We start from the raw sequence: 115,343 nt of genomic DNA, 5'->3' as shown, positions 1-115,343 counted from the left end.
GAATGATGCTGGTTGGTGCTGTTGGTGGTTTTGTCGGAGCTGTTGTTACCGGAAATACTTATATCGGTATTCTTATTGGTGGTTTGGCGGGTGTGCTGTTAGCTGCACTTCATGCCTTGTTAACCCTTTCTCTATTGACCAATCAGGTCGCAACGGGTCTGGCTATTACGCTATTTGGTGTGGGGCTTAGTGCGTTGATTGGTAGTGAGTTTGTTGGTACCACGGTGGAGCCTCTGTCTAATTTGCCGATCCCTTTGTTATCGGATATACCATTGCTGGGCCCCATCCTGTTCGATCATAATCTGATGATCTATCTGTCGGTTGTGATGGTTGTTGGGCTGCACTTTTTTATATACCACAGCAGGGGAGGTCTGGTTTTACGGGCAATTGGTGAGTCTCCGGAATCAGCGCACGCTTTGGGGTATCCAGTGATTAAATTACGCTATCTGGCATTGTTATTTGGCGGTTTGATGGCGGGTTTGGGAGGTGCTTACCTGTCAGTCGTTTATACACCCATGTGGTCTGAAAACATGACTGCGGGCCGAGGTTGGGTGGCATTGGCTCTGGTGGTGTTCGCCACCTGGAAGCCGGGTCGGGTATTGCTTGGGGCTTATATGTTTGGTGGCGTAACAATATTGCAACTGCATGGACAGGGCTTTGGGTTAGCCATTCCGTCTCAGTTTATGTCGATGCTGCCCTATCTGGCGACTGTACTGGTACTGGTCATGATTTCCAGTGATAAGGTTAAACTAAAAGAAAACTCACCCGCTTCTTTGGGTAAAGTGTTCAGGCCTTCCATCTGAATGGCAATACATACCGATGAGCTGTCGGTGATAACAAGAAAGTAAGTTCTGTAACCTCAGGAGAAACGCAATGAAGCTGGGATTTAAGAAAACGTTAGGAGCCATGGCTGCGGTGGTTGGGCTGGCAATGGGGCCGCAGGTGGAAGCGGCTGTGAAAGTAGGATTTGTGTATGTGGGGCCGGTTGGTGATTTTGGCTGGACTTATCGCCATGATCTCGGTCGAAAGGCTATTGAGAAAAAGTTCGGCGACCAGGTTGAGACAACTTTTGTTGAAAGTGTCAAAGAAGGGCCAGATGCGCAACGAGTGATTCGTAAATTGGCTGCCAGTGGTCATGATCTGATTTTTACCACGTCGTTTGGTTTTATGAATCCGACCTTGAAAGTCGCTAAACAGTTCAAGAAGGTTAAATTTGAACATGCTACAGGTTATAAGCGTGCGAAGAATGTCAGTACCTATGCAGCGCGTTTTTATGAAGGCCGGTATGTTGTCGGTACTATTGCTGGGCGTATGACCAAGAGCAATGTAATTGGTTATGTGGCTTCATTCCCGATCCCTGAGGTAGTGCGTGGTATTAACGCTGTTGCTCGTTCTGCTCGTGCAGTCAACCCTGATGCGACTGTTAAAGTTGTCTGGGTGAACTCCTGGTATGATCCTGGAAAAGAGGCTGATGCGGCGAAAACCCTGACTGATCAGGGCGCTGATATTATTCTCCAGCATACCGATAGTCCTGCACCTTTGCAGGTGGCGGAGCAGCGTTGGATATGGGGGGTTGGTCAGGCTTCAGATATGGCGAGCTTTGCGCCAAAATCCCAGCTTACCGCTATTATTGATAACTGGGATCAATATTATATCGACCGTGTTCAGGCAGTCATGGATGGAACCTGGTCATCTGAGGATACCTGGGGTGGAATCAAGTCCGGTATGGTTGCTTTTGCACCATTTCATAAGGAAATTCCTGCGGATGTGATGGCTGAGGCCGAAAAGATCAAGCAGGAGATCGCTGATGGGGCGCTTCATCCTTTCCAGGGGCCAGTCATTAAGCAGAATGGAGAAGAGGTTATTCCTGCTGGAGAGGTTCTTGATGATGGAGCTTTGGCAGGTATGAACTATTATGTAGAAGGGGTAGAGGGTCAGTTGCCTCAGTAGTGTTTGGTGTATCCTCTGTCTGCTCTGGCAGGCAGAGGGGGGCTTCTGGTAAACGCAATAGTGTTTCGAGGTTGGTGTTTGAAGGATTTTATCCAGGGCTTGCCCAAGGCTGAGTTGCATATTCATCTAGAGGGTTCCATGCAGCCGGAGTTGATGTTTCGTCTGGCTGAGCGTAATTCCATTGCTCTACGGTTCTCTTCAGTTGAAGCGCTTGAAGATGCCTATCACTTTAATAATTTGCAGGAATTCCTCGATTTGTACTATGAGGGCATGCAGGTTCTGATCACCGAAGAAGATTTTTTTGATCTTACTTGGGACTATTTGCAACGAGCCCATGCGGACCGGGTCCTGCATACCGAAATGTTTTTTGATCCTCAGGCTCATTTGGAACGCGGGGTGGCGTTTGAGACTGTCATCAATGGAATTTTTTCTGCCATGGAAGCGGCTCGTTGCGAGCTGGGTATCAGTTCGTTACTGATTTTATCGTTCCTTCGTCATCTATCTGGAGCCGAAGCATTGTCGCTATTGAAGCAGGTGGACGAGCATCTGCCTCTTTTTGCTGCTGTGGGGTTGGATTCTTCTGAGAAAGGAAATCCGCCTGAAAAATTCGAGGCGGCATTTGAATATGCGCGATCGAAAGGTTTAAAAGCTGTTGCTCATGCAGGGGAAGAGGGGCCGCCTGAATATGTCTGGGGCGCGCTGAATGCCCTTAAGGTAGATCGTATTGATCATGGTAACCGCTCGTTGGAAGATCCTTCCTTAATAAAGGTATTGATTGAGCAGCAAATACCGCTAACCATTTGTCCTCTCTCCAACCTTCGATTAGCGGTGGTTGATGATATGTCTGATCACCCGTTGCGTCGAATGCTGGAGTTAGGCTTAAAGGTCACGATAAACTCCGATGATCCAGCTTATTTCGGTGGTTATCTGAATGATAACTATCGGGCTGTTGAGCAGGCATTGAGCTTGAGTGTTGAGCAACTTGGTCTGATTGCCAGGAATAGCTTCGAAAGCGCTTTTGTTAAAAATGATGTTAAACAAGAATGGCTGTCTGCGCTTGATAGTTATATGTGCTCCTATCAGTAATTCTGTTTAGTGGCTTCATGTGTTTTGTTTGTTCTTGTTTCTCTGCTTTTTTGGCTCCTGCTCCTGTTATTAGTTTTCTGTTATTGATTGTTGCTTCTGTTGATGGCAGTAAGTAGTTAATGGCAGTGAGCATGGTTATTGAAGGTGCTGCGGCTCTGCGTAGCGTTTGCCGGGTTATGTAATGTGTTGTTTTAGGTTCTTCACTGTCGTTTTATGTTTTAAGCGGTTCTCAAGGTTTTTACGGCAAAAAGGACTGGTTTTGCTGTAAATCTCAGCGTATCATGCCGCTGATCTCTCTTCTTATGTATCTGATTTTCCAGGTAAGTCCGGTGGATTGAGGTTTTTTTTCTCAATCTGGATCTATTTCTGCAAAACTCCCTTGCGGTTGATCATATCAAAGCGTACAATTCCGTACCCTTTTTTTTAGGGGTGGCAGCTGTTTGCCATTTAAAATTCCATCGGAGTTGTGATCGAAATGCAAAACCAGAAAATCCGAATTCGATTGAAGGCTTTTGATCATCGCTTGATCGACGCTTCCACACAGGAAATTGTTGATACTGCCAAGCGTACCGGCGCGCAAGTGCGTGGCCCGATCCCTCTCCCGACTCGCAAGGAGCGTTTTACAGTACTGACCTCACCTCACGTGAATAAAGATGCACGTGACCAGTATGAGATCCGTACTCATAAGCGTGTGCTAGACATCGTTGAGCCAACTGAAAAAACAGTTGACGCGCTGATGAAGCTAGACCTTGCTGCGGGCGTTGATGTTCAAATTAGCCTGGGCTAATCGAATCGAGCGCTTAGGCGCTATATAAAACGCAGTTTAAATTTAGTCGAGGAATGCTCTGTGAAGGGCAGCCATAGTGGGTTATAGCCCCGTACTCAACTGGCAAGAGGTTTAAAATGGCTATTGGTTTAGTCGGACGGAAAGCGGGCATGACCCGCGTATTCACTGAAGATGGTGCTTCCGTGCCAGTCACAGTCATCGAAGTGGAACCGAATCGCGTTACTCAAGTTAAAACACTTGAAGCTGACGGGTACAGTGCTGTGCAGGTAACTGCTGGTGCTCGTAAAAGTTCTCATGTAAACAAGCCGGAAGCGGGTCATTTCGCTAAGGCTGGTGTTGAGGCTGGTCGCGGTTTATGGGAGTTTCGCTTGTCGGGTGATGAAGAGGTTCAGGTTGGCGATCAGCTGACTGTCGAGCGCTTTGAAGCTGGTCAGAAGGTTGACGTAACTGGTGAATCTAAAGGTAAAGGTTTTCAGGGCGGTATCAAGCGCTGGAACTTCACCATGCAAGATGCCACTCACGGTAACTCTATCTCTCACCGTGCTCCTGGTTCTATTGGTCAGTGTCAGACTCCCGGTCGTGTTTGGAAAGGGAAGAAGATGGCTGGTCATATGGGTGCTGAGCGCGTAACTGTGCAGACACTGGAAGTGGTTCGCGTTGATGCGGAGCGTAACTTGCTCCTGATCAAAGGCGCGGTTCCTGGTGCCACTGGCGGTGACGTGTTTGTTAACACAGCTGTTAAAGCTCGTACCTAAGGGAGATGGCAATGAATTTAACAATTGCAGGAGCCGGCGGTTCGGTCGAAGTGTCCGAAGTCTCCTTTGATAAAGAGTTTAATGAAGCTCTGGTTCACCAGGTGGTCACAGCTTATTTGGCTGGTGGTCGTCAGGGTACCCGTGCTCAAAAGACCCGTTCTGATGTGCGTGGTGGTGGTCGTAAGCCATGGCGTCAGAAGGGTACAGGTCGTGCCCGTGCTGGTACTATCCGCAGCCCAATCTGGCGTAGCGGTGGTGTTACATTTGCAGCACGTCCTCAGGATCATTCTCAGAAAGTAAACAAGAAAATGTATCGCGCTGCGATTCGTTGCATCTTCTCTGAGCTGGTTCGTCAAGAACGTCTGGTTGTTGTCGAAGAGCTTTCTCTCGAAGCACCCAAGACTAAGCTGATGGCTGCAAAGCTGAAAGAGCTGGATCTGAGCAACGTTTTGATGATCTCTGAAGAAGTTGATCAGAATCTTTTCTTGGCTGCTCGTAATCTGCCTCACGTCGATGTACGTGATGTTGCTGCTATCGATCCTGTAAGCCTTGTTGGCTTCGAAAAGGTGCTGGTCACTGTGCCTGCCCTGAAGAAAATTGAGGAGTTGTTGGGATGAACCAAGAGCGAATCTTCAAAGTTCTGTTAGGTCCTCATATTTCAGAAAAGGCAACTATTGTCGCTGAGGATGCTCAGCAGGTTGTTTTTCGAGTGGCGAGTGACGCGACTAAGCCTGAAATCAAAAAGGCTGTAGAGCAACTGTTCGAAGTCAAAGTTGACACTGTGCGTGTGTTGAACGTGAAGGGTAAAACCAAGCGTACCGCTCGCGGTATGGGCAAGCGTAAGGATATTCGTAAAGCTTACGTTCGCCTGGCTGAAGGTCATGACATCGACTTTATCGGTGAGGGCTAACAGAAAATGGCTATTGTAAAATGTAAACCGACTTCTGCTGGTCGTCGTCATGTGGTTAAGGTTGTTCACTCTGATTTGCATAAGGGTGCTCCTCACGCGGCGTTGCTGGAGAAGAAGTCTAAGTCTGGTGGTCGTAACAACAACGGTCGTATTACGACTCGTCACGTTGGTGGTGGCCACAAACAGCATTATCGTCTGGTTGATTTTAAGCGTAACAAGGACGGTATTCCTGCTGTTGTTGAGCGTCTGGAATACGATCCAAACCGTACTGCTAACATCGCATTGCTTAAGTATGCCGATGGTGAACGTCGTTACATCATCGCTGCCAAGGGTATGAAGGCTGGTGATCCTGTAATGTCAGGAGCTGGTGCTGATATCAAGCCTGGTAATACTCTGCCGTTGCGTAATATCCCTGTTGGTAGTGTTATTCACTGCGTTGAGCTGAAGCCTGGTAAAGGTGCTCAGATGGTTCGTAGTGCTGGTACCTCTGCTCAACTGGTAGCTCGTGAAGGTCGTCATGTGACTTTGCGTCTGCGCTCCGGTGAAATGCGTAAGGTTTTAGTTGAGTGTCGTGCAACACTTGGTGAAGTGAGCAACAGTGAGCATAGTTTGCGCTCTCTGGGTAAAGCTGGTGCTTCACGCTGGCGTGGCGTTCGTCCTACTGTTCGTGGTGTCGCTATGAACCCGGTTGATCACCCGCATGGTGGTGGTGAAGGGCGTACATCAGGTGGTCGTCACCCTGTTTCTCCTTGGGGTACGCCAACTAAAGGCTACAAGACACGTAAGAACAAGCGTACGGACAAGTTAATTGTACGTCGTCGTTCTAAGAAATAAATTCTAAATTCGAGGTAACGGCTGTGCCACGTTCACTTAAGAAAGGTCCATTTATTGACCTTCACTTGATGAAGAAGGTTGAGACTGCCATCGAGAAGGGCGACCGCAAGCCAATTAAGACTTGGTCTCGTCGCTCAACGATCTTCCCAAACTTTGTTGGGTTGACGATTGCAGTCCATAACGGACGCCAACATGTTCCTGTTTTTGTTACTGAAGACATGGTAGGTCATAAGCTGGGTGAGTTTGCTGTCACTCGGACCTATCGCGGACATGCTGCCGATAAGAAAGCTAAACGTTGAGTCTGAGAGGATATATAGATGGAAGTTGCCGCTAAGTTAAAAGGCGCCCGCTTATCCGCGCAGAAAGCTCGACTTGTAGCTGATCAAATTCGCGGTAAGTCTGTTGATGAGGCCCTGAACATTCTGGCCTTCAGCCCTAAAAAAGGTGCTGAAATCATGAAAAAGTTGCTTGAGTCTGCGATTGCAAACGCCGAGCACAATGAAGGTGCAGATGTCGACGAGCTGAGGGTATCGACTGTATTTGTGGATGAAGGTATGACTATGAAGCGCATTAAGCCGCGTGCAAAAGGTCGTGCTGATCGTATCCTCAAGCGCTCGTGCCACATCACTGTTAAGGTTGCTGAAAGCTAGGAGACACCAAGATGGGTCATAAAATACATCCTACAGGTTACCGGCTTGGTGTTGTGAAGGATCATACCTCTGTTTGGTATGCAAACCGCTCCGCTTATGCCAAAAACTTGTTGCAAGACCTGGAAGTACGTAAGTACTTGCAAGGTAAATTAAAGCAAGCATCTGTCAGTCGTATCGAAATCGAGCGTCCTGCACAGAATGCGCGCATTACCATTCACACTGCCCGTCCAGGTATTGTTATTGGTAAGAAAGGTGAAGATGTAGAGAAGCTGCGTAATGCTGTTTCCAAGATGATGGGCGTTCCTGTCCATATCAACATCGAAGAGATTCGTAAGCCTGAGCTGGACGCTGGTCTGGTTGCTCAGGGTGTTGCGAGTCAGCTTGAGCGTCGTGTGATGTTCCGTCGTGCTATGAAGCGTGCGGTTCAGAACGCAATGCGCTTGGGCGCAAAAGGTATCAAGATTCAGGTTGGTGGCCGTTTGGGTGGTGCAGAGATTGCACGTTCTGAATGGTACCGGGAAGGTCGTGTTCCTCTGCATACCCTGCGTGCTGATATCGATTACGGTACATATGAAGCCCATACTACTTACGGCGTTATCGGCGTTAAAGTATGGATCTTCAAGGGTGAAATTCTGGGCGGCATTGAGCAGGTTCGTGCTCAAAAAGCGGTCAAGAAGAAAAGTTCTAAGTAGAGGGTACGTCAATGCTGCAACCTAAGCGTACAAAATACCGCAAGATGATGAAAGGCCGTAACCGCGGTCTGGCGTTGCGCGGTAGTAACGTAAGTTTTGGCGAATTCGGACTTAAGGCTGTTGGTCGTGGTCGCATCACTGCGCGTCAGATTGAAGCCGCACGTCGTACCATGACTCGTCACATTAAACGTGGCGGTAAGATCTGGATTCGTGTTTTTCCCGACAAGCCTATCACTACCAAGCCTCTGGAAGTACGTCAGGGTAAAGGTAAGGGTAATGTCGAATACTGGGTAGCCCAGATTCAGCCCGGCAAGGTGCTGTTTGAGATGGAAGGTGTTTCAGAGCAGTTGGCTAATGAGGCGTTTGATCTCGCTGCTGCGAAGCTTCCTGTGGCAACCACCTTTGTTAAGCGGACGGTAATGTAATGAGTACTGTTGAATTACGTGAAAAGTCCGTAGATGAGCTTGATCAAGAGCTACTCGACCTGCTCAAGGAACAGTTCAATCTGCGGATGCAGAAGAGTTCTGGTCAGTTGGCGCAGTCGCATCTGTTAGGTCAGGTGCGTCGTAATATTGCTCGCGTCAAGACCGTTCTGAACGAGAAGGCGAACGAGAAGGCAGGTAAGTAACCATGACTGCAGAAAACAACATCCGCACTGTGACTGGCCGTGTTGTCAGTGACAAGATGGATAAGACCGTTACAGTGATGGTTGAGCGTAAGGTTAAGCACCCGGTTTACGGTAAGTACGTAAAGCGCTCAACTAAGCTTCATGCCCATGACGAGCAGAATGAATGTCGAATGGGAGACTTGGTTACTATCAAAGAAGCCAGTCCTTTTTCGAAGTCAAAAACTTGGGCGTTAGTAAAAATTGAAGAACGCGCTGCAAAGGTGTAATATACGCGCCTTCGCTCTGGTGTTGACTCATTTTGGATGGGTCAGCACTACCGCGTAATGGAGTAGACCATGATTCAAACTGAATCAATACTAGACGTTGCTGATAACAGTGGCGCTAAGCGCGTACAGTGCATTAAAGTGTTGGGCGGCTCTCATCGTAGATACGCTCGCATTGGCGATATCATCAAAGTTACTGTTAAGGAAGCAATTCCCCGCGGTAAGGTGAAGAAAGGTCAGGTGCTGAAGGCTGTGGTTGTTCGTACTCGTAAGGGTGTTCGTCGCTCTGATGGTTCGATCATTCGCTTCGATACTAACTCTGCTGTGCTGCTGAACGATTCAAGCGAACAGCCGATTGGTACTCGTATCTTTGGCCCTGTGACGCGTGAGCTTCGTAATGAGAAGTTCATGAAGATCATTTCCCTGGCGCCTGAAGTGCTGTAAAGACCAAGTTTTAGTTAACTTGTGTCCATGTAAAACGCTGAGACTCCTGCTCTTTTGAGCAACTGCGGAGCCTCGGCGTTTTGAGCATGAGAGGGTAGTAGGAAAGGATAAGGTAAATTAAATGCGCAAGATCAGACGTGACGACGAAGTGATCGTCATCGCTGGAAGAGATAAAGGCAAGCGTGGAAAGGTCATGAAAGTTCTGACCGATGATCGTTTTGTTGTTTCCGGCATCAACATGGTTAAAAAGCACCAGAAGCCTAACCCGATGTTGGGTCAGCCTGGTGGTATCGTTGAAAAGGAAGGGCCTATTGCTGCTTCCAATGTTGCGGTATTCAACGCTGCTACGGGTAAAGGCGATCGTGTGGGCTTTAAGATCTTGGAAGATGGTACCAAAGTACGTTTCTTCAAATCTAACGGCGAACTAATCGGCGCTTAAGGAGAACAGGTATCATGTCAAGATTAAAAGCTTTATACAAAGAAACTGTAGCTCCTCAGCTTAAAGAAGAGCTAGGTCTCAAAAATGTGATGGAAACTCCTCGCATTACCAAAATCACCCTGAATATGGGTCTTGGTGAGGCTATTGGCGACAAGAAAATGTTGGAAAATGCCGTTGCCGATATGGAAGCGATTGCCGGTCAGAAGGTTGTCGTTACCAAGGCGCGCAAGTCTGTTGCAGCATTTAAAGTTCGTGAAGGCTGGCCAATTGGTTGTAAGGTAACTTTGCACGGCAACCGTATGTGGGAATTCTTCGACCGTCTGGTTGATGTTTCTATTCCTCGTATTCGTGATTTCCGTGGCTTGAACTCCAAGTCTTTTGATGGTCGTGGCAACTACAGCATGGGTGTCAAAGAGCAAATCATCTTTCCTGAGATCGATTACGATAAAGTCGATAAGCTGCGTGGAATGGATATTACCATCACCACAACTGCTCGGAATAACGATGAAGGTCGCGCTTTGCTGACTGCTCTGGGTTTCCCCTTTAAGAAATAACGGTGAGTTGCTATGGCTAAGGAATCAATGAAGGCGCGTGAAGCTAAGCGCGCTCGTCTAGTGGCTAAGTTTGCTGAGAAGCGTGCAAACTTGAAAGCGATCATTAGCTCTGTCAGTGCGTCTGACGATGAGCGTTGGGAAGCGCAGGTTGCCCTGCAGAAGCTTCCTCGTGATGCTAGCCCTAGTCGTCAACAGCGTCGCTGCCAGATTACTGGTCGCCCGCACGCTGTCTATCGTAAATTCGGACTTTCCCGAATTCAGCTGCGTGAAGCCGCCATGCGCGGTGATGTACCCGGCTTGAAAAAAGCTAGTTGGTAAGCGTCGATCCAAGATCGAACTGCTGCACAATAGTGAGGACTCATTAAATGAGCATGCAAGACACACTTGCGGATATGTTTACACGTATTCGCAACGCAAACATGGCTGAAAAACAGTCTGTGGCTATGCCAGCATCAAAGCAGAAAGCGGCTGTTGCTCAGCTTCTGTTAGATGAAGGTTATATCTCTGGCTTTAGTGTCAGTGATGAAGTTAAGGCTACATTGAGCATCGAGCTCAAGTATTTTGAAGGCAAGCCGGTTATCGAGAAGATTGCCCGCGTTAGCCGTCCTGGATTGCGTATCTACCGTTCTAAAGATGAACTGCCAAAAGTATCTGCTGGTTTAGGTATTTCAATCATTTCAACTTCTAAAGGTCTCATGACTGATCGTGCTGCTCGTGCAGCGGGTATCGGTGGTGAGGTTCTTTGTAGCGTCTTCTAAGGGGGTTGAAATGTCTCGTATAGCAAAAGCTCCTATTAGCATTCCAAGCGGCGTTACTGTCAAGCTTGACGCTCAGACGATTAACATCAAAGGTGGAAAAGGTCAGCTAGAGCTGGCAATTCACCAGGATGTTGAAGTAAAGAACGAAGATAACGTACTGACCTTCGCTCCTCGAAGTGGCTCCAAACAGGCTAATGCCATGGCTGGAACAACTCGGGCGTTGGTTAATAATATGGTCGTTGGCACTAGTGAAGGTTTCGAAAAGAAGCTTGAACTGATCGGTGTAGGTTATCGTGCTGCCGTTAAAGGTAGTGTGCTGAATCTGACTCTAGGTTTCTCTCACCCGGTCAATTACGAATTGCCAGAAGGCATCTCTGCTGAAACACCTTCCCAGACTACTGTTGTTCTGAAAGGTGCTGACAAGCAGAAGATCGGCCAGGCTGCCGCAGAAATTCGCGCTTTCCGTCCACCAGAGCCTTATAAGGGTAAGGGTGTCCGTTACGCCGATGAGTATGTGCGTCGTAAAGAAGCTAAGAAGAAATAGTAGGGCAGGATTATGAGTGTAAAGAAAGATTCTCGTCAGCGTCGTGCCCGTCGCTCACGCATCAAGATGCGCGAGTTGGGTGCTATACGCCTGTGCGTTCATCGCACTCCGCAGCACATCTACGCACAGGTTATCTCCGGTGACGGAAGCAAGGTTTTGGCTACTGCTTCTACCGTTGAGAAAGAACTGCGTGAAGGTGCGACCAGTAATGTAGAGGCCGCTTCCAAAGTTGGTTTGCTCATCGCTGAGCGTGCTAAGGGTGCTGGTATCTCTAAGGTAGCTTTCGATCGTTCCGGATTTAAATATCACGGACGCGTTAAAGCTTTGGCAGAAGCGGCGCGTGAAGGCGGCCTGGAATTCTAAAGGTTAGGTTATGGCAAATCACGAACAGAAAGACGGTGACCTTCAGGAAAAGTTAATCCAGGTTAACCGTGTTGCCAAAGTAGTTAAGGGTGGTCGTGTATTCGGCTTTACCGCTCTGACTGTGGTAGGTGACGGCAATGGTAAGGTTGGCTTTGGTCGCGGTAAAGCGCGCGAAGTGCCAGTCGCTATCCAGAAGGCAATGGAGCAAGCTCGCCGTAATATGGTGAGCGTTGATCTTAACGGTACGACTCTGCAGTATGCTGTAAAAGCCCGTCACGGTGCTTCCAAAGTTTACATGCAGCCTGCATCTGAAGGTACTGGTGTTATTGCTGGTGGTGCGATGCGTGCAGTACTTGAATTGGCTGGTGTGCATAACGTACTGGCTAAGTGCTACGGCTCTACCAACCCAGTTAACGTTGTTCGGGCTACCGTTGAAGGTCTTAAGGCTGTACGGTCTCCTGAAGAAGTTGCTGCTAAGCGTGGCAAAACTGTGGAAGAGATCCTGGGGTAATCAGTGATGGCTAACAAAATTAAAGTGACGCTGCACCGTAGTCCGATTGGTACTCTGCCTGACCACAAACTATGCGTTAAAGGTTTGGGTCTGCGTCGTATCAATCATACGGTTGAAGTAGAGGATACTCCTTCAGTACGTGGCATGATCAACAAGGTCAACTATATGGTTCGCATCGAAAGCGACCAGTAGTTTTAGACGAATAGTGGAGAGACACATCATGCGTCTGAATACTCTAAGCCCTGCTGCTGGCTCCAAGAAAGCACCTAAGCGTGTTGGTCGTGGTATTGGTAGTGGCTTGGGCAAGACCGCAGGTCGCGGTCATAAAGGTTTGAAATCCCGTTCCGGCGGTACTGTCAAGCCTGGTTTCGAAGGCGGTCAGATGCCTTTACAGCGTCGTCTGCCTAAGTACGGCTTTACGTCTCGCAAGGCTGCTTACCGTGCAGAGATTCGTTTAGACGAATTGGCTAAGGTAACGGCAGAGGTTGTTGATTTGGCTGCTCTTGAGCAAGCTAACATCATCTCTCGCGATATCAAGGAAGCTAAAGTTATCCTTTCTGGTGAGCTGACCAAGGCGGTAACCGTCAAGGGTCTTAAGGTCACCAAAGGTGCTAAAGCTGCAATTGAAGCGGCAGGCGGAAAAGTCGAGGAATAACATTCAATGGCTAAGCAAGGAACTATTCCATCCGGCAACCAAAGTGGCTTAGGCGAGCTGAAATCTCGACTGCTCTTTGTTTTTCTGGCGATAGTGGTTTACCGAATCGGTGCTCATATTCCAGTTCCTGGAATTAATCCGGATCGCCTTGCTGCTATGTTTGAGCAAAACCAAGGCACTATTCTGAGCTTGTTTAACATGTTCTCAGGTGGTGCTTTGGAGCGTATGAGTATTTTGGCGCTTGGAATTATGCCGTATATTTCCGCGTCAATTATCATGCAACTACTGACAGCGGTCAGTCCACAGCTGGAACAGCTCAAGAAAGAGGGTGAAGCCGGTCGTCGAAAAATTAGCCAATACACCCGCTACGGTACGGTTCTTCTCGCTACCGTTCAGTCGTTAGGTATGGCGGTTGGTCTCGCAGGGCAAGGTGTTGCCTTCAGCGCAGACCTAAGCTTTTATTTCGTCGCTGTCGTTACTCTTGTATCTGGAGCTGTCTTCCTGATGTGGCTCGGTGAACAAATCACTGAGCGTGGAATAGGTAATGGTATTTCGTTGTTGATCTTTGCGGGTATCGTCGCGGGTTTGCCTGGAGCTATCGGGCAATCTTTTGAGGCGTCTCGTCAAGGGGATCTGAATATCTTAGCTCTGCTGTTTATCACTGTTTTGGCAGTGGCAACGGTGGCATTTGTAGTGTTTATGGAGCGCGGTCAACGCCGTATAACCATAAATTACGCAAAGCGCCAGCAGGGACGTAAGGTGTTCGCGGCACAAACAAGCCACCTGCCTCTGAAGGTGAATATGGCCGGTGTTATTCCGCCTATTTTTGCTTCCAGTATTCTGCTTTTCCCTGCCTCTATAGGGCAGTGGTTTGGTCAGACTGAGGGTATGGAGTGGTTGCAGGATGTATCGTTGGCATTAGGCCCAGGCCAGCCTTTGTATATTTTGTTGTTTGCGGTTGCGGTGATCTTTTTCTGCTATTTCTATACGGCGTTGATGTTTAACCCGAAAGATGTTGCAGACAACTTGAAGAAATCCGGCGCCTTTATTCCTGGTATTCGTCCCGGTGACCAATCGGCACGGTATATTGATAGCGTCTTATCTCGTTTGACGTTGTTTGGCGCAATTTATATTACCGCCGTGTCATTGATGCCTCAGTTCCTGGTTGTTGCCTGGAACGTGCCGTTTTATTTTGGTGGTACATCATTACTGATCGTGGTTGTCGTAGTCATGGATTTCATGGCTCAGGTTCAATCGCATCTGATGTCTCATCAATATGAGTCACTGATGAAAAAATCAAATCTTAAAGGTGGAACCGGCGGTTTGATCCGCTAAGTTCACTTATTTGGAGTAGATCATGAAAGTACGTGCATCTGTTAAAAAGATATGCCGTAACTGCAAGATTGTCCGCCGTAACGGTGTCGTGCGGGTGGTCTGCAAGGTAGAACCACGCCACAAGCAGCGTCAGGGTTAAGTCCTCGCGCATTAAATGCTGAAGGTCAGGCTGGATGGGTTGATTTATAAACAATCAGCCTGTACTATCTTGCGCCTTTCGTGGAAAGGTTAAAGACTAGTGTGCTGCTATTTTTGCTATACACATAAAAGCAAAATGGTGGCCGATCATTGGAGTAAATTGAATGGCCCGTATAGCTGGCGTCAACATTCCAGACCATAAGCATGCGGTTATCTCCTTGACTTATATCTTCGGAATAGGTCGTACAACCGCTGAACAACTTTGTGCAACGGTTGGCATTGAGCAAAGCTCAAAAGTTGGAGATCTGTCTGAAGAGCAACTGGACGCCCTGCGCGGCGAAGTTGCCAAACTGAATGTTGAAGGTGACCTCCGTCGTGAGGTTAACATGAATATTAAGCGTCTTATGGACCTTGGTTGTTTTCGCGGCATTCGTCATCGCCGCAGCCTGCCCGTTCGCGGTCAGCGCACTAAAACAAATGCGCGCACCCGTAAAGGGCCACGCAAGCCGATCCGTAAGTAGTGCAAGCGATAGGAATTTTCCAATATGGCTAAGCCAGGTACTCGCACACGCAAAAAGGTTAAGAAGCAGGTGGTTGATGGGTTTGCCCACATCCACGCTTCATTTAACAACACTATTGTGACCATTACCGACCGTCAAGGTAACACCTTGAGCTGGGCAACTGCCGGAGGCTCTGGCTTCCGTGGTTCTCGTAAAAGCACTCCTTTTGCTGCGCAGGTTGCTGCAGAGCGTGCTGGAACTGCTGCTCAAGAGTATGGCCTTAAAAATCTAGACGTTTTTGTGAAGGGCCCTGGGCCCGGTCGTGAATCCGCTGTTCGCGCATTGAGCAATGCAGGATACAAGATCACTAACATCACGGACGTGACGCCTATTCCACATAATGGATGTCGTCCGCCCAAGAAGCGTCGCGTTTAAGCAGGAGACGGTATAATGGCTCGTTACATAGGTCCTAAGTGTAAGCTGTCTCGGCGTGAAGGAACAGATTTGTTCCTCAAGAGCGGTGTTCGCGCACTGGATTCCAAGTGCAAGGCTGAAACGCCTCCAGGTGCACATGGCGCCCGTCGTGGACGTCTGTCTGACTACGGTCTGCAGCTTCGTGAAAAACAAAAAGTACGTCGTATCTACGGTGTGCTAGAGCGTCAATTCCGCAGCTACTACAAGGAAGCCGCCCGCCGTAAAGGTGCGACCGGTGAGAACTTGCTTCAGTTGCTGGAAGGACGTCTTGATAATGTGGTATACCGCATGGGATTCGGATCTACACGTGCTGAAGCACGTCAGGTTGTTTCTCACAAAGGCATTTTGGTCAATGGCAAGACGGTTAACATTCCTTCTTACCAGGTAAATGCCGGCGACGTGGTTGCTGTTCGTGAAAAAGCTAAGAAACAGCTGCGTATTAAGCATGCGCTGGATCTTGCTTCTCAGCGTACTGCTATTGAGTGGGTTGAAGTAGATAGCTCTAAAATGGAAGGTACCTATAAAGCGGTCCCTGAAAGAGCTGATCTATCTGCGGATATCAACGAACAACTCATCGTTGAACTTTACTCAAAGTAAGACTTTATTGCTAGGTGGATAGAATGCAGGCTTCAGTCAACGAATTCCTAAGCCCCAGTCGAATTGACGTTCAGGAGAAGAGTACTACTCGTGCTCAGGTTTCTCTTGAGCCTCTCGAGCGTGGCTTTGGTCATACTCTGGGTAATGCGTTGCGACGGATTCTTCTGTCGTCCATGCCTGGTTGTGCAGTTTCAGAAGTGGAAATCGACGGTGTGCTCCATGAGTACAGTGCTATCGATGGTGTACAGGAAGATGTCATTGAGGTTTTGTTGAACCTTAAGGGTATTTCCGTGATCATGCACAGCGGTGAAGAAGCGCTTCTGACACTTAACAAAAAGGGCTCCGGCGTTATAACTGCCGGAGATATCCAGTTAAATCAGGATGTTGAAGTTGTTAATCCTGATCACGTGATTGCTCACCTCAATGGCAATGCAGAAATGAATATGCAGTTGAAGGTGACACGTGGTCGCGGTTATGTTCCAGCTGATGCTCGTGATACCGGTGAAGATGAGAGTCGTCCGATCGGTCGTTTGTTGCTAGATGCAACATACAGCCCGGTGCGTCGAGTTTCCTACGTGGTTGAAAGTGCGCGTGTTGAACAGCGTACGGACCTGGATAAACTGGTCCTCGACCTGGAAACTGATGGCTCCATTGATCCTGAAGAGGCGATTCGTCGTGCTGCAACTATTTTGCAGCAGCAGCTGGTAGCCTTCGTCGATCTTGAGAGTGCAGATGCAGCAGTAGAAGCAGAGCCGGAACCTGAAATTGATCCGATTCTGTTGCGTCCTGTTGATGATCTCGAGCTAACTGTTCGTTCAGCAAACTGTCTCAAGGCCGAAAATTTATACTACATCGGTGATCTGATTCAGCGCACCGAAGTTGAATTGCTTAAGACGCCAAACCTGGGTAAGAAGTCTTTGACTGAAATTAAAGATGTTCTTGCTTCTAAAGGTCTGTCGCTAGGTATGCGTCTGGAAAACTGGCCGCCCGCAAGTCTTCGTGGAGACGATAAGGTAGCTTCCTAAGCGTCGGTAAGATCAACGTTTAGTTTTGTAGGGAATTAAACATGCGCCATCGTAAGAGTGGTCGTCAATTAAATCGTAACAGCTCACATCGTCAGGCAATGTTCAAGAACATGTCTGTATCCTTGTTTGAGCATGAAGTGATCAAGACGACCTTACCAAAAGCAAAAGAGCTACGTCGTGTTGCTGAGCCATTGATTACTCTGGCTAAGGAAGACTCTGTAGCAAATCGCCGTCTGGCTTTCTCCCGCACTCGCAGCAAAGTTGCAGTCGGTAAGCTGTTCAATGAGCTTGGTCCTCGCTACGCGAGCCGTCCTGGAGGTTACATCCGTATCCTTAAGTGTGGTTTCCGCGCTGGTGATAACGCACCAATGGCTTATGTTGAGCTGGTTGACCGCCCTGTTGTTGCTGAAGAAGTAGCAGAAGACTAAGTCTCTGGTGATAAAAAAACCCGGCCTAGCCGGGTTTTTTTTGGCCTGGATTTTATAAGAGGTATTATTATTTGCTGCTGAATTAATCTGGGGCAGTGCTTAAATGAGCATGAAAGACAATACTCTGAGCTAAATCAAGATAGAAGAAGGAAGGCTTAGAGCGGTTGGTACAAAAAAGAGTGCAGGAAAGTGATGGTAGGCATCAGTTTTCACCACACTCTATCATCAGTCTTATTGGGCTAATAAGGGTCGTAAGAATCTTCCTGTATGGGAGTTTTCTTTGTCAGCAATTTGCTCTGGGCTGCCGGTCGCTATTATCTGACCACCATTAGTGCCTCCTTCCGGGCCCAGATCAACAATCCAGTCTGCAGTTTTTATAACATCAAGGTTGTGTTCGATGACTACTACGGTATTACCGTGATCTCTCAGGCGGTGAAGAATATTAAGAAGCTGCTGAATATCATGAAAATGCAGGCCGGTAGTTGGCTCATCCAGAATGTACAGGGTTTTTCCGGTGTCCCGTTTGGAAAGCTCTTTGGCGAGTTTTACCCTTTGGGCTTCTCCACCAGATAAGGTCGTTGCGGCTTGTCCCAAGTGGATATAAGAGAGGCCGACGTCGATCAATGTCTGCAGGCGCCGGGCAAGCATCGGTACCGGGTCGAAATACTCTCGTGCTTCCTCAACGGTCATATCCAGAACTTGATGGATGTTCTTTCCTTTATATTTTATTTCCAGGGTTTCTCTGTTGTAGCGTTTGCTCTTGCAGACGTCGCAAGGTACGTAGATATCAGGGAGAAAATGCATTTCGACTTTGATGACCCCGTCTCCCTGACAGGCTTCGCAGCGTCCGCCTTTGACGTTAAAGCTGAAACGTCCTGGTTTATACCCTCTAGAGCGAGCCTCTTGCGTTGCTGCAAAAAGCTCTCGGATCGGTGTAAATATTCCTGTGTATGTAGCGGGATTTGATCGAGGTGTTCGGCCAATGGGGCTCTGGTCTATATCTACGACTTTATCCAGATGGTTCAATCCTTGGATTGTCTGATGTGGTGCAACCTCCAGTGTTGTTGCCTTGTTAAGAGCGGTGGCGGCCAGAGGGTAGAGGGTGTTGTTGATAAGCGTTGATTTTCCTGAGCCTGATACGCCGGTGACGCATGTCATTAGTCCAATAGGGATTTGCAGATTTACATCGTTCAGGTTATTTCCGGTTGCGCCAAGGAGTTCTAGCCAGAGACCATTCTTGTGCTCAGTACGCTTTGCTGGTACTTCGATGCGTTTTTTGCCGGAAAGATACTGGCCTGTTAAGGAGGCTTCGTTACTCATGATTGATTCGGGAGTGCCTTGAGCAATAACTTCTCCGCCGTGTACACCTGCTCCAGGTCCGATATCGATTACATGGTCTGCCAGTCTAATAGCATCTTCATCGTGCTCTACAACAATGACGGTGTTGCCCAGGGCGCGTAAATGGGTGAGAGTCTTTAGCAGTCGTTCGTTGTCCCGCTGATGCAGTCCGATTGAGGGCTCATCCAATATATACATGACTCCGACCAGGCCGGCGCCAATCTGACTGGCAAGGCGTATTCGTTGTGCTTCACCACCTGACAGAGAGTCTGCATTACGATCCAGTGTCAAGTAATCGAGACCGACATTGACCAGAAAGTTTAACCGGGTGCGGATCTCTTTTAGAATCTTGTCGGCTATCTCTCCTTGCTTGCCTGTTAGTTTAAGATTGTCAAAGTAATCATGGCAGCTGCCGACCGGCATTGAGGTGATTTCAGAGATATTGCGTTGGTCAATTACAACGCTTCGGGCGTCACGTCTTAATCTGGAGCCCTCGCATGAAGGGCAGGATTGTTGGGTTTGAAATTTTGCCAGATCTTCTCTTACGGACTGAGATTCTGTTTCCCTGAAGCGACGCATCATGTTTGGAATTACCCCTTCAAAGGGGTGTTCTTTGATGGCGATTTCACCGCGATCGCTTAAGTACTTGAAGCTTATTTTTTCTCGTCCAGTTCCTTCCAGAACCGCATCTTGCTGTTTTTTGCTGAGTTCCTGAAAGGGAGTATCCGTTTTGAATCCATAATGCTCCCCGACTGCGGTCAGCAATTGAAAGTAGTAGACACTGCGGCGGTCCCATCCTCGTATAGCGCCTTCGGCCAATGATAATGCGGGGTCTACAATGATTTTGTTCTTATCAAAGAATAATTTGGAACCGAGTCCATCACAGCTTGGACAGGCTCCGTGGGGGTTGTTAAAGGAGAATAGTCGTGGTTCAAGTTCTTGAATGCTGTGGCCGCATTGCGGGCAGGCAAAGCGGGCTGAAAAAATCAGTTCTTTATCACCTCCATCCATGAAGCTTAGTAGTGCTATGCCATCAGTGAGTTCCAGGCAGGTTTCCAATGATTCAGCAAGTCTGGTTTCAATGTCTGGGCGTATTTTAAAGCGATCCACAACAACGTCGATATTATGCTTTTTGTTCTTGTCCAGTTCTGGCGGAGATTCCAGGTCAATAACAATCCCATTTATTCGGGCTCGGACAAATCCCTGTGTCTTTAAATTGTTAAGAATATGCAGGTGTTCGCCTTTTCTATCCTGAATGACGGGAGCTAAAAGCATGACTTTTGCTCCTTCCTCTAGTGCCAGAATTTGGTCCACCATCTGACTGATGGTCTGAGCTTTAAGAGGCAGGTCATGGTCAGGGCAGCGTGGCTCACCAGCTCGGGCAAAGAGCAGCCGTAAATAGTCGTAAATTTCAGTAATCGTACCAACAGTAGAACGGGGGTTGTGAGATGTGGATTTCTGCTCGATAGAGATGGCTGGTGATAAGCCCTCGATATGGTCTACATCCGGTTTTTCCATCATCGACAGAAATTGTCGGGCATAGGTTGAGAGTGATTCTACATAACGTCGCTGGCCTTCTGCGTAAAGGGTATCGAAGGCCAGGGATGACTTACCTGAACCCGACAGGCCTGTGATAACAATCAGCTTGTCTCTGGGTATCTCAAGGTCTATGTCTTTGAGGTTGTGGGTACGGGCACCCTGTACACTTATATAGTCCATCTGGATCTCATATCTGAAGCAGACCGAGCATTATATAACTAGCTTGACGTGTTAAGAAAACATTAGTGAACTTTGTGTCATCAAGAATGGGTTGATTCTTGGTCAGTTGTGGTATTCTAAGACGCTTTTCAGGCCGCGATCCTGCTATGCAGGTAAGGCGTACGACAGCAATCTTCGAAAGGGCAGAACAGATCATGGCTCGTGGTGTAAATAAAGTTATTTTGGTGGGCAACTTAGGGCAAGATCCTGAGGTTCGATATATGCCCAATGGAAATGCAGTAACCAACGTAACCATCGCTACCAGTGATAGCTGGAAGGACCGCGAGTCCGGCCAGCCTCAAGAGCGGACAGAGTGGCATCGTGTGGTTTTCTTCGGAAAATTAGCTGAAATCGCTGGTCAATACTTGCGAAAGGGCTCAAAGGTTTATGTTGAAGGTGCATTGAGGACTCGAAAGTGGCAGGACCAAAGCGGTCAAGACCGTTATACAACTGAAATAGTTGTCGATATGAATGGTCAAATGCAGATGTTGGATAGCCGCAGTAATGACGGAACTTCAGGAGGATATCAGCAGCAGAATCAGGGTTATGGACAGCCTCAGCAGTCATTCCAGTCGAATGCCGCGCCTGCTCCACAGCAGCAGGTTCCTCAGGCAGCCCCCCGGCAGCCGCAGCAGTCGCATCAACCACAGCAACAGAAACAGCCACAACAGCCACAGTCCGCACCTCAGCAACCCGCGGCAGGTTTTGATGATTTTGATGATGATATTCCATTTTAATGGATACAGTAGCTTGAAAATTGGATTCCATTGAATGTTGTCAATTATTATTCAGGGCTTAGGAGCAAGCTTCGTTGTTTGAACTGCCTAAATTGCTAATCACCGGTGCTCAGGGGCAGCTTGGGTATGAACTGGCATCGCTTTCGACTGAGGGTGGATTTGAGGTGGTATCCTGTGCTTCGGCAAGTTTGGATATATGCAATGAAGCGGCAGTCTCTGAGGTGTTGGACAAGCACAGTCCGCAGTATGTGATAAATGCAGCAGGTCGTAGGCCTGTTTCTATCGACAACAGGGCGTCTGATCTTGACGTGAATAGTAAAGGTCCTGCTATCCTGGCTTCGGCATGTGATGAGCGAGGGATGGCACTTATACAGATCTCTTGTGCGGAGCTTTTCAACGGCAGTGCAGAAATTGCTTATACGGAGGTTATGGAGCCAGCTCCCGTTAGCGACTATGGGCAAAGTCTGTGGAAAGGCGAGCAGGCGGTGCGGGAGAGAGCTGAGCGGCATATAATTCTGCGGACGGGTTGGTTATTTAGTGCGAGGGGGCGCAGTTTTGTTCGTCAATTGCTGGAGTCGGCGAGAGTTGAGACGGAGGTTTGTGTCGCCGATGGTTTGATGGGTTCTCCTACATCTGCGGTTGATTTGGCTCGTGTAGTCGTTGCGCTGATTAAGCAGCTTGACTGCGATGCTGATAACTGGGGCACCTATCATTATTGTGCAGCAGAGCCTATCAGTTGGTTTGGTTTTTCCGAAGCCGTGATTGCTGCAGCGCGTCAGTATGAAGATTTGAAGCTTGAGCGGTTGGTCGCTGTGCACCAGTCTGAGTTGGGGCACCATTTAAGACCAGTGTTCAGCGAGTTGAATTGCAAGAAAATCCTCCGGGACTTTGGTATACATCAGCGCTCTTGGCGGACTGGGTTAATGCAGGTGGCCCGGACACTTTATAGCTACTCTGAGTAACTGATCAGCTATTTTCTTTATTCTTCAGTTAAGCTTCATTTGTCTCTGGAGTGCATACTTCGCACGCTGTCCTGTCAGGGATTTTATCCAATGGTCCAAGGGATTGGTGAGTGGGTCCGTGCTACCCAGATGATATAGATAACGCTTAATGCGGCAAAAGTGAGTGCCGTTGTGCGGGTTTTATGGCTTTTCCCCCGGTTTAGGGCGATGGTGCCTGCCAATATATAGATGATAAGCGCTGCTACTTTTGCCGTGAGCCAGTCATGAGTTAAGGGGTATTGCTGGATGATCAAGGTTAAGGCTATTGCGCAAGCAAGGAGTATACTGTCTATTCCCTGAGATGCTTTTCTTAGCCAGTTCAGTTGATATAGCTGGGAACCCATCAGCATCCAGACTGAGCGCATAAAAAACAGACTCAGACTCAGGGTAACGGCAATAAGGTGTAGATGTTTCAACAGCAGGTACATGCGGTTGATCCTTTGTTGGTAATGTAGAATATAGATTGTGTTGCGTTTACGTGGCACGATGGATAAAGAGCCTAGTGGTGTAAGTGTCTTTCACAGGCTTTGGTCCATTTTAAGCCCGTTGTTCGAGGTGGCAAGAGATGACAGCAAAAACAGAGTCCGCAGCTCCCCAATTAATCGACAAATTTGGTCGTAGGGTCGATTACGTTCGTATTTCAGTTACAGACCGTTGTGATTTTCGCTGCGTCTATTGCATGAGTGAGCAGATGACTTTTCTGCCCCGGGACCAGGTTTTGAGTCTTGAGGAGATTGAGCAGGTTGCGCAGGCCTTTGTGGCGCTTGGAGTGACCCGGATTCGTCTTACCGGTGGGGAGCCTCTTGTCAGGCGAGGAATTGATGGCTTGTTGCACAAGCTTGGTGCCCTGGATGGTTTGGATGAACTGGTGCTGACAACTAACGGATCTCAGCTCAGTCGCCTGTCTAAAGAGATGAAAGAGGCGGGTGTAAAGCGTATCAATATCAGTCTGGATTCTTTACAGGCAGATCGGTTTAAGCGTATTACACGTACCGGCAGGCTTGAGCAGGTGCTTGATGGAATAGATGAGGCGCTTTCGGTCGGTTTTGAGCGGATAAAACTTAATGCCGTTATTATGAAAGGGCGCAATGAAGATGAGGTCATCGATCTGGTTGCCTATGCCCGCGAAAAAGGTTTGGATATCAGTTTTATTGAAGAAATGCCGCTGGGTAACATTGATCATGAGCGTATTGAGACTTACTGCTCAAGTGATGAAGTTAAGGATATTATTGAGCAGCAATTCCCTCTGATAGCTGCTTCAGATCGTACTGCCGGCCCCTCTCGCTATTATCGTATGGCTGATTCGGAGAGCCGAATAGGTTTTATTTCGCCTCATAGCCATAACTTTTGTAGCGAATGTAATCGTGTTCGTGTCACGGTGGAAGGTCGCTTGCTGTTGTGCTTGGGCAATGAGCACTCCCTGGATCTGATGCCTATTCTGCGTGAATATCCCGGTGATCAGTTAAGGCTGCAGCGGGCCATTATAAAGGCGATGGATCTCAAGCCAGAGAAGCATGAATTTGATCTTGAAAGTGAACCCCAGATTGTACGTTTTATGAATATGACTGGAGGTTGAAGGCGCTGTGTCTTGAATGCTGGCTTTGTAGATGCCTTTTCAGTGCTACTTTTCAGTGCCAAAAAAGGTAAAATAGCGCCATTTTGTGGCCTTTGCTATCCAAGTAGGCAGGCCTTCATTTGAAGAACGCATTTTCCGCTCCTAATGCGCTATTAAAATAAAATGCGATGAGGAATTGCATGACGGTCACCGAACAGGACCCTTTCAAGAATATTCGTCCCTATAATGATGACGAAGTTGCTGACGTAGTACATAAGCTGTTGGCAACCCCCGAGTTTATTTCCGCAATTGGACGCTTTCGCTTTCCGCGTCTCAGCCGTTATGCTGCCGGGTTGGTTGGTGTAATGGTTCGTTTTGCTTTGAAGCGCCAGCTGGCTGAGGTTAACAGTGTCGCTGCTATGCAAGACGTCATTGCTACCTATATGCAGAGGATGATCAATGGAACAACTCATCAGCTAAGTTATTCCGGGCTAGAGCAGTTGCAGCTCGATGGTGCTTATCTGTTTATTTCCAATCACCGTGATATTGCTATGGACCCTGCGTTTGTTAATTGGGGGCTTTACCATGCAAAGATGCAGACCGTGCGTATAGCTATCGGTAATAACCTTCTTAAGAAACCTTACGTCTCTGATCTGATGCGTCTTAATAAAAGTTTTATCGTCAACCGCTCTGCTAAGGGTATTCGAGAAAAGCTCGCTGCCTATATGGAGCTTTCTAGCTATATAGAGCACTCTATCAACACGGGTCATTCTGTCTGGATAGCGCAGCGGGAGGGGCGAGCAAAAGATGGAAATGATCTGACTGACCCTGCGATTATGAAGATGCTCTATATGAGCCAAAAAAAGCAGGGTATGAGTTTTTCTGAGGCTATCAAGCGTCTCAACATCGTACCTGTATCAATATCCTATGAATATGATCCTTGTGATTTAATGAAAGCCAAGGAACTCCAGGAGCGTAATAGCACCGGTGAATATCAGAAATCACAATATGAGGATATAGACAGTATTGTGAAAGGGATAACAGGCTTCAAAGGAGATGTGCACGTTGCATTTGGTGAGCCTTTGGTTGCTGATTACGAGACTCCCGAAGCCCTGGCCGAAGCCATTGATCAGGCGATAATTGGAAATTACTATTTACATGTTTCCAACACCATTGCCGCAGGTGGTGCGGTGGATGGGGCAGAGCAGGACAAGCAAGCTCGTTATAAGGCGCGAATGGCGGAAGTTCCCGTCAACTGCCGAGAGCAATTTACCGCAATGTATGCCAATCCGGTGAAAAACAAACACAAACTTGCCCAAGGTTAACAGATGAGTGAAGTAAAGGGTGATACGCTGACCCATATTGATGCAGAAGGCCATGCTCGGATGGTCGATGTTTCTGAAAAGGCTGTAACAACACGAGAGGCCAGGGCTGAGGCTTATATCACCATGTTGCCTGAAACTCTGGCAATGATTGTTGATGGTACTCATAAAAAAGGGGATGTGTTTGCGGTAGCTCGTATTGCTGGGATTCAGGCTGCAAAGCGTTGTTCTGATATTATTCCTCTTTGTCACCCGCTGATGTTGAGTTCCGTGAAGGTTGAGCTGGTACCTGAGTTGGATAGTAATCAAGTTCGCATCGAAACTATCTGTCGACTCAGTGGGCAGACAGGCGTTGAAATGGAGGCTTTGACGGCGGCTTCGGCAGCGGCTTTGACGCTCTATGATATGTGTAAGGCTGTGGATAAAGGTATGGTTATTCATACGGTCAGGCTGCTGGAGAAAAAAGGTGGCAAGAGTGGCCACTGGAAGGTCTGAAGCTGCTGAATCTAGAAGTTTGAGGGTAGGTTGATGTTAAAGTTGGTGTATTTTGCAAGTATCCGGGAACAGCTCGGTTGTGAAGAGGAGCAGCTGGATATGGAGGCAGGATCGCTTCAGGTTAAGGATTTGATGACCAGGCTTTCCGCTCGTGGTGCTCCCTGGGATCAGGTTTTGGGGGATGCGAAAGTGTTGGTTGCGGTCAACCAGGAAATGGGTCGGGCGGAAACTGAGTTATCTGACGGTGATGAAATTGCCTTCTTTCCGCCGGTTACTGGCGGTTAACTTGCTCAGACCTGCTGCGTATTAGCTTAGCAGCAGAATCCATCTGCTTTAGTCAGAGAGTCATTATGGTGTTATATCTGCGTGCAATGCTGTTTAGTGGCGTATTTTTACCTGTCACTGTGCTTTATGCGCTTCTCAGTTTATTATTTTTTAGTTGGCTTCCTTTTAATTTGCGCTTTTTAGGAGTGACCGGCATTAATCACTTTTTTCTGTGGTGGGGAAAGGTGGTGTGTGGTGTTCGTTACGAAGTTGTGGGGTTGGATAATCTGCCGAAGTCCGGAGGTTATGTGATTCTGGCCAATCATCAGAGTGAGTGGGAAACATTCTTCCTGCAAGTGGCTACCGGTCCTTTATCTACGGTATTGAAAAAAGAGCTGCTGAAAATTCCTTTTTTTGGTTGGGCGCTGGCCTTGCTTAAGCCTATAGCTATTGATCGCTCTGAGCGATCAGGTGCTCTGAAACAAATCTTAAAGCAGGGTAAGGAGCGGCTGAAAAGTGGTATCCCTGTTTTGATTTTCCCTCAAGGGACTCGTGTGAAGGCTGGGCAGTTGGGGCGTTTTAATAAAGGAGGGGCGATGCTGGCCTGTTCTGCAAAAGTTCCAGTGGTAACCATTGCTCATAACGCCGGAGAGTTTTGGCCATCTAAAAGCTTCCTAAAGTATCCTGGTGTCATTAAGGTTGTTATTGGGCCGGTTATAGATACTCAGGGTGGCAGTGTTGATGAGATTCATCAGCAGAGTAAGGACTGGTTAGAGCAGCAGCTGCTTGAGTTTGATGGGTATTCTGAACATCTTTGTCAGCAGGCCGAGTCAGAAACAAAAAAAGCCGCTCATTGAGCGGCTTTTTTGTACTGCTATCAGCCTGTTAGTCGCTATAGCGCTGAAAAATTAGCGAAGCATTAGTGCCACCAAATCCGAAGCTGTTGGACATTACCCGGTCAAGAGATACGTCATCCAAACGCTCTGTTGGAATGGGCATTCCTTCTGCTTCTGGGTCTAATTCTTCGATATTGGCGGATGCAGCAATGAAGTTATTTTGCTGCATTAACAAGGTGTATATCGCCTCCTGAACGCCAGCAGCCCCCAGTGAGTGGCCAGACAAGGACTTGGTAGAAGTGACTGTTGGCATGCTTGCACCAAAAACTTCTTTTACCGCTTTGAGTTCTTGTATGTCGCCAGCTGGAGTGCTGGTCCCGTGGGCATTTACATAGTCAATAGAACCGTCGATGGTGCTCATGGCTTGTTGCATGCAGCGTACTGCGCCTTCGCCTGATGGGGCTACCATATCGTAACCATCTGATGTAGCGCCGTAACCCACCAGCTCTGCATAAATTTTTGCACCACGTGCTTTGGCGTGTTCGAGCTCTTCAATAACGAGCATTCCGCCACCGCCTGCAATTACAAATCCGTCGCGGTTGGCGTCGTAGGCTCGACTGGCTTTTTCTGGAGTGTCGTTATACTTGGAAGACAGTGCTCCCATCGCGTCAAATAGAACACTTAGAGACCAGTTCAGCTCTTCACCACCTCCGGCAAAAATAACGTCCTGCTTACCTAATTGTATTAACTCCATAGCGTTGCCAATACAGTGGGCGCTTGTAGAGCAGGCGGAAGTTATGGAGTAATTGACACCTTTGATCTTAAAGGGTGTTGCAAGGCAGGCCGAAACAGTACTACCCATGGTGCGGGTTACCCGGTAAGGGCCAACTCGACGCATGCCTTTGCTGCGTAAAATGTCGGCTGCTTCGACTATGTTCGCGGAGGATGCTCCGCCTGAGCCAGCAATAAGCCCTGTACGGATATTGGAAACCTGCTCTTCGCTCAGGCCCGCATCTTTAATAGCCTGGTCCATTGCCAAGTAGGCGTAGGCCGCAGCGTCTCCCATAAATCGACGCAGTTTACGGTCGATCAGGTTGTCTATGTCGAGATCGACGCTGCCAGCAACGTGGCTGCGAAACCCCATTTCTTTGTAATCTTCCTGAAAAGAGATGCCGGAGCGTCCGGTCTTCAGGGATTCAAGAACCGTCTCTTGATCGCATCCCAGACAGGATGTAATGCCGATGCCGGTAACAACTGCGCGTCGCATGGGGAAGCCTCTGTATCAGTGTTGGACCCTTATGGTTAGGAATAATCAATCGACAAGTAACAGGTCTGTTAAATCTTGTATGTGAAGTATTTCAAACCACAGGGCTGCTAATGCTGCCTAAGTTGTAGCAACCTAAGTCATAATAGCTATTTTGCAAGCTATCAGGACTGTATTGCAAACCAAAAGAGTTATATTTTCTGATATTCGAGGGCACTTGACTAGAGCCTGTCTTGTTCTTGCTCAAGTGCCGGGGTGAGGGATCAGAAATTGTCGGTTGAAGTAAACAGGCCGACACGCAGATCCTTTGCAGTATAGATTTCGCGGCCATCTACGGATAGTGAGCCGTCTGCTATTCCCATGACTAGCTTGCGCTCAATAACTCGCTTGAGTTCAAGATGGTAAGTCACTTTTTTGGCGCTTGGCAAAACTTGTCCAAAAAATTTGATTTCGCCCGCACCGAGAGCTCGCCCTCTACCTTTGTTTCCTTTCCATCCAAGGAAAAAGCCAACCATTTGCCACATGGCGTCTAAGCCGAGGCAGCCAGGCATTACCGGATCTCCAGGAAAGTGGCAGTCGAAGAACCATAAGTCTGGTCGAATATCCATTTCAGCATGGATTTCACCCTTACCGTACTGGCCGCCATCTTCGCTGATGGTTGTGATTCGATCCACCATAAGCATATTGCCTACAGGGAGTTGAGCGTTGCCGGGTCCAAACATTTCACCGTGGCCGCATTGCAGCAGTTCTTCACGATTAAAGGAGGAAGGCCTAGTCGTTGAAACCTTGGTCATTTAAGCACTGCGTCCATTTTACTGTTATAGTGAGCCGCGATTATACCGGTTAGACCCGTCTTGCGCCTAGTGGTTAGTTAAAATTAGCTTGTTTGAAATCACGAGCGTCTTGATACTGCGGATTCAGCCAGTTGCTCCAGTATGTTTCTAAACTCATTGGCTGGAAGTCGTTGCAGGCAGGCTATTGCCAGGTCTGCCTGTTCACGGGCCTTTTTATGGGTGTATTCAATAGCACCAGTGTACTTTACTGCCTGGCTTATAGGCTCAAGATCTTCAAGGCCGCCTTTGCGAATGGCCTGGCGTATAAGTTGGGCTTGTTGTTCATTGCCTTCGCGCATCGCATAAATCAGCGGTAGTGTCGGTTTGCCTTCTGCCAGATCGTCACCGACATTTTTTCCCATTTCATCAGATGAGCTTTCATAGTCCATAACGTCATCAATTAACTGGAAGGCTATGCCGATGTGTCGGCCGAACAAGCGCATGGCTTCTTGCTGGTCTTTGGTTGCGTTGGCTATGACTGCACCGGATTCGGCCGCTGCTTCGAACAGCATGGCTGTTTTTCCGAGAATAACTTTCATGTAATTCTCTTCGCTGACATCTGGATTTTTGCAATTTAGCAGTTGGAGGACTTCTCCTTCCGCAATGATATTGGTAGCGTTAGAGATGATTTTCATAATCTCCATGCTTCCCAGTTCGACCATTAATTGAAATGAGCGGGAATAAAGGAAGTCACCAACCAGTACGCTGGGGGCATTACCCCATTTCGCGTTCGCTGTTGCTTTTCCTCGTCGGAGGTCAGAAGTATCTACGACATCATCATGCAGTAACGTTGCGGTATGGATAAACTCAATATTTGCTGCCAGGGATATATGTCGATCTGCTAAATAGTCAGCAGCTGGCTGATCGTGCTGGTCAGATTGGCAAGCACGGGCACTGAGAAGGACGAGCAATGGGCGAATTCGTTTGCCACCACTTTCTGTAATGTAGTGTCCAATTTTTTCAACCAATGGGACTCCTGAGTGCAAATGCTCAAGAATAAATTGGTTGACGGCTTTGAAATCACTGTTGATCTGGGGATGTAGTTGGTGTGGTTGCATATTGACGGGCAGCGCAATTGATTTGCACGCATGCTAAGTCCCGACCTTAAGGGTGTCAAGTTGATCTGTCTTATCACTTGATCTGAGAGGGGTTTCGTAGTGTAAATAGGCCGGGTTGTTCTTGGTTGAATGATACTGTAGAATACTGCCCCCTTGGCCCTCCGCCCAATTGCTCCCTACCATATGGTTATTCATCTTAGGATTTCCATTAGAAGTAGGCATCTTATTAGTAGCCTGGATGGGTCAACGCTATCGGAGAAAGTTATGTACGCTGTTATTGTAAGCGGTGGTAAGCAACATCGTGTAGTTGAAGGTGAGGTTCTCAAGGTTGAGAAGCTTCAGGCAGAAGCTGGTTCTTCTGTTGATTTTGATAAAGTGCTTTTGGTTGCTAACGACGAAGACGTTAAGATTGGTGCTCCTGTTGTTGACGGTGCTAAGGTTACTGCAGAGGTAGTAAGCCATGGCCGTGGCAAGAAGGTTCGCATTATGAAGTTTAAGCGTCGTAAGCACCACATGAAGCAAATGGGCCATCGTCAGTGGTTCACTGAAATTAAGATTACCGGTATCAGTGCTTAATCTGATCGAATAATCGGTATTCTTAGTAATAGTAAGTAGGAGAATATAATGGCTCATAAAAAAGCTGGCGGTAGTACTCGTAACGGTCGCGATTCCGAGTCTAAACGCCTTGGTGTCAAGCGCTTCGGCGGTCAACAGGTTCTGGCTGGTAACATTCTGGTTCGTCAGCGTGGTACACGCTTTCATGCCGGTGATAATGTTGGTTGCGGTAAGGACCACACTTTGTTTGCTACGGCGGAAGGTGTTGTTAAGTTTGAAGTTAAAGGCCCGAAGAACCGCAAATATATTAGCGTTGTAAGCGCTTAATACGGCGGATCCATCTGGTAAAAAAGCTCCGCCTTGTGCGGGGCTTTTTTTGTTTAAGGCGCTGCTGTTTTAGAGTGTTTAACGCAGATCTGTTTACTAAGGTCTGATGGTTTTTGGTGACTGCTGGGTCTGTTCTATTGCCGGCGGTTTCGATTGTTGAATCTCCTTGTCAATTTGGGTTGGCATAAATATTCTCCCCTTGGAGGTCAGGTCATGAAATTTGTTGATGAGGTTGTAATCAGTGTTGAAGCCGGTAAAGGTGGCAATGGTTGCTTGAGCTTTCGTCGGGAAAAATACATCGCAAAAGGTGGTCCCGATGGCGGTGATGGCGGTGATGGTGGTTCAGTTTATGTGGTAGCTGATTCCGGCAGTAACACGTTGGTCGATTACCGCTTTCAGCGACGTTACGCTGCAGAAAATGGGGAGCCTGGACGTGGTCGGGATTGTACCGGTGCGAAGGGTGAAGATATGGTCCTTAGGGTGCCGGTGGGAACTACTGTCATAGATGAGGATACGCTGGAGGTGTTGTGTGATCTGACGCGTGATGGGCAGCGGGAAAAGGTTGCGCAGGGTGGTTTTCATGGTTTGGGTAATACGCGTTTTAAGTCCAGCGTTAATCGGGCTCCCCGGCAAACGACCAAGGGATCTTCCGGTGAGGCTCGAAATTTAAAGCTGGAATTGAAGGTGCTGGCAGATGTCGGGTTGTTGGGGCTGCCTAATGCCGGAAAGTCTACCTTTATACGTGCTGTGTCTGCGGCCAAGCCTAAGGTGGCAAATTATCCGTTTACAACGCTGGTGCCTAATCTGGGGGTGGTGAGTGTTGGCCGAGATCGTAGTTTTGTTGTTGCTGATATTCCAGGTTTGATTGAAGGGGCTGCTGAAGGTGCTGGGTTGGGGATCAGGTTTCTAAAGCATTTGGCTCGAACGCGCTTGTTATTGCATCTTGTAGATATGGCGCCTTGGGATGGAGTAGAACCGGCCGAGTCCGCTAGAACCATCATTCGCGAACTCGAAAAGTTCAGCCCCGCTCTGGCAGGGCAAGAACGCTGGTTGGTGTTGAATAAGCTGGATCTGGTTCCGGAAGAAGAAAGGGAAGAGCGTTGTCAGAAAGTGGTTGAGGCGCTTGATTGGGATGGTCCTGTATTTAATATTGCTGCGATATCTAAAGAGGGTACGGAGCAGGTGTCTCAGGCCATCATGAGTTATATCGAAGAGCGCCAGCAGGCGGAGGCAGCGGATGATGACCTGGCTAGTGCCGAGGAGCATCGTAAGGCCTGTTTGGAAGAGGAGGCGCGTGAGCGTTTGCGCCAGTATCGTCAGCAAAATCGTAACTCAGATTCAGAGGATGATGACTGGGATGATTTTGACGATGATGATTATGATGTTGATGTCGAGTATGTTCCTTAGGGGTTGTATCAAAAGGGATTGTGTCAAATGAGTGTGAGAGATCGGGTGTCAGGGGCAAAGCGTTGGGTTGTTAAAATCGGCAGTGCCCTGCTGACTAATGATGGTCGTGGATTGGATCACAAGGCTATAGCGAGCTGGGTGGACCAGATGGCGCAATTGCGCCAGCAGGGCGTTGAATTGGTGTTGGTCTCGTCCGGCTCAGTGGCTGCAGGAATGAACCGGTTGGGAATGACTGAGCGCCCTGATGAGTTGCACCGGTTGCAGGCTGCGGCTGCTGTGGGGCAGATGGGGTTAGTACAGACCTATGAGGCGTGTTTTAAGCAGCATCAGATGCATACCGCCCAGATTCTGTTGACCCATGATGATCTTTCCAATCGCAAGCGCTATCTGAATGCGCGGGGTACCTTGGGCGCATTGATAAAGTGGGGTGTTGTGCCTGTTGTTAATGAAAACGACACGGTGGTCACTGATGAAATTTGCTTTGGTGATAATGATACTTTGGCAGCTTTGGTCGCTAATCTTGTTGTTGCTGATGCGCTAATTATTTTAACTGATCAGCAGGGATTGTTTGAAAGTGACCCTCGTAAAAACCCTAAGGCAGTCTTGGTTGCGGAAGCTCCTGCTGAGGATAGGCGTTTGGATGAAATGGCAGGCGGCGGCGGTGTGCTGGGTCGTGGTGGTATGGCGACGAAGGTGCGGGCAGCTCGATTGGCTGCTCGTTCGGGGGCTGCTACGGTTATTGCCAGTGGGCGCGAGGCCGATGTGTTGTTACGAATAAAGAACGGTGAGAGTCTGGGGACGCTGTTGACACCGGAGTGCAGTCCACAGGCGGCGCGTAAGCAATGGCTTGCCGGTCACTTAAAGGCGAGAGGGACGCTGGTGCTGGATGCTGGGGCGGTTAAGGTGCTCAAAGATTCAGGGCGCAGTTTGTTGCCTGTAGGGGTGAAGCAAGTTACAGGTGATTTCTCTCGTGGTGAAATGGTGCTCTGTGTGGATGAGCAGGGTCGAGTAGTGGCGCGAGGATTGGTCAACTACGGAGTTGATGAGGCTGCAAAGATTATTGGACAGGCAAGCAGTAGGATTGGCGAAATTTTGGGTTATGTCGCTGAGGAAGAGCTTGTCCACAGGGATAACTTGGTACTGGCTTGAATTAAATTTGTTTGGTGTTTGTAAGGCTTGTTATCTCTGGGGGGGGAAGCGGGTCTCGGTAATTGTCTGTGTCTGCTGGTATCAACGTGTTCTCGCGTTTTTTGAGGCGATTGTTAATAGGTTTCAGATATTTCAGGCATAAAAAAACCGGCGTAAGCCGGTTTTTTTGATCAGCAGCTAATTAAAGTGCTTTGATCTGTGCGTTCAAGCGGCTCTTATGGCGAGCAACTTTGTTCTTGTTGAAAATGCCTTTAGAGACGGCTTTGTCTAGCGCCGGGGTGGCAACTGTGTAAGCAGCTTGAGCTGCTTCTTTGTCGCCGCTCTCGATAGCAGTTACAACTCTCTTCAGGTAAGTACGAGTCATTGAGCGCAGACTAGCATTATGCTGACGGCGCTTTTCAGCTTGGCGTGCGCGTTTCTTTGATCCAGCGGAATTTGCCACAATCTGGCTCCTTAAAAATTATTGCTTGTCTTTGAGACTTAAAAACAAAGAGGCGAAATTATTCATACATCTGAGGCTACTGTCAACTTAAATCGGATTTATTTGTTGTTCCTTAGTCGTTGCTGCCGCTATGATGTCTGCGCTGTCGGGGCGTTTAGTTCTTGCTCATCCTGGCTATATCAGGTGGATTTGCGACATTACAAGGTGGATGGTAATTGTTACAGCATAAAGCATATTGTATTTGAGAGAATGGAAGTTAATGGCAGAGTCGTCAGTAAAAGGCAAAAAAAGTCTACTTAAATCCAGTTTGCTGGTGGGTAGTATGACAATGTTGTCTCGTGTGCTCGGACTCGCGCGGGATGTTGTCATTGCGCAAGGATTTGGAGCGGGAGCTAGTGCCGATGCATTTTTTGTTGCCTTTAAAATTCCTAATTTTTTGCGTCGGCTTTTTGCTGAAGGGGCTTTTGCTCAAGCGTTTGTGCCGGTTCTTTCTGAGTATCGGACTAAAGGGAGTCTGGCAGCGGTAAAAGAACTGGTGAATCAGGTCGCAGGAACGCTTGGCTTGGTGCTGATTGTTTTAACGGCGCTGGCGATTCTTGGAGCCCCTTTGCTTGCTATTCTTTTTGCTCCCGGTTTTTATATGCATGATGCAGCCAAATTTGCATTAACTGTAGATATGCTGCGAATTACCTTCCCCTACCTGATGTTGATCTCCTTGACGGCTTTTGCGGGCTCAATTCTTAATAGTTACGATCGTTTTCTGGTGCCCGCCTTTACTCCAGTGTTACTCAATTTGTCGTTAATCGGTTCTGTTTTTTGGTTGCAGCCCTGGTTGGATACTCCCGTGATGGCGCTTGCCTGGGGGGTCCTTATTGCGGGGGTTTCACAGCTGTTGTTGCAGTTGCCGTTTCTCGTTGGACTCGGTTTGTTGCCTAATCCAAAAGTTGGTTTTAGGGATGAAGGGGTGCAACGAATCATGAGGTTGATGTTGCCGGCTATTTTTGGTGTTTCCGTTAGCCAGATTAATCTTCTATTGGATACGGTCCTGGCTTCTTTCTTAAAAACGGGGAGTGTTTCCTGGCTCTATTTTTCCGATCGTTTGGTTGAATTGCCGCTAGGAGTGTTTGGGATAGCTATCGCTACCGTCATTTTGCCAAGTTTGTCGCGAAAGCATAGTGAGCAGTCGGCTGATGCGTTTGCTAAAACTCTGGATTGGGCGGTAAGAATGGTATTGCTGATAGGGCTGCCAGCGGCTTTGGCACTCTGGTTGCTGGCGGAGCCGCTGATTATAAGTCTCTTCAAGTACGGGGCCATGGAGGAACGCGATGTTGTTATGACTGCTTTTAGCCTTAGAGCTTACAGTTTGGGTTTGTTGGCCTTTATGTTGATCAAGGTTTTGGCTCCTGGGTACTTTTCCCGGCAGGATACCAAAACTCCCGTGACTATCGGTATCAAAGCCATGGTTGCAAATATGGTTCTTAATTTATTGCTGATTTATCCTATGCAGCATGCAGGGTTGGCGCTAGCTACTTCGTTGAGTGCCTTTGCTAATGCGGCAATGTTATTGCGTGGGTTGTTGCGTGAGGAGATATTTCGGTGGCAGGAGGGTTGGTCTCGGTTTGCTTTTCAGCTGTTGGCGGCCAATATGATCATGGCCGTTTTTCTGTTGTATTTGACACCGTCTACGGATCAATGGCTCGATTGGGTTGTATGGGACCGGGCATTGAATCTGGGTGGGCTCTGTATTGGCGGAGCAGGTCTTTATCTTATGATGCTGTGGTGTATGGGGCTGAGAATCTCTGATTTACGCCATTAAAGTCGGGGCCTATGGTTGTCTGATAGGGTTGGGTTGTATTCTGCTGCTCATTGCTAGGGTATAATGCGCTGTTTTTTTATTTTGTTCGGGTGTAAAACACTGCATGGAGTTAATCAGGGGTCTTCACAATCTGCGTGATCAGCACCGTGGCTGCGTTGCGACGATTGGTAATTTTGATGGGGTTCATTTGGGACACCATCAGATACTGAAGCAGGTCAGCGAAAAAGCCATGGCGCTTGGGTTGCCTTCTGTTGCGATTACTTTTGAGCCTCAGCCACGAGAGTTTTTTCAAGGAGACAAGGCTCCCCCCAGATTAACAAGATTTAGAGATAAGCTGGTGTTGTTGCAACAGCATCAGATTGATCGAGTGTTTTGTTTGCATTTTAACCAGCGTTTGCGATCGTTGACGGCTGAGGCATTTATCGATCAGTTGCTTTTGAATGGGCTCGAAGTAAAGTACTTCGTTGTTGGTGATGATTTTCGTTTTGGTTGTGATCGGGCGGGGGATTTTGAACTTCTTCGCCAGACCGGAAAAACACATGGTTTTACCGTAGTGAATACTGCTACTTATCTGGTTGATGGTGAGCGCGTGAGTAGTAGTCGGATTCGAAATGTGTTGGCCAGTCATGATTTTGAACTTGCTGCTCGTCTGTTAGGTCGACCTTATACACTTAGTGGTAAAGTTGTTCATGGGCAAAAGCTTGGGCGTCAGCTAGGTGTGCCAACAGCAAACTTATCGTTACAACGAAAGCAGCTGCCCTTTTCCGGAGTGTTTGTCGTTGAGGCTGTTACCGAGAGTGGTGAGCGATACCGCGGAGTTGCTAATGTGGGAGTTCGTCCTACCCTGGACGGCGTTTCACCTCTTTTGGAGGCGCATCTGTTCGATTTCGATAATTCGATATATGGGCAGCGATTGGTCGTTGAATTTAAAGGGTTTGTCCGTCCAGAGAAAAAGTTTGAGAATCTGACGAGTCTTACTGAGCAAATACAAAGTGATATTGAGTTCGCTAAAGCATGGAGTCCGGCCTGAATGGCACGAGACTGATAATTAAGCTTATGTTGTTCTTTGATCAAAGTTAAAAGTTAATAGCTAAAAGTGAAGCAGCGTGATGACTGACTATAAAGATACCCTGAACCTGCCGCAAACGGACTTTCCGATGCGTGGCAACTTGGCCAAACGTGAGCCAGAAGTGCTCAAAGAATGGGATCGGCTGGGTCTCTACCAAAAGATTCGTGAAGTCAGTCAAGGGCGTGAGAAGTTCATTTTGCATGATGGCCCTCCTTATGCGAATGGTGATATTCATATTGGTCATGCAGTTAATAAAATATTAAAAGACATTATCGTTAAGTCACGAACTCAGGCCGGGTTTGATGCCCCTTACGTGCCTGGGTGGGATTGCCACGGATTGCCGATTGAGCATAAGGTGGAGACGCTTATCGGTAAGGCCGGGACCAAAAAAACGTTTAAGGAATTCAGGCAAAAATGCCGGGACTATGCGCTTAAACAAGTTAATGGACAGAAGCAGGATTTTATCCGCTTGGGCGTACTGGGTGATTGGGACAACCCTTACCTGACCATGAACTTTAAAACAGAAGCCAACATCATTCGTGCATTGGGTAAGATTGTTGAAAATGGGCATCTGGTAAAGGGCTATAAGCCTGTTTACTGGAGTGTGGTAGGGGCTTCAGCGCTGGCTGAAGCAGAAGTTGAATATCAGGATAAAACCTCCACCGCCATTGATGTGCGATTCAGAGCAGTGGACCAGCAATCTTTTATCGATTGTTTTGAGCTTGAAGGTGAAAGTGAGGGAGACGTTAGTGCTGTTATCTGGACAACAACGCCATGGACCTTACCTTCGAATCAGGCTGTTTCATTAAATGCTGAACTCGATTATCTGTTGGTTGAAGTCGATCTGGGAGCTGGTAAAGAGCGTATCCTCTTGGTGCAGGCGCTACTTGAAGAAGCCATGAATCGATATGCTGTTGAAGACTATCGTGTTGTTGGTCGCTGTAAAGGCCTGGCACTGGAAAATCAGCTTCTGAAGCATCCTTTTAATGGCAAACAAGTACCAGTCATTCTCGGGGATCATGTTACTGTCGACGCGGGTACAGGAGCGGTTCATACTGCACCTGATCATGGCGTCGAAGACTTTGTTGTGGGACAGAAATATGCCATTGAAACGCTTAATCTGGTTGATGGGCATGGCATTTTTGTTGAGGCAGCTGGGCAATTTGCGGGACAGCACGTTTACAAAGTAGATGACGAAGTTGTCGCTCTGCTGCGTGATAAGGGTTGCTTGATCAAGTCGGTTAAATTTGAACACAGTTATCCCCACTGCTGGCGCACCAAGACGCCATTGATCTATCGTGCTACGCCGCAGTGGTTTATTAGCATGGATGAGAAAAACCTCAAAGCGGATGCGCTGGAGGCAATTAAAGGAGTGCAGTGGTTCCCAGGTTGGGGGCAGAATCGTATTGAAGGGATGGTTCAGCAGAGCCCGGACTGGTGTGTGTCACGTCAGCGAACTTGGGGGGTGCCTATTGCGCTGTTTATCCACAAAGAGACGCAAGAACCTCACCCTGAGACGACTCGGTTAATTGAGGCGGTAGCTAAACGAGTAGAAGAAAGTGGTATCGATGCTTGGTTTGAGCTGGAGCCTGATGAATTACTCGGAGCGGAGGCGGATCAGTACATTAAGGTTAATGATACTCTGGATGTTTGGTTTGACTCAGGCGTGACTCATTACTCTGTCTTGGATCAGGATGATGACCTGGGCTTCCCTGCCGATCTTTATCTAGAAGGTTCTGACCAGCATAGAGGCTGGTTTCAGTCTTCCTTGAAGACGGGGATTGCGATAAAAGGTGTGGCTCCCTACAAGCAGGTGCTTACTCACGGTTTTACTGTTGACCAGGATGGTCGCAAAATGTCCAAGTCAATGGGCAATGTGGTTGCTCCGCAGACTGTGATGAATAAGTACGGTGCTGACATCCTGCGTTTATGGGTGGCTGCCACTGACTTTAGCGGGGAGATGGCTGTTTCTGATGAAATTCTGAAAAGAACCGCTGATTCTTATCGCCGGATTCGAAATACATCACGCTTTTTACTGTCGAATCTCAATGGTTTTGACCCTGCGCTCCATGCGGTGCCTGCGGGAGATATGTTGGCACTGGATCGTTGGGCCGTTGATAGAGCTTCACAATTGCAAAAGGAGATTACTGAAGCCTATACAAACTATCAATTTCTGAATGTTTACCAGAAGGTTCATCATTTCTGTGCTCAGGACCTTGGTGGCGTTTATCTGGATATTATCAAGGATCGCCAATATACCACTCCGGCAGATAGTCTGGCCCGCCGTTCCTGCCAGACAGCACTGTTCCTTATCATGGAGGCGATGGTACGCTGGATAGCCCCTATTCTTAGTTTTACTGCAGAAGATATCTGGAAGCAGCTTCCTGGTGAGCGTGCTGAATCAGTACACCTCGAGACCTGGTATCAGGAGCTATTTGAATTGGATGGCAGCGAACTCATGGGGCGTGACTTTTGGCAACAAATCCTGGATGTAAAGAATGCTGTTAATAAAGAGCTGGAAAACCAGCGTAATGCCGGCATTGTAAAGTCTGGGCTTAGTACTGACGTGGTGCTCTATGCCGAACCCAATTTGAAATCAGCCCTGGAGCGCCTTGGAGACGAGTTGCGGTTTGTTCTAATTAGTTCTTCTGCCAGTGTAGAAGCACTTGTTGATGCAGCATCCGATGCCAAGGATACTGAATTGGCTACATTGAAGTTGAAGATCAGCTTGAGCACTGATGAGAAGTGCTGTCGTTGCTGGCATCTTCGAAAGGATGTAGGTACGCATGCCGATCATCCGGAACTTTGCGGTCGTTGTGTTGAAAACGTAGAAGGCGAAGGAGAGCGGCGCGCTTACGCCTGATCTATGATAAACACGTCTAATCAGCCTTCAGGGCTAAGCTGGATCTGGCTTAGTGTTGTTATCTTGCTGCTCGATCAGGGCAGCAAGTTTGTGGCTACACAATGGCTTGTTTATGGCGAGCCTGTGGTGCTATTGCCTTTTTTTGATTTGACCTTGCTGCATAACAAAGGGGCAGCTTTCAGCTTTTTAGCTAGCCAGGGAGGCTGGCAGCGTTGGTTCTTTTCAGCAGTTGCTTTGGGAATGTCGCTGTATTTGATTGTCTGGCTGAAAAAAACGCCTCGGACAATGATTTTGCAAGCGTTAGCTCTGTCGCTTATTTTAGGTGGGGCCGTCGGTAATTTGATAGACCGTGTGCTATTGGGTTACGTGGTGGACTTTATATCTCTGCATTGGCAGCACTACTATTATCCGGCGTTTAATATCGCTGACTCTGCGATTAGTGTTGGCGCAGTATTGTTGCTTTGGGATATGTTTGTTGTAAACCGAAGTGGCGTTAACACTGCGTCATAGTGAGAGAAAACTGTAGGTATCATTGATGTCTGAGCAAGTGATAGGCCCGGGGAAGACAGTCACACTTCATTTCGCCATTAAATTGGAAGATGGTGAAGTTGTTGATTCGACCTTTGATAAAAGTCCTGCAACCTTTTCTGTGGGGGATGGTAACTTACTTAAAGGTTTTGAATTGGCACTACATGGCTTAAAGCCCGGTGATGAATCAACGTTGAGAATTGTTCCGGAGCAAGCTTTTGGTATGCCAAACCCTAACAATGTTCAGGTTATATCAAGAGACCGGTTCAAAGATCTTGAATTGGAGCCGGGACTGATGATTGCCTTTGCGGATGCCGGGCAAAGCGAACTTCCTGGAATGGTTAAATCTTTTGATGAACAGCAAGTGACCGTTGATTTTAATCATCCACTGGCAGGTCGAACGCTTTATTTTGACGTCAACATCTTAGATGTCGAAACGGCCTGATTTCAAGCACTCTGTTCCACCGATTTCCTGAATGCTGTCAGTTTTATGCATTCAGGAACTTCCAAATCTTTCCTGTTGTATTCTCCCCTAGGTAGTTTTATTGACTTAACTCAAGTTAATGACTACGCAAAAACTAAACGGTTGTTCTACTCTTAGTGTAGATAGGTCCGACTAGTCGGTGGCATAATGCTGCCAACAGCGACAAAATAGGTTGTAGTTTCTCACTGAAAAACAGTATGTTGGTGTGGATAGATACAACTACTTTGTGACAACGTACTCTAAGGGATGTTAGAAATATATGTCAGCCGTATCACGATCGCACTCGGAAGTAACAACGTCTGGTGGTTTTACTCTGATAGAGCTGATGGTGGTGTTGGCTATTGTTGCTATCTTGCTACTGGTGGCTACTCCCAATTATGATTCGATGATTATTGGCAGTAAAGTAGACAAGGCTCGATACGCTCTTGCATCCAGTCTTGCCTTTGCACGAACTGAAGCGGTAAAGCGGGGAGAAACAGTATCCCTATGTCTCGGTAGCAGCGATGGAAACTGCGGAACAGATGATACGAATAATCCTGTTAGTTGGGTGGGGACGGGTTGGCGAGTATTAGTGGCGGCAGACAACCAGACCTTGCGGAGAACAGAAAACTCGATTACCGGAGTTGATATTAACTACAGCTGCGGAGATTTTATTTCGTTTGGCGCAAGCGGGGAAAGACGATCTGGTTCTGGTGAGTGTTCTTTTTCATTCAGCGATAGCGGCGGAGATCCCAGTTACGATAAAAACCTCTGGATAAACACCGTTGGACGGGTGCGAATGAACTAATACTTACAAGGATCTTTAGAAAAGCCAAAGGAGGTAGGCTGTTGCGGCAACAAAAGAAAATAATTAAAAAAACCAATCAGGGTTTTACTCTGATAGAAGTGCTTGTGTCTGTATTGGTCTTGTCTATCGGTATCTTTGGTCTGATTGCTCTGGAAAGTGTCGCCCTTAGAAACAATCAGGATGCTTACTTACGTAGTCAAGTAACAGTACTCATCTATGACGTTGCTGACAAAATGCGATCTAACATGGGAGTCGATTATTCCACTATATCTGCTTCCAACTCAACCTCTTGTGTTAGCTATTCAGGGGCTATTTCCACTTGCACTGCAACGCAAATTGCACAGCGAGATCTTTTTGACTGGCAGACTACTATCACCTCAATACTACCTTCTGGCACCGGAAGTATTTCTGTTTCCGGGGGCGTAACTTCTGTGGCTATTAGTTGGGATGATGACCGCAACCCTGCGACCTCTGCAGCATCTCTATCAATGAGTTTTGAATTATGAAAAAGGCTCCAGAGAATCAGAAATTGATAGTCGGTTCTTCTATGTTGGGTTTTTCAATGGTTGAGTTGATGGTTGCTTTAGCGCTGGGGCTCTTGTTAACCGCAGCCGTGTTACAAACTTTTGTCAGCTTGAAGCAAACGTATGAATTTCAGGAAGAATTTTCACGAATTCAGGAAAATGGTCGTTTTGGAATTGAATTTCTAACACGAGATATTAGAGGAGCCGATTTCTGGGGGTGTAATTCAGACGGTATCGGTACATCAATCAGGGATCATCTTAATCCTAGCAGTGATGCTGCATATAGTTTTGGAGTAGGCGTAGATGGTACGGATGGTTCATCAGGAGTCAATACTGCATCAGATAGTCCAGATACACTAGTTTTAAGAGGGGCATCTGGTTTCGGGGCTAATGTGGTTGTGGTTCCTGCAACGACTGCTGCTGCCTTACAGATAAGTAATAATAGTGGCTTAGTAGAAGATGAAATTGTTTTACTGAGTGATTGTTCTCATGGTGAAATTTTTCAGGTAACCAATAATCCTAGCGCAGGTGGCACCGCTAACTTTGATCTTGTAACCCATAATACTGGGAATACGTCTGTGGGGCCTGGAAATGCGACTCAAACATTGCAAAAAATATATGCTACAGACGCTCAAATTTATAGAGCTAGTAGCGTGACTTACAGTATCGCCGACGGTGCTAGTGGTGAACCGGCACTTTTTAGAAATGGTGATGAATTGGTCGAAGGTGTTGAGAACTTTCAAGTTATGTATGGGGAGGATACGGATAGTGATGGGGCGCCGAATTATTACGTGCCTGCCGGCGCTGCGGGGCTGAATATGGATCAAGTGGTAAGCATTCATATATCGCTACTTATTCGCAGCCTCCGTGACAACCTGACTGAAGCTGCGCAGAGTATTCAATATAACGGGGCGACGCTTTCCCCAGGAGATCGAAGAGTTCGAAAGGTATTTAGTTCCCGTGTCGCTGTTCGGAACCGTTTGGACTAGAGGAGTCTAGAGCATTGTTGAAACAAAAAACGCTCCATTCAAACCTTATGCGTGAAGATGGTGCAACGCTAATTGTCTGCATGATTATTTTGATAGTTATTACTTTCCTCGGAGTTGGCAGTATCCAAGATACTACAATGGAAGAAAAAATGGCTGGAAATATGAAGAATAGAAACATGGCTTTTCAAGCAGGGGAAAGTGCTCTCAGAGGAGCAGAAAACTATTTGCTTACGACTGTGACGTTACCTGATTTTGATGGTACTACCACAGGCTTAATTAAACAGATTCCAGGGAATACTACTGCGCCAGATAAGTGGACGGAATCGCAGTGGTCAGCGTCTGCTGCCGCCTATAGCGGTGGGGCAATCGGTGGTGTAAGTACCGCTCCTCGATATGTAATTGAAAAGCTGGACTCGACTTTACCCAGCCCTAGTGCACAGGCTGCACAGGCATTAGAGAGTAAGACTCTGTATCGAATTACAGCGCGAGCTACTGGCGGGACTGATTCTTCCAAGGTCATTTTACAATCTATCTATAAACGATAAAAAGGCCCACTTAAGGCCAAGTGAGTTTGTTATGAAATTGCCGCTATTTTCGAAAGTAGTATCTATCTTAGGCTTTGCTGTGATTGCGATCAGTTTTTCTGCCTTTGGTGCGGTGTCGCAGGTGCCTCTTTATCTAGCTACCACTGCAGACCCTAACGTTTTGTTTAACATGTCGGTTGAATCACCTATGGGTGGTGCTGCTTATAACGATCAGCCAGATACGTTGGCGGGAGGTGCCGTCTGTAATGGTAGAGTGAACGACGGTGGTACTGTCGGTGCTTGTTATTTTAAGACCGAAACTTACTTGGGTTACTTTGATTCTAATAAATGTTACGCATATACAAGTAATTCCCCCGGTTATTTTTACCCAACAGGCGTAACCAATACTGACCACGAATGTTCAGGAGCGTACAGTGGTAACTTTATGAACTGGGCCTCTATGACTGCTATCGATATGTTTATCTGGACGATGACCGGAGGTAATCGAATAGTGGATACTACATCAGAGACAATTATCCAAAGGGCACGAAAGCAAAATAATAATGGCTGGTACCCTCACAAGTTAGTGAAAGCAACTCAGAATGTATCCCCTTCAACTGTAACTCCTTGGTCTGATAGCGCCATATATATTACTAATACATCGTTTGGTATTTCATTTGGTACTACGATAGGAGGGACCGAAAAAGGTACTTTCAATCTGCAAGTTAAGGTGTGCGACTCTTCCGTAGGATTGGAATCTAATTGTATCGAATATACTGATGGCTCAACGTATTACAAACCTGAGGGACTGATACAGGATAAATCTGACAGTATGCGCTTTGCTGTTACGAGCTTTTCGAAAGATGGCTCTCAGAGTCGTGACGGTGGCGTACTCCGAGCAAATATGAAGTATGTAGGAGCTACCGAGCCTGATGGTAATGGTGGTACGCGAATAAACCCTAACGGTGAAGTTACAACAGGAGGGTTATTAGTGAATAACCCCAACCCTAGTGACGCTACCGCAAGTGGTGTTAGTAATTCTGGGGTTATTAACTATCTAAATAAGTTTAGTGAATCAGGTTACAAAAGTTATGATCCGGCTGCTGAGCTTTTTTATGAGTCTTTGCGGTACTTTAAAAATTTGGGCAGAACCCCTGAATATGCCGATGGATTGTCAGTTGCTAATATGGGGGGGTTTCCGGCAATTACAAATTGGGAAGATCCTATACAGTACAGCTGTCAAAAAAACTTTATTGTTGGTATCAACGATGCGAATCCTTGGCTGGATAAAAGACTACCCGGTACTCATTTTACTACGGCCGATTTTTCGGGGCGAACTTTAACCGCAGCCGACTATGGTGAGCCCTCTAACTCAGATACGAGCATTAATGTCACTAGCCTTACCAATGAAGTGGGGCGGCTGGAAGGGTTAAACGGTACCAGTCAATGCATTGGCTGTGTGGATGGTAACTGTAATTTAAGTGCAACGAACAAAACGATTTCTAGTCTCGGGGAGGTAATGGGAACCTGTCCTTATGGACCCAAAGAGAACTCTTACTATATTGCAGGTTTGGCCCATTATGCGAATACAAATGATTTGCGCACTGAGTCAGCTATGCCTGGCGAGCAGACTGTTGCCACTTTTATGATTGATACGCAGGAATATAATGCTAACCCCCTGACTGGCCAAATGAATATGCTCTGGTTGGCTGGTAAGTATGGTGGATTTATTGATTCTAATGGCAATGATGAACCTGATTTACAGAGTGAGTGGGATGAAGATGCGGATGGCGAACCGGATAATTATGTGCTCGCCTCTCGTCCAGATAAGTTAGTGACTGGGCTTTCAGAGGCTTTTGCTGAAATAGAGGAGCGCTCTTCTACAGCCTCGGCTATCACTACCAACTCGGCACAATTAAGTACGGATAGCAACGCATACCAAGCTAAATTTAACAGCGGCAACTGGAGCGGTCATCTTTATGCCTTGCCTGTTTCTGCCACTGCCACTTTGGGTACGGCTACTTGGGATGCTGCGGAGGAACTACCAGCTCATGGTAGTCGTAACATCTATTCATGGAATGCTGCCAGTACAGCTGCTTTTTCTTTTGATACTAGTAATTTGGCAACAATTCAAGCAGTTGCTCCAACTTTGGGCACTGATGAGGTGAATTACATACGAGGTGATCAAAGAAAGGAACAGCAAAATGGTGGAAATTTCCGTAACCGCCCTAATGAAACGGCCCTGGATGGCAGCATTTATGGGAATGTTCTAGGAGATATTGTTAACTCAGACCCTCAATATGTTAGTTATCCGAATTTTGGGTATGTAGGCTTGGGTGGTACGGAAGGGAGTGATTATGCAGTATTTAGAACTGGAGCATCCTACCTAGCGCGAAAAGAAATGCTTTATGTTGGCGGAAATGATGGAATGCTGCATGCTTTTGATGCAGACACTGGTGTAGAGGTTTTTGCTTATATCCCCCGTTCAATAACTAGTAATCTTGAGGCGCTTACTAAGCCTAATTATTCTCATAAATACTATGTTGATGGTTCTCCTCATGTTGGGGATGCCTACATTGATCATGATGGTGATTCAGATAACGAGTGGCGTTCGATTCTTGTTAGTACAACGGGGGCTGGTGGTAAGGGAGTTTTTGCATTAGATGTTACATTCCCTGATTCATTTTCCACAACTAATGTTCTTTGGGAAATAGATGATACAACTACGGGTTTTTCAGACCTTGGGTACACGCTTGGACAAGTCACAATTGTACGCTTAGCTACTGGTGAATGGGGAGCTGTGTTTGCTAATGGATATGATAGTAGCAGTGGTAAGGCGGTTATCTATATTGTTGATTTGGAAGACGGTTCGTTGATTGCTGAATTTGATACCGAAACGACGGGTAATGGAATGTCGACGCCATTTGTTGCTGACACCGATAGGGATTATATTGCAGATACTATTTATGCCGGTGATCTAAAAGGAAATCTTTGGAAAATAGACATTAGTAGTAGCGCCAACTCTAATTTGTGGGACTTTTCTTTCCATGATGGACCTGGGGCAAATGCCGCCCCCGAGCCTTTATTCATTGCTAAAGATTCATCCGGTGCTACACAAGCTATTTCAGCATCTCCCCAGGTAGGGTGGCATTCTGACAATGGAATGATGATCTATTTTGGTACGGGAAAATATTATGAAACCAACGACAATATTGTCGGTACAACCCCCCAGATTCATAGTCTATATGGAGTCCAGGATGATGGTACCACTCAAGTCAATAGCGACCGTTCAGAGCTTGTTGGTCAAGCAATATTGAGTGAAGTGGGCGCTTTTGGTTTTCAGATACGTATAACGGAACAGAATGCTCAAGGTTCAGGAAAAAAGGGATGGTACATTGATTTGAAACTTTCTACAGAAACTGATGGTGATGGAGAGAGAGTCGTCAATATGCCATTGCTGAGAGGGGACAGAGTGTTTTTTACCACATTAGTTCCTTCTGCTGATCACTGTACTGCTGGTGGTGAAAGTTGGCAGATGGAGCTGAACGCAATAACTGGAGGGCGTCTTGATAGTTCTCCATATGATTTAAATAGTGATGGCGTGATTGATGATGGTGACATGATAACTATCACTCATGCTGATGGAACGACTGAAAAAGTGGCATATACAGGGATCCGAAAAGATGGGTTGGGTATAACTGACAATCCTGCTTCTTTAGAGGACGGGGATAAAGCATGGGATATTTTTAGTGGTTCTAGTGGTGATACGGTAGCGCTTCAAAGAGAGAGTAGTGATCCAAGTGGTCGTCAGGCTTGGCAAGAGTTGCAGAACTAGATTTAGAGGATGAAATGTTTGAAATACATTAATCATAAGCCTTATTGTGGAGGTGTGACTCTACTCGAACTAATGATAGTGGTTGCTATTATTGGAATCATCGCTGCAGTTGCCTATCCCTCTTATCTGGAGTTTGTAAACTCTTCTCGCAGGGCTGATGCTCAAGCTGCGCTAATGTCTTTTGCCGGTGCTATGGAACGTCATTTTACAATTAATGATTCCTATTGTGGTGCTGCTACAACAACCGTGGGCACTTGTGCCAATGCCACAGGCGCGCCAACAATTTTTCCGACTGAGTCTCCTTTAGACGGAACTGATAAATATTATGATTTAGCCGTATCCTCTGCCACGGCTAGCACATTCGTATTAATAGCAACCCCAAAAGGGGCCCAGTCATCGGATAGCTGTGGGACCATGTCTGTGGATGCTACAGGTGCTAGAACGTCTCAAGGAACAGATTGCTGGCAATGATTTTATGCCTTGTTATCATTATTAACTGAATCATAAGCCGGTCTTTGAGTATCAGGTTTATGAGTCATCGTGGTCTAACTGGAGTATCGAATGATCTAGAATTGGTAGACTAGTGAAGTGATATAGAAAACTACAAATTAACTGTCAGGGAATGACGGGAGAATATAAAATGCGCAAGGATGCGTTTGTTCGGTGCTGGAGTGCACCTGAGTTTTTACCACTGGCTTTTAAGCAGTCTGGTTTGACGCTTGTTGAGTTGGTTGTAACATTAGTTTTAGCGATCATCTTATCCACGCTTGGAGTGCAAAGCTTTGAGCATCTGTTCGGCCAGTCCCTTGCTGACTCCTCTATCTATAGTTTAAGAACTGCACTGGCGTTGGCCCGTAGTGAGGCTGTTTCACGCAATGCCAGCGTCGTTTTATGCCGTCAAGGGGATCTGCATCAAAACTGCGCCGGTTCTAGTGCCAGAGGGCGGCCAGACTGGAGTCGTGGGTGGTTGCTTTTTGTTGATGTTGACAGAGACAAAATTCTGGATACGAGTAAAGGAGACCAGATCCTAAGAGAGTTTCCCGCCTTGAACACCTCTGTGGTTCTGCGTTGGAATCGTGGGGATTACGTTGCTTACCAGGAGTCTGGTCGTTTGCATTCGCTAAACGGAACTTTCTGTCTGCGCAATGGGAGTGGATCTACAGATCATCTGCGAGAGCTTAAAATTCCGTATACGGGTCGTGTTCGTATTACCAGTGGTGAGTGCAGTTTTACCTGGTGACGATATAAAAGGGGTCTGTCTGATTTTTTTGTGTCTGACTTTCCTTTGTCAACAGGCAAGACACTGGCCTAGATATTAATTCTGACTGGCTGTTGCCTGTACAGGCTTGGCTGTCTATTGTGAGTGAGCTTCAAATATGATCTTTGCGATTCTCTGAGGATAGGGCAAATAATGGTGGTTGCAGTTAATGACTAGTTTCGATGTTCTTATTGTCGGTGGTGGCGTGATTGGCATGATGACGGCGCGGGAGCTGGCAAATGGTGGTGCCAAGGTTTTGGTGGTTGACAAGGGGAACTTGGCCTCTGAAGCCTCATGGGCAGGAGGAGGAATAGTTTCACCTCTTTATCCCTGGCGTTACAACGATGCCATAACTGCTCTGGCGTCCTGGTCTCAGAGCAGCTATGTGCGTTTAAGTCAGGAGTTACTGGAAGAGACGGGTATTGATCCTGAGCTACGTCAGAAAGGGTTATTGATGCTTGCGGTAGCAGATGAACGGAATGCGCTGGAATGGGCCAAGCGCTGTCAGCGGCCAATGGTGCAGGTGGCTGCTGATTTTATTTACCAGCTTGAGGCTAATCTTCCTGCAGGTCTGGAGCAGGCGCTGTGGATGCCGGAAGTGAGCAGCATTAGAAACCCTCGTTTGGGGCAATCACTTCAGCGCAGTCTGGAACTGCATCCAAATATTGAACTCAAGTTGAACTGTCCTGTTCTTGCAGTAAACCGTGGTGAGTGCCGGGTCGAGAGTGTTTCAACCGCAGACGGAGACCTGACTGCTGGTCATTATTTGTTGAGTGCCGGGGCCTGGAGCGGTGGGATAGCTGAAGCCGCGGATGTGCAGTTACCGGTTCAGCCGGTCAAAGGACAAATGCTGTTGTTCAAGGCTGAGCCGGGGTTGTTAGATCGAGTTGTGTTGCAAAATGGGCGCTATTTGATTCCTCGAAATGATGGTCGAATTCTGGTTGGCAGTACTTTAGAGTTTGAAGGCTTTAATAAGCGGACAACAGAAGAGGCTTACAAAAGTCTGTATGAATCAGCTATTCGTATCATGCCAAAGCTGGAGCAATATCCTGTGGAAGTTCATTGGTCGGGTTTGAGACCGGGCTCACCGGGTGGTATTCCATTTATTGGTCAGGTGCCTGGAGTTGATAATCTGTATATTAACGCAGGACACTTTCGCAATGGATTGGTGTTAGCGCCTGCCTCATGTCATCTAGTGGCAGATTTAATTTTAGGGAGACAGCCGATGATAGACGAACAACCCTACCAGCTAAAAGCACCAAGGCCGGAGAATTTAATTTAGCAGGACGCTGATATTTAGATGATGGGGTCTGTCAGGACTTTATTTGAGTCGCCCTGACATTTGGTTAATGTGCCGGTTGCTTACGCATTATCATAGAGGGTGGGAATTGCTTGCCGTTTGTGCTGGGTAGCTGAGTAGATACCGATTATCTTGTTTGTCAGCTCGTCGTTAAGATCTTTTCCTTCCAGAAAGTCGTCGATCTGATCATAGCTCAAGCCCAACGCCACTTCGTCGGCTTTTGAGGGAGTAAGGCACTCCAGATCGGCTGTTGGCGTTTTTTCAACAAGCTCTTGGGGAGCGCCAAGAGTTTTTGCCAACAATCTAACCTGGCGTTTACTTAAGCCGAAAAGAGGGGCGAGGTCACAGGCACCATCACCGTACTTGGTGTAAAAACCGGTAATGTTTTCTGCTGAATGGTCTGTGCCAAGCACCAAACCACCCAGCAAACCAGCAACTTCATATTGAGCGACCATGCGAGTGCGAGCTTTCACGTTGCCTTTGACAAAATCAATGGATGTCTCTGATGCGGTCAGCAATCCTGTATTTTGCAGGGCTCCAAGCGTTTCTTCATGGACACCATCGGCACCAAGTTTAATATTGACGGCGATACTTTTAGTTGGATTGATGAATTTCAGCGCAAGCTGTGCATCCTGTTCATCGGCTTGAACGCCGTAGGGAAGGCGGACGGCAACAAAAGTGTAGGCACTACTGGGGGATCGTTCTGCGTTTAGTTGCTCCACAGCGATTTGGGCTAAGCGGCCGCAAGTAGAAGAATCAACTCCACCACTGATACCCAGTACTAAACAGTTCATCCCTGATTTCAAAAGTTGGGCCTTAATGAAATCAATACGTCGCTGAATCTCAAACTGAGGATCTATTTCCGGAAGAACTTTCATCTCCTGGAGGATCATATTGCGGTTCATTTTTTGTTCTCTCTACGGGTCCTATTGACTCAAAAACGATCAATTAACCAAACACTTAAACTAGCCAGGTCAGGAGTTGCGTCTGTTAGTCAAAAACACCGAAGGTAATTGTACTAAACAGTGAACGTTCTTCTTCCTCATCTTCTTTTTTGGCTGAAGAGTTATCATCAGAAGTTTTGACTTGTTTTTTAGGATTCGATTTTCGATTGGGTCTTTGTCTTTTTTTGGGTGCTTCTGCTGCATTTTTATCAAATAAACCGAATGTTGCAGTGTTCAGCAGAGAACGTTCAGCTTCAATCGCAGTTAATTCACTATCAGGAACATAATCGGGAAAGTTACTGTCGAGTACTTCTTGCGCATGGCTGGCGGGATCATCAAGACCCAGCTCTGAGTAGGCTAATACCATAATGGCAAGTGCTGCTGGTATAGCGGGTGTTTCCTGATAATTTTCAACAACGTAGCGGCCACGATTGGCGGCTGCAACAAAGGCTCCACGTTTGATGTAAAAACGAGCAACATGTATTTCGTAGTTAGCCAGTTGATTCTTTAAGTAGAGCATTCGCTTACGGGCATCGGGAGCGTATTGGCTGTTAGGGAAGCGATTCAGCAAAGTGGCGAAATCAGCAAAAGAATCCCTTGCTGCACCTGGATCTCTTTGAGACGGGTCGGTTGGCAGAAAACGATCGGTTAAGCTTTTATCGGCTTCGAAGTTGGTCAGGCCTCTTAAATAGTAGGCATAATCGATGTTGTCATGTTGGGGGTGCAGACGAATAAATCTGTCTGCGGCAGCGATCGCCTGAGCGGCCCGTGACATACGGTAATAGGCGTATATTAATTCAAGTTGTGCCTGCTCTGAATAGCGTCCGAAAGGATAGCGGGATTCCAGTTGTTCCAGCTTTTCGATGGCGACTTGATACTCGCTTTCTTTCAGGCCAGCTATGGCCTCTTCGTAAAGTTGGGATTCAGGTATGTCAAAATCTTCATCATCAACGCCAAACAGTGAGCAGGCACTGATGAGGCTAATAAGAAGCATCAAGAAGAGAGCTTTGATGGTGGGCATGGAAAACTGCATCCTGTTTGTCCCGAGTTTTAAGGCATTTGCCTGATGTCAGCGGGAGTTTCGGTTATACTAGGAGCTTGTCAGGTAGAGTGCTTACCTACGACGAGCGAAACCCGCAAGGCTCCCAAAAGGCTATTTAACCACAGAGCTTTGGCATACGCCAAAGACTACTGTTGCCTCTGAGTGTGGTTTCTCGAACTGTTTTTTTAACTGGGGTATTTAATGTCCGAAGAGATCAATCTTTCTGTCGAGGTTCCTGCTGATTTAGGAGGTTATCGACTGGATCAGGCAATGGCTAAATTGTTTCCAGAATATTCCCGTTCTCGCCTTCAGAGTTGGATAAAAAAAGGAGAGCTGCTTGTTGATGGGAAGCAATTGCGGCCTCGTGATAAGCTGCTGGGTGGCGAGACAATTGAAGTCGGGGCTCAGCTTGAAGTAGAGGAACGCTGGGAGCCTGAAGCCATTGAGTTGGATATTGTTTATGAAGATAACGATATTCTGGTTATTAACAAGCCTGCTGGTTTGGTGGTTCATCCAGCGGCAGGTCATCAAAGTGGCACTTTGCTGAATGCTTTATTGCACCATTGTCCTGGCGCAGCAATGGTTCCCAGGGCCGGGATTGTACACCGGCTTGATAAAGATACCACTGGACTGATGGTTGTGGCGAAAACGATTGAAGCTCAGACAGAGCTGGTTTCGCAGCTACAGGAGCGCTCCATGGGCCGTGAGTATGAAGCGGTGGTGCATCGCGTAATGACCGGTGGTGGAACTGTCAGTGAACCGATGGACCGGCATCCCAAGCATCGTCAGAAAATGTCAGTCCATCCGACAGGTAAGGAAGCGACAACTCATTATCGAGTCCTGAAGAAATTTAGAGGTCATACCCATATTCGCTTGAAGCTTGAGACAGGGCGCACCCACCAGATTCGTGTGCATATGAGCCACATCAATTATCCGTTGGTTGGTGATCAACTTTATGGAGGTCGATTTCGCCAGCCGAAAGGAATTACCCCGGAATTACAGGAAACCCTGAGGGGATTCAAGCGTCAGGCGTTGCATGCGAAAAAGCTTGAGCTATGGCATCCTGGAACGGGAGAGCTGGTCAGTTGGGAAGTGCCTTTACCAGACGATATGGAATTTTTGCTGGACGCTTTGAAAGAAGATGCCAGGTTCCTAGAAGAGGACTGATATGGAGCACTTAAATTCCCCACTGATTGTTCCGGACTGGCCCGCGCCTGAAACTGTTAGGGCTGTGTCCAGTACCCGGCTTGGTGGCTTTAGTGATGCTCCTTATAACAGTTTCAATTTAGGACAGCATGTGGGGGATGATGCTGATAAGGTCATCCGCAATCGCTCCTGTCTGAGTGAGTTGATAGGCAGCGATGTGGCTTTTCAGTGGTTAGAGCAGGTTCATGGTACGGAAGTTGTTTCCGCACAAATAAATGGATTAACTGCTAAAGCTGATGCTTCGTTCACCCGGGATACTCTGGTTGCCTGCTTAGTGATGACAGCTGATTGCTTACCCGTATTATTCTGTGATCGAAGTGGCACTCGGGTAGCTGCGGCTCATGCTGGATGGCGAGGTTTAGCTGATGGGGTGTTGGAAGCAACCGTAAAAGCTCTGAAATGTCCCGCTGAAGACATTCTTTGTTGGTTCGGACCTGCTATTGGTCCGGGGGCTTTTGAAGTGGGAGGGGAGGTTCGCCAACGTTTCTGCGATCAATATTCAGAAGCCTTTGCTGCTTTTAAGCCTTTAGTTAGTGACCAACTCACGGGGCAGGCAGCGAAGGGTACATCCCAAAAATGGCTTGCAGATCTTTATTCGCTGGCGCGTTTGCGTTTAGCGCATATTGGGGTAACCAGCGTTTATGGTGGTGACTATTGTACTTTCAGTGATGCGGAACGCTTTTTCTCTTATCGTCGGGATGGAGTAACGGGTCGTATGGCCAGTCTTGTTTGGCTGGACAGATCCTAGCGTATCGGTCACTGACTCAATCAATCACTCTATCCCTATAATTGCAATCGGGCGTCTGAAAGTATTTTAAAGCGGGCTATTTTTCCCAATCGAGAATGACTTTCCCTGACAAGCCTGAGCGCATAACGTCGAAACCTTGCTGAAAGTCGTCAATTGGGAAATGGTGGGTGATTATTGGCGTCAGGTCCATCCCTGCCTGTATCAAGCTGGCCATTTTATACCAGGTTTCAAACATCTCCCGGCCATAAATCCCTTTGATTGTGACTCCCTTGAAAATCACCTGGGACCAGTCGATGGCGGTATGGGTTGCAGGGATACCTAACATTGCAATCTTGCCACCATGATTGATTTTCTCCAGAATTTGATGAATAGCAGCTGGAACCCCTGACATTTCAAGACAAACATCAAAGCCCTCGGTCATTCCAAGCTCTTGCATTACCTGGCCTAGTTCCTCCTTGTTAACGTTGACTGTGCGTGTCGCTCCCAACTTTGCCGCCAAGTCCAGTCTGTAGGGATTGATATCAGTGATGACTACGTGGCGGGCTCCCGCGTGACGAGCAACGGCAGCAGCCATAATACCAATCGGCCCCGCACCTGTGATGAGTACGTCTTCTCCAACTAAGTCAAAAGCAAGGGCGGTATGTACGGCGTTGCCCAGAGGGTCAAAAATTGCGGCAAGGTCGTCCGAAATGTTGGGAGGAATTTTAAATGCATTGACCGCGGGTATAACCAGATATTCTGCAAAGGCTCCGGGACGGTTTACTCCAACTCCAAAGCTATTACGGCAAAGGTGGCGACGTCCTGCGCGGCAGTTTCGGCAATGACCACAGGTAATGTGACCCTCTCCAGAAACACGGTCCCCGATTTGAAAACCACTGACTTCCTGACCGATCTCAGTGACTGTCCCCACGTATTCATGGCCGACGGTCATAGGGACAGGTATGGTGTTTTGAGACCATTCATCCCAATTGTAAATATGAATGTCAGTACCACAAATCGCTGTTTTGCAAATCTTGATCTGCAGATCATTATGACCAAGCTCTGGAATATCCGTCTCATTTAACCAGATGCCTGTTTCTGGTTTAAGCTTTGATAAACATTTCATTGGGCTGCCCTTTTTCGATTGATCAAGTTATAACGCCAAGTTCACGGCCAATGCGAATAAAAGCTTCAATGGCATGATCGAGTTGTGACCGACTGTGGGCGGCAGATATTTGTGTGCGGATACGGGCCTCTCCTCGGGGAACGACCGGGAATGAGAAACCAATGACATAGATGCCTTCTTCCAGCAAGCGCTCTGCCATTTGCGCTGCGAGGGCGGCATCTCCAATCATTACCGGAATAATCGGATGGTCAGCACCAGCCAGAGTGAATCCGGCCTGTTGCAAATGATTGCGGAAATAGCAGCTGTTCTCATTCAGTTTTTGACGAAGGTCTCCGCTCTCTTTTAATAATCTGATTGTTTGCAGCGATGCCGATACGATTGAGGGAGCTACGGAGTTGGAAAACAAATAGGGGCGGGAGCGTTGACGCAGCCATTGGATGACTTCCTTGCGGCCTGAGGTGTAGCCGCCACTGGCTCCGCCCATGGCTTTGCCAAGGGTGCCGGTAATGATATCAATACGATCAACAACATCGTGAAACTCCGGTGTTCCGCCGCCATTCTCTCCAATAAAACCAACTGCATGTGAATCGTCCACCATCACCAGGGCATCGTACTTTTCTGCCAGATCACAGATCCCTTTTAAATCGGCAATAACTCCGTCCATTGAAAAGACTCCGTCGGTCGCAATGAGACGAAAGCGAGCATCCTGGGTTTTTTGAAGACAGGCTTCCAACTCGTCCATGTTGTTGTTTGCGTATCGGTATCGGCGAGCTTTACTGAGTCTTACTCCATCAATAATGCTCGCATGGTTGAGGGCATCGCTGATAATTGCGTCCTCGTCCGTAAGTAGCGTCTCAAAAAGACCGCCATTAGCATCGAAGCAGGATGAGTAGAGAATGGTGTCTTCAGTGCCCAGAAATTCACTGAGCTGTTGCTCCAGTTGTTTGTGTATATCCTGTGTTCCACAGATAAAGCGTACTGATGCCATGCCAAAACCACGTTCATCCAACCCTCGTTTGGCTGCTTCAACAAGAGCGGGATGGTTTGCCAGGCCGAGATAATTATTGGCACAAAAATTAATGACCGGGCTGCCGTCACAAACCCTGACTTCCGCTTGCTGAGGTGAACAAATTTGCCTTTCCTGCTTGTACAGGCCTTCATCTTGAAGTGCTTGTAGTTGCTGTGAAAGCTGTTCCAAAAATTCATTACTCATTGCATCCCCCGTAAGAAATAATTCTTGTATATTGGAAAACGATCTTAGAGTTTTCCTATGATTCTTTCAACAGTTTCCTGGACAAAAATCCTTTATGCTGAAATTTGGATGTGAGCACGTCTCCGCTGCCCTTGCATCGGTTCTAAATAAAAGAATAGGTTGTTTGTTTAAGGATAGCGGCAAGATCAGCAGATGCTGCTGTGAGTCGTCATGTTTTTATTATTGACTTTTGGTGTTGATCTTGAACTCTGCCAAAGATGACCTCATCTATCTAGTTAACACGCAAACCTGCAGTTTGGCGTCAGACCGCCAGACACTGATTGCGACTATTTATTAGATTCTATTCGAGGGGATTGTTATGAGAATGGATCGCCTGACCAGCAAATTGCAGACAGCATTAGCAGACGCTCAATCTCTGGCTGTGGGGAAGGACCATAACGTTATTGAGCCAGTACATCTGGCCTATTCGCTGTTAGAGCAAAAAGGCGGTTCTATAAAACCTCTTATGACTCAGGCAGGCTTCAATGTTATTCAATTACGGGAAGGGATGCAGGGGGTGCTGAATGAGCTTCCTCGTATACAGAACCCGGATGGCGATCTTAATATGTCGCCTAATCTGGGCAAGATCTTAAACCTGGCTGACAAGTATGCTCAGCAACACAATGACCAATATATATCCAGTGAACTGGTTATGCTGGCGGCTGTTGAAGATCAGGGACCGTTAGGCAAGTTATTGAAAGAGGCTGGAGGTAACAAGGATAGTCTTAAGGCTGCAATTGACGGTCTGCGAGGTGGGGAAGCTGTATCTGATCAAAATGCTGAAGAGAACAGGCAAGCTCTGGAACGCTTTACTATTGATTTGACCGCCCGTGCATCAGAGGGAAAATTGGATCCGGTTATCGGTCGTGATGATGAGATTCGCCGAACGATTCAGGTGTTACAGCGCCGGACAAAAAATAACCCGGTGTTGATTGGTGAGCCAGGAGTCGGAAAGACAGCCATTATTGAAGGTTTAGCTCAGCGAATTATCAATGGAGAAGTCCCCGAAGGTTTAAAAGATAAGCAGGTCTTATCTCTGGATATGGGAACACTGATCGCAGGAGCGAAATACCGTGGTGAGTTTGAGGAGCGCTTGAAGTCAGTATTGAATGAGTTAGCCAAGCAAGAAGGTGGGATAATCTTATTCATTGACGAGTTGCATACCATGGTTGGAGCGGGTAAATCAGAAGGTTCTATGGACGCAGGAAACATGCTGAAACCGGCGTTAGCCCGCGGTGAGCTGCACTGTGTGGGTGCCACAACTCTGGATGAGTATCGCAAATATATTGAGAAAGATGCCGCTCTGGAGCGCAGGTTCCAGAAGGTACAGGTTGATGAGCCTAATGTTGAAGATACGATTGCTATCCTTCGGGGGTTGAAAGAACGCTATGAAATCCATCACGGTGTGGATATTAATGACTCCGCAATCATTGCAGCGGCGAAATTATCCCATCGCTATATTTCTGACAGACAATTACCTGATAAGGCCATTGATTTAATTGATGAAGCAGGCAGTCGTATTCGAATGGAGATGGATTCTAAACCAGAATCTATGGATCGCCTTGAGCGCCGCTTGATTCAGTTGAAAATTGAACGGGAGGCGCTCAAGAAAGAAAAGGATGCTGCTTCTCGCAAGCACCTGCAGGAACTGGAAGATAATATTGATAGAGTTCAGCGGGAGTTTTCAGACCTGGAAGAAGTATGGAAAACCGAGAAGGCTGCGCTGAATGGCTCCCAGCAAATAAAAGAGCAATTGGATCAAGCCCGCCAGCAGATGGAGGTTGCACGTCGTTCCGGTGATCTTGCGCAGATGTCCGAGCTACAGTACGGAGTTGTCCCTGAACTGGAAAAACAATTGGATATGGCCAGTCAGGCAGAGATGCTGGATACCACCCTGCTACGCAATAAAGTCAGTGAGGAAGAGGTTGCAGAAGTTGTTTCCAAGTGGACCGGCATTCCCGTATCAAAAATGCTGGAAGGAGAGCGGGAAAAGCTGTTACGAATGGAAGACGCACTGCATGAATGGGTGGTTGGTCAGGATGAGGCGGTTGTCGCTGTAGCGAATGCTGTTCGCCGTTCCCGGGCAGGTCTCGCTGATCCTAACCGCCCCAATGGTTCCTTTCTGTTCCTGGGACCAACCGGAGTGGGTAAAACAGAGCTCTGTAAATCATTGGCCAGATTCCTTTTTGATACAGAGGAATCGATGGTGCGTATTGATATGTCTGAGTTTATGGAAAAGCATTCAGTGGCTCGGCTTATCGGCGCCCCTCCAGGGTATGTCGGTTATGAAGAAGGGGGGTATTTAACAGAGGCGGTGCGGCGCAAACCTTACTCGGTGCTACTACTTGATGAGGTCGAGAAAGCTCATCCCGATGTCTTCAATGTGCTGTTGCAGGTGCTGGAAGATGGCCGTCTTACTGATGGACAGGGACGAACTGTTGATTTTCGTAACGCTGTCGTGGTTATGACTTCTAATCTGGGCTCTGATTTAATTCAGAACTTTAAGAGCGACGATGAATACAGTGAAATGAAAAACTCGGTCATGGATGTTGTCGGCACACACTTTAGGCCTGAGTTTATAAACCGGATTGATGAGGTCGTTGTATTCCATGCATTAAGACAGGAACAGGTTCGAGGTATCGCTAAAATTCAACTGGCACGACTAGGTCAGCGTTTACGGGAACGGGATCTGAGCTTTCATATTACTGATGAAGCTTTGGATTGCCTTCTGGAAGCAGGCTTTGATCCGGTGTACGGAGCCAGGCCGCTGAAACGTGCGATCCAGCGCTATATCGAAAACCCTCTGGCGGAGGCAATACTGGGAGGACGTTATACTGCTGGAGATGAAATTCGCGCAGAGCTGGTCAATGATGATATTGTATTTAAGTAAAACTCTTTAGCCTGGGATTATTGTCGACCTTGGGCTATTACTCGGTAGTTCCAAACCCTGCAGGCAGTGCTGCCTGCAGGGTTTTTATCTGTACCGGATCTAAGATCTGCTAAACCGAGTGTTAGCTAAGGAATCTGCAAAAATAATGGACCTGTTCGACACTTCCCTAAATCCAGCAGCTAACAGGGTTAAATACTTATGACCTGATTGCGACCTTGTGCTTTCGCGCTGTACAGGGCTGAATCTGCTCTTGCTATAATATCATCCGCTGTAAGATCGCTTGCACTAAGTTCTGTTACTCCGATACTGACAGTGTAAGTGACTTTTTGGCCGGCGCTTTCCAGTGTTGAAGATTCAATGGCTTGGCGAATTCGTTCTGCCAGGGCGTCGGCATCCTCCTGAGCTGTTTGTGGCAGGCAAATTGCGAATTCTTCACCTCCGATACGACCAATAATGTCCGTCTCTCTAATCATTTCTCTGCAAAGGTTGCAGAGTTCGCATAATGCCGTGTCTCCGCAGGCATGACCATAAGTATCATTAATTTGTTTAAAGTGGTCAGCATCGAGTAACAATATCGAAAGACTGGCGTTATAGCGACGGGCGCGGTTTAGCTCTTTCTCAACCAGCTCCCAGAAATAGCGCCTATTAAAGACATTGGTGAGGGGATCGGAGATTGCCAGCTCCTGCAGCGCGAGAGTTCGAGTGCGTAGTTTCAGCATATTCCTGACCCGTGCCCGTAGTTCAAATTCGTCTACAGGACGTGACAGGAAATCATTTGCACCGGCTTCAAGGGCTTCTCGTAGTATTGCCCTTTCGTTGACTGCAGTAATCATAACAATTGGGACCTCATCAAACTCAGGCTGCTTCCTCAGGCGTTGTATAAATTCGATGCCGTTAATTTTTGGCATGAGGTAATCAACCAAGATGAAGTCTGGAACGCTTTTGTCACAGGCACCCAGTGCTTCTTCAGGGTCTGTGAAGGTGGTTGTGAACAGTCCTGGAATTTCTGACAGATACCCAGTCAGCAATTTTCCATTCATGGGGGTATCGTCAACAATTAGCAGATTCATTCTCGTCCCTCTTCGGGCGATTGTCGGTATGTTGTCCAAGATGCTGAAGGCGGTATCTGTCTATTTCAGTATCGATCATCTTCTGACTAGATACCAGTAATTGAATCAAGGGGTCGGCTTGGTCAAATAGCTGCTCGATACTAGCCATTTCAATGCCTTTGCATAACTTACTAATTTTACTGAAATTCAGCTCTCTTGCTGCACCTAGCAGGCTGTGACTTACCATTCTTAACTCAGGACCCTGTTGGTTGGCATTGAGTAGTGGTAATTGTTCAATTGCAGAATGGATCTGAGACTTTATATCGACTAATACTTCTTCCAGCAAAGCATCACCGATGGATATCCTTAACTCATTTAATTTTTCTGTATTGATCCAGGTGTCAAATGTTGGTGACTTTCTGCTTATTGTTCTGTCCCGTACTGGTTTTTTGAGGAATACATCGGAGTGTCTCTGAGTGGCTTTGCTAAGCGCCAATCTCAACTGTTCATGTTTGAAAGGCTTTGATAGAAAAGCTATAGCTCCTGTTTCCAGACTACGCTCTCGAGTTTGTGTAATAGCATCTGCAGACAACATGATAATGGGGGTATTACATTTGGGTGGTTGTAATGTCCTAATAGCTTCCATTACCTCCAGTCCACTCATTTTAGGCATGTGGTTGTCCATCAAAACCACGTCATAAGTATAGGCTGCTATTTTTTCCAGCGCCTTCTGTCCATTGTCAACCGGCTCTACCTGGTGACCGTCAGCCGACAGTAACTCCTGAGCTATTTTCCGATTAACGTCATTGTCTTCAGCGAGTAATATACGGAGTGGTGTGAGTTTCTGGGGGGCGGGTGCTGAAGCAGGCATCAGTTCAGTCCCTGCTTCCGGATTGCACTCAATAACTGGGAAGGGAATACGAAGCCAGAACAGGCTGCCTTTTCCCGGTGAACTTTCTACACCAATTTCGCCGTGCATTAATCGTAGAAGCTTGGTGCAAATCGAAAGCCCAAGACCTGTTCCACCAATATTTGATGTAGTTATGCTTTCGACCTGGACAAAAGGTTCAAAGATTTCTTTTTGCTGTCGTTCCGACAAGCCAATACCCGTATCGCGAATCTCAATACGGATATTTACCAGGCTGTTGTCAATTCCATCAACGCTTACCGCAATACTTACCTTTCCTGTAGAGGTGAACTTAATTGCGTTGCCCACAATGTTGAGAATGATTTGCTGTATCCGTGTCGCGTCGCCCAAAATAAATTGGGGAACATCCTCTGAAATATGTTCTTCAAGGGAGAGATTCTTTTCTTCCGCGCGGCTTTGCATCAGGGCCAGGGAGGATTTAATGAGCTGGGATATTGAAATGGGTTCCTGTTGTAATTCCAGCTGTCCCGCTTCAATTTTCGACAAATCCAGTACATCATTTATGATTTCGGTCAGTAGCTTAGCTGAGTCGTCGATTATTGATAAGGTTTCTCTTTGCTTTGGAGACAGATCCGGATCTTGGGCCAGGACCTGCAGCATACCCTGTACTCCGTGTAATGGTGTGCGTATTTCATGACTCATAGTGGCAAGAAATACGGATTTGGCATGGGTGGCCTGTTCAGCCAAAAGCTTCGCTCTGACTAAGTCTTTCTGTATGACTTCCTTCTCCCTGATTTCTGTTTCCAGATCAATTGTGCGTCGTTTTACACGTTCCTCAAGTTCTTCTTTGGCCTGAATGAGTTGTTGCTCCATAGCCTGGCGACGGTCAAGGCTATGGCGGTGAGCACTTAGAAAATCCCGTGCCCGGGTGATAATTAATCCGATTTCGTCGTTTTTATGTATACCTGCATCAGGTAATTCGTCTGGTGACGGAGACTCCGGCTTTACTTTTAGCCAAGCGTTGCTGAGGAGGTTCAAAGGCTTGGTTATATGTAAGTAGAAGAAGGCGAACACGATTAGCGCAAGGACTACCGCTCTGAGGACTCCAAAAAGTAATGCTGCCAGTGAGCGATTTACGAATGATATACCGATGGGGTATGGATCTACGTGAACCGTCAGTATACCAACATCGGGCTGAATAAGATCAGTTTTGGTCAGCTTGATTTTATGCTCTCGAAGTGTGCCAAACAGTGATCTGGACAGCCACTCGTAATGGGGTTTTTGGATCGTCCTTTGTTTTGCGATCAGCGGTTCTGAAAACTGATCACTACCCAGGTAACCGTCAATTTGAACGAATACAAATGGTTCGTATTCAAACATCCCCGCGGCGACTTCGTTTGCTAAATTAGGGTCCAGGTGGAAGGCTGCTTCAGCGGCTGTCTGCTTCATAATACTGAGAGTTTGTAAGGATGTACGAGAGAGATCCTCTTTTTGTTGCAGGTAGTCAACATAAATCTGGATACTGCTAAACAGCAGACCAAGTCCAAGAGCACAGATAACGACAAATCGGGCTTGTCTGTATGCGATGCGTTTTTTTAATGGTATATCTGTGTCTGTATCAGCCATATTAAGTCTTGGATATTAAATTATTTATACCGGTTGTGAATTTTCTGGTAAGTCCCGTCCTGCTTTAACTCAGAGAGACCTTTGTTGAAAAGATTGAGAAGGTTTTCTGCTTCAGGATACTGTTTGCTGATACAAATGTGGTAGGGCCTCCCCTCTAACACGTTGAAGGATTTAAGTTTATCAGCAATTCCCATTTGTTGAGCAAAGTAGAAGGTTGCTTCTTTCGGGGCCATAAAGGCATCAATAACCCCAGCGGTAAGATCTCGTAACAACAGCTTGTCACTCCTATAGGTTTTATAGGGCATGTTTTCTTTTTCCAGATACTTGTTGGTCGCATAATTGAGAACGCCACCGAATCTAAGATTTTTTGCTTTAGCGAGAGAGGTTAGTTCCGGTCCTTGGTAATCGGCCCGGACAATGATGGCGACCGTTGCAAAACTAATCGGATCTGAGAAATAAAACAAAGGTTCTCTGGACTTGGTTTTGGCGCAGGTTATAAGGCCTGCGGAAAGCCCTTTTGCTGCGATGATCGAAGCTCTTTTCCACGGTAGAAACTGGACCTTGATGTCAGTTGATACCCTTTTGTAAGCGGCAAGAATAACATCCACATCAAATCCCTGCTGGTCGATGGTTCCGCTGGCTATATCATAAGGGGGGTAATCGGAGGCCATAAAAATGGCGGATTGCCGGGTTGTCTGAGAATCTCCGTAGCTAATGCCTGATATCAGCAGTAGCAGGGCCCCCGCAAAAGTCGTCAGAATACGCATGTCACCACCCTCCACAGTTATTGGAATAAGCTGAATCACATGTTGTCTATATGACACTCGTTTGTGTTTTTTCCTGATATTGTCGGCCATACAAAGACGTTGAAGATCTACCTAAGACTAGCTCAAGATAGGCACAAGGGGAGGATATGTAGTGTTTGCTGCGGTTGAGGTGGTCTGGACCAAGCTTAAAAATTGAACAAATGGCGCCTTGTTTTCCTGGATGAAGTTAAACAGATCCCCGATACAGTCGTATCCGAGTGACTGCCAGCGGCGCATGGCGTCGCTGGTGTTTTAAATTTAAAAGGTTTTAATAAAGTGCTTTCTCATCCCGTACCACTTCTTTCAGCAACTGAATAAATAAAGTGTCTGCGTCGCTGTGCTCTGCCGGGATTTTGATATTCGTGGTATCGCTGATTTTCTGAGATATGAGATGATCTGCATCTTCTTCGTCAATCAGTTCCCGCGTAATTGCTAAGGATTGATTAACAATTTCCGGTTCAATGAGAACCTTCTTGATAAATATTCGTAGCTCTTCAATGATGCGATCGCGATTTCGGACATCGATGGCGGTCATTGCATTCCCTCTCAAGTTAACAGTCTATTAAGCCTAATATAAACCAGAATCTATGGTTGCCCTAGTATTTCCTTAATCCGGCCGCTATCAATGAACACTATCAATGAACAAGTTACCTATTGCCTGAAATTCGGCCTGATCGCTTAAGAGTACCCTAAATAAGAGCATAGGCGGCTTGACAGAATAAGTTTTTCCACGTATTGATAGGGCATTAATTGTCTAGGGATTTTAAGTAGTGACTGAATTAACCAACAACACAGCTTTTCAAGGCCTGGGCGCAGAGCGTCTGGTAGGTTCTGCTGTGTCTGCTCTTTTGGTTGATGTCGTCCTAGTGGTGATTAGCGAGGGCCGTCATCGCGTAAATGCCTAACGCAGACGGTCCAGAGAAAAAGGAGGCATATGCCTCCTTTTTTTATGCCTGATTTTTGTGTCTGAATTGTAGAAATCTTTTCGGCCATAGATTTGGAAGTGTAAAAAGAAGTTGTATGGAGGATGAAAAGGACGAGTAAGGCCGAGGGCGTATTGAACAAGAGGGGGGATGATGTCAAAATTGGCGCCCTTGTTTATCGGCAGTAGTTCGCATAGGAAACCCCTGGCGGCTACATTACTGATTTAGGCTGCACCGAAGCTTATTTCACTCAATTGATCGGACGGCTTTGAAGAGCATTACCCATGTCTGATGTACGCCCTGAACGTCTTGCTGTCTCCTGGTTAAGCGGTTTCAGAACCTGTTTAGCTGTTCGATTTCTGGAAAATATTACCTTTCCAGTTATTGAGAGTGAGTGAGCGCGTTCCTATTCATTGTGAAATTTTTTGGTTCAGCGGATTTATCCCGCTAAAAATTACTGAGGGTGAGATAAGTGGAATTACTTTCCGGCGCAGATATGGTTGCCCGCTCTTTGGCCGACGAGGGTGTTGAATACATCTACGGCTATCCGGGCGGCGCGTTGCTGCATATTTATGATGCGCTTTTTCAGCAAGAGAAGATCGAGCACATATTGGTGCGCCATGAACAGGCTGCAACACATATGGCTGACGCTTACGCTCGAGCTACAGGAAAGCCTGGAGTTGTATTGGTTACCTCCGGCCCTGGCGCGACCAATGCGGTAACGGGGATTGCAACAGCCTATATGGATTCAATTCCAATGGTGGTTATCAGTGGTCAGGTCATGAGTCATCTGATTGGTGAAGATGCATTCCAGGAGTGTGACATGGTTGGTATCACCCGCCCTGTTGTGAAGCACAATATGAGCGTGAAATCTCCAGAAGAGATTCCCCATATATTGAAAAAAGCATTCTATATTGCTTCATCTGGTCGTCCAGGACCTGTTGTGGTCGATATCCCAAAAGACATGACTACACCTACGGAACGTTACGAGTACAGCTATCCCAAGTCAATCAAGATGCGTTCTTACAATCCGGTTACCCGGGGACATAGTGGCCAGATCAAAAAGGCAGTTGAGTTACTGTTGAAAGCAAAGCGTCCTGTCATATTGGCTGGTGGAGGCGTTATTCACGCTAATGCCTCCGAGCAACTGACAGAATTAGCGCGAATACTCAAATATCCCGTGGTTAACACGTTGATGGGATTGGGCACTTATCCTGGTACTGACAAGCAGTTCCTGGGGATGCCTGGTATGCATGGTAGTGTTGAAGCCAACCTGGCAATGCACCACAGCGATTTAATCCTGAACCTGGGGTCTCGACTGGATGATCGAATTACCAATGCGACTGAAAAGTTCTGCCCTACAGCAAAACTCATTCATGTTGATATAGATCCTTCATCAATTTCGAAAATTATCGCCGCTGACGTTCCTATTGTCGGTCCGTTAGATGCCGTTCTGAATGAAATGCTGAAACTGGTTAAGGCAAGTTCCATTGAGTTGGACGAAGAGGCTCATGAGTCGTGGTGGCAGCAGATTGATGAGTGGAGAGGCCGTCACGGTGGTCGCTACCGTACTGATGATTCGGAGTTGATGAAGCCTCAGCAGGTCGTTGAAGCTCTTTGCAGGATCACTAAAGGTGATGCTTATATTTGTTCTGATGTTGGTCAGCACCAGATGTTTGCCGCGCAATACTACAAGTTTAACAAGCCCCGGCGTTGGTTGAACTCTGGCGGTCTTGGAACGATGGGTTTTGGCTTGCCGGCAGCAATGGGTGTAAAACTGAACTTCCCTGATGAAGAAGTGGTATGTATTACGGGTGAAGGTAGTATCCAGATGAATATTCAGGAACTTTCTACCTGTGCTCAATATAATCTGCCAGTGAAAATTCTGTGCCTCAATAACCAATCGTTGGGAATGGTTCGTCAGTGGCAAGATTTGAACTACGAAAGTCGCCACTCTTCTTCCTATATGGAATCTCTGCCAGATTTTAAGAAACTAGCCGAATCCTATGGCCACGTTGGTATTGAAATCAAGCGTTTGGAAGATTTGGAAAGTGGTTTAAAAGAAGCGTTTGCGATGAAAGACCGATTGGTGTTTATCAACGTCCATGTTGATCCTTTTGAACATGTGTATCCGATGCAGGTGCCTAAGGCATCTATGCGCGATATGTGGCTAAGCAAGACGGAGAGAACTTAACCATGCGTCACATCATTTCTGTATTGATGGAAAACGAGGCCGGAGCTCTGTCCCGCGTTGTTGGCCTGTTCGCACAGCGTAATTACAATATCGAGTCATTGACAGTTGCCCCCACAGAAGACGAAACCCTGTCTCGTTTGACTCTGACCACTATTGGTAATGATCGTGTAATCGAGCAGATTACCAAGCATCTGAATAAACTGATCGAAGTGGTCAAGCTGGTCGATCTTACCGAAGGTGATCACATTGAGCGTGAGCTCATGCTAATTAAGGTTAAGGCCCAGGGTAACCAGCGGGCGGAAATCGTTCGTAATGTGGAGATCTTCCGTGGTCAGATCGTTGACGTTTCTGCTTCGTTTTATACGGTACAGCTGACGGGCTCCAGTGATAAATTAGATGCTTTTATCGAAGTCATTGAATCGGTGAATATTCTGGAAGTGGTGCGTACCGGCGTGTCCGGTATATCCCGTGGTGAAAAAGTACTCAGCCTCTGAATATATAATCATCTTCAACGGGATATCCCTTCTTAAAATATATTAACGATGTTTTGATTAAGCCGGTTGCCTATCGCAACCGGTTTTTTTATGCCTGCTAAAGTTGATACGAAATTTCTCAGAACCATGATTTCTTTCCCGTAACAGCTCCTGTTGCTTTCGGTTTTATACAGTACTGGCAACCGAGGCAGGTACATTTGCCATTTCCTGTTGTGCCCTACCGCTGTTCGTCCAGGCGCCAATCTGGTGCAAGAGTATTGCTACTATTAACATTTCTAATAGTTGGCCTTCGGGGTAACTAATGGTATTTGCAGGTTTTTTTCCCTCCCCCTAGTATCGGTTTGCATAGCCGGTATAAATTGGCTGGGCTCTGAATGGAATCGTAACAGCCTTATTGTGACTGATTAATTGGTTTGTAAAGTCATCGGCATACAGGGAGCTTGCCCCTACTGGGCTCAGTCAATGAAATAATAACAGGAGGCGCCATGCCCCATGCAATAAAGCTATATGTGCGCTACGTCGACGCGATAAATCGACGCATCGGGCGCGTTGTCATGTATATGATTTTCGCCATGATGGGTATTTTGCTGTATTCATCAATCACTAAAACTTTCTTCTTACCCTCGCTCTGGACATTAGAGACTGCACAGTTCTTTATGGTGGGGTATTTCATCCTGGGTGGTGCCTATTCGCTGCAGCTCGGTGCTCACGTCCGCATGGATTTACTGTATGGCTCCTGGCGAGATAGTACCAAGGCTTGGGTCGATCTATTTACCGTCCTTTTTCTTATTTTTTATCTTTGTATTTTGCTCTACGGCGGCTATTCCAGTACCGAGTATGCGATCCAGTACGGTGAGCGGAGTTATTCATCCTGGCGTCCTTATATGGCGCCCATCAAAATAATTATGTGTATCGGTATTTTCCTCATGCTCCTGCAAGCCATCGCCGAGTTCTTTAAGGATATTGCCAAGCTGCGTGGGAGCGAATTATGAGCTATGAACTTATCGCGCTATTGATGTTCTCGTCGATGATGCTGATGTTATTGACAGGACAGCGGGTGTTTGCGGCGATAGGCATCGTTGCGGTTGTTGCTTCTCTGCTGCTATGGGGAGACGGTGGTTCAGAGATCGCTTTCAGTGCGGCAATCAAGTTGATGAAGTGGTACCCCTTGTTAACATTGCCGCTATTTATCTATATGGGATATATGTTGTCGGAATCCGGTCTTGCCGATGATCTGTACGATATGTTTCATGTTTGGATGGGACCGCTGAATGGTGGTTTAGCCATAGGAACAATTGGTCTGATGGTTGTTGTCTCTGCGATGAACGGCCTAAGTGTGGCTGGTATGGCTATCGGTGCCAGTATCGCACTGCCGGAACTGTTGAGACGCGGCTATGACAAGATTATGGTTACTGGCGTCATACAGGCGGGCAGTTCTCTTGGGATACTGGTACCACCCAGTGTCGTTCTAGTCCTTTACGGGATGATTGCACGTCAACCGGTTGGACAGTTATGGATGGCTGGGGTTTTCCCCGGCTTGATGATGGCAACGCTGTTTGTTCTTTATGTTGTGATCCGGTGTAAGCTGCAACCTGATTTGGGACCTGCGCTGTCAAAGGAAGAGCGAGATGTTCCTTTGAGAGAGAAACTCAGGTTATTGCAAGCCGGTATTGTTCCGCTGTTCATTTTCTTCTCCATGACTGGATTATTCCTGATGGGAGTCACCAGTTTGGTTGAGAGTTCTGCCGTTGGAGCGGTTGCGGCGACTGTTGCTGCTCTGGTTAAAAAGCGTCTGAATCGAAAAGTCCTGGAAGAAACCGTACGCAAGACATTGGCAATTTCCTGCATGTTTATGTGGATCATTTTAGCTGCATTGTGTTTTGGTGCGGTGTTTGATGGTCTCGGAGCAGTCAAAGCCATTGAGGCCCTGTTTGTTGATCGCCTGGGATTGAGCCCTTGGGAAATCCTGATATTAATGCAGCTATCTTATCTGATTATGGGTACCTTTCTGGACGACACAGCAATGTTGGTGATTGTTGCTCCTTTGTACATCCCATTAGTCGGTGCCCTTGGATTTGATCTTGTTTGGTATGGCGTTCTTTACACCATTACCTGTCAGGTTGCTTATATGACTCCACCGTTTGGATATAACCTCTTCCTGATGCGGGCAATGGCTCCTCCCGAAGTGACACTTGTGGATATTTACCGTTCAGTCATTCCTTTTGTCATGATTATGGTACTTGCGCTTGTTCTGGTAATGATTTTCCCGCAAATCGCACTGTGGTTACCGGAGAATTTTTACGCTCGATAAGATTTAGAGGGCTAAGTGTTCAGAGCTTATTCAAGAAACTATTCGAGATAGTCAGGCCTGGATCAGGCTAACAATGGAGGAGTCACAATATTACTGAAATGAGCATAATGAAAACCAAGCTGTAGCAGTTTATTTTTTAACATAACCTGAACCCATTCCCGACCTCTTTCGAGCGGGATCGTTGTCAGCGGAGAGAATAAAAATGACTAATAGACGTGATTTCCTTAAAAAGGCAGGTGTTGCCGGTGTTGCGGCTGGAACCGCAATAGTGGGCGCTCCAGCTGTCCATGCCAAGTCGACAATCAAGTGGCGATTGCAAACCTATGCAGGACCTTCGTTGGGTGAGCATGTGATCAAACCCGCTATTGATGCCTTTAATAAAGCGGCCAATGGTGAGATGGAGATCGAGCTGTTTTATGCGGACCAGCTGGTACCTACCGGCGAATTGTTCAGGGCTATGCAGCGAGGCACAATTGATGCGGTTCAGTCTGATGATGATTCAATCGCAGCCCCGGTTGATGTATCAGTATTTGGTGGCTATTTTCCTTTTGGCACCCGCTATAGTCTTGATGTCCCGGTCTTGTTCAATCAGTACGGTCTAAAGGAAATCTGGGAAGAAGCCTATGATGAGGTTGAAGGTGTTAAATGGCTGAGTGCCGGTGCCTGGGATCCTTGCCACTTTGCTACAGTGGAACCCATTCGCAGTCTTGCTGATCTCAAAGGTAAGCGTGTCTTTACCTTCCCAACAGCGGGTCGATTCCTGTCGCGCTTCGGTGTGATTCCGGTAACTTTGCCTTGGGAAGATATTGAAGTGGCGGTGCAGACCGGTGAGCTGGATGGTATTGCCTGGTCGGGTATTACCGAGGACTACACTGTCGGTTGGGCTGATGTGACCAAATACTTCCTCACCAACAATATTTCAGGGGCATGGTGTGGTTCATTTTTTGCCAATTCCGAACGTTGGGAGGAATTGCCGGATCATTTGAAGACGCTGTTCCGTCTTTGTATGGATAGCTCCCATTATTATCGTCAGCACTGGTATTGGGGTGGTGAAGCGAAACTTAGAACGGCTGGTAGTAAGTTGGAGCTCACTTCTATTCCTGATGAAGAGTGGGCCAAGGTCGAAGCTGAAGCGCTGAAGTTCTGGGATGAGGTTGCTGAAGAAAGTGATCGAAGCGCCAGAGTGGTCAAAATCCTGAAGGAATATAACGCAACGATGGATAAAGCCGGTCGTCCTTACCGTTACGGTTAATAACCGTCTGGTATCAATACCAGACCAGCTAAGACCGGACCAGCGTCTGGGTTTATGATTCAGTCGCTGGCCTTATAGTAACCCCTGAAGTGAATCCTGCAGGCTATCTGAATCATGTCCTGAAATATAAGACCGTTGTACATCTTATCGTGGTGATTGGAGTCAGGCAATTAGGGTTCTTATGCCTAAGAACCCTAACGATCTTTTAACTGTGACCAAAGTGCGTGAATTAAAGGGTTTTTAAGTTTCTTTTCCTGTGCGCAAAGTCCGACCTTATAAGCTTCTAAAGTTGGTTTGATATCCAGAATTTGTACGTTTTCTGCTAATGGGCTGTTATCCAGGACAATGCTGGGCACAACTCCCACCCCAAGACCCAGGCTAACCATACTGACAATCGCTTCATGGCCGGCAACCTGTGCATAGATGTGAGGCTTTACCTTTTTCTCACGAAACCATCGGTCCACCCGTTTACGGGCAAGCCCTTCCTCTGAAAGAATCATAGGGATATTAGCCCAATCGTTTGCTGAGATAGGTAATTGGGTGAGTTCGGATAGGGAGGAACCCTCTTTCGGAGCGATAAAGACCAGGGGGGATACGGCTATTAGTTTAAAGGCCATTCCGTGAGGAAGTTGATCGGGTCGTGCTGCAATTGATATGTCTTCATCGCCAGCCATGACTCGGGGAATTGCACGAGCGTGGTCTCCGGTATGAAGCTTTATTTCTATTTGAGGGTGGTTTATCCGAAATTCACTGAGGATATCATATAGAAAGCTGTAGCTTGCAGTGACCGAACAGAAAATACTAACCTCTCCTTGTAGCTGTTGGCTCTTGGCATGCAAGGTATTGCGAAGAACATCCCATTGCATCAGAGAATCCCTTGCATACTGTAAAAACAAGGCTCCTTCCCGGGTTAAAGTAACACTACGGTTATCTCTTTCAAATAATTTTATATCCAGAGAGTCTTCCAGTTGCTTAATACAGCGACTGAGAGTGGAGGGGCTGATATGGCAGATCTCACTGGCACGGCCAAAGTGCAAAGTTTCAGCGAGGGCGATAAACTGCTTAAGGGGCCTGATATCCATTTGTCACTCAACCATTACTTTTAAGTCCAACCCTAAAGTAGAACTACTGATGTTGTTTAAGGAGTCGTTTTGATATATGAAATACTTCCCGATATATATATCATTTTAAGCAACAGAAGGCAGGAGTTTGATTGATTTACATATAGGTGTTTAACAAATCCTCTCTTGTGTTTAATATTCTCATCTTGAACACTGGAACCATTTTCTGGTTTGCTCAATATTGCAGGGAATTACTATGAACGAACAGGCGGAACTCAATGATTTTCGGTTAAAGCTATATTGGTACGCTGGTCTGCTGGCGTTGCCAGTTATTGTGATTGTGTTACTGGCAAACGTAGATCCACACAAAAACCTCCGTTTTAATGAAGTACTGGAACTACGTCAGCAGCTAAATGCGCAGAATGTTGGACAGGAGGTGATCGCTTACCTGGACAAAACAGGAGGGCAGAATATCTCCTCGGAGCAATTGGAGCAATTGCGGCCAGCTCAAGGAGAAGAACTTTTCTTCATGTTATCCAGTGCGAAATACAGCGAGAAACTGCAAGAAAAAATGAAAGAAGCCTATATGGATGGCTACATTAGCCAGGCGGAAGCTGACAGTTACCAGGCGTTGGCTACGGTTGAGTTGAGTAGCAGGGAAGTAATGAAGCAATTTGGATTCTAAAAGAGTGGCTATGCTGTTTGCAGAGGCTATTTGTTGCTAAAGAAAGAAACCACTGTTCCTGTATTGGATTGGCTGGTGTTAACGCTTTTCTTCTTCTGGCTCTATTGCACTGATAGGGTCAATCCTTATAGTATTACTGCTGTCTTGTCGGGGTTCCTGCTTATTAAAAAGTGGGATGAGAGGTGGAAGCACCAACCCGCGAACCTGATCCGGTTAATACCGGCGTAGGAAACAAGATTTCAGGCTGCAGTCCCGTATCGTACTGTGCCGGAAACCTCCCTCCAGGCAAGACATCCCAAAAACTGCCGTGAATTTGTAGTTTGATATTAATCCCGCAGCTGTTTGAGCTGCTCGGGTATCTGGCGCTTAGCCAGGGAGATGTCTAGATGAATAACCAGAATAATCAGAATCTGAGCCAAACAGCTCAGGTGGACCAAGCGTCTGTTAAGCCCTTTCCAGGCTCACGAAAAGTTTACATAGAGGGAAGCCGGCCGGATATCCAGGTGCCGATGCGAGAGATCAGTCTGGCAGATTCTCCAGCGTCCTTCTCTTCTACTGCCTCTGTAGAAAAAAATGAGCCAGTGTTGGTTTATGACACCTCAGGTCCGTACACGGATCCACAGGTCAGTATTGATGTCCGTAAAGGACTGGCCGCTCCTCGTGAAGCCTGGATTTTGGAGCGAAATGATACGGAATTATTGGAAGGGTTAAGCTCAGAGTACGGTCGTCAAAGGGAAACGGATGATTCTTTGTCCGGTCTGCGCTTTGATTTGCAGCGTCAACCTCGGCGTGCGAAGCCGGGAGAAAACGTTACTCAGCTACACTATGCCCGTAAGGGGATCATTACGCCTGAGATGGAATATATTGCCATCCGTGAAAACATGAAGCTGATGGAGGCAAAACAAAACCCTGAATTGAATGTACAGCACCCGGGTATGAGTTTTGGTGCAAATATTCCCAAGGAAATTACGCCTGAATTTGTTCGAATGGAAGTGGCGGAGGGGCGGGCCATTATCCCAGCCAATATCAACCATCCAGAAGTGGAGCCGATGATCATCGGCCGTAATTTCCTTGTCAAGATTAACGGTAACATTGGTAACTCAGCGTTAGGCTCATCTATCGAAGAAGAAGTTGCAAAGATGACCTGGGGAACTCGCTGGGGTTCCGATACGATTATGGATCTGTCCACCGGAAAGAATATCCACGAGACAAGAGAATGGATTGTTCGCAACTCCCATGTTCCGATTGGAACCGTGCCTATATATCAGGCTCTGGAAAAGGTAAATGGTGTTGCGGAAGATCTGACCTGGGAGGTGTTTCGCGACACGCTGATCGAACAGGCTGAGCAAGGTGTGGATTACTTTACCATTCATGCTGGTGTGCTGCTTCGTTACGTGCCTATGACTGCCAAACGAATGACCGGGATTGTTTCCCGCGGTGGTTCAATTATGGCCAAGTGGTGTCTTTCCCACCATCAGGAAAACTTCCTTTACACTCACTTTGAAGAAATCTGTGAAATCTGCAAAGCCTACGATGTGTCCTTCTCGTTAGGTGATGGCCTACGTCCAGGCTCTGTTGCAGATGCCAATGATGAAGCTCAGTTCAGTGAGTTGGAAACTCTTGGTGAGCTGACCAAAATTGCCTGGCAGCACGATGTGCAGGTAATGATCGAAGGTCCAGGTCATGTACCGATGCACATGATCAAGGAAAATATGGATAAGCAGCTGGAAGAGTGTCATGAAGCTCCTTTCTATACGCTTGGACCATTGACTACTGATATTGCCCCGGGATATGACCACATTACGTCGGGTATTGGTGCTGCAATGATCGGCTGGTATGGCTGTGCCATGCTTTGCTATGTGACGCCAAAAGAACACTTGGGGCTACCGAACAAAGATGACGTCAAGACCGGTATCATCACTTACAAGCTAGCCGCTCATGCTGCTGACCTGGCTAAAGGGCATCCCGGCGCGCAGATTCGCGATAACGCCATGTCTAAAGCTCGCTTTGAGTTCCGTTGGGAAGATCAGTTTAACCTCGGTCTTGATCCTGATACGGCTCGTGCTTTCCACGATGAAACCCTGCCGAAAGAGTCGGCAAAGGTTGCTCATTTCTGCTCTATGTGTGGTCCGAAATTCTGCTCTATGAAGATCAGCCAGGAAGTACGTGATCTCGATGACAATCAGATTGCGGCTATTAATCTGGAAGCTGATAAGGGGATGCAGGATAAAGCCAGGGAATTTACCGATAGTGGCGGGGATATCTATCAGAAAGTCTGATACTGACTAAGGGGCCTTTTGGCCCCTTTTTTTATCCTGATGATATTTGTCATTTAGAAAGTACTTGTCAGTAAAAAACTGTACTTATCGAAGCACTGACTACTTCAATTCAGTCCCCTTGGAATTTTGGAGCCTTTTATGCAACTCGCTGATCAGGTCAATACGTTTGGCCGCCATATGAAAATCAAATATGGACATCGTGTTCATAAAGTTTCGATCAATGCCAGTTTTACCTGTCCAAACCGTGATGGCACTAAAGGGCTGGGGGGCTGTACTTTTTGCAATAACGCTTCATTTAGTCCCAACAGCAAGCAACCGCCAACGGTGGCACAACAGATTGAAGTGGGGCGGCAAGTCATTCGAAAACGTACCGGTGCCCGGCATTATTTGGCTTATTTTCAAGCTTATACCAATACCTATGCAGATATAGATTATCTTAAACAGCTCTATGATGATGCGTTGCAAGAACCCGATGTTATCGGTCTTTCCGTGGGGACCAGGCCGGACTGTGTCCCGGACCCTGTGCTTGATCTGTTAGCTGAGTATCAAGCCCAAGGTCATGAAGTCTGGTTAGAACTTGGGTTGCAGTCTGCAAATGATTCCACATTAGAGCGCGTTAATCGAGGACATGGCTGGGCCGAGTATCAGGATGCTATTTTGCGCTGCCAGCTAAGAGGATTGCAGGTTTGTACCCACCTGATTGTTGGTCTGCCTGGAGAGACCGCAATGGATAGCGTAGCAAGTCTGGACAGGGTGCTTGAGTTGGGCGAGCAAGCGACAAATACCCAGGGGTTGAAACTACACCCGCTGCATATCGTTAAAGGAACTCAGCTGGCGCGGCAATGGAAAAAGGGTCTCTGGTCGGGAGTTCCGTTTGATGATTATGTTGAAGCTGCTGTCGAAATTATTCGCAGAACGCCACCTGAGATTACTTTTCACCGGCTGACAGGTACTGCCGAACGATCTATTCTTTTAGCGCCGCAATGGTGTGCACGTAAGTGGGATGTGCTCAATGCCATCGCATTAGGACTGGCGGGGAAGGGTTGGCAAAGAGCAAGTGATGGCAGCAATGAGCTGATATTGCAGGAAGAACAGAGTATTCCCATTCTGCAGTATGCTTAAATCAGAGTCGCTATAATTTTTAGTTTCTATAAATCACTATGGCGATAAATAGCAGAAGTTACAAATCACAAAAGTTGCAAATTATCGGGTGTATTGGTGAGCAATAGCCCAGTGGCTGATGATTCGCGTATACCGTTTTAATTCCAGGCTGTTTTTGCTTTCTGATTTTTGCGGTCTGAAACGGTTGCTACCGGGTCCGTCTTGGCGTATACAATCAATGCTTTAGTGTTGATTTTCATGACGAATCAGGGAAATCCGCATAGTTGATAGTATTTATTGTCACGTCAGAAATTGGAGACAAGGGGTTTGCTCAACGTTGTTAACTGTACGCATCACAGGTTGGCTGGACCGTTGGTTCTTCGCTGTCTGTTGTTTCTTTTTTTTCCTCTTTTTTCTGTAGCTGCCCAGGCTGAGAGTGCTGATCAGCTGTTTCAGCAATTCAGTGAGTCCATCGTTCAGGTCAAAGTCATTGATATAGCCTCTGAAAGTAAATCTGCCATAGGTTCTGGCTTTTTGGTAGCTGAAGGAAACGTCATTGCGACAAATTATCATGTGATTTCAGCCTTGTTAAATAAACCAGACCGTTACCGAATTGAGATCGAATACATGGGGGCTCGCTACAATCAGTTACAGTTGCTGGATGTTGATGTGGTTAATGATTTGGCCTTGCTGTACTGGCAGGGTGGTTCTGGAAACGCCTTCCAGCTTGCTGACTCTATGCCTCGACAGGGAGAGCCAATCTACTCATTTGGAAATCCTATGGATATTGGCATGACTGTCGTACCTGGAACCTATAATGGCATCAAGGAAACGAGTTTTTTTCAGCGAGTTCACCTGACTGCCTCGATTAATCCGGGAATGAGCGGTGGGCCTGCTCTTAATTCAGCTGGTGAAGTTGTAGGAATAAATGTTTCAACGGCCGGAAATCAGATTAGTTTTCTGGTTCCTATCGAGCGGCTAAAGACCTTACTGGATCAGCAGCACAAGCGGTTGGACTCTCCTATTGACCTGGAGAGCAGAATTCGGCAGCAACTGCATGATGTGCAAGAGCAAATGTTCTCGCAGTTAATAGAAAACCCCTGGCAAGAAGATCAGCTTGGTGCCGGGCAGATTGTGGGCGAAATGGCTCCTTTTGTGGTTTGCTGGGGGGACTCTGATACCGGACAGAAGACGGGTTTGCGCACCATCAGCAAGGGTTGCCACAGCGATAATTACATTTATATGGGAACGCACTTCAATACCGGTTTTTTTGAATACGAGTTTACCTACCTGGAAACAGAGGAGCTGAGCTCCTGGACTTTCTACAGCGCACTGGAGCGCGCACTGTCGGGGGCTCGACCTGGAAATAGAGCGTCAAGAGAGGATGTAACGAATTTTCAATGTAACAATGATTTTTACAGGGCGCAGGTAAAATCTGGGGCAGATACTGTTTATAAAGCAACCTTTTGTAGTCGACAATACAAGAACTATCCCAAGTTATACGATGTCTTTTATATCGCTGCCACTATCAATCGGAAAGACCAGGCGTTGGTTAGCCATTTTACGTTGGCGGGGGTGGAGCAGGAGCTGGCGATGAAATTTACCGAGAAGTTTATAGGTAGCGTAGGATGGAAGTAGTTGTCGAACGCGTAGGCCGGTCTGGAGCTGTTCTCGAGCGCCAACGGTTTTCACGATTACCTGTTTCACTGGGGCGGGCATATCGAAATGACGTTATTCTGACGGACCCTTTTGTCGATGCATTTCATGGTGAGCTAGGTTGCGATGAGAATGGTGAACTCTCAGTCAGGGATATCAATAGTCGTAATGGTATTCAGGTGGCAGGCTCCTGGTTGAGATCGACCTCCCAGCCACTGGAATCTGGCGAAACCCTGACTTTAGGAAAGTCCCATTTACGGGTCTTTCGGGCCGATCAACCTGTTCCAGAAGCTTTAGCGCTTTCATCCATGGAATCGGTATTTAATCAGGTATCAAAAGTCTGGATTGTTGCATTGGGACTTTGCTTACTGATTGCGATGATCCTCCTGGAAAAGCGACTGAGCTCCTTAGGATCATTCAGTCTAATGACTCACGTAGGCGAGTTGTTGGGCGTTTTCACAATTGTCCTGGCGTACGCTGGCGTCTGGGCACTATTGGGGCGAATATTTCGTCACGATGGCCGGTTTTTAGGGCATTGCGTTATCATTATTCTTACGCTGATAAGCTTACACTTAGGAGAATATCTTCTACAGTGGCTTTTATTTAATTTGAATATTTCCTCGTGGCAGGTTTTTCTGGAATTTTTATTGGCGGGAGGGATCGTTCTATTTTTGCTCCGCTCCAGCCTGTTTTTAGCGACTCATCTCAAGGGGTGGGGAGCCCATCTGATCGCGTTATTCCCTGCCTTACTGTTGATTGCATTTGGGGCTTTTACTCAATTATCAGAAATATCAGAATTTCGGGCATATCCAAAGTATAGCCACCTGTTATTCTCACCTGATCTCCAGCTGAATCAAGTGGTGAGTAAGTCGCAATACCTTGAGCAGAGTCGGAAAGTATTTGATTTTGAATCTGTGCAGGAATGAGTGGTTTTTCAGTTGGGTTAAACGACGACTAAGCAATGAAAAACAGCTTAGTCGATGGTCGTTCAGGTTCTTTTAAAGCAGTTACCCGTGCGAGTATGCTCGCTGTACCTCTTCCGCAATAATCTCTACACCGGTACGGACTTTGTCCTCGCTTTGGGAATAGGTTACCCGGATACATTCTTGCTTGTGGCGCCAATCTTCCTCTATTCCGGGGAAAAAGTAGTGCCCGGAGACAACCAGCACTCCTCGGTCCTTCAGGCGTTCGTAAAGCTCCAAGCTGGTTATTGGTAAATCTTTAAACCACAACCAGAGGAACATGGCTCCTTCCGGCTTATGAATAAAGTAGGGTGTCTGGTTTCCCATGGCCTGTTCAAACCATTCAATCGTTTGATAGACTTTTTGCTGATAATAAGGGCGAATTAAATCTCGACTTATATTGATAATATCGCCGCTACGTACAAGATCCTGTGTTAATACGGCGCCAAAGCTGCCAGTCGACAGATTGACTATAGCGTTGATGCTGGATAGTGCATTGATGATCTCTTCGTTGGCGATAATGATTCCAGTCCGGGCTGCGGGTAGCCCTAGTTTCGAGAGACTCATACTGACAACGCAGTTGTCATTCCAAAGCGGATTGGCTTCTGTAAAGATCAAGTTTGGAAACGGCGTGCCATAGGCACTGTCTATCAATAATGGGATCTGGTGCTGCCTGGCGAGCTGATCAAGCTTATGCAGTTCTTCATCAGTAATGACATTGCCGGTCGGGTTAGTGGGTCGGGAAACGCAAATAGCTCCGGTTTTTTCAGTGATACTGATATCGTTGAAATCGACACGGTATTTAAAGCTATGTTCATCCAGCAAGTCTATTTGAGGGTGACCGGCAGTGAAAAAATCCCGGGATAAACCCGCATCGGCATAGCCAATATACTCTGGCGCCAGGGGGAGCTGTATTTGTTTATGGCTGCCATCGTCAAACTTCCCGGCGAACATATTAAACAGCATAAAGAAGCCGGACTGACTACCGTTGCTAAGAGCAATGTTACGAGGACTGATATTCCAGTTAAATTCTTTATTGAGCAGCTTCGCCAGGTTTTCCAGGAATTCGACTTCACCCTGAGGAGGATCGTAAACACCGATAAGGTGGCGGAATTCTTTAGGGTTTTCCGTAATACGTTCCAGACGTTGTTTGAAGATGGTTTCAACTTCAGGAATGTGGCCTGGGTTGCCACCTCCCATCATGATCATATCCTGATCGCCAGCCAGCGCATTCCCCAGGTCATCCATCAAAGATAGAATGCCTGATTCGGAAGTGAACTTATTACCGAAAGAGGATAGTTTCATAGCAGTTTCCTGATGTGCAGTTTAGTCTAAACTGAGGGCTTCCGTTAGCGGTGGCTATTCTATCGAGGCATTCCGTGTAAAGAAAGAGGCCTGAACTCTTTCAAGGTCTTGGGAACCTACCAACAGATTCCTTTGGTTTTTTTCGAGGACATTGGACAATATATTAAAGTTAACTATCTGGGTTTTATAACAGGTTGGAGGTTTTATACAGAGTGAAAGGTGACGATGCGGATATCAGAAACAGCGCGCTTGGACTTTTGGCGCGAAGAGAGCACAGCCGCAAGGAGCTTGTGGATAAACTGATGCGCCGCACCAGGGATCTAGGACAGGTTGAGTCATTGCTGGATCAGTTGCATGAACAAGGTCTGCAAAGTGACAGTCGATTTGCGGAGAGTTTTGTTCGTTCGAGAGTATCCAGAGGGCAAGGACCCAGCCGGATTCAGCAGGATCTTCGCCAAAGAGGTGTTTGTCAGGACATCATCTCTCGGGTTATGGAAGAGCAAGATGTTGATTGGTATCGCGTTGCTTTGGAAGTACGGTGCAAGAGGTTTGGCATGGAGAAACCGGTTGATCGTAAAGCCTATGCTCAGCAGGTTCGCTTTCTACTCTATCGCGGATTTTCCTATGATCAGGTTCAAGAAGCGATAAAAGTAGCCCAAGAAGACCTTGAACAATGCTAAATCCCGCCTGTAAAGGGTACTTTGGAGGTTTTCGAGTCTATTGACTACATGTATACTAGGCCGATTTTGGAAAATGTCAGGCTAGCGGTGCAAATTATCTGCACTCATGATGGCCAGACTGAACAGGTGTAGCTCCCAACTCCGTTGGGGTTACCGGTATGAACCGGCTTTTTGGTGAACGCAGTTTATGAACTACATGACCAGTGCTCAGATTCGTCAAGCTTTTCTGGATTTCTTTAATCAGCAGGGCCATGAAGTGGTAGCCAGTAGCTCTCTGGTGCCTGGCAATGATCCAACGCTATTGTTCACCAATGCCGGCATGGTTCAGTTTAAAGATGTGTTTCTTGGAAGTGATAAGCGTAAATACACGCGAGCAACGACTTCCCAGCGTTGTGTCCGGGCTGGCGGCAAACACAATGATCTGGATAACGTTGGTTATACCGCTCGCCATCATACTTTTTTTGAAATGCTTGGTAATTTCAGTTTTGGAGATTATTTCAAGCAAGATGCAATTAAGTTTGCCTGGGAGTTGTTAACCTCTGAACAGTGGCTGGGACTTCCGACAGAAAAGCTTTCAGTGACAGTCTATCAAGAGGATGACGAAGCCTTTGCTATCTGGCGCGATGAAATCGGCGTGCCGGAAGAGCGGATTATTCGTATTGGCGACAAAGGTGGACGTTATAACTCTGATAACTTTTGGGCAATGGGTGATACGGGTCCCTGTGGGCCTTGTACAGAAATTTTCTATGATCATGGTGCTGATATCTGGGGGGGGCCTCCGGGAACACCTGAAGAAGACGGTGATCGTTTTATAGAAATCTGGAATATCGTTTTCATGCAGTACAACCGTTCTGCAGATGGAGCAATGAACCCGTTACCGAAACCCTCTGTTGATACCGGGATGGGGCTTGAGCGCATCGCTGCGGTTTTGCAAAATGTTCACAGCAACTATGAAATTGACCTGTTCCAGAATCTACTAAGGGCTGTGGCAACTGTTATTGAAAGCACTGACCCCGAAATAATGGAAAACAAGTCCCTGAGGGTTATTGCCGATCATATTCGTTCTTGTGCCTTTCTGGTTGTTGATGGGGTTGTACCTTCAAATGAAGGTCGTGGATACGTATTGCGCCGAATCATGCGCCGAGCTATTCGACATGGTAACAAGCTGGGGGCCAAAGGTGAGTTTTTCTATAAGCTGGTGGCCCCATTAGTTAAAGAAATGGGTGAAGCCTACCCCGAGTTATTGGAAATGCAGGCTCGTGTTGAGAAAGTCCTGCGTAAAGAAGAGCAGCAGTTTGCTAAAACGTTAGAACAGGGTATGCGGATTCTTGAGCAGGATATCGGTGATCTTAATGGCACCGAGATCCCAGGGGATACCGTGTTTAAACTCTATGATACTTATGGATTCCCCGTCGATCTTACTGCCGATATTGCTCGTGAGCGTGACTTAACTCTGGATTTGGCTGGTTTTGAATCTGCGATGAATGCCCAGCGGGAAAGAGCCCGTGCTGCCGGCAATTTCTCAGTCGATTATAACGACAGTCTGCAGTTTGATTTTGATACTACATTTGAGGGCTATCATAGTCTGGTGGGAGACGTTCAAGTTGATGGCCTGGTTGCCGCTGGTGAGGCTGTTGACAATATGGCATCCGGTGCTGAAGGTATCGTTGCCATGAAGCAGACACCTTTTTATGCGGAGTCCGGTGGCCAGGTGGGTGATGTGGGTACACTGGTCGGGAATGGTGTTCGCTTTCAAGTCACAGATACCACCAAGCAGGGTAAAACGTTCCTGCATCACGGTAAAGTTGTTGAGGGAGAGCTTAGTATCGGTAGCTCTTTGAAGGCGGCCGTTAATCCAGAGGCTCGTCAGGCCACGGCACTGAACCATTCAGCTACTCACCTGCTCCATGCTGCGCTTCGGGTTACCCTGGGTGACCACGTCAATCAGAAGGGTTCTTTGGTCGATGCCGCTCGCTTGCGTTTCGACTTTTCCCACTCCGATGCGCTTAGTAATGATGAGATCAAATCACTGGAGGCTCAGGTCAATAATGTGATTCGTCGTAATCTCTCCGTCAACACTGAAGTTATGAATATCGACGAGGCCAAAAGCAAAGGTGCAATGGCGCTTTTTGGTGAGAAATATGATGATGACGTCCGGGTCGTGAGCATGGGAGACGTATCTCTGGAGCTCTGTGGTGGCACCCATGTATCAAGCACGGGTGAGATAGGTCTGTTTAAGATTGTATCAGAAGGCGGAATTGCTGCGGGCGTTCGACGCATCGAGGCTGTCACTGGCGCTGCCGCTCTGAACTGGCTGGTTGAGACAGAGGAGCGGCTTAACCAGGTTGCCGGAATGGTTAAGGGATCTCGGGACTCTGTTGTCGATAAAGTGAGTACATTGCTTGATCGTAATCGCCAGTTGGAGAAGGAACTCGATCAACTGAAGGCAAAACTGGCAAGCTCTGCAGGTGCTGACTTAGCCGGTCAGGCGCAGGAAGTTCAGGGTATTAAACTGTTAGCGGCTAAGTTGGATGGAGCTGACCCTAAATCACTTCGCGATACTCTCGACCAATTGAAGAACAAGCTAGGGTCTGCGGTTGTTGTGTTAGCAGCCGTTGAGGGTGAAAAAGTAAGTCTTGTTGCTGGAGTGACCAAAGACTTGACAGCTAAGTATAGAGCTGGAGATCTGATCAAACATGTGGCTGAACAGATTGACGGTAAAGGGGGCGGTCGACCTGATATGGCACAAGGTGGGGGCACTAATCCTGCTGAGCTGCCAGCTGCTTTGAATTCTGTAAAGCAGTGGATAGAAGGCCGGGCCTGAGGGTTCAGTAGAATTAACGTATATTCGAGATAGAAGATGGCACTGATTGTACAAAAGTACGGAGGCACCTCCGTCGGTACTGTTGAGCGGATAGAGGCGGTAGCGGAGAAAGTTAAAGCCTTTCGTGAACGTGGTGACGATGTTGTTGTGGTTGTTTCGGCGATGAGCGGTGAAACCAACCGACTGATCGGGCTTGCTAAGGATATTCAGGACACACCTACTCCGAGAGAGATGGATGTGCTGGTTTCTACCGGAGAGCAGGTAACAATTGCATTGTTGTGTATGGCCCTGAATAAGCGCGGCTGTCCAGCCCGCTCTTATACCGGCAGTCAGGTTAGAATTCTAACTGATGATGCTCACATGAAGGCCCGAATCAGGGATATTGATGATGAGAATATTCGTGGAGACCTGAAAGCGGGGCGTGTTGTTGTTGTTGCCGGATTCCAGGGAGTTGATGAAAAAGGCAATATAACAACTCTTGGGCGTGGTGGGTCAGATACGACCGGTGTGGCTTTGGCGGCAGCCTTGAAGGCTGATGAGTGCCAGATCTATACTGATGTAGATGGTGTTTACACTACAGACCCGCGAGTGGTTGAAGGTGCGCGTCGGATGGAAAAGATCACCTTCGAAGAAATGCTGGAGATGGCCAGCCTTGGATCTAAAGTGTTGCAGATCCGAGCAGTAGAGTTTGCAGGTAAATATAAGGTACCTCTGAGGGTGCTGCATAGCTTCCAGGATGGCCCTGGTACGCTGATTACCATAGAGGAAGAAAACGCTGTGGAAAAACCGGTAATTTCAGGTATCGCGTTTAATCGCGATGAGGCAAAACTGACGGTATTGGGTGTACCTGACATTCCAGGAGTGGCAAGCCGGATTTTAGGACCGGTTAGTGATGCTAATATTGAAGTGGATATGATTCTGCAAAATGTGGCAGAAGATAAAACCACTGACTTTACATTTACTGTGCATCGTAATGACTATGAACGGACCAGTGAAATTCTCCAGCGCGTATCTGCGGAGCTAGGCGCGAAAGAAGTTGTTGGTGATAATAAAATAGCCAAAGTGTCTATTGTTGGTGTTGGTATGCGCTCTCACGCAGGCGTTGCAAGTAAGATGTTTGCTACGCTTGCAAAAGAGTCGATAAATATTCAGCTAATATCTACTTCAGAGATTAAAATTTCAGTGATTATTGCTGAAAAATATTTGGAGTTGGCTGTACGTGGTTTGCATTCAGCGTTTGAGCTTGATGAAGCCGAGGTTGTCAGCGAATCCTGAGTCTCAGGATAAGTTGGTTTTGACGTTTTTTATTTAATTTTTGAAGCACTATCGCTTTGGATTGTTAGCCGTCTATACTGAATAAGGTATTGGGAGCTATAACCTGTATTCTTGACAATCCGTCAGGTTGAGGGCAAGGCATAGTTAAGGAGAACTCTATGTTAATTCTGACCCGTCGCGTGGGTGAGACTTTGATGGTTGGTGATGATGTAACCGTCACTGTGCTAGGTGTTAAAGGCAATCAAGTCCGTATCGGTGTGAACGCCCCTAAGGACGTTTCTGTCCATCGTGAGGAGATCTACCAGCGCATTCAGAAGGAGAAAGAGAAAAATGAGGATTAATCCCCATTTTTTTATTTTTCCACTTTCTTTTAGAAAATCAATTGGGTAATATGCGTCTCCGTTGTTGGTGAGCTGGCCGAGTGGCTGAAGGCGCGCCCCTGCTAAGGGCGTATAGGAGAAATCTTATCGAGGGTTCGAATCCCTCGCTCACCGCCATCAACGAAGTGTGCGCCCGTAGCTCAGCTGGATAGAGTACCTGGCTACGAACCAGGCGGTCAGAGGTTCGAATCCTCTCGGGCGCGCCAATTTTTGCAAAGTCGTTCATAAGATCGGTTTTGCAAAAATGCTCATTTAATCGTGAGCGTGGAGATTTTTCCTTCAAGAAGTGTTTTACCTTGCGCGCCCGTAGCTCAGCTGGATAGAGTACCTGGCTACGAACCAGGCGGTCAGAGGTTCGAATCCTCTCGGGCGCGCCATCTTTTTTCAAGTTACCTTTCTTGCCTGTTTTCCTCGACTGCATTGCTGGAAATCTGACTTTCAGGTTGACCCGGTTTCTTCTCTATTTATATTAAGATTTTTATTGGCTATCCTTTTCGTCGATTTATAAACAAGGAATGACCTTGTTGCTGTTTAGCTAATCCCTTGGCATCGCTGGCAAGTCTTGCTACGTCATGGTAGCTATCGCAAAGCTGTAAGTCAGGGAGGGCTATGCCGATAGAGAGTGTGGCTAGCGGAAAGAACCTCTCTCGGCCAGTGCGATCTGTACTTTTTATTCCTCCTTTTTTTCGGTCTGCATCATTGTAGTACCGACCTATCCCATTTTGGAATTCTTGCTGTATTTGTTCGCATCGTTGTTGCCAATCGGCACTGCCAAATAAAATCAGAAAATCATCGCCACCAATATGACTGACCAGGTCGACTGAATCATCGGTGGATTTTTTGATGCATTCAGCAAGGAAGATTATCAGCTGGTCTCCTTTTTCATATCCATAAGAGTCGTTAAAAGCCTTGAAATTATCCAGGTCAATATAACTGGCAGCAAAGGGCTGTTTTTGTTGCAGCCGTCTACTTATCTCCTCATTTGCTGGGACACTTCCGGGTAATAAGGTTAATGGATTTGCGTGGCGGGCATTTCGAACCTGATGCTCTGCGACCAGTTTTAGTAGGTCTATAATGCTGCCAATGCCTAAGTATTGATTATGACTGGTGATAACAAAATCGGAGTGTGGTGTTTTTGTGCTGCTTCGGGTAATACGATCACTCACTGCTTCCAGGCCACTGCGCTCTTCCAGACAAAGAGGATTCTTATCCATATAACTGCTAACGGGTTTTCTTTCATGTAACTCACGTCCAAAGGGCATCAAATAAAGTCCCAGGCAGGTTTCCCTGCTGAGTAAGCCAACCGGTCTGCCTGCATCAACAACAGCAAGTGAATGGACATCTGGCTGCTGACGAAACAGTTCTACCGCTTTGTTAAGAGGGTGGTCTGATGCTATTGGATTACGTCTATGTGTAATTGAGGCCAGGTTTTGCTGGGTACTTAGTGCCGGGGACGCGGCATTGCCGTTACTGTAGCGGAAGAGTTGGCGTTCTAATTCTCTGGGTGGCTGAGCTGAAGGGCGCGAAAAATAATATCCTTGCTGAAATTTTACTCCCAGATCATTAAGCGCTCTATGCTCTTCAATTCGTTCAATCCCTTCTGCAATGACCTGGCAGCTAATACTGCGAGCAACCTCCAATATTGAGCGAACGAATTCCTGTTTGATGAGAGCTGAGTCCAGTCCTTCGATAAAGTGGCGATCTATTTTTACGTAATGTGGGCAGAGTTCCGACCAGGAGCGAAGTCCAGAATAGCCTGCACCCAGATCATCCAAAGCAACTTCAAACCCCAATTCTCGATAATGAGAAGTGGCTTCTTTCATTAGATCGTAGTCGTCGATTGGAAGTTGTTCAGTAATCTCTATAACCACCCGGTTTGCATCAAAGCCTATTCTCTCCATGAGCTCTAATGTCATGCCGCTGCGAAAGTCCGGTTCCAGCAGAGTTGCGGGAGTCACATTTAAGAAAAGCTTTCCTTCAAGCCTTAAGTGTTCAAAGCGTCTCATCGACAGTTCGCGGCAAAGAAGTTCGAGCTCAAGCAGGCGGCCGCAATTCTGGGCTGTTTTGAATAGCGTTGCGGGGGAGTGGAGAGGGCTGTCTGAGGGGCCTCGAATAAGCGCTTCATAGCCCAATATACTGCGCTCTTGAGTGTTGACAATCGGCATAAACAGGGGCGTCAGGCGTTGTTCTGAGAGGATGCTCTCGAGTTCGTCGTTAATCATTTCGCCCTCTTCAATCCGAGCAAGCGGGATCTTGGTAATCGTACAACTTAATGACATAGCAACAGACTACTCAGGTTAGTAACAAACGCAGTTAGGCAGGGTTTGGGAGTGCCGTTTAATTCGAACACTAATATATGACCGATTGATGACAGTGGTCCGCTGTATTTAAAGGAGGCTGTTTTATAGGAAAAGGAGGCGTCATAAAACAGTCATTAAAAAGACTTATTTTGATGGTCGTTCATAAATCGACTGAGAGCTTTATGTATGCGTATTTCCGTGTTGACACGAATATCTTCTGGTATGTGGTTAGTGGCTATTATCGGGATGGCAGGCAGTGTTTTTCTCGGGCTGGAAAAACTCAAAGAGCCATTCAAACTTAACGAGGCCTACTTTAAAACTGTCGAGCAAATCTCAGTAAAGACACGTTTGTTGGTGGATGACTACCTTAAGACCGGGAATGCTTCCGGGTTGCGTCTGGCACAGAATTTTTTGGAAGGGGAGCTTCGTGTCTCAGTGTCCGAGCTTCCTTTGACGCTGCAGGAAAGTTTGCTACCGGCTATTGATGATCTGCAAGCAAGCCTGGAAGTGGACTTGCGAGCGGCCGGAAAGCTGGCCAGCGGTATCCAGGGGCTGCTGGTACAGAACGAGCGGGAAATGTTGGCTTCACTGGATAGCCTGCAAGACTATATTGACCGTGCTGAGGGGACGGCTTCTGTGGGTCCTGTCAATAATCTGCGGCAGACGCTTACTCGTATCCTATATAAAACAGCAGAACGGTCTGTACTGAGAAGTCGCTATTTTGAGCAACCGTCGAAGGAAATTGAGAGGAGCATTGCTAATATCAGCCAGCAAATAGAGCGTGAAGCTGTGGCTTTGAAACAACTTCCGTTATTAGGCGTTGAGCAGGAACCTGAAGAAGATTCTTTTGAATCGATGATGGGCCTGGATGAGAGGCGTTCTGATACTTCTGCTATGCTGGAAGTTGTTGATGCAGGAGGCGAAATCACAGATGAAATTCTTTATCTGTCCAGGCGTTATTTACCCGAGTTAAAGCGCACTGCTGATCTCATTGAGCTTGGGAAAATTGCTGAGACAAAAGTGTCAATGCTTACTAATGCCCTTGAGAATCGTGTACGGCAGAGTAAAAATTACATCGATCAATTGAGGTCTGACGCAGAGAACCTGGTTATTGTATCAATGACCCTGTTTCTAGGAGTGCTGACTCTTGTGGGGGGCTTTACTGTGATTGTCCAGGCCCGGGTGTTATCCGGGATATGTATCATTTCTGCTTATATTCGTAAGTTAAGCAGTGGTGATTTCTCTGACGTATTAGAACAGCAAATGGGACTGACGGAGCTTCATGAGCTGGCAGGTTGCGCCAATCAGTTACAGGGCTATTTGTACCAGCTTGTTCGGGAAATCAGGCTGGAAGTGGCGAGGGTTGAGCAAGTTAGTGAGAGCATAGGCTGCTTCGCTGAAGAAATACATGAGGGAACGTCACAGCAGACTGAGCGTACAGATGAGGCGATACGGACGGTTGCTGAATTACTTAAGTCCTTCAATCTGGTCGCGAGTCATGCAGTGGACGCGGCATCTTCTGCTAATGAAGGTCAGTATTCTGTTAATCAAAGTGCGGAAGTTATGTTTAGGCTGGAGAAAACTATTAGTGAGCTTGCGGAAGACGTGCGAGAAGGGGCGTCGATGATTACGCGCCTGCGGGAAGATTCTCAGAATATAGAATCAGTTTTGAATGTCATTATATCCATAGCGGATCAAACCAACTTACTGGCATTAAACGCTGCAATAGAAGCAGCAAGAGCGGGAGAAAGTGGTCGAGGGTTTGCCGTTGTTGCTGATGAAGTACGTCAACTGGCACAAAGAACAGCAGAATCAACTCAGGAAATCAGACAGATCATTGATGGACTGCAAAGTTCATCGACTAAGGTGGCTGAAGCAATGGCTCGTCAGCAAAGTCAGGCACAGCATTCAGTGGAACATTCCCAACAGGCGGGTGACAGGTTGCGCAAGGTGGTAACGGCTATCAATCAGATTAACGGTATGAATACCCTGATTGCTCAAGCTACAGAAGAACAATCCTGCTCAGCAGATTCTGTACAGGAGAGTATGGCTGATGTGCAAACTCATTCGAAAAAGGCAGCAGAGCGTACCAGCAATGCTCGTCAACAGAGTGAAAACCTGACGGCTGTCAGCCACAGCCTTAATCTGCTGGTAGACAGGTACGTAATTTGATCCCAGATGCAGTTGGATTCATGTGTTGCTGGGCTGTTCTACTGCTGGAAAAATTATTCGGATGAATTTAGATACGGCTGGATTTTTCCCCTCTGCTACTGCATTCGGTATAATCACCCCCTTTTCAGTCCTAGCAAGAAGCAGATGTAATGAAATTTATTGTAAAGCTCTTTCCAGAAATCACCATCAAGAGCAAGCCCGTGCGCAAGCGCTTTATTCAACGCTTGCAGTCAAATCTGCAAATAGTATTGCGGCGGATTGAAGAAAAATCGACGGTTCGTGGTCAATGGGACAAGATTCTGGTTGAGGTTCCTATTGAGAATGAATCAACCAAAAAAGCCATTGTTGATGCTTTGGGCAGCACTCCTGGCGTTGCTCATTTTATGGAAGTCAATGAATATCCTTTGGGTAGCTTTCAGGAAGTGTTTGAGCTGACCAAGAAGGCCTATGCTGAAAAAATAGCCGGTAAGCGGTTTGTCGTGCGGGTTAAGCGAGCAGGCAAGCATGAATTTAAATCGGGTGATCTTGAGCGTTTTGTGGGTGGAGGGTTGCTACAACATACCGATGCATCGGGTGTTGATTTGCACAATCCTGAGGTAAAGGTGCAGTTAGAAGTTCGGGACCAGAAGCTTTACATTGTTGAGAATCGTTATGAAGGGCTTGGTGGCTTCCCTATGGGGAGTCAGGAAGCTGTTTTATCTTTGATTTCAGGCGGTTTTGACTCCACAGTCTCCAGTTATATGACCTTAAAGCGAGGCTGTAAAACTCATTACTGTTTTTTCAATCTCGGTGGTGCTGCTCATGAAACCGGAGTGAAGCAGGTGTCCCATTACATCTGGCAACGCTTTGGTTCCTCTCATCGGGTTCAATTTATAACAGTACCATTTGAAGCGGTCGTAGCAGAGATTCTTACCAGCGTGCATCATTCTCAGATGGGGGTTGTTCTAAAGCGAATGATGTTACGTGCGGCTTCACAGGTAGCAGAGCGAATGGGTATATATGCTTTAGTGACCGGTGAAAGTATCGCTCAGGTCTCGAGTCAGACATTGCCTAACCTGGCGGTCATTGATTCTGTTACGGATAAATTAGTGTTACGACCCTTAATAACGGCTGATAAGCAGGTCATTATTGATTTATCGAAACAGATCGGGACTCATGATTTCGCAAAAAGCATGCCTGAATACTGTGGCGTTATTTCTGATCGGCCTACAACTCACGCGAGAGCTGATCGAATAAAAAAGGAAGAAAGCGCGTTTGATTTCTCTGTTTTGGATCAAGCCATTGCTGATGCCAGGGTCATGCGGATAGATAAAGTTGCTGAAGAGGCGATTGCGGAAATTGAAGTAGAAACTCAGCAGCAGATTAAATCTGGAGAGATAATCATCGATATCCGCCATCCAGATGAAGAGGAAGAGTCTCCTTTGGAACTGGATGGAGTCAGGGTGTTGAAGATTCCGTTCTATAGTTTGGAAACCGAATTTGCCAATCTTGAGGCTGATCAGGAATATTTACTCTATTGCCCCAAGGGGGTGATGAGTCAGTTACATGCGCTTTATTTGAAAGAACGCGGATACAGTAACATTAAGATTTATCGTCCTTGATTGCTGGTTAACCTTTTGCTATTTCAGGATTATATTGTTCCCGTTCGGGAAAGGGTGAGGCATAACGCGCTTGCATAAATCGAAAGAGCCTTTGGTTTTCAGAGGCTCCGCGAGGCTCAATAGCCACCAGTTTTGAGGTCAGAAGCCCAGAAGGGCTTCTATATGAGCCGCTGTGCTGTATGCCAATGAGGTAGGATTGTATCCACCTTCAAGTACGGAAACGATGCGGTTATTTGAATAGAGACGAGCGGTATCCATCAGTAATTGGGTTATCCAGCGATAATCCTCTTCATTGAGTTTTAAGTCCGCCAAGGGGTCTTCCCAGTGGGCGTCAAAACCGGCTGAGATAAAAATCATATCTGGTTTGTGATTCTGTAACGCCGGTAAACAGCGGCGTTCTACAATTTCTCTGAAAGCTTTTCCGTCACTATGAGCAGCTAAAGGACAGTTGATTATATTTGGGCGGCTAATATTGCTGTAGCGTTCTGGATAAAAGGGATGTTGGAACGTTGAGCAGACCAATACTTCTGGCCGATCCTTAAATATATCCACAGTGCCGTTGCCATGATGGACATCGAAATCAAATATGGCGACCCGTTCAATGCCGGGCTGTGCTAAAGCATGCATAGCACCAATAGCTACATTGTTGTAAAAACAGAACCCCATGGGCATATTGTGTTCGGCATGATGGCCGGGGGGGCGTACGGCACAGAATGCATTGGTTGTTTTGCCACTGATTACGCGGTTGGTGGCTAATATTGTTGACCCTGCCGCAAGACTGGCCGCATGTAAGGAGTCAGGGCACAGGGCTGTATCATCGTCCGTATAAACAATGCCTTTTTCAGGCAGCTTCATTTGCAGCCTTTTGGGATGCAGTGGCGCGTGTGCCAGCAACAGTTGCTCTTCACAGGCATGGATAGACTGCATTTGAGTTACTTGATCCTTAAGGCCTGTTCGTTCTAGATGACGGGCAATTGCCAATAAACGAATTGGACTCTCAGGGTGCTCAGGCCCCATGTTATGTAGGCCGCAGTCCTGATGACTGATATAGGTAGTGACCATAACGTTATTATTGTCCTCGTTCCAAGTGCAAATGCGTCCTGCCACGAATAGACTGCAGATCCGCTCCAGGGCTCTTAGTGTACTTGAATACTGTATTAGCAGCGCTTAGTCAAAGGTCGAGTAACCAGGTTACCAAGGCTTAGGGTATCAGAACTAATGGAAGTGTAGCTCCGTATTATTCAGTTGGTTTTCGCCATGCTTTTTTTACCTGTTAAGCTGTAGCCCATTCTGAATCACTTGGATGCGATAGCCGATTGAGTAGAATTGATCTGGGTCAGTTACGAATGGCGGTGGCATGTTTACCATGCTCAGCACAGCATAGAACTGTATTTCAGCGCCGTCGGACTCACCCTTCTTACGGCGTTTTTTTTGCTTACCTGTTTTCTTCCTCCATACTTACTATATATTGGCTGCTGCACTACTGGTCTTATCAGTCGGTAAGTCTCGCATTTAACTGCTCGAATAGAATATTGCTTATCGCTCAACTTAAAGCTATCTTTTTTGGTTTTTGCAGCTGTTCCTAAAGGAGTCAGGATTGCCTTCGGCTATCGACTACAGCAAGCTGAGAGTTCTTTTAATAGACAGCAGCGGTAATCTGAGATCAACCATCAAGTCGATGCTTGAGAGTTTGGGTTTTGCGCGCGTTAGAGCTGTTACTATTAGTGAGCGAGTGTTGGATGATATTGCAGAGAATGAGTTTGACATTATTCTTCTTGGCCATAATATTCATGACCGTTACTCAGGCCTTCAGTTACTGGAAGAAGCTCGATTTAGAAAGCTGATGAGGCCAACCTGTTCTTGGGTGCTGATGTCCAGTGACCCTTCCCAGGAATCAATGCTTTTCGCCATCGAAGTTCAACCGGACGAAGTGCTGATTAAGCCTTTTACTATGAGCGAATTGCGTACTCGTTTGGATAACTTGTGCCACCGACGGGCTGCTCTGGAGCCTATTGAGAAAGCGATTGAGAGAAATGCCCCCAATCGGGCGATCAAACTCTGTGACAGTTTGTTGGGCAAATCTGATGCTAACTATTATCAAGCTCAATTAATTAAAGGGCGACTGTTACTCGATACCGGTCAATACCAAAAAGCTGAAGCAGTATTTGAAGGACTTTACTGGGCCGGCAAAGAGCTGCAGCCAGGCTATTATCTGGCAGAAAGTCAATTTCATCTGGGCAAAATGAATGAAGCACAGTCTTTACTTGAAGGGCTTATCGGCAATCATCCGCTATTAATTCCAGCCTATGATCTGCTTGCTCGTGTTCATGAGGCATGCGGACGGCTTGAGCAGGCACAGGATACCTTAAAAGAAGCGACAAGACGTTCACCTCGTGGTCTCACTCGACAATTGGAGCTGGGTAGAGTCGCGACTCATACTAAGAATCTGGATATTGCTGAGCAAGCCTATAAAAAATCTATTTCGTTGGGAGAGCATAGCTGTCAAGCCAGCCCTGATTCTTTTATCCGCCTTGCCAATATTCATCGGATGCGAATGTTGGAAGAGGGGCATGATGTACAACAGGGCCTCACAGAGATCGAGAAGTTATTAGCACGGGGGCAGCGGCGGTTTCCTAAGGATCCTGAGATAAAAGTTCGGTCTGAATTACTGATGGCTAAAACTCATCAGGATCTGGGAGAAGAGGAACGAGCCGCTGCCTATCTTGAGCTGGCACGAAGTTCAGCCCATGAAGCCGAACTGGATGTTGATTTGGAGAAAATCAGACAGCAGGTTCTTGCTGAGGAGCCCCCTCGAATAGTGCAGCAGAGAGAGGAGCCTGCCGTTTCGGGTAAACAACAGGATCCGGTGATGAGTGCGAAAGTCAATCGCATTGGTGTTAGGAACTATATGGCGGGAAAGCCCGGGCAGGCTATCCGTTACTTTGGTATGGCATTTGAGCATGATAAAAAGAATGTTGCTGCTCTGCTTAATCTGGCCCAGTTATTTTTGGAAGCAGCGAGAGATACACCGAGTCGCAGTGATGAAAGACTTAAAATGTTCAAGCGATATATGCAGTTGGCTCAGAGGTTGGTTGATACCAAGAGCCACCAGCAAAAACTCAAACAATTGGATGAATTCAGTACTATGCTAATAAGTAACTTACCAGAAGGCTCATTAGGCAGTTTGTTGAAATAGATGCTCAAGAGCGTAGGGTTATGGTCGACAACCTGCTTAGCCGTGATAGTTTTTCGATAACCTGATTCAATGCATAAATACTGCTTTTTTTGGCAGTAAGGGGTAGCGATGACTGCTGAGCGCAGAGGCAATAAGCGCCGCCATGTCGTTTGGAAAGCGATTATTAGCCGGCTCAATGGCGAACAGTTTATGGGTAGTACTGCTAATGTATCGATTGATGGTATGTTTATTATTATCGATAAACCACTTATAGAGGGGGAGCGATTAGACATCAATGTGGTTTCAAAATGTACAGGCCGAGCCTGTTTTTTTAGCCTCTCTGGTACAGTCATTTACAATTACATGCTTGATTCAAATTTGGGGAACGCTATTGGGGTCAAGCTGTTAAATCCTGATGATGCCTACGTCAGTATGGTCAGTAGTTACGAGCCTTTACAGGCCGCAGTCTTGGCAGGGTAAGTTGAAAACGTCTACGACCTTTCTTTAGTATGGTCTGTATCCTTCAGAAATAACTCTTCAAATGAACAGTCTGGGTTAGCAATTCCGATTGTATCTGGTGACCAAAAAACGATCAAATATGTAGATCTGTGTCAAGGTGAAAAACAAGGATTTTAGGTATAGTAAACTTTTAGTATTGGTTTCTTGATCAGATGTTGGGAGAGTACCTATGGTTACTGAAAGCAGATCGATTGATCGCGTCCACGTGGTGTGGAAAGCGACTCTGACTCGATTGAATGGTGAGCAGCTCCCTGGTAGTACTGACAATGTGTCTGAACAGGGAATGAACGTTATATTGGGAAAAGCACTAGTGGTCGGCGAGCCCGTTCGGGTTGAGGTTGTATCTAAGTGTACAGGAATGATCTGTTATTTTACTTTGGAAGGAGAGATTATTTACAGTAACTTCCTGGAGTCCAGACTTGGTTCAGCTATCGGTTTACGGTTATTGAAACCTTCAGATCAGTACATTGAATTTATCCGACGCTATACCGGAAAGCAGGGCAGCGTTTTGGCCTCTTGATGTGTCTCGGTTGAATAGTCCAAGCAGCTTTCCTTAATTCGTACAGACAGACAATCGAGCTTTAGTGTTTGGCTCTCCATCAATATGACTCCCGTGAATCCAATAGCATTTCCTCTTAATTGTCATTTCTCATTTTACCTGCTTAAAAATTGACTCAGCCAATTGCTTGGATGATTTTGTAAGCGATTTCGGGTTTTTTTGTCATTGAAGCTCTTGCGTTGAATCCCGATGATGGCTACAACTGCTAAGGGCTTGCAGTCGGTGGTAGTTCGACTAAACGTTATTGATGACAAAAGGTGATAGTGGTTGAAGGTGATACTGTGCAGTAATGGCAGCTGTTGAGGCTGGCTATCGCTGGTATAGCATTACACCTGAGTCATTATTTGTAATCAGTTAGTTGAAACCGAAGAAAACAATAACAAAAGACTTGGTGGTATGGATGCAACACTGTGCACATGCTGCTTGTGTCTGTTCCAAGATTGATCGAAGCGATAGTTTCGGTATTTGATCTTGAATGTAATGAAGGTGGCATTGATGGCGACAAAAATAACGATGACGCCAAGGACTCCTGTACAAATGGCTGGAATTAGCCGCCGTACAAAGCTGTCGTTGGCTATAATTGCATCCTCTCTTTCCCTGAGTTCAATTTTCGTGAACACCGCACAGGCTGTGGACTTTAACCTCGGTGAAGTCGAAGGTCGGTTTAACTCCCAGATTTCAATGGGTGTCTCCTGGAGAGCAGAGGACCGGGATCCTTCTTTAATTTCCGGAGGGAATGGGGGTGCCAGGTCAGTTACCCATAACGGTGTAAATGATGACGGAAACCTTAACTTTGATGATGGAGATGCCTTTTCCAAAATACTCAAAGGTGTCCATGATCTTGAATTAACGTATGAAAACGTTGGTTTTTTTGCCCGTGGTAAATACTGGTATGACTTTGAACTGGAGGATGGTGATCGATCCTGGGGCAACGTCGCAAATAATTATGCCAGTGGTGAGCCTTTAAGCGATGAAGGTTTTAATGATTATGCCAAATTTTCCGGTGCAGAAATTCTGGATGCCTTTGTCTATGGTGAGTTTGATCTCGGAGACATGGTACTGGATGCTCGCTTGGGTCGCCAGGTAGTCAGTTGGGGAGAAAGTACTTTTATTCGTGGTGGTGTTAACGCGATTAATCCCATAGATGTTTCTGCCTTTCGGCGGCCTGGTGCAGAAATAAAGGAAGGCCTGCTTCCGGTTAATATGCTTTACGGTAATCTTGGAGTTACTGATAATCTAAGCGTTGAAGGTTTTTATCAGTTGGAATGGGAAGCGACGGCAGTGGATGGCTGCGGTACCTACTTCTCAACAGTGGATTATATTGCACAGGGCTGTAATACCCTGACAATAGGGACAGCTGCGCTGGCTATACCACTTATCCTTGATGATGCGGCTGCCGTAGCCAATGGGTTTGCGGTTAAGCGAGGAGACACACGAGAAGCGGATGATGATGGCCAGTATGGTTTGGCCTTTCGGTATATTGCAGAAGAGCTGAATGATACCGAATTCGGTTTCTATTTTATGAACTACCATAGCCGGCAACCTATGGCCAGTGGTATGACGACCGGTGTTAACCAGATTAGTGGTGACCTTGATGGTAATGGTCAACCTGATACCTTCCTGCCGGGTGATCCTTTAGGTCAGAATCCAGTCTATTTCACCGAATACCCTGAAGATATTCAAATGCTTGGTCTGAGCTTTGCCACGAATGTGGGGGAGTTCGCTGTTTCGGGTGAGTTCAGTCATCACAAGGATGTGCCGTTTCAGATAAACGGTGCAGATCTTGTTGCCGCCATTTTAACGGGAGGGACTCAGGTACTATCAAATGGGGCTGTTAATCCTGTTAATGCACGTGTGGGAGCGGGTATTCAAAATACGCTGGTCAATGGTTTGACCTCAGGTTCTGAGGTAAGCGGTTATGACAGCTATGACATATCTCAGGCTCAGGTCACGCTGGTTCGCTTTATTGATCAGGTGATGGGAGCCAGTCGTGTGGCTTTGGTGGGGGAGTTGGCGTTTACTCATGTGCATAGTTTCTCCGAAGCAGGTGACGGTGGGGTTCGATACGGTAGGCCCAGTGAATATGGCCAGGATGGCGATGATGGCTTTGTTACTGAAGACTCCTGGGGGTATAGAGCACGGGCTGTTTTTAACTACAACGATGTCTTGGCCGGTATTAACCTGACTCCAAGCATTTCCTGGTCTCATGATGTTGATGGCTATTCGCCAGCCACTAGCAGCGGGTTTATTGAGGGACGCAAGGCTTTGGGGCTTGCTCTGAATGCTGACTACCTGAACACCTATAATGCGGGCATTTCCTACACTCGCTTCTTCGGTGGTGATTATAACATCACTAAAGATCGTGACTTCATCTCGGCCAGTATTGGTATTTCATTCTAATCTGTGCTGTAAGCCAGGAGGTCTGCCTTCTGGTGCATGAGGATAGCTTTATGATAAATAAAAAGAATATAGTAAGTAAAAAGAATTTTTTAGCCGTTTCGGCGCTTGCGCTGGCATTGCAGGCCACTGTACTTCAGGCAGCGGTTTCTGCCGATGACGCGTCACAATTGGGAGCTTCTTTAACTCCGATTGGTGCGCTTAAAGCGGGTAATGCAGAGGGAACCATTCCTGCCTGGAGTGGCCAGCCTGATGAGTTTTCAGGCGATCGTTACCAGAATCCCTACGCCGATGAACAAGTATTATTTACGATCACTGCGGCCAATGCTGAGCAATATAGCGGTAAGCTTACTGATGGGCAGATGGCTCTGCTTAAGAAGTATCCGGACAGTTATAAGATAAATGTTTATCCAACTCATCGGACAGGAGCATTTCCGCAGCATGTCTATGATGTCGCTAAGAAGAATGCTACTCAAACAACAGTTGTTGAAAATGGTAATGGGTTGCTGAATTTTGAAGAGACTATTCCATTCCCTATTCCAAAAACCGGCGTAGAAGCAATCTGGAACCATATCACACGCTATCGTGGTGGTTCGTTGGAGCGCACCTTGGTGCAGGTTCCTGTACATCGTAACGGTAGCTATACTCCCGTTCGATTCAAGGAGCGTTTGGTGTGGCCTCAGTATTTAGAAGATGGGTTCGATGTCAAGAAGGATGACAATATCCTCAATTACTTCACTCAACAAGTGCTGGCTCCGACCCGTTTAACGGGTAATGTGCTGCTGATTCATGAAACGCTGGATCAAGTTAAACAACCTCGAAAAGCCTGGCAATACAATGCTGGTCAGCGGCGTGTCAGACGGGCGCCTCAAGTAGCCTATGATGCTCCGGGGACGGCTGCTGATGGTTTACGAACGGCCGATAATCTGGATATGTATAACGGAGCCCCAAATCGTTATGACTGGAAACTGGTTGGTAAGCAGGAGCTCTATATTCCTTATAATAGCTTCAAGCTTGCTTCCCGAGATCTTCAATACAGTGATATTCTGAAGCCTGGGCACTTGAATCCAGACCTGCTTCGTTATGAACTGCACCGTGTATGGGTAGTTGAAGCAACCCTGAAGGAAGGGGAGCGTCATATTTACGCTAAGCGTCGTTTTTATATTGATGAAGACAGCTGGCAGGCATCAGTGGTTGACCACTATGATGCTCGAGGTGAGTTGTGGCGAGTAGGTGAGGCGCATGCTTTCCAGTACCGAGATGCTAAGGTGCCCTGGCATGTTGGTGAAGTCTTGCATGACTTGTTGTCAGGTCGTTATCTGGCTGGCAGTTTAACCAATGAAGAGGCTGAAGGATTCAACTTTGGCGTATCTCTTAGTCGCAAAGAGTTTACTACTTCTGCAATCAGACGCTCCGGTAAGCGCTAAGCAAAGATTGAAGTAGTTTAATGGTACGCGCCGGAGTCGGTTGTCCGCTCCGGCATTTTTATGTCTGTGGTTTTATCTGATTAAAAAGGTATGAATCAGCAAAGGTTTTGAATAAATTCTGAATTAATTGGAATAAACCATTTTTAGTCAATATGTTACGGGTTTACCTGCCTCTGAATAAGTACGCCTCTTTCCCCTTCCCTTCTTTCTTATCATGCTTCATATATTTCTTGATTAAATGGGTTATTCTTTACCTGATGCATTACTTTGAGGTGCTGTTGTCTGGCGTTGCTGAAGCTTTGGCTTTATCTGGATCAGATGCCGTTTTGGCGGTTATTGTCAGTGTGTGAGTGTTACTAAGAGCGAAAATGTTATTAATTTTGAAGGGTAATGTTATTGAGAATAATGGAGTGATTTGAGAGTCTTTTGGATATTGAGGCGTATTTTAACATCTAGGCAAGCCTGATTTTTGTCGATATTGTAATTATACGCCTATAGTTAAGTGTCTGTAGCACCATAAATGAGCACCTGATGCCAGAGCGCTCTACGAGAATTGAAAATTGAACTTGTCTCGATGTGGTTGGAAATGTCACTAGCTAGTCTAATAATGATAATTAATGGATAGGTATATGACTCTGTATCAAGTCAACGTATTTGGGTTGTCTTTAAGGCAGCTCTTTCGCTTGCTTTCTCGCCTGGGTTTCCCATCTGGTTTGTTACCTATCTCAATGATGCTGTTCTCCTGTTCACTCTTTGCCGAAAGTGGTGGGCAGAAAATAGATCGTCTTTCACTTCCTGCCATGACTTCCAGTCTGGCGAAGCAGTCTTTACTGTTGGATATTACTGTAACTGACAATAGTTTTTATGCTGTCGGGGAACGGGGCCATATTCTTTATTCTAATGATAATGGGCTCAGCTGGCAGCAGTCATCAGTACCTGTTTCCGTATCACTTACAGCAATAGATTTTGTTAATAGTTCCAATGGTTGGGCTGTTGGTCATGACGGTGTGATACTAAACACGCGAGATGCTGGCCGTAGTTGGCAAAAGCAGCTGGATGGTTTTCAAGTTAATCAGATGGTTGTAAAGCACTATCAGCAGCTGCTGGGGAAGGTGGAGCAACGGCTTCAATTAATTGAAGAGCGGGGCGAAGATGGTTCTGAGCTGGAAGAGCGCATAGAAAGCTATGAAATGGCATTGGAAGACGCCGTGATTGCAGAGGAAGAAGGTCCAACTAAACCTTTCTTCGATCTGCTGTTCATCAGTGAGCAACAGGGTTGGGTGATTGGATCTTATGGACTGATTTTTGAAACCAAGGATGGCGGAAAGCATTGGATTCCGCAGATGGAAAAGCTAGAGAATCCTGATGGGTTTCATCTCAATGCCATTATTCAGACCCGCCAGGGAGATATCTACATTGCCGGAGAGGCAGGGGTTTTGTTTCGCTCGACTGATAATGGTGACAACTGGCAGCTACTGGACTCTCCTTACGAAGGATCATTTTATGCCATTGCAGAGGTGCTACCTGAAGGAAAGTTGTTAGTAACAGGATTAAGAGGACGAGGCTATGTCAGCGAAGATCAAGGGGATAATTGGACGGAGCTGGATATGGCGACTCGTTCGACTCTTACTGCGGTAGCGCAGTTGGGTGATAGAGACGTTGTGGCCGTAGGGAGCAGCGGAAATCTCAGTTTTAGTAATGATGGTGGTCGTCAGTTTAGTTCTAAGATCCAGCCGGGAAGGCGTAGTTACAGTGCGTTAGCGAAAACCAACACCGGAGGGCTAATTCTAGTTGGGCAAGGTGGAGTCAGTCTCTTCAATAATCAGCAGTTGCAGGAGGCTCTCAAGTGACTCGCCAACGAAATGACAGTTCCCAGGGCAATCGTAAGAGAAACCCTGTAGAACAACAGTTGATGGATCCGATCAGTCAGTCTGAGTCTATTCTGGAGCGTTTGATCTTTAGAAACAGACCGGCAATGCTGATTCTGTTTTTTCTGATCAGTCTGGTGTTGGGTTACCAGGCCATGGGGCTGAAACCAGATGCCAGCTTTGAGAAGATGATTCCAGGCTCGCATCCTTACATCCAGAATTTTATGTCTCATCGAGAGGACCTGGCTGGATTAGGGAACTCTATCCGTATTGCTGTCGAAGCTAGAGACGGGGATATCTTTACAGCAGAATACCAGGAGTTATTAAAACAGGTTACCGATGAGGTGTTTTTTATTCCTGGTGTCGATCGCTCAGCACTAAAATCACTTTGGACCCCAAATGTTCGCTGGAAAGAGGTTACTGAAGAAGGGTTTGTAGGGGGAGCTGTAATCCCCAATGACTATGATGGCAGTGATAACAGCCTTGAGCAGCTGCGCCAGAATACCTTGAGATCAGGTCAGGTCGGACGTCTGGTCGCCAATGACTTTAAATCTTCAATAATTCATGCTCCTTTATTCGACATAAACCCCGAGACCGGTGCCCGGTTGGATTACCAGGCTTTTTCTGCTCAGTTGGAAGAAGTCATACGGGATAAATATCAGACTGATCAGTTTCAAATTCACATTACCGGATTTGCTAAAGTAGTCGGGGATCTGATTGAAGGTGCTTCAGAAGTTGTCATGTTTTTTCTGCTGGCACTGATCATTACGGCAATATTGCTGTACCTCTATACACGCTGCTTGCGCAGCGCTTTGGTTGCTCTCTCATGCTCAATGCTGGCAGTAATCTGGCAGTTGGGTCTGCTGCACTCTCTGGGCTATGGTCTGGATCCCTACTCGATGCTGGTGCCGTTTCTGGTATTTGCGATAGCCGTGAGTCATGGGGTGCAGATTATTAACGGCATCACGATGGAGAGTGCTCAGGGTGCAGAACCTCTTGCTGCTGCTCGACGTTCGTTTCGTAGTCTTTACATACCAGGACTGACGGCCTTGTTCAGTGATGGTATCGGTTTTATCACGCTGATGGTGATTGATATTGCCGTTATTCAAGAGTTGGCAGTTGCGGCGGCAATTGGAGTGGCTGTCGTTGTATTAACAAATCTATTACTTCTGCCTGTGTTAATGTCTTATTTGAGTATTAGCCCGAAGGCTTTAAGCCATGTTGCAGCTCAGGCTACAGCGAATAGTTTAGCTCAGCAGCAGGTTGAGGGGCGGATTGCTAAGCGTTCACTCTGGACGCTGTTTCAAGGCTTTACCCGCCCGAGAACAGCCATGGTGACCGTCGTTGTCGCAGGTCTGCTGTTTGCATTTGGAGTGAATATCAGTCGTGATTTGAAGATAGGAGACCTGGATCCGGGAACGCCAGAGCTGCGTCCTGACTCCCGGTACAATCTTGATAATGCTTTTATGACATCAAACTACAGTACCAGTAGTGACATATTTGTCGTTATGGTGGAAACAGAAGCAGAGCAGTGTGCTAGTTTTGAAAACCTTGATCTTATAGATCGTTTCCAGTGGGAAATGGCTAATGTAAAAGGAGTTCAATCTGCGCTTTCACTGGCAGATGTAGCAAAATCAACACTTTCCGGGCTCAGTGAAGGTAGTTTGAAATGGCATGCGTTGAGCCGCAATCAGTATCTGCTGAATGCTGCTTTAGCCTATGTTCCTCAAGGCATGGTCAACGCCCAATGCAGCCTTACACCGGTGCTTATTTTCCTTAATGACCATAAGGCCGACACGCTTGAGCGGGTGATTAGTGCTGCGGAGCTATTTGCAAAAAATCATAATACTGATTCCATTCAATTCCAGTTAGCTGCGGGTAATTCAGGTATTGAGGCGGCGACAAACCGAGTCATAGGGACCGCGCAATATCAAATGCTGGCCTGGGTTTATGGAGTTGTTGGTCTGCTGTGCTTAATAACCTTCCGGTCCTGGCGTACTCTGGTTTGTATCATTGTTCCGTTGGCGCTGACATCGGTGCTATGTCAAGCATTGATGACTTTTCTTGGTATTGGTGTCAAGGTTGCGACCTTACCGGTTATTGCCCTCGGTGTCGGTATCGGCGTTGATTATGGAATCTATATCTACAGTCGTCTGGAATCTTACCTGTCCCAAGGTATGGCGCTGAGTGAGGCATATCTGCTAACCCTGATGACAACAGGCAGGGCGGTGGCATTTACAGGGCTTACATTAGCCATTGGAGTAGGTACCTGGTTATTGTCGCCGATTAAGTTTCAGGCGGATATGGGGGTCTTGCTGACCTTTATGTTCCTTTGGAATATGTTGGGTGCACTGGTGCTGTTGCCAGCTCTGGCCTACTTCTTGATCAAGCCGAAAGTAATAAGCTCTGTGATGATGGAAGGGGGTGAAGGATCCTCTTCTGGCATGCACACACCAGCCCTCGGTATTGCTCCTGTTCAGTCAATAGATCGTGCCCAGGCCGTTGATTTCTCTGAGAAGAAAGAACAACTGTTTCCAGCCACAGAGTTTCCAGAAGTTTCGAAGGCATCACAGCATGATGAAGTGAAGGCCAATGACTTTAATGATGATTCGAATGTCTCGAAAGATCAAAACAATTCGGGAGATATAAAAGATGCCATTCAATAACAGACTGCTGATTGTTTTACGGGCAGGGCATAAGGAGCAGCCGGCACTGAATCGAGGCTGTTTGATAGCTTCCCGGTTAGGTGCGCAGATACATCTTATTGCTGATGAGCGTCCTCGTCATCAGAAGCATAAAGATTGGCTCCAAAGTTATGTTGATCAGTTAACTGCTGAAGGCTTTCAGGCACAGGAGGCGGTGTGGGGAAAAGGGGATCTGATTGATAATGTCCTGGCTGCTGTGCGGAAAGAGGCTCATGGCCTGGTTATCAAATACAGTGATCGAAGTCGACCGTTAGCAGAGGCTTTGTATACACCCAGAGACTGGAAGTTACTGCGTTACGTTTCCTGTCCCGTGTTGATCGTCAGGCAGCAGGATAGCTGGGAATCCCGTCCCTTAGTGGCTGCCATTGATGCTGATCCAGAGGATGTTGATCACAGTCTTTTAAACAGGCAGATTTTGAAGATGGGTAGTCAGGTTGCGGAGATTAGTCAAAGTCCCCTTCATCTGGTAACGGCTTATCCTAGCCCGATGCAATCCGCAGCCCGCGAACACCAAACAGAAGCAGCAATGGGCCTTCGATTCCGCTCCTACTGTGAATCGCTTTGCGACACTCTGTCGATCTCGCCAGCCCATCAGGAAGTGGCGGAAGGGCCGGCTGAAGTGCTGATACCAAAATACTGTAAACAACAGAATGCAGGATTGGTTGTGATGGGGACGGTGGCCCGTAGTGGACTTCGTGGAGCGCTGTTGGGTGGGAATACCGCAGAAGCAATCCTGACACAGCTTAACGCCGACGTGCTTGCTCTGAAGCCTGAGGGTTATGAAGATATTTTGCAGATGCTATCTGATCACTCCCAGGCTGAAGGTAGTTCTCCGTTGAAGGAAGTTATTGATGAATAACAAGATAACCGTCCCTACATCCTACGTGCATTCATTACTGAAATCATTGGATTCTCAGGGGTCTGGCTTACAGGCGCTTTTGGATGCGGCTGAAATTGATTTACGGGACTTCGAACGCGACGAGTTTCCAGCTTCTAAATACAGCAAGCTTTATCAGAAAGTCATGTGGATGATGCGGGATGAATCTTTTGGAATGCCCAGTGGTGGTCGGGTACCCAATGGTACATTCAGAATGATGTGTCTGTGCGTCATTCATTGTAAGACGGTAGGGCAGGCTATTCAGCGGTGTTCGGAGTTTTATGAGATATGCCGGGGAGCTCGTATCAAGCCCGCTTTGGAAACCCGCGGTCGTTATGCGCAAGTTATGATGAGCCCGGTGGGGCCGGTTCCTCATGAAGAGTTTATGGAAATCATTAATGACAGCACTGAGATGGCTATTCGAACGGCTTTGTCAGTTTGGCATCATTATGTCTGCTGGTTAGCTGGCAGAAGATTGGAGTTGGAGTCTGTCAGTTTCAGCTTTTCTAAACCTGCGAATGTATCTGAATATGAAGTGCTGTTTCAGGCCCCGGTACGCTTCAATCAGTCCGATAACCTTATCAAGTTTTCTTCTACCTTGCTGGATTTGCCTATTATTCAAACGGAGGAAACTCTCGAAGGGTTTTTGAAAACAGCGCCCTATCAACTGCTGGTGATGGTTGATGATGACAACAGTTTGAAATCCAGGGTCCAGTCTATTATTGGTCGTGATTTTAGTCGTGAAATGCCCAGCGCAGAATCGGTTGCAGAGAGTCTTAATATGTCAGTTACTACGCTGCGGCGACGGTTACAAAGAGAGGATACGTCCTTCCAAAAGATTAAGGATGAATGTCGTCGAGAGGCTGCCACCAACTACCTCAGCTGTCCTGAGTTGAGTAATAACGATGTGGCTGTTCTCATGGGGTTTGATGAAACAAGTGCTTTTTTTCGGTCTTTTAAAAAGTGGACAGGAATGACGCCTGGGGATTATCGAAGAAGCGCACTTTGATATTGACTGATTGTGCTTGATGAATGGTTTTGTCACCTGGCGACTGGTTGTTATTTTCTTTGGGTTGCTTGTGCTTCTTATATGTTGGTGTTTGTTGTTCGATTTTTTATGGAGTGGTCATATTTGTTACCAAATTGGGCGCTAATTGCTATTGAGAGAAAAGACTGGTTATTTAGACTGTTCTACAATGAATTGAAACCCGTCAGTAGAAGTGATTAGACGGGTTTCCTTGTATCTTTGCGCAACAAAGCAAATAAAGCAGCATGGATTCATTCGGTGTTGTTTGTTCTTACTTGATCACCAGGAGTTGTGCTGGTGGCGGACAATAACAGGTGCGGGTAAATATAGGTGAACGCATGATATATCAAGGAAAAGCCTTAAAGGTAGAGTCCCTTGGAGACGGCATCTTTGAGCTGAAATTCGATCTGGAAGGGGAGTCGATCAATAAGTTCAATGAGATAACTCTGACAGAACTGCATGAAACCGTTCGCTTGCTACAGGAGCGCACCGATCTTAAAGGGTTGCTGATCAGCAGTACCAAAGAAGCCTTTATCGTCGGTGCTGATATCACCATGTTCCATGGGGTATTTGATAAATCTGATGATGATATTATCGCCATGAACATGGAGATAAATCGTACTCTTTGTGCACTGGAAGATCTGCCTTGTCCGACAGTCGTAGCTATTAACGGGTTGGCGCTGGGTGGCGGATTTGAACTTTGCCTTAGCGCTGATTACCGAGTCATGGCCGAGGACGCTAAGGTTGGTTTACCTGAGGTAAAACTGGGAATCTTCCCTGGATGGGGTGGTACCGTGCGTTTACCTCGAATGATCGGCGCAGATAATGCGTTTGAGTGGATTTGTGCCGGAAAAGAAGTGAAAGCCAAGGATGCTCTTTTTGAGGGGGCTGTAGATGTTGTTGTTCCACTTGAGAATGTTCGACAAGCAGCCCTGGACTTGTTGGATCAGTGCCAGCAGAAACGCTCAGATGGCGTAACTAATAAATTAGACTATCTGGCGAAGCGTGCAGAAAAACAGCAGCCTTTGAAATTAGGACAGCTGGACAATCTGATGGTCTTTGAAACCGCGAAGGGATTTGTTTCCGGCAAAGCAGGACCCCATTACCCCGCTCCAGTCGCTGCAATCAAAACGATTCAGAAACATGCGGGGCTTAAGCGTGACCAGGCATTGGAAGTGGAAGCTAAGGGATTCGTGAAGGTAGCCAAGACTGATGTTTGCCGAAATCTTGTGGGACTCTTTCTTAGTGATCAGCGTATCAAGAAAGCTGCAGCTGCCCACGCTCCGATGGCTTCTAAAGTGGATCAGGCAGCCGTGCTGGGAGCGGGTATCATGGGGGGGGGAATCGCCTATCAGTCTGCCAGTCGCAATACTCCGATTCTAATGAAGGATATAACTGAAAAAGCTTTGCAGCTGGGTCTGGATGAAGCTTCTAAGTTACTGACCAAAAGAGTCGATCAAGGCCGTATGACCTCTGCAAAAATGGCTGCTGTTCTTGGGGGGATTCGTGCCACTCAAAGCTACGGTGACTTTGGCAACGTTGATATTGTCGTCGAAGCCGTTGTAGAAAACCCGAAGATCAAAGCCAGTGTGTTGGCTGAAGTCGAGCAGGAAGTCTCTGAAGAAACGGTGCTGACTTCCAACACGTCGACCATTTCAATTTCTCACCTTGCGCAGGGGCTGAAGCGTCCGGAAAACTTCTGTGGCATGCACTTCTTTAATCCTGTTCATAAAATGCCTTTGGTGGAAGTTATTCGTGGTGAAAAGACCGGTGATCGTGCCATTGCGACGACGGTCGCTTATGCCCAGGCTATGGGTAAGACCCCGATCGTGGTTAATGACTGCCCAGGCTTTTTGGTCAATAGAGTATTGTTCCCGTACTTTGCAGGCTTTGGCAAGCTGCTTGAAGATGGCGTAGATTTCCAGCGTATTGATAAAGTAATGGAGAAATTTGGCTGGCCAATGGGACCTGCATATTTGTTGGATGTTGTTGGCATGGATACCGCCGTTCATGCTCAAAAAGTGATGGCAGCAGGGTATCCCGATCGCATGGCAAGTGAGGGCAAAGGAGCCATTGACGTCATGGTTGAAGCTGATCGTCTGGGGCAGAAAAACGCGCGAGGTTTCTATAACTATGAGCTTGACCGGAAAGGGAAACCACGTAAAAAAGCTGCTCCGGAAGTGGCTGCGTTAATTGCACCATTAGTGAAACAGACTCTTGAGTTAACCGATGAGCAGATTATTGAGCGAATGATGATGCCGCTTTGTATCGAAACGGTGCGTTGTCTTGAAGAGAACATTGTCAGTTCTGCTGCTGAAGCGGATATGGGGCTTATTTACGGAATTGGCTTCCCTCCGTTCAGAGGTGGAGCTCTGCGCTATATTGATGACACAGGGGTCGCCGCTTTCTGTCAGAAAGCTGATGCCTACGTTGAGCTGGGCGGCTTGTATCACCCGACTTCGGGCATGAAAACCATGGTTGTTGAAAATACACGTTTTTACGATTAACCCTGAGGGAGAGAAAGTTATGAGCTTAGATGCTAAAGATGCAGTGATTGTTGATGCTGTGCGCTCCCCAATGGGGCGCTCAAAAGGCGGAGCTTTTCGCCATCTGCGAGCGGACGAAATGTCTGCACTTCTGGTGGATGCGCTATTGGATCGAAATCCGGAAATCAAAGCTGCTGAGGTCGAAGATCTTATTTGGGGCTGTGTGAACCAGACCAAGGAGCAGGGGTTCAACGTAGCTCGTGCCGTTGGTCTGTTGAGTCGTCTGCCTTACACCGTCGGAGCGCAAACAGTGAATCGTCTCTGTGGCTCATCAATGTCTGCGGTCCATAGTGCTGCTCAGGCAATACAGACCGGTAATGGTGATCTTTTTATGGTCGGTGGTGTTGAGCACATGGGGCACGTGGACATGATGCATGGTGTGGATATAACTCCAGCACTGAGCAAGCATGCGGCGAAAGCTTCAATGATGATGGGGCTGACTGCAGAAATGCTGGCTAAGCTTCATGGTATCAGTCGTGAACAGCAGGAAGTTTTTGCAGTGCGTTCCCATCAGCGTGCACATGCTGCAACAATTGAAGGGGGGTTTGCCAATGAAATCATCCCTATGGAAGGCTATAACGCGGATGGCTTCAAGCGCTTGATTGAGGTGGATGAAGTTATTCGTCCAGAAACGTCGTTAGAAGGTTTGGCACAATTACGCCCGGCGTTTGATCCAAAAAATGGAACCGTTACTGCGGGTACGTCTTCGGCTATTTCTGACGGAGCTTCGGCAATGGTGGTTATGTCCGCAGAGAAAGCACAGACGCTAGGCGTAAAGCCTAGAGCTAAGATTCGCTCGATGGCTGTAGCTGGTTGTGATCCTTCGATAATGGGATATGGGCCTGTACCCGCTTCCAAGAAAGCTCTAAAGCGAGCCGGATTGGCGGTGTCTGATCTCGATTTTGTTGAACTGAACGAAGCTTTTGCGGCGCAAGCGCTTCCTGTACTCAAGGATTTGAAACTTCTTGAGGTGATGGATGACAAGGTCAATCTGCATGGTGGTGCAATCGCTCTTGGTCATCCGCTGGGATGCTCGGGAACCCGTATTCTTGGCTCATTGCTAAACGTTATGGAGCAGCGTGATGGAACGTTTGGGCTCGCGACGATGTGTATTGGCATGGGGCAGGGGGTAGCCACGGTGATTGAGCGGCTCTAGTCTGCACTGACTTGTATTGATAATTGGAAAGGGCGCTTTGGTTAACCAAAGCGCCCTTTCTTTTTTTTATTAAAACAAGCGGAAAGTGCGATGATTATAGGCTAAACCTTAAGTGTAGGCTTTTTTGTGATTGTATTTGTCAGTAATTCAGGTGGATTTTGACATTGTTCGTTAGTCATGATTGAGAGAATCTATTGTTATAAATTAGCAGCTCTGAGAAACCACCAGAGCTATGACAGTTTTTGCGCCTCGCACGTTTTATTAGAAACGTAGTTGTAGAGTGATATTTCAGCAAAAACTATTTTGATCGAGCGCTTGACTGATTAACTGGTTGCGCTGACTAAAAATAAGACGGAGGCCCACATGCCTGAGTATAAAGCGCCCTTAAGAGACATGCGTTTTGCGATGAATGAATTGCTGAACATAAAGCAGCATTACGCAACGCTACCAGGTGGTGAAGAAGCAACACCAGAACTGATTGATGCCATTCTTGAAGAAGGGGCCAAGTTTGCTGAAAATGAGCTGGCACCTTTAAATCGAAGTGGTGATCAGGAAGGTTGTCGTTGGGAAGATGGAGAGGTCTTTACTCCAAGTGGCTTTAAAGAAGCTTACGATAAGTTTGTCGAGGGAGGTTGGCCTTCGTTATCCCATTCACCTGACCTGGGTGGTCAAGGGTTGCCAGAATCTCTGGGTATTGTCATTAATGAGCTCGTTGGAACGGCCAACTGGTCTTGGAGTATGTATCCAGGGCTGAGTCACGGAGCCATGAATACCCTTGAAGCTCATGGTACAGACGAGCAGCAGCAGCAATATCTTGTACCATTAATTGAAGGGCGCTGGACAGGAACCATGTGTTTGACAGAGCCTCATTGTGGCACTGATCTTGGTTTGTTACGCACTAAGGCTGAACCTAATGAAGATGGTAGTTATGCTATTAGTGGAACGAAGATTTTTATTTCCGCAGGTGAGCACGATATGGCGGAAAATATCATTCATATAGTTTTAGCTCGACTGCCTGATGCCCCTAAGGGAACCAAAGGGATTTCTTTATTTATTGTGCCAAAATATCACGTTAATGCTGATGGTAGTTTGGCTGAGCGTAATGGTGTTAGTTGCGGATCACTTGAGCACAAAATGGGAATTCACGGGAATTCCACCTGTGTGATGAATTTTGATCGGGCACAGGGCTATCTGATCGGTCCTGCCAATAAAGGCTTGAACTGCATGTTTACCTTTATGAATACTGCGCGCATTGGTACCGCGTTGCAGGGGTTAGCTCATGCTGAATTTGGATTTCAAAACTCATTGACCTACGCGCGTGAACGTTTGCAAATGAGATCGCTAACTGGCCCGAAAGCCGAAGATAAACCAGCCGATCCAATCATTGTTCATCCAGATGTGCGACGTATGCTGTTAACTCAGAAAGCCTTTGCTGAAGGCGGGCGCGCACTGGTTTATTTTGCAGCTCAGCAAGTGGATAAAGCTAATCATGGTGAAACTGAAGAGGAACGCCAGGCTGCTGAGCAGCTGTTGTCGTTCTTGACGCCTATTGCGAAAGCATTTTTGACTGAAACCGGTTTTGAATCTGCAAACCTCGGATTGCAGATCTTTGGTGGTCACGGCTACATTTCCGAGTGGGGGATGGAACAAAATGTTCGGGATAGCCGTATATCTATGCTGTATGAGGGTACCACCGGTATCCAGGCTTTAGATCTTTTAGGGCGTAAAGTGTTGATGACTCAGGGAGAAACGCTGAAATCATTTACCAAAATTGTACATAAGTTCTGCCAGTCTGAAATATACAACCCGCAAATGCAGCCATACATTGAGCCCTTGCAGGCGATCAATAAAGAATGGGGTGAATTGACCATGAAGATTGGTATGTCGGCCATGCAGAATCGAGATGAAGTTGGGGCTGCTTCTGTTGATTATCTGATGTACTCAGGCTATGCGGTACTTGCTTATTTCTGGGCTTTAGCTGCAAAAACTGCTCAGCAGTCTATCGCAGCCGGGACTGATGAAGAGGCGTTCTATCAGGCAAAAATATCCACTGCCAATTTCTATTTTAAGAGACTTCTACCTCGTACCCGTACTTTAGCGGAAACTATGGTGTCGGGTGCTGATTGCTTGATGGAGTTGGAAGAAGGGGCGTTTTCATTCTGACCCGGAGTAACATCCAAGATGTTTTACATCACCAAAGTACAACAGAAATAGAGTGCTAATCCATTTTATAAGCACCTGATTATTACCAGGTGCTTAACAGTGAACGAATAATACGTGCAGGTATTCAATTTTTGTACGTATGGAATTGAGGCTATGACGATGAGTGTAAATAACCATTTTGAACAGATGTTGAGTCGATTTAACCCCGCTGCAGCAGCAGATCTGGATGCTGTTTTCCAATACCAGATTGAAGATGCTGGTGCGTATCACCTGATTATAAAAGAGGGTCAGTGTGTACTGGAGACTGGCGAGCATAGCTCTCCAACCGTTTCTTTAACGTTAAGTGAAGAAACCTTTGCAGAAATTTTATCCGGTGAAACTGATGGTATGCAGGCTTTTATGTCAGGTCAGCTGAAAGCTGATGGTGATTTAATGCTGGCTACGCGCCTTCCTGAGTTGTTTCCAATTGCCTGAGTTTATTATTTCGAGAACATTAACGAGGCTATAGGCATACCCTGCTATAGGTATTGCCACGGGGCTGCTATTCTTCGAACACTAAAAAAGAACAATAGGTAGTGAAGATGAGTGCGTTAGAAAAACCGCAGTTTTCTGCTGCAAACGAAAGCTGTTACTTAGAGTCGATAAACCCTCACGGCACAAGCACTATTGTTGAGGTCCTGGAAAGGGCCTGCGTTCGCTTTGCCGGTAAGCCTGCGTTTACCAGTCTGGGGAGGACTCTTGATTACACGGAGTTGGAACAGCAATCAGCAGCCTTTGCATCATACCTGCAGCAGTCCGGTTTACAGCCCGGAGATCGCATTGCGGTTCAGTTGCCTAATTTGATTCAGTATCCGGTTGTTGTTTTCGGAGCATTGCGTGCAGGGTTGGTTGTTGTGAATACCAACCCCCTATATACAACCCATGAAATGAAGCATCAGTTTCAGGATTCCGGGGCGAAAGCCTTGGTTATTCTGGCGAATATGGCGAGTATGGCAGCAGAAATCCTTGCTGAGACTGAAATTCAACATGTGGTTATTACTCAGATCGCGGATTTCCACAGCCCTGTTAAGCGGGTCGTTCTTAATTCTGTTATTCGTTACGTTAAACGGATGGTACCTAAATATCGTATACCTGAAGCTATTTCTCTTCCTCAGGCATTAAAGCAGGGGCAGAAAGTTTCTTTTGATCGTCATCAACCTGAGGTAGATGATGTTGCCGTTTTGCAGTATACCGGCGGTACAACTGGTGTTGCTAAGGGGGCTATGCTCACTCATGGAAACCTGGTTGCAAATCAGCTGCAATTGATGAGTCATTTGAGTGCCAGTATTGATGAGGGGGAAGAGGTGTTTGTTGGCCCTCTGCCGCTTTACCATATTTATGCTTTTACCCTCCATTGCATGCTGCTGCTAGGAACTGGTAATCATAGTGTTTTGATTCCCAACCCCAGAGATATCCCTGGGTTTGTCAAAGAATTAAAACGTTGGAAATTTAGCGGTTTTGCTGGTTTGAATACTCTGTTTGTTGCTCTTTGTAAAAATGAAGGTTTCAAAGAGGTGGATTTCGGTTCTCTGAAGTTTACTGCATCGGGTGGAATGGCTTTGACAAGGGATGCAGCAGAGCAATGGTATAGCATTACAGGCTCACCGGTCATTGAGGGTTACGGCCTGACAGAAACTTCACCAGGGGTGACATTCAACATTCCGGGTGAGCAGCAAATAGGCTCTATTGGTAAACCACTTCCGTTGACTGAGGTAAAGGTAACTGATGAAGGGGGTAAATCATTGCCGGTAAATGAGGCTGGAGAGCTTTGTGTACGTGGTCCACAGGTAATGAAAGGATACTGGAACAGACCCGGAGAAACAGCAGAAGTCTTGACTGAAGATCGCTGGTTAAAAACCGGTGATATGGCAGTGATTCAAGAGGATGGATATCTTCGAATCGTGGATCGCAAAAAAGACCTGATAATAGTATCCGGTTTCAATGTTTATCCTAATGAAATTGAAGATGTCGTTTGCACGTTACCGGAAGTGACTGAATGCGCAGCAATTGGTGTTCCTGATGAGAAGAGCGGAGAGTCAATTCTGCTTTTTGTTGTTTCAGAGGAACCTAAGCTGACAGAAGAGGATGTACGAAACTATTGCCGCAAGCAGCTGACTGGATACAAGGTCCCGCGATCCGTTCAGTTCCGTGATGAGTTGCCCAAAACCAATGTTGGTAAGGTTCTCCGACGGGCGCTTAAGGAGGAGCATTCCGCGAGTCTTAATTCTCCAGACAAAGGTATGTCCAGTTAATGTTCATCCTTTAATATTTTGCGGGTTTTCAATAATTCCCTGTTCTCAGGATAATCCAATGGACAACCATTCCGATTCAGTCATCTCACACCCGGGAGTGAGCCGCAGCTTGTTGCATACCCGGTCTGTTTCTTGTCTGGGTTATCGTCGTAGTGATGGACAATGGGATATCGAAGGGCGAATGACTGATGTAAAAAGCTTCGATATGCGTAACCCTGATCGGGGAGGGCAGATAGCAGCTGGCGAGCCGTTGCACGATATTTCGTTGGTACTGACCATTGACCGATCTATGCAAATTAATGCTGTCGTCGCTCGAATTGATTATTCACCCTTTAATCCTTGCAACAGAATTACTGATTCCTTTCAAAAATTAGTAGGGTTGCGAATTTATCCTGGTTTTTCCCGTCAGGTAAAAGAGCTTTTTGCTGGAACAAGAGGCTGTACGCATTTATTGGAATTACTCCCTCCAATCTCAACAACTGCATACCAGACTGTTTGGCAGTCTGAAAATGGTTATGAAGGAGATAACCCTGAAATACATGGATTTCTGTTGAACAGTTGTCATGCATTAGCAGCTGACGGTGAAGTTGTTAGAACGCATTGGCCTGAGTATTCGGAATCTCAGAAACAATTGGATTGAGAGACAGGATTGATATGGCTGATGAAGCAAAAACACAGCTATACACCGGGAATGGGTTGAAGCGGATATAGATAAGAAAAAGGGGAGTTGAATTATGATGGAATTCATTGAGCAGGAGATCAGTGATCGAATTCTTAGCATTCGTATTAAACGACCCGATAAGCGTAACGCTTTGACGCTGGCGATGTATCAGGAGTTGGCTGCAATCTTGAAACAGGCTGGCGAGGATGTTGCCGTCAGGGTGGTTGTAATTTCTGGTTCTGAATCGTCTTTTTGTAGTGGAAATGATATCAACGATTTTTTGCAAGCGGGGCGGGATGCCAATGCCGTTCGTCCTGCCCGAGATTTTTTGCATCAGATCGCCGCATTTAAGAAGCCAATTGTTGCCGCCGTCAACGGTGTGGCCGTAGGTATTGGCACCACACTGTTGCTGCACTGTGATCTTGTGTATGCCGCAGATAATGCTCGATTTCAACTTCCATTTATTAATCTTGGGCTGGTCCCTGAAGGAGGTTCCAGTCTTTTGCTGCCTGCTATGCTGGGACATCAGAAGGCTGCGGAGCTTCTGCTGTTGGGAGATTCGTTTGATGCAGAGTATGCACTGTCACTAGGCTTGGTTAATGCCGTCCTTGAATCAGAAGATCTGGAGTCTCATGCTCGAAAGCAAGCGATGGTATTAGCGGCGAAGCCGCCAGCTGCGATGGTCGCTACAAAAAAACTACTCAAAACTCATCAGGGTAAACCTGTGACACAGGTGTTGGATGAGGAAATTGATATTTTCGCTCAACGGCTCCAATCCCCGGAAGCTATTGAAGCTTTTTCGGCATTTCAGCAACGGCGTCCCGCAGATTTCTCGAGCTTTGAATAATGCTTTGACGCCAATCGTTCTATTTAATACTACATCTTATTTGGTAATAGTGTATCAATCCTCTAGGACTATTGAATTCCTTAAATATGCTTGGTAATCAGCGAGTGTAAAAAATATTCAAAGAGTCTGTTGACTCTCTGAACGGGGGCTGTAGAATACGCCCCCACGTTGTCGCTGAAGGCGGCAATAGAAGTCCGGCAAAACCCAAGCAGCATCAGGTTTTGCAGCGGTTGATTGAAGATCTCACCGAGGTGAATGACTGAATCAACCGGCTGAAATAAACAGTTGACTTCGAGATTGGCGCGATTATAATTCACGCCCCGCTTCGAGAAGCGGTCCGCTCTTTAACAAATCGATCAAGTAATTCGTGTGGGCACTTATGGCTCTGTTTGCAGAAGATCTTATTCGTAAGATCAGCAAACATTGAAGTAAGTGACTCGTGAATTCATATGACTTACGTACATACGTTTAGTTAAGTTTTTACAGTATTTACTTT

The 115,343-nt window shown here is 46.9% G+C and carries 110 protein-coding genes, 3 tRNA genes and 1 riboswitch (1 of these 114 running past the window's edge); of the genes, 94 read left to right on the top strand and 19 right to left on the bottom strand.

Annotated elements, in window-relative coordinates; translation table 11 throughout:
• The 31 genes from BGP75_RS21345 to rplQ all read left to right on the top strand — a co-directional run.
• Positions 1-803 carry the 3' portion of an ABC transporter permease gene (locus BGP75_RS21345; RefSeq protein ID WP_233152993.1) on the top strand. It extends 133 nt beyond the left edge of the window, so 803 of the gene's 936 nt are visible here — the last part of the coding sequence; its start codon lies beyond the left edge, outside the window; its stop codon occupies positions 801-803.
• Between the two features lie 70 nt (positions 804-873).
• Positions 874-1,950 (top strand): BMP family ABC transporter substrate-binding protein, encoded by a 1,077-nt coding sequence (locus BGP75_RS21340; RefSeq protein WP_076720952.1) that lies wholly within the window; start codon positions 874-876, stop codon positions 1,948-1,950.
• A 6-nt stretch (positions 1,951-1,956) separates the two neighbouring features.
• Positions 1,957-3,036: an adenosine deaminase gene (locus tag BGP75_RS21335; RefSeq protein ID WP_233152992.1), complete on the top strand. Its 1,080-nt coding sequence runs from the start codon at positions 1,957-1,959 to the stop codon at positions 3,034-3,036.
• A gap of 475 nt (positions 3,037-3,511) precedes the next feature.
• Positions 3,512-3,823: a 30S ribosomal protein S10 gene (rpsJ, locus tag BGP75_RS21330; RefSeq protein ID WP_076720951.1), complete on the top strand. Its 312-nt coding sequence runs from the start codon at positions 3,512-3,514 to the stop codon at positions 3,821-3,823.
• A 116-nt stretch (positions 3,824-3,939) separates the two neighbouring features.
• On the top strand, positions 3,940-4,578 hold the full coding sequence (gene rplC, locus BGP75_RS21325) for a 50S ribosomal protein L3 (RefSeq protein ID WP_076720950.1): 639 nt from the start codon (positions 3,940-3,942) through the stop codon (positions 4,576-4,578).
• A gap of 11 nt (positions 4,579-4,589) precedes the next feature.
• Positions 4,590-5,195, top strand: coding sequence for a 50S ribosomal protein L4 (gene rplD, locus BGP75_RS21320; RefSeq protein WP_076720949.1), 606 nt, complete (start codon positions 4,590-4,592; stop codon positions 5,193-5,195).
• The gene (gene rplW / locus BGP75_RS21315) at positions 5,192-5,488 is read left to right on the top strand and encodes a 50S ribosomal protein L23 (RefSeq protein ID WP_076720948.1); all 297 of its coding nucleotides are present in this window, start codon (positions 5,192-5,194) and stop codon (positions 5,486-5,488) included. The genes rplD and rplW overlap by 4 nt, the downstream gene beginning before the upstream one ends.
• A gap of 6 nt (positions 5,489-5,494) precedes the next feature.
• Entirely contained in the window at positions 5,495-6,322 is an 828-nt protein-coding gene (gene rplB / locus BGP75_RS21310) for a 50S ribosomal protein L2 (protein ID WP_076720947.1), read from the top strand.
• A gap of 23 nt (positions 6,323-6,345) precedes the next feature.
• On the top strand, positions 6,346-6,621 hold the full coding sequence (gene rpsS, locus BGP75_RS21305) for a 30S ribosomal protein S19 (RefSeq protein WP_076720946.1): 276 nt from the start codon (positions 6,346-6,348) through the stop codon (positions 6,619-6,621).
• Positions 6,622-6,639: 18 nt separating this feature from the next.
• Positions 6,640-6,972, top strand: a complete 333-nt coding sequence (gene rplV / locus BGP75_RS21300; protein WP_076720945.1) for a 50S ribosomal protein L22 — start codon at positions 6,640-6,642, stop codon at positions 6,970-6,972.
• An 11-nt stretch (positions 6,973-6,983) separates the two neighbouring features.
• A complete protein-coding gene (rpsC, locus tag BGP75_RS21295; RefSeq protein ID WP_076720944.1) occupies positions 6,984-7,664 on the top strand; it encodes a 30S ribosomal protein S3 in 681 nt (226 codons plus the stop codon).
• 11 nt (positions 7,665-7,675) lie between these two features.
• The gene (rplP, locus tag BGP75_RS21290) at positions 7,676-8,089 is read left to right on the top strand and encodes a 50S ribosomal protein L16 (protein WP_076720943.1); all 414 of its coding nucleotides are present in this window, start codon (positions 7,676-7,678) and stop codon (positions 8,087-8,089) included.
• On the top strand, positions 8,089-8,292 hold the full coding sequence (gene rpmC, locus BGP75_RS21285; protein ID WP_076720942.1) for a 50S ribosomal protein L29: 204 nt from the start codon (positions 8,089-8,091) through the stop codon (positions 8,290-8,292). Before rplP ends, rpmC begins: the two co-directional genes overlap by 1 nt.
• A 2-nt stretch (positions 8,293-8,294) precedes the next feature.
• The gene (gene rpsQ / locus BGP75_RS21280) at positions 8,295-8,558 is read left to right on the top strand and encodes a 30S ribosomal protein S17 (RefSeq protein ID WP_076720941.1); all 264 of its coding nucleotides are present in this window, start codon (positions 8,295-8,297) and stop codon (positions 8,556-8,558) included.
• Between the two features lie 69 nt (positions 8,559-8,627).
• Complete coding sequence (rplN, locus tag BGP75_RS21275; RefSeq protein ID WP_076720940.1) at positions 8,628-8,999, top strand: 50S ribosomal protein L14; 372 nt, start codon at positions 8,628-8,630, stop codon at positions 8,997-8,999.
• A 121-nt stretch (positions 9,000-9,120) separates the two neighbouring features.
• Positions 9,121-9,438 carry a 50S ribosomal protein L24 gene (gene rplX / locus BGP75_RS21270; protein ID WP_076720939.1) on the top strand — a complete coding sequence of 106 codons (318 nt, stop codon included), beginning with the start codon at positions 9,121-9,123 and terminating at the stop codon, positions 9,436-9,438.
• Positions 9,439-9,452: 14 nt separating this feature from the next.
• A complete protein-coding gene (gene rplE / locus BGP75_RS21265; RefSeq protein ID WP_076720938.1) occupies positions 9,453-9,992 on the top strand; it encodes a 50S ribosomal protein L5 in 540 nt (179 codons plus the stop codon).
• A 12-nt stretch (positions 9,993-10,004) separates the two neighbouring features.
• A complete protein-coding gene (gene rpsN, locus BGP75_RS21260) occupies positions 10,005-10,310 on the top strand; it encodes a 30S ribosomal protein S14 (RefSeq protein WP_076720937.1) in 306 nt (101 codons plus the stop codon).
• 47 nt (positions 10,311-10,357) lie between these two features.
• Positions 10,358-10,750, top strand: a complete 393-nt coding sequence (rpsH, locus tag BGP75_RS21255; RefSeq protein WP_076720936.1) for a 30S ribosomal protein S8 — start codon at positions 10,358-10,360, stop codon at positions 10,748-10,750.
• Between the two features lie 10 nt (positions 10,751-10,760).
• The gene (gene rplF, locus BGP75_RS21250; protein ID WP_076720935.1) at positions 10,761-11,294 is read left to right on the top strand and encodes a 50S ribosomal protein L6; all 534 of its coding nucleotides are present in this window, start codon (positions 10,761-10,763) and stop codon (positions 11,292-11,294) included.
• A 12-nt stretch (positions 11,295-11,306) separates the two neighbouring features.
• On the top strand, positions 11,307-11,657 hold the full coding sequence (rplR, locus tag BGP75_RS21245; RefSeq protein WP_076720934.1) for a 50S ribosomal protein L18: 351 nt from the start codon (positions 11,307-11,309) through the stop codon (positions 11,655-11,657).
• A gap of 10 nt (positions 11,658-11,667) precedes the next feature.
• Complete coding sequence (rpsE, locus tag BGP75_RS21240; RefSeq protein WP_076720933.1) at positions 11,668-12,168, top strand: 30S ribosomal protein S5; 501 nt, start codon at positions 11,668-11,670, stop codon at positions 12,166-12,168.
• A gap of 6 nt (positions 12,169-12,174) precedes the next feature.
• Positions 12,175-12,360, top strand: coding sequence for a 50S ribosomal protein L30 (rpmD, locus tag BGP75_RS21235; protein WP_076720932.1), 186 nt, complete (start codon positions 12,175-12,177; stop codon positions 12,358-12,360).
• 28 nt (positions 12,361-12,388) lie between these two features.
• A complete protein-coding gene (gene rplO / locus BGP75_RS21230; protein ID WP_076720931.1) occupies positions 12,389-12,823 on the top strand; it encodes a 50S ribosomal protein L15 in 435 nt (144 codons plus the stop codon).
• A 6-nt stretch (positions 12,824-12,829) separates the two neighbouring features.
• A complete protein-coding gene (gene secY / locus BGP75_RS21225; RefSeq protein WP_076720930.1) occupies positions 12,830-14,158 on the top strand; it encodes a preprotein translocase subunit SecY in 1,329 nt (442 codons plus the stop codon).
• 22 nt (positions 14,159-14,180) lie between these two features.
• A complete protein-coding gene (gene rpmJ / locus BGP75_RS21220; RefSeq protein ID WP_076720929.1) occupies positions 14,181-14,297 on the top strand; it encodes a 50S ribosomal protein L36 in 117 nt (38 codons plus the stop codon).
• 163 nt (positions 14,298-14,460) lie between these two features.
• Positions 14,461-14,817, top strand: coding sequence for a 30S ribosomal protein S13 (gene rpsM / locus BGP75_RS21215; RefSeq protein WP_076720928.1), 357 nt, complete (start codon positions 14,461-14,463; stop codon positions 14,815-14,817).
• 24 nt (positions 14,818-14,841) lie between these two features.
• The gene (gene rpsK, locus BGP75_RS21210; RefSeq protein WP_076720927.1) at positions 14,842-15,231 is read left to right on the top strand and encodes a 30S ribosomal protein S11; all 390 of its coding nucleotides are present in this window, start codon (positions 14,842-14,844) and stop codon (positions 15,229-15,231) included.
• Between the two features lie 15 nt (positions 15,232-15,246).
• Positions 15,247-15,867 carry a 30S ribosomal protein S4 gene (gene rpsD, locus BGP75_RS21205; protein ID WP_076720926.1) on the top strand — a complete coding sequence of 207 codons (621 nt, stop codon included), beginning with the start codon at positions 15,247-15,249 and terminating at the stop codon, positions 15,865-15,867.
• A 23-nt stretch (positions 15,868-15,890) separates the two neighbouring features.
• Positions 15,891-16,892, top strand: a complete 1,002-nt coding sequence (locus BGP75_RS21200; RefSeq protein WP_076720924.1) for a DNA-directed RNA polymerase subunit alpha — start codon at positions 15,891-15,893, stop codon at positions 16,890-16,892.
• A 41-nt stretch (positions 16,893-16,933) separates the two neighbouring features.
• Positions 16,934-17,320 (top strand): 50S ribosomal protein L17, encoded by a 387-nt coding sequence (gene rplQ / locus BGP75_RS21195; protein WP_076720922.1) that lies wholly within the window; start codon positions 16,934-16,936, stop codon positions 17,318-17,320.
• 231 nt (positions 17,321-17,551) lie between these two features.
• Here rplQ and uvrA read toward each other — a convergent pair whose 3' ends face one another.
• Complete coding sequence (uvrA, locus tag BGP75_RS21190; protein ID WP_076720919.1) at positions 17,552-20,377, bottom strand: excinuclease ABC subunit UvrA; 2,826 nt, start codon at positions 20,375-20,377, stop codon at positions 17,552-17,554.
• 194 nt (positions 20,378-20,571) lie between these two features.
• On the opposite strand from uvrA, the gene ssb reads away from it, so the two are divergent.
• Both ssb and BGP75_RS21180 read left to right on the top strand, forming a co-directional pair.
• Positions 20,572-21,153 carry a single-stranded DNA-binding protein gene (gene ssb / locus BGP75_RS21185; RefSeq protein ID WP_076720984.1) on the top strand — a complete coding sequence of 194 codons (582 nt, stop codon included), beginning with the start codon at positions 20,572-20,574 and terminating at the stop codon, positions 21,151-21,153.
• A gap of 74 nt (positions 21,154-21,227) precedes the next feature.
• Positions 21,228-22,115, top strand: a complete 888-nt coding sequence (locus BGP75_RS21180; RefSeq protein ID WP_076720918.1) for a sugar nucleotide-binding protein — start codon at positions 21,228-21,230, stop codon at positions 22,113-22,115.
• Positions 22,116-22,198: 83 nt separating this feature from the next.
• On the opposite strand, the gene BGP75_RS21175 is transcribed toward BGP75_RS21180, so the two are convergent.
• Positions 22,199-22,582, bottom strand: coding sequence for a SirB2 family protein (locus BGP75_RS21175; RefSeq protein WP_076720916.1), 384 nt, complete (start codon positions 22,580-22,582; stop codon positions 22,199-22,201).
• Positions 22,583-22,719: 137 nt separating this feature from the next.
• On the opposite strand from BGP75_RS21175, the gene moaA reads away from it, so the two are divergent.
• From moaA to BGP75_RS21150, 5 genes are all read left to right on the top strand, one after another.
• Positions 22,720-23,730, top strand: coding sequence for a GTP 3',8-cyclase MoaA (gene moaA, locus BGP75_RS21170; RefSeq protein ID WP_076720914.1), 1,011 nt, complete (start codon positions 22,720-22,722; stop codon positions 23,728-23,730).
• A 179-nt stretch (positions 23,731-23,909) separates the two neighbouring features.
• Entirely contained in the window at positions 23,910-25,034 is a 1,125-nt protein-coding gene (locus tag BGP75_RS21165) for a 1-acyl-sn-glycerol-3-phosphate acyltransferase (protein WP_076720912.1), read from the top strand.
• Between the two features lie 3 nt (positions 25,035-25,037).
• The gene (moaC, locus tag BGP75_RS21160; RefSeq protein ID WP_076720910.1) at positions 25,038-25,526 is read left to right on the top strand and encodes a cyclic pyranopterin monophosphate synthase MoaC; all 489 of its coding nucleotides are present in this window, start codon (positions 25,038-25,040) and stop codon (positions 25,524-25,526) included.
• Positions 25,527-25,559: 33 nt separating this feature from the next.
• Entirely contained in the window at positions 25,560-25,811 is a 252-nt protein-coding gene (moaD, locus tag BGP75_RS21155; protein ID WP_076720907.1) for a molybdopterin converting factor subunit 1, read from the top strand.
• 65 nt (positions 25,812-25,876) lie between these two features.
• Positions 25,877-26,647 (top strand): 1-acyl-sn-glycerol-3-phosphate acyltransferase, encoded by a 771-nt coding sequence (locus BGP75_RS21150; RefSeq protein ID WP_076720905.1) that lies wholly within the window; start codon positions 25,877-25,879, stop codon positions 26,645-26,647.
• 28 nt (positions 26,648-26,675) lie between these two features.
• Here BGP75_RS21150 and fabB read toward each other — a convergent pair whose 3' ends face one another.
• The 3 genes from fabB to ispB form a co-directional block, all read right to left on the bottom strand.
• Entirely contained in the window at positions 26,676-27,893 is a 1,218-nt protein-coding gene (gene fabB / locus BGP75_RS21145) for a beta-ketoacyl-ACP synthase I (protein WP_076720903.1), read from the bottom strand.
• Positions 27,894-28,153: 260 nt separating this feature from the next.
• Positions 28,154-28,684, bottom strand: a complete 531-nt coding sequence (fabA, locus tag BGP75_RS21140) for a 3-hydroxyacyl-[acyl-carrier-protein] dehydratase FabA (RefSeq protein WP_076720901.1) — start codon at positions 28,682-28,684, stop codon at positions 28,154-28,156.
• Between the two features lie 98 nt (positions 28,685-28,782).
• Entirely contained in the window at positions 28,783-29,781 is a 999-nt protein-coding gene (ispB, locus tag BGP75_RS21135; RefSeq protein ID WP_076720900.1) for an octaprenyl diphosphate synthase, read from the bottom strand.
• 264 nt (positions 29,782-30,045) lie between these two features.
• Here ispB and rplU point away from each other — a divergent pair, with 264 nt between their 5' ends.
• The 4 genes from rplU to proB all read left to right on the top strand — a co-directional run bounded on the left by rplU (position 30,046) and on the right by proB (position 33,219).
• Positions 30,046-30,357 (top strand): 50S ribosomal protein L21, encoded by a 312-nt coding sequence (gene rplU / locus BGP75_RS21130; RefSeq protein ID WP_076720897.1) that lies wholly within the window; start codon positions 30,046-30,048, stop codon positions 30,355-30,357.
• A gap of 48 nt (positions 30,358-30,405) precedes the next feature.
• Positions 30,406-30,663: a 50S ribosomal protein L27 gene (gene rpmA / locus BGP75_RS21125; RefSeq protein WP_076720894.1), complete on the top strand. Its 258-nt coding sequence runs from the start codon at positions 30,406-30,408 to the stop codon at positions 30,661-30,663.
• Positions 30,664-30,876: 213 nt separating this feature from the next.
• Entirely contained in the window at positions 30,877-32,070 is a 1,194-nt protein-coding gene (gene cgtA / locus BGP75_RS21120) for an Obg family GTPase CgtA (protein WP_076720892.1), read from the top strand.
• 27 nt (positions 32,071-32,097) lie between these two features.
• The gene (proB, locus tag BGP75_RS21115) at positions 32,098-33,219 is read left to right on the top strand and encodes a glutamate 5-kinase (RefSeq protein WP_076720889.1); all 1,122 of its coding nucleotides are present in this window, start codon (positions 32,098-32,100) and stop codon (positions 33,217-33,219) included.
• 181 nt (positions 33,220-33,400) lie between these two features.
• Here the strand turns inward: proB and rpsT are convergent, their stop codons facing one another.
• A complete protein-coding gene (gene rpsT, locus BGP75_RS21110; RefSeq protein ID WP_076720887.1) occupies positions 33,401-33,661 on the bottom strand; it encodes a 30S ribosomal protein S20 in 261 nt (86 codons plus the stop codon).
• 259 nt (positions 33,662-33,920) lie between these two features.
• On the opposite strand from rpsT, the gene murJ reads away from it, so the two are divergent.
• From murJ to thiO, 13 genes are all read left to right on the top strand, one after another.
• The gene (murJ, locus tag BGP75_RS21105) at positions 33,921-35,477 is read left to right on the top strand and encodes a murein biosynthesis integral membrane protein MurJ (RefSeq protein ID WP_076720885.1); all 1,557 of its coding nucleotides are present in this window, start codon (positions 33,921-33,923) and stop codon (positions 35,475-35,477) included.
• Positions 35,478-35,580: 103 nt separating this feature from the next.
• Positions 35,581-36,507 carry a bifunctional riboflavin kinase/FAD synthetase gene (ribF, locus tag BGP75_RS21100; RefSeq protein ID WP_076720883.1) on the top strand — a complete coding sequence of 309 codons (927 nt, stop codon included), beginning with the start codon at positions 35,581-35,583 and terminating at the stop codon, positions 36,505-36,507.
• 79 nt (positions 36,508-36,586) lie between these two features.
• Entirely contained in the window at positions 36,587-39,409 is a 2,823-nt protein-coding gene (gene ileS, locus BGP75_RS21095; RefSeq protein WP_076720881.1) for an isoleucine--tRNA ligase, read from the top strand.
• A gap of 3 nt (positions 39,410-39,412) precedes the next feature.
• The gene (lspA, locus tag BGP75_RS21090; protein WP_076720880.1) at positions 39,413-39,919 is read left to right on the top strand and encodes a signal peptidase II; all 507 of its coding nucleotides are present in this window, start codon (positions 39,413-39,415) and stop codon (positions 39,917-39,919) included.
• Positions 39,920-39,944: 25 nt separating this feature from the next.
• Complete coding sequence (locus BGP75_RS21085; RefSeq protein WP_076720878.1) at positions 39,945-40,382, top strand: peptidylprolyl isomerase; 438 nt, start codon at positions 39,945-39,947, stop codon at positions 40,380-40,382.
• Between the two features lie 298 nt (positions 40,383-40,680).
• Positions 40,681-41,208 (top strand): GspH/FimT family pseudopilin, encoded by a 528-nt coding sequence (locus tag BGP75_RS21080; protein WP_076720876.1) that lies wholly within the window; start codon positions 40,681-40,683, stop codon positions 41,206-41,208.
• Between the two features lie 41 nt (positions 41,209-41,249).
• On the top strand, positions 41,250-41,714 hold the full coding sequence (gene pilV, locus BGP75_RS21075) for a type IV pilus modification protein PilV (RefSeq protein WP_076720874.1): 465 nt from the start codon (positions 41,250-41,252) through the stop codon (positions 41,712-41,714).
• Positions 41,711-42,721, top strand: coding sequence for a PilW family protein (locus BGP75_RS21070; RefSeq protein WP_083704966.1), 1,011 nt, complete (start codon positions 41,711-41,713; stop codon positions 42,719-42,721). Before pilV ends, BGP75_RS21070 begins: the two co-directional genes overlap by 4 nt.
• 14 nt (positions 42,722-42,735) lie before the next feature.
• A complete protein-coding gene (locus tag BGP75_RS21065) occupies positions 42,736-43,266 on the top strand; it encodes a PilX N-terminal domain-containing pilus assembly protein (RefSeq protein WP_083704965.1) in 531 nt (176 codons plus the stop codon).
• Between the two features lie 31 nt (positions 43,267-43,297).
• The gene (locus BGP75_RS21060; protein WP_076720872.1) at positions 43,298-47,080 is read left to right on the top strand and encodes a pilus assembly protein; all 3,783 of its coding nucleotides are present in this window, start codon (positions 43,298-43,300) and stop codon (positions 47,078-47,080) included.
• An 18-nt stretch (positions 47,081-47,098) separates the two neighbouring features.
• Positions 47,099-47,551: a type IV pilin protein gene (locus BGP75_RS27490; protein ID WP_304441983.1), complete on the top strand. Its 453-nt coding sequence runs from the start codon at positions 47,099-47,101 to the stop codon at positions 47,549-47,551.
• Positions 47,552-47,720: 169 nt separating this feature from the next.
• Complete coding sequence (locus tag BGP75_RS21050; RefSeq protein WP_158070151.1) at positions 47,721-48,320, top strand: GspH/FimT family protein; 600 nt, start codon at positions 47,721-47,723, stop codon at positions 48,318-48,320.
• Positions 48,321-48,507: 187 nt separating this feature from the next.
• Positions 48,508-49,620, top strand: coding sequence for a glycine oxidase ThiO (gene thiO, locus BGP75_RS21045; RefSeq protein ID WP_076720866.1), 1,113 nt, complete (start codon positions 48,508-48,510; stop codon positions 49,618-49,620).
• 80 nt (positions 49,621-49,700) lie between these two features.
• On the opposite strand, the gene nadE is transcribed toward thiO, so the two are convergent.
• Together nadE and BGP75_RS21035 are read right to left on the bottom strand one after the other, a co-directional pair.
• On the bottom strand, positions 49,701-50,543 hold the full coding sequence (nadE, locus tag BGP75_RS21040) for an ammonia-dependent NAD(+) synthetase (RefSeq protein ID WP_076720864.1): 843 nt from the start codon (positions 50,541-50,543) through the stop codon (positions 49,701-49,703).
• Between the two features lie 85 nt (positions 50,544-50,628).
• Complete coding sequence (locus BGP75_RS21035; RefSeq protein WP_076720863.1) at positions 50,629-51,603, bottom strand: outer membrane protein assembly factor BamD; 975 nt, start codon at positions 51,601-51,603, stop codon at positions 50,629-50,631.
• A 222-nt stretch (positions 51,604-51,825) separates the two neighbouring features.
• On the opposite strand from BGP75_RS21035, the gene rluD reads away from it, so the two are divergent.
• Positions 51,826-52,791 (top strand): 23S rRNA pseudouridine(1911/1915/1917) synthase RluD, encoded by a 966-nt coding sequence (gene rluD, locus BGP75_RS21030; RefSeq protein WP_076720861.1) that lies wholly within the window; start codon positions 51,826-51,828, stop codon positions 52,789-52,791.
• Position 52,792: 1 nt separating this feature from the next.
• A complete protein-coding gene (gene pgeF, locus BGP75_RS21025) occupies positions 52,793-53,578 on the top strand; it encodes a peptidoglycan editing factor PgeF (protein WP_076720860.1) in 786 nt (261 codons plus the stop codon).
• A gap of 76 nt (positions 53,579-53,654) precedes the next feature.
• On the opposite strand, the gene tdh is transcribed toward pgeF, so the two are convergent.
• Positions 53,655-54,683 (bottom strand): L-threonine 3-dehydrogenase, encoded by a 1,029-nt coding sequence (tdh, locus tag BGP75_RS21020; RefSeq protein ID WP_076720858.1) that lies wholly within the window; start codon positions 54,681-54,683, stop codon positions 53,655-53,657.
• 22 nt (positions 54,684-54,705) lie between these two features.
• Positions 54,706-55,896 carry a glycine C-acetyltransferase gene (locus tag BGP75_RS21015; protein ID WP_076720857.1) on the bottom strand — a complete coding sequence of 397 codons (1,191 nt, stop codon included), beginning with the start codon at positions 55,894-55,896 and terminating at the stop codon, positions 54,706-54,708.
• Between the two features lie 358 nt (positions 55,897-56,254).
• Between BGP75_RS21015 and clpB the strand changes: the two genes are divergently transcribed.
• Entirely contained in the window at positions 56,255-58,825 is a 2,571-nt protein-coding gene (gene clpB, locus BGP75_RS21010; protein ID WP_076720854.1) for an ATP-dependent chaperone ClpB, read from the top strand.
• 188 nt (positions 58,826-59,013) lie between these two features.
• Here clpB and BGP75_RS21005 read toward each other — a convergent pair whose 3' ends face one another.
• The 4 genes from BGP75_RS21005 to BGP75_RS20990 form a co-directional block, all read right to left on the bottom strand.
• Entirely contained in the window at positions 59,014-59,895 is an 882-nt protein-coding gene (locus BGP75_RS21005; RefSeq protein ID WP_076720853.1) for a diguanylate cyclase, read from the bottom strand.
• Entirely contained in the window at positions 59,876-62,368 is a 2,493-nt protein-coding gene (locus BGP75_RS21000; protein WP_076720850.1) for an ATP-binding protein, read from the bottom strand. Before BGP75_RS21000 ends, BGP75_RS21005 begins: the two co-directional genes overlap by 20 nt.
• A gap of 20 nt (positions 62,369-62,388) precedes the next feature.
• A complete protein-coding gene (locus BGP75_RS20995) occupies positions 62,389-63,192 on the bottom strand; it encodes an ABC transporter substrate-binding protein (protein WP_158070150.1) in 804 nt (267 codons plus the stop codon).
• Positions 63,193-63,442: 250 nt separating this feature from the next.
• On the bottom strand, positions 63,443-63,709 hold the full coding sequence (locus tag BGP75_RS20990; protein ID WP_076720848.1) for a hypothetical protein: 267 nt from the start codon (positions 63,707-63,709) through the stop codon (positions 63,443-63,445).
• Between the two features lie 235 nt (positions 63,710-63,944).
• On the opposite strand from BGP75_RS20990, the gene BGP75_RS27610 reads away from it, so the two are divergent.
• From BGP75_RS27610 to BGP75_RS20965, 6 genes are all read left to right on the top strand, one after another.
• The gene (locus BGP75_RS27610) at positions 63,945-64,079 is read left to right on the top strand and encodes a hypothetical protein (protein ID WP_255395952.1); all 135 of its coding nucleotides are present in this window, start codon (positions 63,945-63,947) and stop codon (positions 64,077-64,079) included.
• 490 nt (positions 64,080-64,569) lie between these two features.
• Positions 64,570-66,291 (top strand): acetolactate synthase 3 large subunit, encoded by a 1,722-nt coding sequence (locus BGP75_RS20985; protein ID WP_076720847.1) that lies wholly within the window; start codon positions 64,570-64,572, stop codon positions 66,289-66,291.
• A gap of 2 nt (positions 66,292-66,293) precedes the next feature.
• Positions 66,294-66,785, top strand: a complete 492-nt coding sequence (gene ilvN / locus BGP75_RS20980) for an acetolactate synthase small subunit (RefSeq protein ID WP_076720846.1) — start codon at positions 66,294-66,296, stop codon at positions 66,783-66,785.
• A gap of 485 nt (positions 66,786-67,270) precedes the next feature.
• Positions 67,271-67,777, top strand: a complete 507-nt coding sequence (locus BGP75_RS20975; protein ID WP_076720845.1) for a TRAP transporter small permease subunit — start codon at positions 67,271-67,273, stop codon at positions 67,775-67,777.
• Complete coding sequence (locus BGP75_RS20970; protein WP_076720844.1) at positions 67,774-69,096, top strand: TRAP transporter large permease subunit; 1,323 nt, start codon at positions 67,774-67,776, stop codon at positions 69,094-69,096. Before BGP75_RS20975 ends, BGP75_RS20970 begins: the two co-directional genes overlap by 4 nt.
• 202 nt (positions 69,097-69,298) lie before the next feature.
• Positions 69,299-70,348 (top strand): twin-arginine translocation signal domain-containing protein, encoded by a 1,050-nt coding sequence (locus tag BGP75_RS20965; protein ID WP_076720843.1) that lies wholly within the window; start codon positions 69,299-69,301, stop codon positions 70,346-70,348.
• Positions 70,349-70,542: 194 nt separating this feature from the next.
• On the opposite strand, the gene ilvY is transcribed toward BGP75_RS20965, so the two are convergent.
• Positions 70,543-71,430 (bottom strand): HTH-type transcriptional activator IlvY, encoded by an 888-nt coding sequence (ilvY, locus tag BGP75_RS20960; RefSeq protein ID WP_076720842.1) that lies wholly within the window; start codon positions 71,428-71,430, stop codon positions 70,543-70,545.
• Between the two features lie 235 nt (positions 71,431-71,665).
• On the opposite strand from ilvY, the gene BGP75_RS20955 reads away from it, so the two are divergent.
• From BGP75_RS20955 to BGP75_RS20935, 5 genes are all read left to right on the top strand, one after another.
• The gene (locus BGP75_RS20955; protein ID WP_076720841.1) at positions 71,666-72,094 is read left to right on the top strand and encodes a hypothetical protein; all 429 of its coding nucleotides are present in this window, start codon (positions 71,666-71,668) and stop codon (positions 72,092-72,094) included.
• A gap of 138 nt (positions 72,095-72,232) precedes the next feature.
• A riboswitch (TPP riboswitch) is annotated at positions 72,233-72,342 on the top strand.
• 138 nt (positions 72,343-72,480) lie between these two features.
• Positions 72,481-74,373 (top strand): phosphomethylpyrimidine synthase ThiC, encoded by a 1,893-nt coding sequence (gene thiC / locus BGP75_RS20950; protein WP_076720840.1) that lies wholly within the window; start codon positions 72,481-72,483, stop codon positions 74,371-74,373.
• Positions 74,374-74,511: 138 nt separating this feature from the next.
• The gene (locus BGP75_RS20945) at positions 74,512-75,495 is read left to right on the top strand and encodes a TIGR01212 family radical SAM protein (RefSeq protein WP_076720839.1); all 984 of its coding nucleotides are present in this window, start codon (positions 74,512-74,514) and stop codon (positions 75,493-75,495) included.
• 306 nt (positions 75,496-75,801) lie between these two features.
• Positions 75,802-77,112, top strand: a complete 1,311-nt coding sequence (locus BGP75_RS20940; protein WP_158070149.1) for a serine protease — start codon at positions 75,802-75,804, stop codon at positions 77,110-77,112.
• Positions 77,103-78,056: an FHA domain-containing protein gene (locus tag BGP75_RS20935; RefSeq protein WP_076720838.1), complete on the top strand. Its 954-nt coding sequence runs from the start codon at positions 77,103-77,105 to the stop codon at positions 78,054-78,056. Before BGP75_RS20940 ends, BGP75_RS20935 begins: the two co-directional genes overlap by 10 nt.
• An 81-nt stretch (positions 78,057-78,137) precedes the next feature.
• Here BGP75_RS20935 and BGP75_RS20930 read toward each other — a convergent pair whose 3' ends face one another.
• Positions 78,138-79,397 (bottom strand): valine--pyruvate transaminase, encoded by a 1,260-nt coding sequence (locus BGP75_RS20930; RefSeq protein WP_076720837.1) that lies wholly within the window; start codon positions 79,395-79,397, stop codon positions 78,138-78,140.
• Positions 79,398-79,609: 212 nt separating this feature from the next.
• Here BGP75_RS20930 and BGP75_RS20925 point away from each other — a divergent pair, with 212 nt between their 5' ends.
• From BGP75_RS20925 to BGP75_RS20895, 7 genes are all read left to right on the top strand, one after another.
• A complete protein-coding gene (locus BGP75_RS20925) occupies positions 79,610-80,077 on the top strand; it encodes a regulatory protein RecX (RefSeq protein ID WP_076720836.1) in 468 nt (155 codons plus the stop codon).
• 196 nt (positions 80,078-80,273) lie between these two features.
• The gene (alaS, locus tag BGP75_RS20920; protein ID WP_076720980.1) at positions 80,274-82,901 is read left to right on the top strand and encodes an alanine--tRNA ligase; all 2,628 of its coding nucleotides are present in this window, start codon (positions 80,274-80,276) and stop codon (positions 82,899-82,901) included.
• Between the two features lie 36 nt (positions 82,902-82,937).
• Positions 82,938-84,176, top strand: a complete 1,239-nt coding sequence (locus tag BGP75_RS20915) for an aspartate kinase (RefSeq protein WP_076720835.1) — start codon at positions 82,938-82,940, stop codon at positions 84,174-84,176.
• Between the two features lie 158 nt (positions 84,177-84,334).
• Complete coding sequence (gene csrA / locus BGP75_RS20910; protein ID WP_076720834.1) at positions 84,335-84,517, top strand: carbon storage regulator CsrA; 183 nt, start codon at positions 84,335-84,337, stop codon at positions 84,515-84,517.
• Positions 84,518-84,583: 66 nt separating this feature from the next.
• Positions 84,584-84,673: transfer RNA gene (locus BGP75_RS20905), tRNA-Ser, on the top strand.
• Positions 84,674-84,685: 12 nt separating this feature from the next.
• Positions 84,686-84,762: transfer RNA gene (locus tag BGP75_RS20900), tRNA-Arg, on the top strand.
• 94 nt (positions 84,763-84,856) lie between these two features.
• Positions 84,857-84,933 (top strand) — tRNA-Arg (locus BGP75_RS20895).
• A gap of 108 nt (positions 84,934-85,041) precedes the next feature.
• On the opposite strand, the gene BGP75_RS20890 is transcribed toward BGP75_RS20895, so the two are convergent.
• Entirely contained in the window at positions 85,042-86,778 is a 1,737-nt protein-coding gene (locus tag BGP75_RS20890; protein WP_076720833.1) for a bifunctional diguanylate cyclase/phosphodiesterase, read from the bottom strand.
• 264 nt (positions 86,779-87,042) lie between these two features.
• Between BGP75_RS20890 and BGP75_RS20885 the strand changes: the two genes are divergently transcribed.
• On the top strand, positions 87,043-89,028 hold the full coding sequence (locus BGP75_RS20885) for a methyl-accepting chemotaxis protein (RefSeq protein WP_083704961.1): 1,986 nt from the start codon (positions 87,043-87,045) through the stop codon (positions 89,026-89,028).
• Between the two features lie 149 nt (positions 89,029-89,177).
• On the top strand, positions 89,178-90,629 hold the full coding sequence (gene thiI, locus BGP75_RS20880) for a tRNA uracil 4-sulfurtransferase ThiI (protein WP_076720831.1): 1,452 nt from the start codon (positions 89,178-89,180) through the stop codon (positions 90,627-90,629).
• Between the two features lie 138 nt (positions 90,630-90,767).
• On the opposite strand, the gene BGP75_RS20875 is transcribed toward thiI, so the two are convergent.
• Positions 90,768-91,691 carry a histone deacetylase family protein gene (locus BGP75_RS20875; protein ID WP_076720830.1) on the bottom strand — a complete coding sequence of 308 codons (924 nt, stop codon included), beginning with the start codon at positions 91,689-91,691 and terminating at the stop codon, positions 90,768-90,770.
• A gap of 535 nt (positions 91,692-92,226) precedes the next feature.
• Here BGP75_RS20875 and BGP75_RS20870 point away from each other — a divergent pair.
• The 16 genes from BGP75_RS20870 to BGP75_RS20795 all read left to right on the top strand — a co-directional run bounded on the left by BGP75_RS20870 (position 92,227) and on the right by BGP75_RS20795 (position 114,847).
• On the top strand, positions 92,227-93,825 hold the full coding sequence (locus BGP75_RS20870; protein ID WP_158070148.1) for a tetratricopeptide repeat protein: 1,599 nt from the start codon (positions 92,227-92,229) through the stop codon (positions 93,823-93,825).
• A 108-nt stretch (positions 93,826-93,933) separates the two neighbouring features.
• Positions 93,934-94,284 (top strand): PilZ domain-containing protein, encoded by a 351-nt coding sequence (locus tag BGP75_RS20865; protein WP_076720829.1) that lies wholly within the window; start codon positions 93,934-93,936, stop codon positions 94,282-94,284.
• Between the two features lie 208 nt (positions 94,285-94,492).
• Positions 94,493-94,843 (top strand): PilZ domain-containing protein, encoded by a 351-nt coding sequence (locus tag BGP75_RS20860; RefSeq protein WP_076720828.1) that lies wholly within the window; start codon positions 94,493-94,495, stop codon positions 94,841-94,843.
• 534 nt (positions 94,844-95,377) lie between these two features.
• Positions 95,378-97,282, top strand: a complete 1,905-nt coding sequence (locus BGP75_RS20855; RefSeq protein ID WP_233152991.1) for a DUF1302 domain-containing protein — start codon at positions 95,378-95,380, stop codon at positions 97,280-97,282.
• Between the two features lie 50 nt (positions 97,283-97,332).
• A complete protein-coding gene (locus BGP75_RS20850) occupies positions 97,333-98,706 on the top strand; it encodes a DUF1329 domain-containing protein (protein ID WP_076720826.1) in 1,374 nt (457 codons plus the stop codon).
• Between the two features lie 629 nt (positions 98,707-99,335).
• Positions 99,336-100,556 carry a YCF48-related protein gene (locus BGP75_RS20845; protein WP_158070147.1) on the top strand — a complete coding sequence of 407 codons (1,221 nt, stop codon included), beginning with the start codon at positions 99,336-99,338 and terminating at the stop codon, positions 100,554-100,556.
• A gap of 62 nt (positions 100,557-100,618) precedes the next feature.
• Positions 100,619-103,240, top strand: coding sequence for an RND family transporter (locus BGP75_RS20840; protein ID WP_083704968.1), 2,622 nt, complete (start codon positions 100,619-100,621; stop codon positions 103,238-103,240).
• Entirely contained in the window at positions 103,227-104,138 is a 912-nt protein-coding gene (locus BGP75_RS20835) for a universal stress protein (RefSeq protein WP_076720824.1), read from the top strand. Before BGP75_RS20840 ends, BGP75_RS20835 begins: the two co-directional genes overlap by 14 nt.
• The gene (locus BGP75_RS20830) at positions 104,131-105,165 is read left to right on the top strand and encodes an AraC family transcriptional regulator (RefSeq protein ID WP_076720823.1); all 1,035 of its coding nucleotides are present in this window, start codon (positions 104,131-104,133) and stop codon (positions 105,163-105,165) included. The genes BGP75_RS20835 and BGP75_RS20830 overlap by 8 nt, the downstream gene beginning before the upstream one ends.
• A 356-nt stretch (positions 105,166-105,521) precedes the next feature.
• Positions 105,522-107,690: a fatty acid oxidation complex subunit alpha FadB gene (gene fadB, locus BGP75_RS20825; RefSeq protein WP_076720822.1), complete on the top strand. Its 2,169-nt coding sequence runs from the start codon at positions 105,522-105,524 to the stop codon at positions 107,688-107,690.
• Between the two features lie 19 nt (positions 107,691-107,709).
• A complete protein-coding gene (fadA, locus tag BGP75_RS20820; RefSeq protein ID WP_076720821.1) occupies positions 107,710-108,885 on the top strand; it encodes an acetyl-CoA C-acyltransferase FadA in 1,176 nt (391 codons plus the stop codon).
• Between the two features lie 363 nt (positions 108,886-109,248).
• Complete coding sequence (locus BGP75_RS20815) at positions 109,249-111,048, top strand: acyl-CoA dehydrogenase C-terminal domain-containing protein (RefSeq protein WP_076720820.1); 1,800 nt, start codon at positions 109,249-109,251, stop codon at positions 111,046-111,048.
• A 159-nt stretch (positions 111,049-111,207) separates the two neighbouring features.
• Positions 111,208-111,522, top strand: coding sequence for an SCP2 sterol-binding domain-containing protein (locus tag BGP75_RS20810; RefSeq protein ID WP_076720977.1), 315 nt, complete (start codon positions 111,208-111,210; stop codon positions 111,520-111,522).
• Between the two features lie 107 nt (positions 111,523-111,629).
• Entirely contained in the window at positions 111,630-113,339 is a 1,710-nt protein-coding gene (locus BGP75_RS20805) for an AMP-binding protein (protein WP_076720819.1), read from the top strand.
• A 58-nt stretch (positions 113,340-113,397) separates the two neighbouring features.
• Positions 113,398-113,979 (top strand): DUF2889 domain-containing protein, encoded by a 582-nt coding sequence (locus BGP75_RS20800; RefSeq protein ID WP_076720818.1) that lies wholly within the window; start codon positions 113,398-113,400, stop codon positions 113,977-113,979.
• 94 nt (positions 113,980-114,073) lie between these two features.
• Positions 114,074-114,847, top strand: coding sequence for an enoyl-CoA hydratase (locus tag BGP75_RS20795; protein ID WP_076720817.1), 774 nt, complete (start codon positions 114,074-114,076; stop codon positions 114,845-114,847).
• A gap of 80 nt (positions 114,848-114,927) precedes the next feature.
• Here the strand turns inward: BGP75_RS20795 and BGP75_RS20790 are convergent, their stop codons facing one another.
• Positions 114,928-115,164 carry a hypothetical protein gene (locus BGP75_RS20790; RefSeq protein WP_076720816.1) on the bottom strand — a complete coding sequence of 79 codons (237 nt, stop codon included), beginning with the start codon at positions 115,162-115,164 and terminating at the stop codon, positions 114,928-114,930.
• Positions 115,165-115,343: the final 179 nt, after the last annotated feature.

The organism is Motiliproteus sp. MSK22-1, from assembly GCF_001968815.1.
Classification (GTDB): domain Bacteria; phylum Pseudomonadota; class Gammaproteobacteria; order Pseudomonadales; family Balneatricaceae; genus Motiliproteus.
Note: the sequence above shows the minus strand (reverse complement) of the source record. Positions and strands in the feature narration are given on the sequence as shown.

What these genes read in the sequence shown, in the direction of transcription:
- BGP75_RS21340 (WP_076720952.1), top strand. Translation starts at nt 874, where the DNA reads ATGAAGCTGGGATTTAAGAAAACGTTAGGAGCCATGGCTGCGGTGGTT.
- rpsJ (WP_076720951.1), top strand. Translation starts at nt 3,512, where the DNA reads ATGCAAAACCAGAAAATCCGAATTCGATTGAAGGCTTTTGATCATCGC.
- rplC (WP_076720950.1), top strand. Translation starts at nt 3,940, where the DNA reads ATGGCTATTGGTTTAGTCGGACGGAAAGCGGGCATGACCCGCGTATTC.
- rplD (WP_076720949.1), top strand. Translation starts at nt 4,590, where the DNA reads ATGAATTTAACAATTGCAGGAGCCGGCGGTTCGGTCGAAGTGTCCGAA.
- rplW (WP_076720948.1), top strand. Translation starts at nt 5,192, where the DNA reads ATGAACCAAGAGCGAATCTTCAAAGTTCTGTTAGGTCCTCATATTTCA.
- rplB (WP_076720947.1), top strand. Translation starts at nt 5,495, where the DNA reads ATGGCTATTGTAAAATGTAAACCGACTTCTGCTGGTCGTCGTCATGTG.
- rplV (WP_076720945.1), top strand. Translation starts at nt 6,640, where the DNA reads ATGGAAGTTGCCGCTAAGTTAAAAGGCGCCCGCTTATCCGCGCAGAAA.
- rpsC (WP_076720944.1), top strand. Translation starts at nt 6,984, where the DNA reads ATGGGTCATAAAATACATCCTACAGGTTACCGGCTTGGTGTTGTGAAG.
- rplP (WP_076720943.1), top strand. Translation starts at nt 7,676, where the DNA reads ATGCTGCAACCTAAGCGTACAAAATACCGCAAGATGATGAAAGGCCGT.
- rpmC (WP_076720942.1), top strand. Translation starts at nt 8,089, where the DNA reads ATGAGTACTGTTGAATTACGTGAAAAGTCCGTAGATGAGCTTGATCAA.
- rpsQ (WP_076720941.1), top strand. Translation starts at nt 8,295, where the DNA reads ATGACTGCAGAAAACAACATCCGCACTGTGACTGGCCGTGTTGTCAGT.
- rplN (WP_076720940.1), top strand. Translation starts at nt 8,628, where the DNA reads ATGATTCAAACTGAATCAATACTAGACGTTGCTGATAACAGTGGCGCT.
- rplX (WP_076720939.1), top strand. Translation starts at nt 9,121, where the DNA reads ATGCGCAAGATCAGACGTGACGACGAAGTGATCGTCATCGCTGGAAGA.
- rplE (WP_076720938.1), top strand. Translation starts at nt 9,453, where the DNA reads ATGTCAAGATTAAAAGCTTTATACAAAGAAACTGTAGCTCCTCAGCTT.
- rpsN (WP_076720937.1), top strand. Translation starts at nt 10,005, where the DNA reads ATGGCTAAGGAATCAATGAAGGCGCGTGAAGCTAAGCGCGCTCGTCTA.
- rpsH (WP_076720936.1), top strand. Translation starts at nt 10,358, where the DNA reads ATGAGCATGCAAGACACACTTGCGGATATGTTTACACGTATTCGCAAC.
- rplF (WP_076720935.1), top strand. Translation starts at nt 10,761, where the DNA reads ATGTCTCGTATAGCAAAAGCTCCTATTAGCATTCCAAGCGGCGTTACT.
- rplR (WP_076720934.1), top strand. Translation starts at nt 11,307, where the DNA reads ATGAGTGTAAAGAAAGATTCTCGTCAGCGTCGTGCCCGTCGCTCACGC.
- rpsE (WP_076720933.1), top strand. Translation starts at nt 11,668, where the DNA reads ATGGCAAATCACGAACAGAAAGACGGTGACCTTCAGGAAAAGTTAATC.
- rpmD (WP_076720932.1), top strand. Translation starts at nt 12,175, where the DNA reads ATGGCTAACAAAATTAAAGTGACGCTGCACCGTAGTCCGATTGGTACT.
- rplO (WP_076720931.1), top strand. Translation starts at nt 12,389, where the DNA reads ATGCGTCTGAATACTCTAAGCCCTGCTGCTGGCTCCAAGAAAGCACCT.
- secY (WP_076720930.1), top strand. Translation starts at nt 12,830, where the DNA reads ATGGCTAAGCAAGGAACTATTCCATCCGGCAACCAAAGTGGCTTAGGC.
- rpmJ (WP_076720929.1), top strand. Translation starts at nt 14,181, where the DNA reads ATGAAAGTACGTGCATCTGTTAAAAAGATATGCCGTAACTGCAAGATT.
- rpsM (WP_076720928.1), top strand. Translation starts at nt 14,461, where the DNA reads ATGGCCCGTATAGCTGGCGTCAACATTCCAGACCATAAGCATGCGGTT.
- rpsK (WP_076720927.1), top strand. Translation starts at nt 14,842, where the DNA reads ATGGCTAAGCCAGGTACTCGCACACGCAAAAAGGTTAAGAAGCAGGTG.
- rpsD (WP_076720926.1), top strand. Translation starts at nt 15,247, where the DNA reads ATGGCTCGTTACATAGGTCCTAAGTGTAAGCTGTCTCGGCGTGAAGGA.
- BGP75_RS21200 (WP_076720924.1), top strand. Translation starts at nt 15,891, where the DNA reads ATGCAGGCTTCAGTCAACGAATTCCTAAGCCCCAGTCGAATTGACGTT.
- rplQ (WP_076720922.1), top strand. Translation starts at nt 16,934, where the DNA reads ATGCGCCATCGTAAGAGTGGTCGTCAATTAAATCGTAACAGCTCACAT.
- uvrA (WP_076720919.1), bottom strand. Translation starts at nt 20,377, where the DNA reads ATGGACTATATAAGTGTACAGGGTGCCCGTACCCACAACCTCAAAGAC.
- ssb (WP_076720984.1), top strand. Translation starts at nt 20,572, where the DNA reads ATGGCTCGTGGTGTAAATAAAGTTATTTTGGTGGGCAACTTAGGGCAA.
- BGP75_RS21175 (WP_076720916.1), bottom strand. Translation starts at nt 22,582, where the DNA reads ATGTACCTGCTGTTGAAACATCTACACCTTATTGCCGTTACCCTGAGT.
- moaA (WP_076720914.1), top strand. Translation starts at nt 22,720, where the DNA reads ATGACAGCAAAAACAGAGTCCGCAGCTCCCCAATTAATCGACAAATTT.
- BGP75_RS21165 (WP_076720912.1), top strand. Translation starts at nt 23,910, where the DNA reads ATGACGGTCACCGAACAGGACCCTTTCAAGAATATTCGTCCCTATAAT.
- moaC (WP_076720910.1), top strand. Translation starts at nt 25,038, where the DNA reads ATGAGTGAAGTAAAGGGTGATACGCTGACCCATATTGATGCAGAAGGC.
- moaD (WP_076720907.1), top strand. Translation starts at nt 25,560, where the DNA reads ATGTTAAAGTTGGTGTATTTTGCAAGTATCCGGGAACAGCTCGGTTGT.
- BGP75_RS21150 (WP_076720905.1), top strand. Translation starts at nt 25,877, where the DNA reads ATGGTGTTATATCTGCGTGCAATGCTGTTTAGTGGCGTATTTTTACCT.
- fabB (WP_076720903.1), bottom strand. Translation starts at nt 27,893, where the DNA reads ATGCGACGCGCAGTTGTTACCGGCATCGGCATTACATCCTGTCTGGGA.
- fabA (WP_076720901.1), bottom strand. Translation starts at nt 28,684, where the DNA reads ATGACCAAGGTTTCAACGACTAGGCCTTCCTCCTTTAATCGTGAAGAA.
- ispB (WP_076720900.1), bottom strand. Translation starts at nt 29,781, where the DNA reads ATGCAACCACACCAACTACATCCCCAGATCAACAGTGATTTCAAAGCC.
- rplU (WP_076720897.1), top strand. Translation starts at nt 30,046, where the DNA reads ATGTACGCTGTTATTGTAAGCGGTGGTAAGCAACATCGTGTAGTTGAA.
- rpmA (WP_076720894.1), top strand. Translation starts at nt 30,406, where the DNA reads ATGGCTCATAAAAAAGCTGGCGGTAGTACTCGTAACGGTCGCGATTCC.
- cgtA (WP_076720892.1), top strand. Translation starts at nt 30,877, where the DNA reads ATGAAATTTGTTGATGAGGTTGTAATCAGTGTTGAAGCCGGTAAAGGT.
- proB (WP_076720889.1), top strand. Translation starts at nt 32,098, where the DNA reads ATGAGTGTGAGAGATCGGGTGTCAGGGGCAAAGCGTTGGGTTGTTAAA.
- murJ (WP_076720885.1), top strand. Translation starts at nt 33,921, where the DNA reads ATGGCAGAGTCGTCAGTAAAAGGCAAAAAAAGTCTACTTAAATCCAGT.
- ribF (WP_076720883.1), top strand. Translation starts at nt 35,581, where the DNA reads ATGGAGTTAATCAGGGGTCTTCACAATCTGCGTGATCAGCACCGTGGC.
- ileS (WP_076720881.1), top strand. Translation starts at nt 36,587, where the DNA reads ATGACTGACTATAAAGATACCCTGAACCTGCCGCAAACGGACTTTCCG.
- lspA (WP_076720880.1), top strand. Translation starts at nt 39,413, where the DNA reads ATGATAAACACGTCTAATCAGCCTTCAGGGCTAAGCTGGATCTGGCTT.
- BGP75_RS21085 (WP_076720878.1), top strand. Translation starts at nt 39,945, where the DNA reads ATGTCTGAGCAAGTGATAGGCCCGGGGAAGACAGTCACACTTCATTTC.
- BGP75_RS21080 (WP_076720876.1), top strand. Translation starts at nt 40,681, where the DNA reads ATGTCAGCCGTATCACGATCGCACTCGGAAGTAACAACGTCTGGTGGT.
- BGP75_RS21070 (WP_083704966.1), top strand. Translation starts at nt 41,711, where the DNA reads ATGAAAAAGGCTCCAGAGAATCAGAAATTGATAGTCGGTTCTTCTATG.
- BGP75_RS21060 (WP_076720872.1), top strand. Translation starts at nt 43,298, where the DNA reads ATGAAATTGCCGCTATTTTCGAAAGTAGTATCTATCTTAGGCTTTGCT.
- BGP75_RS21050 (WP_158070151.1), top strand. Translation starts at nt 47,721, where the DNA reads ATGCGCAAGGATGCGTTTGTTCGGTGCTGGAGTGCACCTGAGTTTTTA.
- thiO (WP_076720866.1), top strand. Translation starts at nt 48,508, where the DNA reads ATGACTAGTTTCGATGTTCTTATTGTCGGTGGTGGCGTGATTGGCATG.
- nadE (WP_076720864.1), bottom strand. Translation starts at nt 50,543, where the DNA reads ATGAACCGCAATATGATCCTCCAGGAGATGAAAGTTCTTCCGGAAATA.
- BGP75_RS21035 (WP_076720863.1), bottom strand. Translation starts at nt 51,603, where the DNA reads ATGCCCACCATCAAAGCTCTCTTCTTGATGCTTCTTATTAGCCTCATC.
- rluD (WP_076720861.1), top strand. Translation starts at nt 51,826, where the DNA reads ATGTCCGAAGAGATCAATCTTTCTGTCGAGGTTCCTGCTGATTTAGGA.
- pgeF (WP_076720860.1), top strand. Translation starts at nt 52,793, where the DNA reads ATGGAGCACTTAAATTCCCCACTGATTGTTCCGGACTGGCCCGCGCCT.
- tdh (WP_076720858.1), bottom strand. Translation starts at nt 54,683, where the DNA reads ATGAAATGTTTATCAAAGCTTAAACCAGAAACAGGCATCTGGTTAAAT.
- BGP75_RS21015 (WP_076720857.1), bottom strand. Translation starts at nt 55,896, where the DNA reads ATGAGTAATGAATTTTTGGAACAGCTTTCACAGCAACTACAAGCACTT.
- clpB (WP_076720854.1), top strand. Translation starts at nt 56,255, where the DNA reads ATGAGAATGGATCGCCTGACCAGCAAATTGCAGACAGCATTAGCAGAC.
- BGP75_RS21005 (WP_076720853.1), bottom strand. Translation starts at nt 59,895, where the DNA reads ATGAATCTGCTAATTGTTGACGATACCCCCATGAATGGAAAATTGCTG.
- BGP75_RS21000 (WP_076720850.1), bottom strand. Translation starts at nt 62,368, where the DNA reads ATGGCTGATACAGACACAGATATACCATTAAAAAAACGCATCGCATAC.
- BGP75_RS20990 (WP_076720848.1), bottom strand. Translation starts at nt 63,709, where the DNA reads ATGACCGCCATCGATGTCCGAAATCGCGATCGCATCATTGAAGAGCTA.
- ilvN (WP_076720846.1), top strand. Translation starts at nt 66,294, where the DNA reads ATGCGTCACATCATTTCTGTATTGATGGAAAACGAGGCCGGAGCTCTG.
- BGP75_RS20975 (WP_076720845.1), top strand. Translation starts at nt 67,271, where the DNA reads ATGCCCCATGCAATAAAGCTATATGTGCGCTACGTCGACGCGATAAAT.
- BGP75_RS20970 (WP_076720844.1), top strand. Translation starts at nt 67,774, where the DNA reads ATGAGCTATGAACTTATCGCGCTATTGATGTTCTCGTCGATGATGCTG.
- BGP75_RS20965 (WP_076720843.1), top strand. Translation starts at nt 69,299, where the DNA reads ATGACTAATAGACGTGATTTCCTTAAAAAGGCAGGTGTTGCCGGTGTT.
- ilvY (WP_076720842.1), bottom strand. Translation starts at nt 71,430, where the DNA reads ATGGATATCAGGCCCCTTAAGCAGTTTATCGCCCTCGCTGAAACTTTG.
- BGP75_RS20955 (WP_076720841.1), top strand. Translation starts at nt 71,666, where the DNA reads ATGAACGAACAGGCGGAACTCAATGATTTTCGGTTAAAGCTATATTGG.
- thiC (WP_076720840.1), top strand. Translation starts at nt 72,481, where the DNA reads ATGAATAACCAGAATAATCAGAATCTGAGCCAAACAGCTCAGGTGGAC.
- BGP75_RS20945 (WP_076720839.1), top strand. Translation starts at nt 74,512, where the DNA reads ATGCAACTCGCTGATCAGGTCAATACGTTTGGCCGCCATATGAAAATC.
- BGP75_RS20935 (WP_076720838.1), top strand. Translation starts at nt 77,103, where the DNA reads ATGGAAGTAGTTGTCGAACGCGTAGGCCGGTCTGGAGCTGTTCTCGAG.
- BGP75_RS20930 (WP_076720837.1), bottom strand. Translation starts at nt 79,397, where the DNA reads ATGAAACTATCCTCTTTCGGTAATAAGTTCACTTCCGAATCAGGCATT.
- alaS (WP_076720980.1), top strand. Translation starts at nt 80,274, where the DNA reads ATGACCAGTGCTCAGATTCGTCAAGCTTTTCTGGATTTCTTTAATCAG.
- BGP75_RS20915 (WP_076720835.1), top strand. Translation starts at nt 82,938, where the DNA reads ATGGCACTGATTGTACAAAAGTACGGAGGCACCTCCGTCGGTACTGTT.
- csrA (WP_076720834.1), top strand. Translation starts at nt 84,335, where the DNA reads ATGTTAATTCTGACCCGTCGCGTGGGTGAGACTTTGATGGTTGGTGAT.
- BGP75_RS20890 (WP_076720833.1), bottom strand. Translation starts at nt 86,778, where the DNA reads ATGATTAACGACGAACTCGAGAGCATCCTCTCAGAACAACGCCTGACG.
- BGP75_RS20885 (WP_083704961.1), top strand. Translation starts at nt 87,043, where the DNA reads ATGCGTATTTCCGTGTTGACACGAATATCTTCTGGTATGTGGTTAGTG.
- thiI (WP_076720831.1), top strand. Translation starts at nt 89,178, where the DNA reads ATGAAATTTATTGTAAAGCTCTTTCCAGAAATCACCATCAAGAGCAAG.
- BGP75_RS20875 (WP_076720830.1), bottom strand. Translation starts at nt 91,691, where the DNA reads ATGGTCACTACCTATATCAGTCATCAGGACTGCGGCCTACATAACATG.
- BGP75_RS20865 (WP_076720829.1), top strand. Translation starts at nt 93,934, where the DNA reads ATGACTGCTGAGCGCAGAGGCAATAAGCGCCGCCATGTCGTTTGGAAA.
- BGP75_RS20860 (WP_076720828.1), top strand. Translation starts at nt 94,493, where the DNA reads ATGGTTACTGAAAGCAGATCGATTGATCGCGTCCACGTGGTGTGGAAA.
- BGP75_RS20855 (WP_233152991.1), top strand. Translation starts at nt 95,378, where the DNA reads ATGGCGACAAAAATAACGATGACGCCAAGGACTCCTGTACAAATGGCT.
- BGP75_RS20850 (WP_076720826.1), top strand. Translation starts at nt 97,333, where the DNA reads ATGATAAATAAAAAGAATATAGTAAGTAAAAAGAATTTTTTAGCCGTT.
- BGP75_RS20845 (WP_158070147.1), top strand. Translation starts at nt 99,336, where the DNA reads ATGACTCTGTATCAAGTCAACGTATTTGGGTTGTCTTTAAGGCAGCTC.
- BGP75_RS20840 (WP_083704968.1), top strand. Translation starts at nt 100,619, where the DNA reads ATGGATCCGATCAGTCAGTCTGAGTCTATTCTGGAGCGTTTGATCTTT.
- BGP75_RS20835 (WP_076720824.1), top strand. Translation starts at nt 103,227, where the DNA reads ATGCCATTCAATAACAGACTGCTGATTGTTTTACGGGCAGGGCATAAG.
- BGP75_RS20830 (WP_076720823.1), top strand. Translation starts at nt 104,131, where the DNA reads ATGAATAACAAGATAACCGTCCCTACATCCTACGTGCATTCATTACTG.
- fadB (WP_076720822.1), top strand. Translation starts at nt 105,522, where the DNA reads ATGATATATCAAGGAAAAGCCTTAAAGGTAGAGTCCCTTGGAGACGGC.
- fadA (WP_076720821.1), top strand. Translation starts at nt 107,710, where the DNA reads ATGAGCTTAGATGCTAAAGATGCAGTGATTGTTGATGCTGTGCGCTCC.
- BGP75_RS20815 (WP_076720820.1), top strand. Translation starts at nt 109,249, where the DNA reads ATGCCTGAGTATAAAGCGCCCTTAAGAGACATGCGTTTTGCGATGAAT.
- BGP75_RS20810 (WP_076720977.1), top strand. Translation starts at nt 111,208, where the DNA reads ATGAGTGTAAATAACCATTTTGAACAGATGTTGAGTCGATTTAACCCC.
- BGP75_RS20805 (WP_076720819.1), top strand. Translation starts at nt 111,630, where the DNA reads ATGAGTGCGTTAGAAAAACCGCAGTTTTCTGCTGCAAACGAAAGCTGT.
- BGP75_RS20800 (WP_076720818.1), top strand. Translation starts at nt 113,398, where the DNA reads ATGGACAACCATTCCGATTCAGTCATCTCACACCCGGGAGTGAGCCGC.
- BGP75_RS20795 (WP_076720817.1), top strand. Translation starts at nt 114,074, where the DNA reads ATGATGGAATTCATTGAGCAGGAGATCAGTGATCGAATTCTTAGCATT.